Origin of the sequence: Bremerella sp. P1 (assembly GCF_028748185.1) — a bacterium.
Classification (GTDB): Bacteria; Planctomycetota; Planctomycetia; order Pirellulales; family Pirellulaceae; genus Bremerella.
In genome coordinates this window covers 1,440,396-1,555,738 of sequence record NZ_CP118164.1, presented here as the reverse complement: position 1 = coordinate 1,555,738, position 115,343 = coordinate 1,440,396, and the positions used below count along the sequence as shown (strand labels likewise).

Below are 115,343 nucleotides of genomic sequence, written 5' to 3'. Positions count from 1 at the left end.
CGCGGCCGTTTCCAGTAGCTTGGCTCCATAGATCAGCGAGAGGAAATCGACAACGCCTTCGTGACCGGTCAGCTTGGTTTGCAGAAACGACGCGGCCTTCTCGGCGACTTCTCCATGCAGCTCGCCCAGGATAGCCAAGCTTCTCAGGCCGAAGCTGGTGTAGTACAGATCGCTGGCCCCTTCGCGGCCGGCGAAGCCACCATCCTCTTGCTGTTTGGCCAGCAGAAACTGGGTGTGCCGCGCGCGGGTCGCTTCGTCCAGCTCGCCAATACCGGCTGCCAGGCGGAGGGTGAGTTGTTCGTGGTAGGAAAGCATGCGGAGCGGGGTGTTAAGTAGTAGCCGTCGGGTCGACGAAGGGGAGCAGTTTCTCTTTGAACCACTCGGGGATTTCCATACTCTTGGGAGCGTGGCCGGGGTTAACCTGGCAGCAGACCGCCGTCATGGTGCCTTCGGCGAGGGTCAGTTTGTCACGCTCGAAGTGGAAGCGGTAGGTCACGCTGCGCGAGCCAATGCGGGCAATGATCAGGGAGACATCCAGCATATCCTCGAACTTGGCCGGGCCGCGGTAATCGCAATCGATCGATACGCGGGGCCAACTCATCGATGTGTCTTCCAGTTGGTGGTGCACGCTGAGCCCCAGCGAACGCAGGAATTCGTGCTCGACCTGTTCCATGTAGATCAGGAAGGCCGAGAAGTGAACGATGCCCGCGGCATCCGTATCTCGGAATTCAACGCGGCGGGTCGTTTGAAAGGTTTGCGACATGGTGTTCTCCTGGTCCCATTGTTGGCACTTATGGCCGGTAATCAATATGAGGCAACCAGAGGGAGTACGAGTTGGGCGATTCTGAGCCTGGTCCAGGTGGCCCAGAATGAGGGCGCATGAAAAAAGCCCGCTTTCTTCTCGAAAGCAGGCTTTTCGGTATATCTGAGGGCGGACGTTCCGGGAGAACTAGTCCTTGACGTAAGCCAACAGGGCCATGAAGCGGGCACGTTTGATGGCCTGCGTAACGGCGTGCTGGCTGACGGCGGTACAACCGCTCTTGCGACGACCAACAATGCGACCGTGACGGTTGGTCAGCTTCTTGAGCAGTTCCACGTCCTTATAGTCCACGAACATAGGACGCGGACGCTTGCCATCGACGAAGATCGGATCCTTTTTGGATACTCGAGCTTTGGTCTTGGCACGCTTACGGGCTTTGGTCTTGTTGGCTGGTCTCATAATTCTCTTTCGGGCGTGTCTTATTGGCCGCACTGCGTCTATGAGACACTGTGACGCGGCAACGTTCGATATGACTTAGGTTTAGGAAATCGTTGTTCCCTAACCTCGGATTTCCTTCGAGTGGAAACTCAAGATTTTATAGCTGCTGGGGCGAAGTCGCAACCCCCAATGAAAGAATCACGTTGTCTCGGGTGGTACGACGACGCCAATTGCAGATGCAGTCCCTTTCTGCAGATCTGCTTCCATCCCCATGGCGACGTCGCCGTGACACCCAAAACATGTGACAGCAACAACTTGCGTTGCGACAATGCCTTTCTTACTCGGCGGCCTCTGCGGTGACGGCCATCACGACCGGGGCCGTGTCGTCGTTACCCTTGACCAGATCGATTGTCTTGACCGGCTTTGCCTCGCTAGGCATGACGGCCAGGTAACGGATCTGACGGCCATCCAGATCGAAGGCAAACTTCGACTCTGGCACGTCCACGCGGCGGATGTAGTCCGCAATATGGACACCGTTCTTCAGTTCATGGTCTTCGGTCGTGCCGTCCTCGTAGTGGAAGCGAACGATCATCGAGGTCGTCTGCTTGTCGCTATAAGGGAAAGCCCAACCGGCGACGCCACCCAGGATGTGCACTGCCTTGAGCGGCATGTTGCACGGTAGCGAGACCGACTTCGGCATCTTCGGAGGCAAGTAGCCACCTGGGCCGTACAGCATGACGGCGTTTGCCTTGGTGGTTCCTTGCGGATCGATCAGCTGGAACGGAACCCCTTCAAAGGTCTTCGGGCTCCAATCTTCAAAGACCAGCGTTTCGACCGGGGCGTCCTTCGAGATAAACATGCCTTCGGTGCTGACCGCCGTGGCGACCTTTTCCAGCGGCAGCGGAACAAACTTGCCACGCTGGGTCAGGAAGGCCAACAGGTCTTCAAACTCCTTCGGCTTGATCTGCTTCTCGAAACCAACCGGCATCAGCGACTGAGGCGTACCCAGCAGTTCGTCGATGTCTTCGCGAAGAATCGATTGCTGCTTGCCTTCGGCGTCGACCAGCTCAATAGCCGTCCGGCTTTCCGAAGCGAGCAAACCGCTCATCACGCGTCCGTCCATGGTGGCAACCATGTAGGTACGGTAGTTCGATTCAACGCTACGGTTTGGGTCAAGGATCTCGGTCAACAGCTGCGACTTCGGATGAACGGCCATCCCGGTCAGGTCCGGACCGATCTTCGAGCCTTCGCCGCTGTGGACGTGGCACTTCGAGCATTCTCGCTTGAAGACCAGCTTACCGGCAGCCGCGTCCCCCTTGGCTTCGGTGGTTGCCCACAGTTCCTTGATGACCTTCTGACGGTCGGCGTTGGGCAGAGCACCACCACGAGCGAACATCTCTTCGGCCTTCTTACGCAGGTCCTTGTCAGGATGCTGCGAGAGGGCCTGACGCTGGTCGAGTGCCAGTTCGTTCAGTTGGATCACACCCTTGTCCATCGAGGCCAGCAGTTCTGCGGTCCACGTTGGACGACCCAACATCAAGCTAATGGCATCCTTACGAGCGGTTGGCGTCAAGCTAGGCAGCGTTTCCAGAACGTACTTGCCCAGTTCGTCGTTTTCGCTCGACTTCAAGCTATTGAGTAGTGCCGTGGTCACGTCGGCCGACGTTTGCGGGCCGATGGTGGCCAGCAGTTCTTCTTCAACCGGTGGGTCCATCTTCACGTTCAGCTGAACGATCTCGCGAGCCAGCTTCTGTACTTCTTTGGCACTGAGGTCGCCTGATTCGATTTGATCCAGAGCGTTCTCAACCAGTTCTTCCAGCTGCGCGGTCAGCTTGGTGCTGCCCCAGTTCACGGCCATGCTGATCAGCTGACCACGGCTAGAAGCAGGAAGCTTTTCGATCAAGCTGGCCAGCGATTCATCGACGGCGTCGGTGATCTGCGGCTTCTTGTCGGCTGGCCAACCTTTGGCCAGACCGGTCACGATGGCCTGGGCCACCTCCGGCTGAGCGTTTTCAACAGCTGGCAACAGCTCGGCGATCGAATCGACCGGACCACCACGCGAGTAGTGCTCGGTCACGATGGCCACCAGGTTCAGAACCTTGTTGTCGACCTTGTCGCTCTTGGCGACCGCTTTCAGGAAGCTGTCCCCTTGGTTGGCAGCGGCCGAGGTCGCGGCATCCGGGATCCAGCGATCGTTGGCGTTTTCAGGCTGCGTGATCATTGCCAGGATATCGATTGCCGCCGCATCGCTGGCTGGCAGGTCGGCCAGAGCCAACAGCGTCATCAAGCGAACTTGCGGATCGACATCATTCAGTACGCCACTGCTCAGGATCGCAGCGGTGCTTTCCGGAATGTTAGGCAAGACCTGAACGGCATTGCGACGAACCCCAGGAGCAGGATGCTTCAGGGCGGCATAAGCGGCTTGGGTTGCGGTGCCATTGGCATCGGTCAGGAGACCCAGGCCATGCAAAGTCCACAGAGCGTGGATCGCTCCAACGTTCAAGCCAATGCTATCCACCGAGTCGTCTTGCAGCAGGTTGATCAAGCCGGGAACGACGTCGGTTTGACCGCGTTCGACCAGGATCTGCTGAGCATGACGACGCCACAACAGGTTGTCGCTCTTGAGGGTCGCGACGATCTCTGCAGGAGAGGCCTTCTCCAGGTTCACGTGCCAGTCCTTGTCGGCCTTGGCACCTTCGCCGGTGTAGACGATGCGGTAGATACGACCGTGTCGCTTGTCACGCAGGTCGGTTTCGTATGCAGCACCCTTACCGGTCTTGAAACCGTGTGGCGTTGGGTTGTGTTGGATGATGTAGTTGTACCAGTCGAGAACCCAGACGTTGCCGTCAGGACCAACCTCAGCCTGGATCGGAGCCGACCATTCGTCGTCGGAAGCCACCAGGTTGAACGGGCTGGTCGAGTGGAAGTCGCTGCCGTTACGCGAGATCACAAAGGCACCGGTGAGGTGACCCGTTGGACCGTTGACAAAGGCAACGCGATTCCAGAACGCTTCCGGGTAGTTACGAGCCGTGTAGAGCGAGTGCCCGGCACCGGCCGTGTAGCCACCGTGATGGTCGACCTGGCGAACCTTGTCGGTGATCGGGTCGAACATGTGCGAGTCGGACATTGGATCGAGCACCAGGCGAGCCGTCCAGCCACGAACTTGTTCGTAGTAGCGGTTAGGAATCGGCATGTAAACGCTTGGGCAGTGGTTGGCGGTCGAGCCGAAGATGATCCCTTCTTCGCTCATGCCCAGGCCCCACGTGTTGTTGTTGGTCGAGCGGATGAATTCCAGCTTGCTGCCGTCAGGCTTGAAGCGGAAGAAACCGTTGCGGAAGCCAGGCTGCTCGACACCGTCGACGACGACGTGCGAATCGTTGTAGCCCTGCATACCCCAGATCCAGTTGTCGTGACCGTACTGGAAGTTGCTCACACCACCGTGGGTGTCACGCATGTCCCAGCCGGTGAAGATGACCTTCTTTTCGTCGGCCACGTCGTCGCCGTCGGTATCTTTCAGCCAGATGGTCTCGGCACCGTTCTGGACGATCACACCACCGTTGTGGAAGGCGATCGAAGTCGGAATGCTCAGGCCTTCGGCGAAGGTGGTCACCTTGTCCGCTTTCAGGTCGCCGTCGGTGTCTTCGCAGATCACCACGCGGTCGCGGCCTGGTCCCTTGGTGTGCAGTTCGTTGGGGTAGTCCAGCGTCATGCACATCCACAGACGTCCTTGAGCATCCCAGGTCATCGCGATGGGCTTGCCACCGTCGAAGATTTCTTCCGAGGCGAACAGCTTGGCTTCAAAGCCTTCGGGCAGAACCCAGTGCTTCTGCGATTCTTCAGCCGGAACTGGCTTCTGCATCAGGTTCAGGTTTTCGGCCTGCGTACCCCAGTTCTTGCTGGCGGTGTAGTTGGGAATCTTGGCACCGACGTCGATGTAATCGAATGGCTTGACGTCTTTGTTGGGCTTCTGAGCCTTCGGCACATCCATCGGACGATCGAATGCGGTGATCAGGCCTTCCGTCTCAGGTGGGAAGTTAGGCACGACGCTTGGGTCGTGTCCGACGGCCCAGCGAACGCCACGTTCGACCAGGTTGGCAAAGCCAGGATTGGTCCACGTGCGAGCGTCATGGCCCCATGCGGTGTAGAAGACGCGTCCCTTACCTTGTTCACGAACCCAAGTCCATGGTTCCCGTTCGCTATCGTTCACACGGTAGGTCAGCACCGTGCGGTTCTCTTCGTTGTGTTTGGTGTGCACGTAGGTTTCGTCCCAGCTTTCAAAGCCTTGGAAACCCTTCATGATCGGGTGCGAAGTTTCGGTGATTTGGGTGCGGAAGAAGCCACCGCCATGGCTATTGAACTGAGCACCGACCAAAGCGATGTACTTTGGCGAGTTCAAGAAGCAGTACGAAGCACAGTGCAGCGGAATGAGCCCGTGTCCCGATTCGACGTAATCGATGATCGCCTTTTCGCTGGCCGGGTCGATCTGCTCGATGTTGGCGTAGATCATCAACCCGTCGAATTTTGCAAGCGTCTCAGGATTGATATTTGCCAGCGAATCGGTGTACTTCAGATCGATCCCACGAGCTTCCAGAACCGGTTGCAACTCGACGAATCGCTTGGCCGGTTGGTGGTGCCCTTCGTCACCTAAGAACAGCACCGAGATGCGCTGCGGTTGGGTTTGCGGTTCGGCCGCGGCAAGGTGGCTCAGGCCCATAAATAGCGTGAGCAGGCTTGCGGCCAGTGATGCGAAACGATAGCTGCGGATGTCGCGTAGCATGGCACTTGGGTGGGCTGAAGGAATACGGTTTTTGGACAAGGTCTGGGTCGCATTCATTGCCTAGGAATTAGGGGATGAGCCTAGGCAAAAATTAAGTTTTTCGACTTATTCCAATATAGTGGCTTTTCGCCAAAGGTCTTCCTAAATAAGTCCCGTGAATTGTAGGTATTTTGCAAGGAATTCACGCAATGGAGTGAATGGCTCCCTATTCAAGCTCTGCGCGATCGTTCATACTTGCCGATTCGGTTCGAGATTTAATTTGCTGCGGGGGGACACCTTCGCTTTCCTACAACCTGAACAACGAGAATCATGACTGAACGAACCGCTGATCGACCTGAGATGTCGATCCAGTCAACTGCTTTGCCTTGCGCTGTTTTTTCCACTAGCGAAGCCCTCTCTCGCCACGTCGCTGAAATCGTCGCTGCGATCATTCGCGAACGACAAGCTCAAAAAGCGACCGCTGTGCTTGGACTTCCAACCGGTTCCACGCCCATGGGCGTCTATCGAGAACTGGTTCGCATGCACCAGGACGAAGGATTGGATCTTTCCAATGTCATTACCTTCAACCTGGACGAGTACTACGGCCTGAAGCCTGACCAACTGCAAAGTTACCACCGAACGATGCACGAGGTTTTCTTTCAGCATGTGAATATTCCTTCGGAGAATATTCACATCCCAGACGGCACAATTCCGCTGGATGAAGTTGATGCTTATTGCGATGACTACGAAAGTAAGATCCGCGAAGCAGGCGGTATCGACCTGATGCTGCTGGGCATTGGCTCCAACGGTCACATCGGCTTTAACGAGCCTTTTAGCATCCGCAACAGCCGCACTCGGCTGTGCACGCTCGACCCGATTACGCGTCGGAGTGCCGCTTCCGATTTCTTCCATGAAGAGAACGTTCCGCACCAGGCCATTACGATGGGCATCGGGACGATTCTGGAAGCTCGCAAGATCTTGCTCCTGGCTTTGGGGCAAGGTAAATCGTCGATCATTCGCGACACGCTTGAAGGTCCCATTACCAACCGCGTACCGGCGACCATCTTGCAGGAACATCGCGACACGTCGGTCTATATCGACGAGGCAGCGGCCAGCAAGCTGACCGCGGTTGCCGAGCCATGGACCGAAGGCGAGGTCCAGTGGGATCAGACGATGATCAAGCGAGCCGTGCTGTGGCTTTGCGAAAAGACCGGCAAGGCCCTGCTGAAGTTGGATGATGACGATTTCCGTCAGCACAACTTGCACCAGTTGCTGCGTCATCACGGCCCCGCACCGAGCCTGGCTCACCGCGTGTTTCGCTGGATGATGGATACCATCGAGTATCATCCAGCCGGCAAGGAAAAGAAGAAGGCCATCTGCTTCAGTCCGCACCCGGACGACGACGTGATCAGCATGGGCGGCACGCTCATTCGCCTGGTCGACGATGGTCACGAAGCCCACGTCGCCTACATGACCAGCGGTAATATCGCGGTATTTGACCACGATGCCCAGCGTTTTGCCGACTTTGTCACGCAGTACAACCGTCTGTTTGGCATCGAAGAAAAGAAGTCGGCCGAGGTCGAAAAGCAGGTCGTCGAGTCGCTCGCGGCCAAGCCACCAGGCGAGCCGGACATCGACGCGGTGCTGACCATCAAAGGCTTGATCCGCCGCAGCGAAGCGATCGCCGGGGCCCTGAAAGCAGGCTGCCAAGAAGAGCATCTGCACTTTTTGGATCTGCCGTTCTATCGCACCGGTAAGGTTGCCAAGAACCCGCTGGGCGACGAAGACGTGAAGATCGTTAAGCAGCTGATCCTGGAGGTGAAGCCTGACCAGGTTTACATCGCCGGTGACCTTTCCGACCCGCACGGTACGCACCGCGTATGTGCGATGGCGATCTTCAACGCCTTGCTGGAAATCGAAGCCGAAACAGGCAGCCGTCCTGAAGCACTGCTTTACCGCGGTGCCTGGCAAGAGTATCCACTGCACGAGATCGAGATTTGCGTGCCGCTTTCACCGAACGACATGTTCAAGAAGCGACAAGCGATCTTCATGCACGAGAGCCAGAAGGATAGCGCGTTGTTCCCGGGTACCGATCCACGCGAGTTCTGGGAACGAGCCGAAGACCGCAACACAGGCACGGCCGATTCTTACAACAAGATCGGATTGCCAGAGTACTTCGCCATGGAAGCGTTCGTTCGCTGGAACGGGCAACCGCTTTAACATCCGACACGGCAAGATTGATCGAACTGCGAAGGCTGCTGGGGAAGAACCGACCTGGCAGCCTTCTCTTTTTTACACACCCAAATCTGGGAATGTGCGTTCGATTTCACTGGCTGAATAGTTGTAACTTGCGACCGTTTGCTGACCGAAGAAGAAGATCGCACTTAAGCAAGCCAGCAGGATCATGGCCATCATGACCGCGTACTCTACGGCCGTGGGACCATCTTCGCTTCGTAAAAAATTGAGAATCTTGGGGAGCATGGGACCGTTCCTTGAGAAAGGAGCGACGAAAAGTAGGAAACGTGAAAGTCCATGCCTACGAGAGGGGGAGTTCCGCTGGCCGGCGATTCACGGCAATGAGTCAACTGAACCCTACGTCAGAATCAGGGGATAGCAAGAAAATCGGTAGACCTTGCGCGTTATAGGAGTTGACATCTGTACAGCATGTAGATAGGCTCTAATTCCGACATCACCTTTCCACGCCGGAAGGGGGAGACCCGCGACGGATCAGGATTTCAGGACATGGCAAGTTCGCAGTCGGCCACCGATTCTCTTACCAAACGACAAAAGGACGTCTTCTACTTCATCCGCGAGAAGATCCAGTCTCGCGGCTACGGTCCCACCGTGCGAGAGATCGGGGAAGAATTCGAGATCAGCTCGCCCAACGGCGTCGTGTGCCATCTGAAAGCCTTGGAGCGCAAAGGACTTATCTCGCGCGAGAAGAACATGTCTCGGGCCATCCAACTGAAGGTCGAGACCGAAGAAGAGACCGGCCTGCCGTTTGTCGGGCGAATCGCCGCCGGCGTCCTGCATGAAGCCATCGGCCAGGACGAACGGGTCGATTTCGGCTCGATGTTCAGCCACCGAGACCATTTCGTGCTGGAAGTCACCGGCGACTCGATGATCGAAGCCCACATCGACGAAGGGGACTACGTCGTCGTCAAACAGCAGGAAACGGCTCGCCCGGGCGAGATCGTCGTGGCCGAGACCGACGAAGGGGAAGCGACCCTCAAGTATTGGTACCCCGAAAAGAACCGCATCCGTCTGCAACCCGCCAACAGCAGCATGCAGCCCATCTACGTCAAAAACGCAAAAGTCCGCGGCGTGGTGATTGGCGTGGTAAGAAAGTTCTAGAACGCTCGCTCAATCAGGCGAGCGTCTTCACCAAATCATGTCCCCTCTCCCCTGAGGGGAGAGGGTTAGGGTGAGGGTCTCTCTCTCTCATCAAGCCCTAAGCGATTGAGAACAAAACAAAGTCCAGCAGGCTAGGTTGTTCGAATCGGAACAATGGAAATTCAACTAGCAGACTTCCTGGAGTGCTCCGATCCGCGTTCGTTCGAGGTAGACGCCGAATTATTTCGCGGCGAGGTAATGCCCGACAAGTGGATCGGTCTTTACGCAGACCTGGGCCAGCAGCGACTCGGCCTATTCTTGGTTGGAGCGAATTTTTATCTGTGGTGGGAGGGACAAGCGATCCCCGTCTCGCCAGAGATCATCATTCACCATCACGTTTGGGAAGGCGCACTCAGGCATCTGGAGATCCGGCAGAAAGGACTGCTGATCGAAGCCTCCTACGAGGTCTCACCCCCGATCATTACGCAGTTCTACGCCGAAAGCGACGACGACACCGACTTCGGACTGTGGGTGAAATCCGTCCTGACCTGTGAGGAGACGAATGCTTTGGTCCGGAAGAGTTGGTCTCAACGATCCGGGAGCGATCCGTGAGGCTAGATGCCGCAGGTCGTACTTCCAGTCCCCTCGCCCCTGAGGGGAGAGGGTTAGGGGTTATATCCTCTTAGGCCGACTTCTCGCTGGCCGTCGCCTGGTTCAGCTTGTTGTACAGCGTCTTCAAGCTAATCCCCAGCTCTTCAGCCGCTTGCGGCTTGTTGCCATCGTGACGATCCAAAGCGTCGTGGATGGCCTGCATTTCGAGCTCACGCAGCGACATCGGACCACTCACCGCTCGTAGTTCCGGTGGACCCGCTGCATATGATTGTTCGCTGAAGCGACGCGGCAGATGCTGCGGTTGAATCGGTAACTCTTCGCACAGAATCGTGGCGTGCTCGACAACGTTAGCCAGTTCACGCACGTTGCCAGGCCACGAGTGCGACTTGAGGGCGTGAATGGTCTCCGTCGCGAAGACCGTGTGCGTCATCGGAATGGTCGGCCAGAAGCGGCGACTGATGTGCTCGGCCAACAGGGGAATGTCTTCGGTTCGTTCCCGTAGCGGCGGCAACTGAATCTCGAAGGTGTTGATGCGGAACATCAAGTCTTCGCGGAAGTCGCCATCCTTCACCATGTCTTCGATGTGACGGTGGGTCGCGCTGATGATGCGAACGTCGACCTTGATCGAGCTGTTCTCGCCCACGCGACGGATCTCGCCCGTTTCCAGCACTCGCAACAGTTTGGCTTGCAGCGCCTTGGGAAGCTCGCCGATTTCGTCGAGGAAAAGCGAACCACCATGAGCGACTTCAAACAGACCGATGCGGGTTTCTTCCGCCCCGGTGAACGCTCCTTTGCGGTGACCGAACAGTTCACTTTCGATCAGGTTTTCAGGTAATGCACCACAATTCACCGCGACAAACGGTTGTGCGTGACGCAGACTCTGATCGTGAATTGCTTTGGCGACCAGCTCTTTACCAGTACCCGTTTCACCGCGGATGAGCACGGCCGAATTCGACGGAGCGACCTTGGCGATCATCTTGTTGACGATCTCCATCGCGCCCGAGTCACCGATCAGCTTCGACTTGCCTTCGATGCGGTCCAGGCGGCTGGTCAGCGCTTTGATACGGCGGTCTTGCTCGCGCTTTTTGTAGACCCCTTCCAGCAGCGTCTTCAGTTCCATCAAGCGGCATGGCTTGGTCAGGTAGGCGAATACCTTGAACTCGACCGCGGCAATCGCGCTTTCGGTCGACGACTTGCCGGTCAGAATAATCGCTTCGGTGTCCGGCTTGGTCTCCTTTGCCTTCTTGATGACATCGATGCCCCCTTTGCCGGGCATGTCGAGGTCGACCAGCAGGCAGTCGAAGTCTTCCTTTTCGAGTGCGGCAATCGCGGTAACGCCGTCCGGGCAGACGGTAACCGTGTGGCCGAGACGCGGAAGTTCGAGCCCCATCAGCTTCTGGAGCGACTTCTCGTCATCGGCAAACAATATCTTCAGCGACTCAGGCTGCTTGGTGTCTTCGCTCATTTCGCTTACTTGCTTCCCTGCATGGCAGCGTAAAACTAAACTCACTTCCGAGGCCTGGCCCTTCGCTCCACGCATCGATCTGACCGCCATGGTCACTTACGATACGGTACGAAATCGATAGCCCCAGTCCTGTCCCTTGGCCATCCCGGCGTCGGGTAAAAAACGGCTCAAACAAGTGACGTCGAACTTCTTCGGTCATGCCACAGCCGTCGTCTTTGACGCTGACTTGGACCTGTCCGCGTTCTTCGCTCACCTTTACCAGCACGTGTCCACCTGGATCGATACTGTCCAGGGCATTGGTAATCAGGTTGAGCACGACTTGCTTGATTTCCGGTCCATTGACCGGTGCGAGGGCGACCTGGTCGTCCTCGAAGATCAGGTTCTTTTCACGATATTTGCCCAAGTGGCGGACCATGTCGATCACGCCTTGAACCAGATCTCGCACGTCGGTTTCGGTCTTCTCGACATCTCCTAGACGCGAGAAGTCGAGCAGGCGTTCGGTGATTTCTTTGCACCGGAACGCTTCCTCTTCGATCATTCCCAAGTAGGTCTGTAATACGGTTACGTCGCTATCGCGGAAATGGGTCGTTTCTCCGTCGGGATCGGTTTCGCCTTCGTTGATGCGCGAGCGAAGAGACTCGGCACAGAAGGCGATCGATGCCAGCGGATTGTTGATTTCATGAGCCACGCCGGCCGCCAAAAAGCCGACACTGGCCAGCTGTTCGCTGCGGACGACCTGCTTGGTGCGGTCCTGAACCTGTTCGTTCAGGTTGCTTTCGATGGCCTGGAAGCGATTGGTCATCGCGTTCATGGCATCGGCCAGAATGGCCAGTTCCGCGTGGCCTTCCAGTTGAATGCGGTGCTCGAAATCGCCGTTGGCGACGCGTCGCGAACCATCCATCAGGATCTTGAGCGGACTGAACAGCCATCGCCAGCAGGCATATGCGGCCGAAATGATTGCGCAGACGGTCAGCGAGATCACCATCACCGAAGCCGTAATCCATAGACGATACTGCCCGCGGACTTCGTCTTTGAGCTGCTGCATGTCCTCGATCAAAAACGAGGGGAGCTTCTTGGCCAACACATGCAGTTGATCGATCTCGGCGATCAGTTCATCGTTCTTGATATCGTTCAGGTACCAGTCGGCGTCCTGGTATTGGGCATCCAGCTTCTGGATCGAGCCGTGGATTTCGCCGATCGTATCGCGTTCGTCCGAGTCGTCTCCGATGTCGCTATCGCCGGCACCGCTGCGGTTGAGCTGATCTTCGTACCGCCTAAGCGCTTCCTGAACCGATAGGAACTTGGCTCGGAATTCTTCCCGCAAGAGGGGAGGATCGGTTGTCGAATCGTGAAAGCCAAAACGCTTGGAGTTACGTGCTTGATTCAGTGTGTGGCGAAGCTCGGTTACGGCCAGCGAGAAGTCGATTGCTAGGGGGAGTTCCACCGAACGCGCACTAATGTCGCGAGCGACTTGCCGATACGAGAGACCGCCGGTGATGGTCACGATAAAGAGCGCGAGCACCAACGCCAGCAGCAGACCGCTGCCAATGATCAATTTGTGTTTGAGTGGACGTCGGTTGAGCACCGCGACCTCCTTGTCGCAGAAGCATCAGAGACCGGCCAGAAATCGGGGCCGGTTGATCCATTACGCAGCCAAGTCGTATTTGGTGCGCGGGAGTGAGTCTAGCAAGTCGTTTGCAATTTTTACAAGACCGATGTGGGGGAATTCGAGCAGGAAGTTGGCCAGACGCGGAAAAGAGATCGCTAGCTGACGGCGTGCCAGGGAGAAGCGAACTGGCACGCGTGAGAAACCCTCACCCTGGCCCTCTCCCTTCGACAACATTATTCACCAGCTAGCAATAAAAGGAGTTCACGTACTAGGCTAGGTAGTTGTGTACGAATTCCCAAATTGGGAGCCAAGCCATGGAACGTGAACTCTGGATTGCATTATACAAATTGGCTCGCCAGTGCGACGCCAATCCCTGGTGGGCGATGACAAAGTTTTTTCGATTGGGAGATCGTGAGCGTCTACTTGTGGGCGGTTATTCACGATCGACCAACCTGCTGGGCATGCGAGCCGGGCAACTGGCCTGACGATCTCAGGCCTCGGAAATTACCGTCTCAACCGACGATGAGCCGACGCTTGCCAACCACGGAAGTTCAGGCACTGCTCGCTCAAATGGAACGGTGCATGATCGCGGTGGACGATTTCGGTTTTGTCATGCTCGTTGATGGCAAGCCGCAAATGGTGAGTCATTGCAGCAAGGATCCCGATGCCCGTTGGGGCCGCGCACGACGCGGCTACGGCAAGGGCTACAAGGTCCACGCGATCTACGGCTCGAGCAGCATGCCGCTGGCCTGGGATGTCGAACCGCTCAACGTGGCCGAAACGCCGGTTGCAGTTCGGCTTCTCCCGATCCTAGGGAGAGGCGGAGGCTATCTAGTGGCTGATCGTGGATACGACAGCAACCAGCTCCACGACGCGGCGATGGAAGCCGGTTATCAACTGGTGGCCGAAAAACTGCGACCAGGAAAAGGCTTGGGGCATTGCCGCCACAGCCCAGGACGAATTCGCTGTTTCGCCCTACTAGAGCAGGAGTTCGGTCGCGCCCTAATACGGTTCCGGAACCAGGTCGAACGAAGATTCGCCTGGCTTGGCAATCACGCCGGAGGCCTCGAACCACTACCCAACTGGGCTCGACGAATACACCGCGTCCGCGAGTGGGTTCAAGCCAAACTTCTGATCCATGCCATGTACATGCTCCTCAACCTTCATCCTCCACCGCTAGCTGGTGAATAATGTTGTTCGAGGGAGAGGGGACTGGAAAAGAGAACGCTTCGTTTCTAACGTAGCGTTAGATGACCGTCAGTTTGCCGGTCGAGTCGCCGAAGTCGGGATCTTGGATACCCATCTTGTCCATCATCGAGACGAACAGGTTGGCCATCGGGGTTCGCTCTTTGGCGTCGAGCTGCACGTGGCGGCCCGTTTCGAGCGTGCCACCACCCTTACCGGCCAGGATGACCGGCAGGTCGTCGTGACGGTGACGGTTACCGTCGGACAGGCCGCTACCATAAACGATCATCGAGTTATCCAGCACCGAAGCACCCGAGGGATCCTTCATCGCCTGGAGCTTCTCCAGGAAGTAAGCGAACTGGGTGACATAGAAGTGATCGATCTTGGCAAGCTTGTTCTTCATATCCTGGTTATCGCGATGGTGCGACAGGCTATGGTGCCCTTCGGAAACACCGATGTCGCGGAAGTTGCGATTGCTTCCGTCGTGAGCCAGCATGAATGACGCGACGCGGGTCGAGTCGGTCTGGAACGACAGGGCGAGCAGGTCGAACATCAAGCGAATGTGGTCAGCGTATTCCTTGGGGATACCGCTGGGGGCATCCATCTTGGTTTCCGGCAGATCGCGGAACTTTTCGGCGTTCTGAATTCGCTGTTCAATCTCGCGAACACCGGTCAGGTACTCGTCCAGCTTCTGGACGTCGTTACGGCCGAGTTGCTTCGACATCGACTTGGTTTCACCCATGACGAAGTCGAGTACCGAACGACGCTCGGTCATACGTCGATCGAAGTTGCGTTGTCGCTCTTCACTGTCGCCACGACCAAACAGACGCTCGAACACCAGGCGTGGGTTCGATTCGGCGGCCATCGGCGTATTGGCACTTCGCCACGACAGGTTGAATTGGTAGGCACACGAGTAGCCGGAGTCGCACGAGCCAGACTTACGGGCACCATCGCACGAAAGTTCCAGCGACGGCAAACGGGTTTCGTAGCCGAGGTACTTGGCCATTTCCTGATCGATGGAGATGCCTAGTTCGATATCGGAACCAGCAGTCTTCTTCGGACGGGCACCGGTGAGGAACGTTGCGTGTGCCCGGGCATGGTCGCCGGCACCGTCTTTGCCCGCAAATCCGTTTTCGTGAGCCAGGCCGCTGACAATTTGGAACTCGCTACGGAGTTTTTCCAGCGGCTTCATGGTCTCGTTCAGCTTGTAGTCCTTACCGGAACCTTCCGGGGACCACTTGTTCATAATGACCCCATTGGGCACGTACAGGAAGGCGGACCGCAGGGGATCGCCAGCGGCGGTCGTTGCCGTTTGGGTAGCGGCCTGGGCGGTGCCTGGCATCAGGCTTTCCATGGCGGGCAAAGCCACGGCCAGTCCGAGTCCCTTGAGGAAATGGCGGCGTGTGGGTTGCATTTTCATGGCATCAATTCCTTTGTTGCGCTAAAAGCTGGCAGGATCATTGGGCGGACGACAACAAGTCGCCGTCGCCACGACGCTTTTGGAAAGGGGCGCTATCTACAATGGTGTGAATCATGTCGCGAAGCTTCCCATCTTTGGCAAGCATGTCGTCGACGATGATGTCTACGGTCGGTGTGTCGTAATACTCCAAACCCCGCCCAAGGGCGTAGGTGAGCATCTTTTCAGTCAAACAACGATAAAAATCGACTTTTCGTTCGTTGGCCAGGACGCGGGAGAGTTCCTTCACACTCGAGAACTCTTCGCCGGTGATCAGCTTGCCGGAAGTTTCGATCGGCTGACCGTTGTCGTCTTCCTGGTATTGTCCGATGTAGGTGAACTTCTCCAGCGACAATCCGAGAGGATCCATCCGCGAGTGGCACGACTTGCACAGCGCTTCGCTGGCATGCAGTTCCATTTGCTCACGCATCGTCAAACGCTTGCCGCGCTGGCGGATTTCCTCCAGGGCCGGAACGTTGGGTGGTGCCGGTGGAGGAGGTGTGCCGAGGATGTTATCGAGGATGAACAGCCCACGTTTGACCGGGGAAGTTCGTGTTGGGTTGGAGGTAACCACCAGGAACGTGCCCTGGGTCAGGATGCCGCCGCGCTTGCTGTCCTTAGGGAGGTCGACCTTCTTCATCCGGCTCTTGTCGAGATCCTTGATCCCTTCCAGACCGTAGAACTTGGCCAGGGGCTCGTTCAGGAAGGTGTAATCGGCGGTCAGCAGTTCGCCTGCCGAGCGGTTTTCCTTCAGGACATACTCGAACAGCATTTCCGTCTCTTCCCGCATGGCGCGGCGGACGGTCCGGCTGAAGACGCGTAGCGAATCACCAAGGTCGCGAATACCCAGAGCACGACGAGCGTCGATGCTCAGCGACTCGACATCCTGGGCTTGCAGCCACTGGCCGACGAAACGCTCGACGAATCGCTCGGACTTGGGATCGTCGATCATCCGATCGACCTGGGCACGCAGGTTCTCGCGTAGCTTACCTTCGCTGGCCAGCTTGGTCAGTTCGTCGTCTGGCAGCGAACTCCACAGGAAGTAGGAGAGTCGCGAAGCCAACGCGTACTCGTCGACGTTAACGACTTTGCCAGGGTTGTTCGGTTCCGGCTGGATTTCGGCGCGGAACAGGAACTGCGGCGAAATCAGGATGGCGGCAAAGGCCTGGGCGATGCCATGCTCGAAGTTGCGATCGGGCAGCGAGCTGATGTGTTTTTGGATTTCGACCAGGCGGTTGAGCGTTTCCTCTTCCACCGGTCGGCGAAAGGCCTTCGAGCTGAAGTGCTTCAGAATCTTGCGGGCGTACTCTTCACGTTCCTTCTCACCTTCCGGTGGTGGACCGTCGAAGAAGACCCGTTTGTACCAGACGTCTTGCTTGCCGTCGGTTGGGACGACTTCTTTAACGATCTCTTGAGCGGCGTCGAAGTACTTCTCGGTCATCAGCGGCGACATCGACAGCACATCGCCGATCGTGTCGAAGCCGTAACCGGTGTCGTCCGGTGGGAAGTTTTCGTCGACCTTATAGCGGTAGCCGAAGAGGTCTTCGATGGTGTAGCGATACTCGTCACGGTTCAAGCGACGGATCGTCACGCGGCCCGGATCGGGGTTCTTCGGGTCGAGCTTGAAGACGTTGGATTGGATCCAATTTCCGACCAGGTCGCGTTCTTCCTGCGACGGTTGATCTTCGTCGGCAGGGGGCATGGTCTGAGCACGCAGGTTACGCCAGACGGCTAACCACGCTTCTTGCGAAGCCTGAGGATTCTCGTGCAGCGAATCGAGCACGACTCCACCTTCCTCGGCACCATAACCATGGCAGCCGTAACAGTAGTTCTCTAAGACGGGTTGAATCTTCGAGAAGTCTGCGGTGGGCTGTTTCGTCTCGGCGGCGATGCTATCGTTGATAGCAGCCGTCAGTACGAAGATCGCAATGAGGGAAAGTCGTTGCATCAGGTTTGTTTAGGCAGGAACGAAGCGATCACCGCTCAGAACTGGGAGTCAGTCAGAGCTGCTCGCGAAACATGTGCTGGAGGCGGGAAACTTCGCTGGTTTATTTCGAACACGGCCCTACAAATGGAGGGGGTTGTGACCGCGCACTAAGGAAGGCTTCAATTAGTTATCGTAGGGAGGGATGTCTTAGAAGTAAAGATTTATTCCCCGCCGGTAGCAATTACCCCAGAGGGTGGTCAGGTTAGACTGGATGGGGTTTTCGCGGTGTCCGATGGACAGTTGGCGTAAGTCAGTATTTTTACACGGTTTTCTGCCTGAAAATTACTATTGGATGTATCCGAACTAGGTGATCGTGTCCGCTATTGAATTTCGTCAACTCGAGAAGCGTTTTTCGCCCGAATCGCTAGTGCTTTCGGTCGACGAGCTTGATATCCCCGCAGGGCAGTTTGTATCCCTTGTCGGTCCCTCAGGTTGCGGTAAATCGACTCTGCTGCGATTGGTCGCGAATCTCGACCAGCCCACGAGTGGCCAGCTTAAGCTCGCCCAAAACGAAGCCAGCGAGCGGGCCTTTGTCTTTCAGGATGCGAACCTTATCCCCTGGAGGACGGCCTGGGAGAACATTCAGTTACCACTGGAGCTCCGTGGCCCACTTACGCGAGAGCATCAGACCGCCATCGAGGCCGCGATTCGGATGGTTGGTTTGCGGCCGGAAGATTCTCGAAAATTTCCGCGAATGCTTTCCGGCGGGATGCGAATGCGGGTTTCCCTGGCCCGGGCCCTGGTCACGCAGCCGAACATCCTGCTGATGGACGAACCCTTCGCCGCGCTCGATGACCTACTGCGGAATCAACTCAACGAGCAACTGCTCGATCTCTGGCAGCAGCAGAAGTGGACGACGCTGTTCGTGACGCATAACGTCGCCGAGGCGGTCTTTTTGAGTCAACGGATTCTGGTCATGCATGCTCAGCCGGGACGGATCGTGGCCGATATGACCGTTCCGTTCGAGTACCCACGTCGTGGCCCACTGCGGAGCGATCCCGATTTCGCCAGGTTCTGTGGGGAGGTCATGGGCCGCCTGGCAGGAGTGCCTGCGTGATGAAGGAAGACCGCTTCAGTTGGAAAACCATCGTGCTGCCGCTTCTAGTGCTGTTGCTGACCGTGGCTCTGTGGCAAGCGATCATCGTCGTCAGCGGATTGGAGCCGTACATCTTGCCGGGGCCGTGGGATGTCGGCAAAACGATGTGGCAGCGCGGCGGCTCGCTCTTTCTGTATTCCTTTCGCACCGGCATGGTCGCGATCAGTGGGTTTCTGATCTCGGTCGTGTTGGGCGTGAGCGTGTCGCTTCTATTTTCGCAGTCGTCGATCATTCGCCAAAGCGGCTACCCTTACGCGATCTTCTTTCAGACCGTGCCGATCGTCGCCGTCGCTCCGCTGGTAATCGCCATCTTTGGCTATGGCGTGCTGAGCGTGATCGTGGTGACGACGATGATCAGCCTGTTCCCGATCATCACCGCGACGACGACTGGACTGATCACGGTCGATCAGGGGCTGCTCGATCTGTTTCGTGTGAACAAAGCGACCCGTTGGCAGATTCTGTGGAAGCTGCAATTCCCGGGTGCGATTCGCTACCTTTTGACCGGCATGAAAACCAGTGCCGGACTGGCGGTGGTCGGAGCGATCGTGGGCGAGTTCTTCGCGGGGCACTCGAGCGGTCATCAAGGGCTGGGTTATTTTATTCTGGTTTCGCAAAATCAAATTAACACGACGAGCCTGTTCGCCGGGACGATATGCAGTACGCTGTTGGGTGTCGTCGTCTTTGCGACGATTTCACTACTGGGCCGTCTGCTGCTGTGGCGGTGGGCAGGGGAGGGATAACCGTGAAACGAATACTTCTGTTGAGTCTGCTTTTGGTCGCCGTTGCGATAGGGTATGGCTGCCAGGTGAAGGACGATACGTACCACACCGGCCCGATTGATAACGACCCCAACGCACGAACCGACGTGAAGCTGGCCCTCAACTGGTTTCCCGAAGCCGAGCATGGTGGTTTCTACGCGGCCCAGTTGAACGGGTATTTTGCCGAGGAAGGTCTCAATGTCGAGATCATCCCCGGCGGGCCTGGCTCTCCAGTGATTCAACAAGTCGCACGCGGCACCGTTGAGTTTGGGGTCGCCACGGCCGATCAAATCCCGCTTGGCCGTGCCCAGGGAGCCAACGTCGTGGCCACGCTGGCGGCGATCGATCAAAGCCCTCGTTGTTTCCTTGTGCACGAAGAGTCAGGCATCGAGTCGCTCGAAGAGCTCAAAGACGTGACCCTGGCGATGAACAGTGGCCGGGCATTTTCGGAGTATCTTAAAAAGCATGTTCCGCTTGAAAACGTTCGCATTGTTCCGTACGACGGAAGCATTGCCGCGTTCCTGCGTGATAAAAAGTTCGCTCAACAGGCGTACGAATTCAGCGAGCCGTTTTTGGCCAAGCAGGAAGGGGCCAATGTTCGCGTGCTGCCCATTCGAGCGATCGGCTACAACCCGTACGCCAGCTTGTTGTTCACCTCGGACAAGCTGAAGAGCGAGCATCCGGAGATCGTGGCCAAGATGACGCGAGCTTGTCGCAAAGGTTGGAAGGCGTATCTCAACGATCCCAAGGAAACCAACGAACATCTGCAATCGCTCAATCCCGAACTCACCCCTGGCGTCCTCGAGTTCGGCGTCAAAGCGATTGTTCCTCTGACGACGGTCGATCAAGTCAACTTTGGGAGCATGGAACTCGACCGCTGGACGACACTCGTCGAGCAGCTTGTCGAAGTCGGCCTGATCGAAAAGGACGCCGTGAAACCGGAAGACTGTTTTTCTGAGGCATCATGAGTGGCACCCTTTCTGACGAGCCGTGTTGGATGTATTTGGTCCGGCACGGAGCGACCGATTTCAATCTGAAAAAGCCGACCGTCCTGCAAGGCAACGGCATCAACGGCCCGCTGGCCGCGATTGGTCGCGAGCAAGCGTCGCTGACCGGCAAGTTCTTAAGCTCGTTCACGTTCGATACGGTCTATGCCAGCCCGATGCTGCGAGCGATCGAGACGGCCGAGCGGATTGTGCCTGGGCGCGAGATCGTTCCCGTGCCGGAGATCGTCGAAGCCGATGTCGGACGCTGGTTGGGCCGCGACTGGGACGATATCAAATCGGCTGAGCCTGAGGAGTACCAGCGGCACCTGGAAGACCCTTCGATTCATCCATATCCCGAAGGCGAATCGGCCAGCGATGTCGCCGAGAGGACGGTGCCGGCGCTAACCCAAATCATGCACGAGAACCTCGGCAAACGGGTTCTCGTGGTCGCCCATAACATTGTCATTCGCGTGATGGTGGCCCATCTCTACCAGATTCCGCTGAAGCAATTTCGGACGATCCGGCAAGACAATTGCTGCGTAAACTTGATTCGCTATCGGCCTGAAAAGGCAGAACTGGTGACGTGCAATTCCACGTTCCACCTGAGCGAGCTGAATCAGTAATCGGCGTAGGGATCTTCCGGGATTTGCTCGACCAGTTCCCGCAGGCGTTCTTCCAGTTCTGCCTGGCCGTCGATAATCTTCGCTTCGATGGTCAGGGCCCAGAGCGGCTTGTCCATGAAGCGATCGAGACCGATCTTTACGAGGTCCTTGTGCGTGCAGAGGACCGCCTCGACGTCGTCGTGCTCGGTGGTCCAGTGCTCCAGGCTGTGGATGTCTTCGCGCTGGTAATCGTGGTGGTCGTCGAACTCGCGTAGCTCGACCACTTCGATCTCGGCATCGGTCAGCGTATGACGGAAACCACTTGGATTACCGATCCCGCAAAATGCCAGGACCTTCTTTCCTTTAAGGTGTTCGATTGGCTCGGACTGCCCGCTGAAGTTGATCAGGCGGCTCGGCTGATGACGCATCTCGACCAGGACGGCATCGTCTTCCAGTTTGGCGACGCGTTCCCAAATGGCGGCTCGCTCCTGGTCGCTCACCATGTCACCGCGGGTCAGCACGATCACGTCTGCCCGGCCCAGGCTTTGGACGGGTTCTCGCAGAGTGCCGCGGGGGAACAGGTAGTCGTAGCCGAACGGCTCGGTGGCGTCGATCAGGACGATATCGAGATCCCGGGCGATCCGCCGATGTTGAAACGCATCGTCCAGCAAAAGAACCTGGGCGGCGAGTTCCTCGGTAGCGACCTGGGCGGCTGCCACGCGATCGGGGTTCTGCAGGTGCGGAACGTCGGGCAGCAGCTGTTCGAGTTCCTTCGCCTCGTCGTTCTGAGCCCCTTGCTCGGCGCCATAGCCGCGGCTGATGAGCGTAACGCGGATGTTCTGCTCACGAAACCAGCGTGCGAGCCAGGCGACCATTGGCGTCTTGCCGGTGCCGCCGAGGGTCAGGTTTCCGACGCTGATCACCGGCACGCCGACCTTTTCGCCTGGTCTGACTTTGGCGTCGTATTGTCGATTGCGAACGCCGACACCGATACCGTACACCAGCGAGGTCACCCACATCAGGCCACGCAGCATCGACGAGCCGATTCCCTTCTGGCGGCCGCTGACAATGGCTTTGAAATCTCGGGCAGTGAGCATCGATTCGTTCTGCTTGCGTAGCGTATTGAAAAGCGAAAGGGACGAAACCTGACGGCTTGTCCCTTTCGATCATTTCTCAATTGATGACGCTTGGCTTAGCCTTTCAGCTTGGCACAAATGGCGTCGGCCATTTCCTGCGTACCGACCGCGGTCGGGTCGTCGCGGTTTGGCTTGAGGTCGTAGGTGACGTCCTTGCCTTCGGCGATGACGTCGGCGACGGCTTGTTCCAGACGCTTGGCAGCATCCATTTCGCCCATGTGCTGAAGCATCAGCATGCCGGACAGAATCAGAGCGGTCGGGTTGACCTTATTCTGACCCTTGTACTTCGGAGCCGAACCGTGGGTCGCTTCGAAGACGGCGCCTTCAGGACCGATGTTCGCACCTGGGGCAACACCCAGGCCGCCGACGATACCGGCACCCAGGTCGCTGAGGATGTCACCGTACAGGTTCGGCAGAACGATCACGTCGTACAGTTCTGGCTTTTGAACCAGCTGCATGCACATGTTGTCGACGATGCGTTCTTCGAATTCGATATCGGGGTAGTCCTTGGCGACTTCCGTGGCCGTGGCCAGGTACAAGCCGTCCGAGTACTTCATGATGTTCGCCTTGTGAACGGCGGTGACCTTCTTGCGGCCGTTCTTCTGGGCGTAGTCAAACGCACAGCGAACGATGCGTTCGGTACCGCTGACACTGATTGGCTTGATCGAAACGCCTGTTTCTTCGGCGCCGGTCTTGATCTTACGATCGGATGGCAGGCCGTTGATGAACTCGATCAGCTGAGCCGTTTCGGGCTTGCCCTTCTCGAATTCGACACCGGCGTAAAGGTCTTCGGTGTTTTCACGCACGATGACGATATCGACGCCCAACTCGCTGAAGTAGCTGCGAACGCCTGGGTACCACTTGCAAGGACGGATACAGGCAAACAGACCCAATTCCTGACGCAGGTACACGTTGATGCTGCGGAAACCGGTACCCACAGGCGTGGTGATCGGTGCTTTCAGGGCACACTTGGTGCGGCGAACGCTTTCGATGGTCGAATCGGGGATCGGCGTGCCGACACGCTCCATCACGTCGACGCCGGCTTCCTGGACGTCCCAGTTGATTTCGACGCCGGTTGCGTCAACACACTTGCGGGCAGCTTCCGCCAATTCGGGACCAGTACCGTCGCCGGTAATCAGAGTGACTTCGTAGGCCATGAGGTTTTCCTGGCAGCTGAGGGATATCGTTGTTGCGATAAGCGATTTAAGGCGATTGGAACACCTTGCGTTAAAGAGCCCAAAATACCAGACCAACCGCCAGCGGTAAACCTAGTGCCGGGACATGGGCTCAGTTGTCGGGCCTAGTTCTGTAGGGTGTTGTGCAACGACGCGCATAGGGCGAACGCACGCCGAAACAAGCCTCGGCGTGCTACCCGGCGGATTATGACCACGCACCCGCGCTCCAGTCCCCTCGCCCCTGCGGGGAGAGGGTTAGGGTGAGGGGGCATTTCGCGCGGTGAAGGCACAGGCGCGAACGGGGTTCCAATGGGCGTGGAACTCGGTCCGCCGTTGTCGGGTGAAGTTTGCTCAGGAAACCCTCACCATAGCGATCTCTCTGCGAGGGAGAGGGGACAAAATTATGCTGGTGGCCCGCGTTCGTTAGCGGGGTTGGTCTCGGGGGCCACGCCCAAGTTGGCTGGGGCGCGCTCTTCATCGATGAGACTTACTTGGTCCAGCCAGAAGAGGAGGTCGAACTCGACCACCTCGACACGTGGCCGTACCTTCGGCACGTTCGCCTCTGGCAAGTGCTGTTCGTACAAAGGCGTTTCCAGCACACCACCCAGCTCGCGTCGCAGGCGGTCGATCTTGGCCTGCTTCACGTGTATCTTCTCCTGAAGTTCCAGGTCCTGAAGCTTCAGTCGGTAGTAGGACCATGCCAGGTAGCGTTTCTCTTGGTAGGTGTACGGCTCTTTCAGGTGCAGATCGTATCGAGGGGCTTTTTGCTTGCGACTTGTTTCCGAGTCTCGTGCACGCGGCGGCCTGGTCCTCTTCGGACTGGGTAGCTGCGGTGGATCTTCCTCGGGGAATTCATAGCCTGCGACTTCGGGATCGATCGGCTCCGTCAGATAGTCCGCGCAGAACTCGGGGTCGTCTGACTCCAGAAACTGAGCATGCAGGGCCTCTCGCTGGGCCTTCTCGGCCTGGCAGTAGGCCTCCCACGCGGCTTCTTTCTGCGCGTCTTGCCGCCGAGCGATGGCCTCCCAAGGGGAAGGTCTCATGCGGGGCGTTTTGAATGGCGGAGGCTTTGGCGATGACGCGGGTTCCTCACTCGACTCGTCATCCGCAAGGATCATCAACACTTCCCCACAGCAGGGGCACCGAAGTCGGTTGCCATCGCGCACGGCAACCTGGGGAGCGTGCTCGGTTGAGCCAGCTCCCTGTGTTTCCGGTTGTAGTGCGTGGTGATGGGACATGACAGATCGTTGCGTTGATGGTGTGCCACTGGCCTCTGGCCAGTGTGAATTGGGAACACAATATCCAACCCAATCCCGATGCAATAGCACTGGCCAGAGGCCAGTGGCACACAGAGATTGGGATTGGTGACGATTGAATCGTTAGCCCGTTATTGGGTCGGTAGCTATTGGCACGCCCAAGAAGACTTGGCGTGGTACCTGGGGAGTTGTTGCCCGGGTCCTGGAATCGAGAGTGATTCGCAGGGTGTTTCTTCAATTTAGAGATCAAGTGTTCTCTTCTGAAGAGCTAATCTGAGAATTTTTTGTCGGGCCTGAGTGTCGCGCGGTGCCCTGCGTTGGAATGCCTGGCGTTGGAATCCGGGTACCAGCTTTCCACTGCCGGGGGCGGCAGTGGCACACAAGCGTACCGCGGCTGCTTCATGTCCTCAGTAGGACAGTGTGGCGTTAGCGAAGGATTCCATCACTCTGTTTTGCTTTCGAGTCGCCGTAGGACGCATTTTGGCTCATCCGTGAAGAAGATCTCTCCCCCTTTGGCCTCCAACAGCTTCCGCAGCGAGTCCGTATCGTTGGTGATTGCCGAGTTCTTTCGCTTCAGGATGCCGGACTCCAGAAGCTTTTCGATTTTGTCGTCGTCGGTATCGGTCCAGATCGTGAGGTGATCGTCTTTCAGCTCGTAAAACCAAAAGTAATAGCCAGCAATCTTTCCCTCCTCAAACATGGGTACGCTGGCAAATCGCTGCTTGCCAATCTTGGTAGGAAAGGCCAGCCAACTGGACGATTTGACATGGCCATCCGATTGGTGACTGACCGACACGATCCGCGTGAAGTTCTTGTAGGGATAGGGAGCCTTGCGATCTTGCCAGTTACCGGTGCGAAAATTGGCATCGTTGTCATCCGGTTCCAGGCTGGCTGCCTTGCCGATATGGACGAAGGCGCGATGAACATTCCCTTCCTCGTCTTCCGATTCCATTACCCACGTTCCGTGAACTTCGTCGTCAAAAGAAGCCTCATCCAAGGGAGAAAGGGGATGCTCGAAACCAGCGCAGCCCAAGATGGGACAGACAAGCAAGATCGCAAGAATCGATAGGGCACGCATCGCGAGTTTCCTTTCGGAGAAATCTGCGAAATCGATCCCAGGTCGGATGAGCGTAGGTGCCTGAGGAAGCTCGATTTCCATGGATTCAGTCTACCGCAAGGATGGGTACGCCCACCAATAGATTCCGGAGAATGTTACGACCGAAAGAATGCCATGTCCGCGCAGGCCGACCAGGCGGATGTGTTCGAGGTGGCCGAGATGAGGCTTTGAAAACGGCTCTAGTCAGAAACGCCCAGATGCAGCCAATACGCCGATTCGGCGGAGTGGATCAAGAAGTCGTTCCAGTCGCATTCGTAGAAGTCGACCGGATGCATCGTGAACTCATACACATCGCACGTGCCAACAAGAGCATTCAGCCACTCCAGAGGTGGTTGAAGCAACTGCTTCCGGTCGACCTCGACCAGGTGTTCGTGATTCCAAAGGCTACGATCACAATTCTCGGGTTCTTGAAATTGCAGAAGCCAGCGGGATAGGCAACTTTTCACGGCTGGTCGCCAGGGATCGAGATGTTCCAGCTTTAAATCGGTGAATTCGATCGACTGATCATTCAACGCGTTGGTAATGCAGACCGCTGGATCGGGATTTGGCGAAATGGGATCGATACTAAAGGTGTAGCCATGATTCGTTTTGACGTTGATCTGCTCCATCGCGATTAGGAAGCCCTGGATCTTGGCTATGAGGCTGGCATGCTTGTCCATGATTGCGGCTCCTAAAAAAAGATGGCTACCGGGCGAAGGTCCCGATAGCCATCCGATCAAGTTAGCGGCGGATAATATCGGGGAGTTTACTTCCCAATGCAGTACAACGCCTTGTTCGTGCGAAGGTAGATCTTGTTGTCGACAATCGCAGGGCTGGCGTTGGCGATCGAGTCGTCTTCTTCGAACTTGTTGATCGTGACCAGCTTGTACTCGGGAGTGGCTTCGATCACGTAAGTACCGTTTTCGCGGGTGACGTAGTACAACTTGCCACCTGCCACCACAGGCGAGGCGTAGATCAGTTTCGGGCGTGGTTCCATGCGTTCCTGGTAGACCACTTCACCGGTCTTGGCGTCGGCACAGTAGGCGATCCCTTTACTTTCGCTCACCCAGTACAGGTGGCCGTCGTGGAAGGTGGGGGACGAAACGTTCGAGCCTTTGTCGAGTTCCCATACCAGGTGGCTGTCGGTCACGTCGCCGCTGCCGCCGGTGCGGATAGCAATAGTCGTGTTCTTGCGGGCACCCATGGCAACTACCATGTCGTCGCCGACGGGGATCACGCTGGGGCAGATGTAGTCGTCGATTCCCTTTGAGTGCCACAGCTCGTCGCCGGTGTTGGGATCGAGGCAACGGACGGCGCCTTCTTCGCTGTAGATCAGTTCATCGCGACCGCCGGCGGTGACCAGGATAGGCGTGTTCCACGAACGGTTAACCCCTTCGTGCTTCCAGACTTCTTCGCCGGTCTTTTTGTTGAGGCCGACAATCGCATTGCCTTCGACACCAGCGTTGAGGATGACCAGGTCTTTGTAAAGGACCGGCGAGTTGGCGGTGCCGAAGCCATGGGTCTTGTCACCCAGGCTGAGGGTCCAGCGATGGGTGCCGTCGAGATCGTAGGCGGCGGCCCCGGTGGTGCCGTAGTAAACGTAGACGCCGGTCTCGTCGACTACCGGCGTGCTGGAAGCAAAACCGTGCAGGGCCACGAACCCGCTGAAGTCTTTGGTGTGCTCGGGATCGGCGGGGATCTCTTTGCTCCAGACGATCTTGCCGCTCTCGCGATCGACGCAGACCAAGTTCCGCTTCAGGTTGGCCTTGTCGCCAGGCTCTTCTTCATTCAGGCCGTACCCGGTGTAGCAGGTAACGTAGATGCGATTGTTGAAGACGACCGGGCTCGAGGCACCTGGGCCTGGCAGGTCGGTCTTCCAGATGACGTTTTCGGTGTCGTTCCACTCGGTAGGAACCGAGTCGACGCTGGCGATCCCGGCCTGCGAAGGTCCACGGAAGCGAGGCCAGTTGTCAGCTTGCAGCGGCAGGGTCATGACGATGACCGCCAGCACGGAAAGAAGCAGGGCGAAGTTACGAGGCATCTACCGATTCCTTTTGAGGGTAGGGAGGCTAGTGAAACCGCACACCGTGAGGTACCGCCGATTATAGCGCTTCACGGGGCGAGTCAAAACCTGCACAACGAGGTGTTTGTCGAGCTTGGCGATAAAATGATTGTGGCCGCCAAGCGATCGGGCTATGCTGACTCGGCACAAACAGGTTGGTAGTCTTCGGAGAACTCGCCATGGGTTTTTCCTTTCGTAAGTCGTATACATTCGGTCCTTTACGGATCAATCTCAGCAAGTCTGGGGTCGGGTTCTCGTTTGGTGTGAAAGGCCTGCGTGCCGGGTACAGTGCCAACGGGCGGAAGTATGTTTCGGCAAGCGTGCCAGGCACCGGAGCACGGTACTACAAGTCGACCAAGTCCCTGTCGGGCCTCTGGAACGAGTGGTTCGGCAGCGATGAAGACGACTCGGAAGAGACCCCGAAAAAGAAGCCTGCGAAGAAACTGAAGAAGAAAGAGTCATTCTGGTAAAGGCCCCCACGATGAAAGCCAAGTTCATCCGCATCTTTCGTACGTCGAGTTCCGAACGCTTCCTGCTGCACGATGATGGCAGCGAAGAAATGGGCATGATCGACCTCCATTTCCTGGCCGACGGCACCGCTGCCGGTAACCTGTTTCTCGTCGCATCGAAGGTGACCGATGAAGCCGGCATCCGAGCCCTGCTGGAACAAATTGACGAACAACTGGTCCCGGCCGCCAGCATGGAAGACGCCAACCTCTCGTTCACGGTCACCCAGGGGGAACTGGTGGGGACGTTCTCCAACGCGGAAGAGTGAGTGGGGTTAGCCTCTGTGCCCTCTGTGGCTAAATATCCTTGCATCCCGCTTGCCAAACCGTTCAACTAGACCTTGCGCGGATGTTCGGATTAATCCGTTTCCCCCACTGTCTGCCCAAAGAGGAGATGCTCATGCGACGCTTGTCGTTGGTTGCTGCCGCTAGTTGTTGTTGGATGCTGTGTGCCAGCTTGGTTCTGGCCGTCGATCTGCCGGGTTTTTCAACCGGCGAAGTGAATTTGAAATCGGCCGGGCCGCTTTCGTTCGCTCCCGATAATGTGCTGATCATCGGCGATCCCAAGGCCGCCACGGTCTATGCCGTTCAGTTGGATAAGTCGGCGACCAAGTCGCCTGAGAGATTGGAACTGCCGATTCCCGATGGGATTGAAGTGGCCGATCTGGCCGTGAGCCCTGACACCGGCGTAATCTATCTTTCCGTCACCGAAAACGGCAAGGCCGCGATCGTGCAGGTCAACGGTGACAAGCTGGAACAAGTTGCCCTGGACAAGGTCAAACGAGCCGTGGCCGAGCTGGCGAACGCTCCAGAAGACAAGGTCGTGGGCGAAGGTCGCCGTCGTGGCAATCGTCGTGAAGAATCGATCACGGACATCGCTTACGTCGACAACCAGGTGATTGTCACTGGTCGCGTAACGGGCGATGCAGCCGCCGCCGTGCATTCGATTGCCTATCCGTTCCAGGAGCAGGGCAGTGCGATGCCAATCGAAATCTATCACGCCGCCCATGGTCGTTATGAAGACGACGCCGTCGCACGGGTATTCGTTCCTTTCACCATCGATGGCAAGCCGCATCTGCTGGCCGGCTTTACCTGCACGCCGCTGGTGAAGTTCCCGCTGGGCGAAATCGCTAAGGCGAAGCAGGCCTACCGCGGAACGACCGTTGCCGAACTGGGTAACCGCAACAAGCCGCTGGACATGGTTGTGTACGAAAAGGACGGTCAGCAGTACCTGCTGATGGCCAACAGTGCCCGCGGTGTGATGAAGGTCAGTACCAAGGACATCGAACGCGAAGAAGGCCTGACGGAGCCTGTCAAAGGTGGCGGCACCGCCGGTCAAACCTTTGAGGCGATCGACTGGGAAGGCGTTGTGCAGTTGGACAAGCTGAACGACACCACGGCGGTCATCGTCACCAAGGCCGAAGGCCAACCGGCTGTCTTGAAGACGGTCGACCTGCCGTAGGCCGCTTGCCTGCCGCATGGAAATGAACCCAACGAGGACCCGCATCGAGCAAATGTGGGTCCTTTTTTCGTGGGGGAAACAGAACTTCGACGATTCATCTTTGAGCTACCCGGCCAGACCGGTATCTTTGCGGGTGTCGTTGCCACGTATGTTCCAGCGGCGATTGGTGGAAATTTCTCGCGTAGAAAGAGCAGGCCGCAATGCGATTCGGCAAAACGTTCTGGAAGATAGCCTCGGTAGGCCTGGTCGCTTGTGTGCTTCTGCCTGGCGGTCTTCCGCCGCGGACGTCCGTTGCCCAAGAGAACGCACAGAAGAATCAATCCTTCGATGCCGCGGCAACGTTACAGCTAGCCCGACAGCGTCTAGCCGCACCCGTGGCCGCCGTTGATCAGGCATCCACTACCGAAGTATCGAACTTAATGCCGTGCGTGGTGTACCTGAGCTTGTCGCGGCCGACCCAGACGGCGGTGGTTAGCTTTGGGTTAGGGGCAAGTGTCGAAGCGGCTACTCGTGCGGCAGCTGATAAGTTGCGCGCGAAGGTGACATCGATCGACCTGAAAGAAGGACGCCTGAGAGTCGATGTCGCCGTCAGGCTCAATGACGAAGCAGCTTCGGAAGGCCGCGGTCCCATCCGGCTGATCAACGGACCGTACGGCTTGTGGTTCGCACGCGATCATCTGTTATACCTGCCGGAAGATGGTCGGCCGCAATCGCTTTCCGGTGGCAATGGCACCCGGCCTTTCTCGCACGAGAGTTGGGTGGAATCGAGTTCCGGTGATCCGGTCGAACTTTACTTCGGAAATCGTCTGACGTACGAGGTCTCGCCCGAATCACTGCTTGCCGCCGCGACTTCCGGTGGGGATTACCTGGTGCGGCACATTCGGCTCGATGGCAAGTTCGACTACAACTACGATCCACAGACCAACCAGGCCAATGCAGATTACAACTTCCTGCGGCATGCGGGTACCTGCTACGCCCTTTTGGAACTGCAAGAGGCCGTCAATCAGCATGCCGAGCAGTCAGGCAAGCCGAAGCCTGAGCAGATTTATCTTCAGTGCGCGAAGCGAGGAATCGACTTTCTGCTGACGCATCACTGCCACGAATTAAATCTACCGGGACACGATCATCAGCTGCGGGTGGTTGTCTCGCCGGATCGCGAAGCCAAGCTGGGAGGGGCCGCGCTGATCATGCTGGCGATGCTCAAGTATCGGGAAGTCAGCGGCGACGACGTCTGGCTACCGGAACTACGGCAATTCGGCCGATTTACCGAGTTCTTGCAGCAGCCTGACGGCCACTTCTTTTCGTCGTATCACCTGGATGATCCCGACTTTCTGCAGTACGAATCGCCCTACTATCCAGGCGAAGCGATGCTGGCCCTATCTCGACTGGCAATGGCCGATCCTGAGGGGCCGTGGTTTGAAATCGTTGAGCGTGGTGCCGACTATCTGATTAACGTGCGCGACAAGGATGTCCCCCTGGCAGAGCTTCCGCACGACCATTGGTTCTGCATCGCGATGAACGAGTTCACCAAGCTGACCGACGAACTCCGCTTTGCGAATCACGCCAAGAAGATCTCCGACGCGATGGGCAACTTGCTGCGAGTCGAGTCGCCGCAACCGGAATGGATCGGTTCGTACTATATGCCGCCTCGCTCGACATCGACAGCAACACGGGCCGAGGCTGTCGTGGCGTTCACTTGCCTGGCAAAGCGAAACCACTGGGACCACATGCCGTACATGCAACAGTTGAAATTGATGGTCGGCTTTCAGCTTCGCTGCCAGATCATTCCCGAAAACGTGATGTATCTTCCCCGGCCTGATCAGGCACTCGGTGGTTTTCGGGCGAGTTTGGAAGAGTGGGAAGTGCAGATCGATTACGTCCAGCACAATATCTCGTCGCTGCTCGGGCTTCGCCGATTGCTGCTCGAGGAAAACGGCTCCTCAACCGAATGACAACAGCAAGCCATATGATGTGATCTGCTGCGTTTCACGCACCTACATTTCGGTGAACATTTTTAAGAGCCCCGCGTCTATTCGACGTGGGGTTTTTTCGTGGAACCGTAGAACGTGACCAGTGTTATTCAGAGTTTTAGCATCAGCGATACGAACGAGCATCTCGATTCCCAGTGGTGTCTGGTTGGCAATATTGTCGAGCAGCGTTCGTATGGAGAGGGCGGCTTGGAAACTCGCCGCGGTACGGAGCACTTCTCGCCAGGAACGAAGGTCTACTGCTTGCCGGCGCAGTGGGGAGATGGCTACGAACGCGTGAAGGTGATCGGCCGACATCGTGGGTCTCGCGAATTTGTCACGATGATCATCCCGGCCAAGCACATCACCAACTGGCGGGCCAAGGTGGTTTACAGCCCGGAGGTGATTCGCCGCTTGCGCATGGCCACCGACGAAGACTGGCTGCCCATCTGGGATTCGCAAGCACAGGTCGAAAGGTATGTGGCGATGCTGACCAACACTGAAAATCGAAACGACACCGGCGGTTGAACTACTTCGGTGCGTCTTCGACCCGCGTGAGGTAGATCTCGTAGCGTTCCAGGTCGTCGCGCTGAAATTCTTCACGCTCGAATAGAAACACTTCCGAGTACTTCCCACGGTTCACCAGGACGACGTCCACATCGTAGCGGCCCGGTTTAATCTCTAGCGTGCAGGGTTCATCAAACGACCAGATACTCACGGGTGATTTGTTAATCGTCAGTGTGTTGGAATAGACCTTTTCGGCATCCAGGTCGTGGGTTGGCTTGCGATCGAGCCAGATATCGATGCGTACCCCAGACGGGTCGTCTTTCGAGTAGAACTCGAGGAGTTCGTTGCCGATCAATCGTCCGCCGTTGGCATAGTCTTCCTCGGTGAACGCGAGGTCGCGAAAGGAGGAGGATGCATCGAGCCGAGCCAGGTATTCTTCATAGCTTCCCAGGCAGATCGGAGCCGGGTCCATGTACAGGCTGAACTTCCCATCCGGCGAATCGGCCGTCCTGGTTAGCTGGTACTCTTTCCAGGCCGGCAGGACTTCATGATCTGCTTCCGGCTGATCCAACAGCTTCAGAGAGTAGAAGAACTTGTCGATTGCCCGCTGATCGAAGTCTGACAACGCGCTTTGGGGAAACGCAGTGGCGGAAAGCCAGTAACCATCGATGTTGATCAGGTAATCTCCCTGAGCAGCGAGATTCTCATTCTTCACACCACGAAGATACCGATACACCTTCACGTTCTCCGAGTCGCTTGCGGTTGAGTTGGACTGAAACGTCTCCCCGCCTTGCCGGATGATGCGTCTGAGGACTAACTCGGTGTTGAGAAGTGTCTCACCGGTGATCGGAGCAAGGGTGATCATTCGCAGGTCGTTGTATACGCAGAGGTGGTCCTTGACGTGGACGTCGACTTGAACCTCGCTGCGATCGAAGTCCAGACGCAGCAGGTCCAACTTCGGCTTCGCCTCGTGCAACTGCATTTCTGGATCGACCGGCATGTCGCAGCCGACGAAGAGAGCTGTCAGGCAAAGCATTGCTAGCGCCGTCCATGATGCAACGGGTAACGCGGATGAGTTTTTGATCAAAATAGTCACGACGGGGAAGCTTCCTGGAGAACGTCAACTGGTTTCGCTGTCGGTGTGGGGAACGCTACTGCGCCATAATTTGTACCAGCGAAACAGGAGCGGCACATAGAGACAGGCCGCCAAAATGTGCGACGGAATACCCACGGCATAGGAGATCACAAAGAAGTTGGCCCCCAGGAAGTAAAAGCCGATGACCCAGATGATCCACAGCATCATGCCTGGGATGGCGAGCAGTGCGGCGGGTTTTAAGCTGGCGTAGAGCGCCTCGTCCCACTGCTTGGGATCGGTATTACGTGCGACGATCGAATGGATCATTCGACTTAGGAATTCGAGAACGGGTAAGAACGCAAACCAACAGACGACCGCAATGAGTCCGATCCCCACGCAGCCTGCGGCGAACTCTGTGAGGTCGACCATTGAGGGGGTCGGAGTGCCGATATACAACGTCCTGCCGTGGACGCAAAAGCAATAGAAGTTAAACACCCCAGCGAGCGTCAATAAGATGGTTGCCACGCGCACCGACTTCAATACTTCGCGCCGTAGTGGCGGTTGCGTTTCGAGAGACGCACTTTCCGCTTGGGGTGATTGATAAGGATTCGTGGACATGAAGGTCGAAGCTTTTGACGGTTGATGAGGAGGTGTGATCCCTGCTTTCTATCAAGATCTTGATGGAGATACAAAAAAAGAGCCCCGCATCGATTGGATGCGGGGCTCTTTGAATTTCTAACTAGGAACCGGCGAGTCAGGCTTAGCCTTCGTCGCTCGAATCGCCACCTTCGCCGCCGCTGCCGGCACCGACTGCTTCTTCGGCTTCGGGTTCTTGGATCGAACCCTTGAAGTCCAAGCGAGTCAGTTTGCCTTCGTCGTTGGCGATGGCATCGACCGTGATCGTGTCCTGACCTTGGAACTCGCCCTTGAGCAGTTCTTCGGAGAGCGGATCTTCGATCGAGTTTTCGATTGCACGGCGGAGTGGTCGGGCACCAAAGTCTTGGCCCTTGTCCGACTGGTTGCTCCGCTTGATGATCAGTTCCTTGGCGGCGTCGGTCAGGACGAGGTTGTAACCACGTTCCTGCAGACGTTCGCGAACCTTGGCCAGTTCGAGGTCGATGACCTGCTTCAGGTCTTCCTTCGTCAGGTGATGGAAGATGATGACCTGGTCCAAGCGGTTGATAAATTCAGGGCGGAAGACCTTACCGATTTCTTCTTCCACGCGAACCTTCATGCTTTCGTATTCGGCACCTTCATCAGGAGCTTGGAAACCGAAAGCCGATTCGTTCTTGATCGCGCCGGCACCAGCATTGGTGGTCATGATCAAGATCACGTTCCGGAAGTCGACGTTACGACCGAAGCTGTCGGTCAGGCGGCCTTCTTCCATCACTTGCAGGAGCATGTTGAAGACATCCGGGTGTGCCTTTTCGATTTCGTCGAGCAGCACGACCGCGTAAGGACGACGGCGAATCTTCTCGGTCAGCTGACCGCCTTCTTCGTAACCAACGTATCCTGGAGGGGCACCGATCAGACGACTGACGTTGTGCTTCTCCATGTACTCGGACATGTCGATTTGAATCAAGGCATCGGCGTCACCGAACATGAATTCAGCAAGGGCCTTGGCCAAGAGGGTCTTACCGACACCGGTCGGACCAGCGAATACGAAGGTACCAGTTGGACGCTTCGGATCCTTCAGGCCGCTACGGCTACGGCGAACAGCCTTGGAGATCGCCTTGATGGCGTCGTCTTGGCTGATGACCTTCTTGTGCAGAACGTCTTCCATCTGCATCAGACGCATGCTGTCTTCGGTCGACATACGAGTCAGCGGAATACCGGTCATCTTGCTGACGACTTCGGCGATCACTTCTTCGTCGACCACACCGTCTTTCTGGCGGCTCTTGGCTTGCCATTCTTTGACGATGTCTTCCTTCTTCTTCTTCAGCTTGTCGGCCTGATCACGCAGGGAAGCTGCCTTCTCGAAGTCTTGATCGGCGACGGCCTGTTCCTTCTTGCGGTTCAAGGTTTCGACTTCTTCGTCGATTTCCTTGAGATCCGGCGGACGGGTCATCACGCGAAGCCGCACGCGAGCACCCGCTTCGTCGATCACGTCGATCGCCTTGTCAGGCAGGCAGCGTCCGGTGATATATCGATCCGAGAATTCAGCCGCCGCGACGATGGCGTCGTCGGTGATCTGAACGTTATGGTGTTCTTCGTAGCGATCACGTAGACCCTTGAGGATCTCGACCGTTTCGTCCTTCGAGGCCGGATCGACCTGAATCTCTTGGAAACGTCGAGCCAGGGCGCTGTCCTTTTCGATGTACTTGCGGTACTCGTCGAGGGTGGTCGCACCAATACATTGGATTTCGCCACGAGCCAGTGCCGGCTTCAACACGTTGGCGGCATCGATGGCACCTTCGGCACCACCTGCACCCACCAGGGTGTGAAGTTCGTCGATGAAGAGGATCGTGTTCTTGGCACGACGAACTTCGTTCATCACGGCCTTGATCCGCTCTTCAAACTGACCGCGATACTTGGTACCAGCGACCATCATCGCCAAGTCGAGCACGACGATTCGTTTTTCGGCCAACAGTTCCGGCACGTCGCCGTCGATCACGCGTTGGGCGAAACCTTCGACGATGGCCGTCTTACCGACACCTGCTTCACCCAACAGAACCGGATTGTTCTTGGTACGTCGGCAGAGAACCTGAATGGCTCGTTCGATTTCGCGTTGGCGACCGATGACCGGGTCGAGCTTGCCTTGCTTGGCCAGTTCGGTCAGGTCACGACCGAAGCTATCCAAAGCAGGCGTCTTGCTCTTGCTGCCTTTGCCGGGGTTGCCACCGGTTTCGGAAGCACCGCCAGGCTCGCCACGACCTTCGCGGCTGCTGTCGCCTTCCATTCCGTGGCCCAGCAGGTTGAGGACTTCTTCGCGAACGTCTTCCAGCTTCAGACCCAAGTTCATCAGAACCTGAGCGGCGACGCCTTCTTGTTCTCGCAGAAGACCCAGCAGGATGTGCTCGGTGCCTACGTAGTTATGGTTCAAGTTGCGAGCCTCTTCCATCGAATACTCGATGACTTTCTTGGCTCGGGGCGTTTGCGGCAGCTTGCCCATGGTCACCATATCGGGACCAGACTGGACTAGCTTTTCGACTTCAAGTCGAATCTTCCGCAGGTCGACTTCCAACGTCTTTAAGACGTTAGCCGCCACGCCGCTACCTTCTTTGATCAAGCCCAGAAGGATGTGCTCGGTGCCGATATATTCGTGGTTGAACCGCTGGGCCTCTTGGTTGGCCAGCTGCATCACCTTGCGAGCACGATCTGTAAATCGTTCGTACATGGTCATCCGTCCTCATTTCGAGTTGGCGACTGCATCAACTACTGTCGTTCCAACTCTATGTTGTCTCACAATTACGCGGCTTCCGGTAGGCTGGGTTCGCCACTCTCCGCGTTTTGTTCACCCAAGTTTTCTGTCGAAGGTTTGGATGCTTCGACGTGGGCTTCCGATTCCCCCTCTTCTCGATCGGCTAGAAGCTGCTTTTCGCGATGGATTTCAAACCACCAACGTCGGCTTGCATCAAGCCGCTCTAATTTTTCGAGCGTCTGATGCGCTTCATCAAATTGCTTCGTATGTCGCTTGAGCGTTGCTAATAGTAGGAGCGCTTCCGCGTCATCCGGCTCGCGCCGTAGAAGCCTTAGTAATACTGCCTCGGCCTGGTACCATTGACCTTTTAAATAGGCAGTTTGGGCGCTTTGGTAGAGTTGGTCGATGGTGGCATCTATGGCATCCCAACTGCCAGAGGCAATTCGGAAGCCCATCCACCCTGCGTTTATCAGCCAGAAGCCAAGGACGAAATACCAGAGTCCGCTACGAACCCAGACATTACCTAGCTCTGGCCAAACTCCTTTGGAAACCAACGCCACATTGAGTAGTAGCGTGAATCCTAGAGCCCAAACCAGTCCAGTCCAGCGCCCGCGTACCCAAAGCTCGCTGAGCCCCGGCCACAGGCAGGTAATCCATGGCGTTGATAGCATCCTTACTATTCCGTAATGTGCGGTAGGTCGCTGGCAATTCAGCACCGGATCCGCTAGGAAACGCCGGGGAATTGTAACTTCAGAAACCAGGGGGAGCAAGGTAAGTCGGCAGAGTGCTTGCAGTTAGCTAAACTAGGAGCATCCCGCAATCGTTACTAGCCCATCATTCGGTGAAGAATTATCTTTTCACGAGCCACAAAACCGGCCGAAAACGCACCAATTGCCTGGGCCAATCGTTCCGCATAATCAGTAAGTTCATGACCGACCCCGACAATCTGGCCAGTGGCGGCTTACCGCCATCGATGGACATTTCGCTTTGGCGCACCCTCGACGCCGCCGCCAACCGGGCCAGTGAAGGGCTACGCGTCATCGAAGACTTCGTCCGCTACGGTCAAAACGATTCGTTTCTCACGACCGAGCTGAAATCGCTTCGGCATCAATTGGACAGTACCCTCCAGCGATTCGATCGGTCGCAGGCGATTGCGTCGCGAGACACCTTCGGCGATGTCGGAACGACTGTGCAGGGGAAGCTGGAACATGCCCGGGCTGACTGGGCGGATCTTTTGACAGCCAACTTCAAACGTCTGCAGCAAGCCCTGCGAAGTTTGGAAGAACATGCCAAGCTGGTCGACGGAGAAGTGGCCGCCTCGTTCGAGCGAGCACGCTACCTGACCTATTCGCTGGAAAAGATGGTGATGACCACGGTCACCGCCAGTCAGGCCTTTTCCGAGGTATCGATCTACGTGCTGACCGATGGCCGCGCCGATGGACAGTTGTTCGACACTTTTGTGGCGAAGCTGGTCGAAGCGGAAGTCGACGTCATTCAATTGCGCGATAAGAACCTGGACGACCGCACGCTTTTAGCGCGAGCGGATGTCTTGCGTAAGCGGACCGCCGGCACGAGAACCAAGATGATCCTCAACGATCGAGCCGACCTGGCCAAGGTCAGCGGTGCCGATGGCGTGCACGTCGGTCAGGAAGAGCTCACCGTCAGCCAGGCCCGTAGTGTACTGGGCGTGGGCAAGCTGGTGGGCGTTTCGACTCATAGCATTGAACAAGCCCGGCAAGCGGTCCGTGACGGAGCCGACTACATCGGCATTGGCCCGACCTTTCCCAGCGGAACGAAAACGTTCGATTCGTTTCCCGGCGTCGAGCTATTACGTGAAGTCGCGAGCGAGATCACGCTACCAGGCTTCGCGATTGGTGGGATCGATCTTGGCAATGTAGCGAAAGTCGCCGCGGCAGGCATTCGACGCGTGGCCGTTTCGGGATGCGTGGCGAAGGCGGAGGATCCGGTTGCCGTCGTTCATGAACTTCGAGAGGCACTTTCGGTAGGTTCGCAGAGCCGATGAGGAACTTGTCATGAGCCAAGAAACGATCCTCCAAGTCCCTGTCTTTAGCGACCTTGCTAACCTTGCGTTTAACGTGCGACGGGAAGTCTTCGTCACCGAGCAAGGAGTTCCGGCTGAAGAAGAGCTGGACGAGTACGACCTGACGGCCGATCACTATGTGCTCGTGAAAGATGGCAGCGTGGTCGCGACGACGCGGGTGATTCATAAAGAGGAAGGGGCCAAGCTTTCCAGGTTTGCTGTGCTGAAGGCCGCGCGAGGTCATGGCATCGGCGGGCGGTTGTTAGCGTTTGTGCTCGCGGACCTCAAGGCCAAGGGAAAGCCGCACGTGTTCATGAGTGCCCAGGCCGACAAGATTGGCTTCTACGAGAAGTACGGCTTTCATGCCTACGGTGAAGAGTATCACGAGTGCGATATCTTGCACCGGATGATGAAAAACTGGGACGAAGACTGAAGAATTGGCCAGAAAAGATCGCGTCGCGCGACAATAATTCTTACCAGCTCTACGCGTAATCTCATTGATTCCCGCGCGCTTATGAGTCAATTTCGAAGCTGCCTTGCCGCGGTTGACGCCGCCGCCCCCGTCTCATGCTTCCCTCGAGGTCTCCTCATGCTGCGACTGCTCGTCCTTAGTTTGGTTTTACTGGCTCCTGCGTCTCTGCTGGCCAATGATCGCCCGAATATCGTTCTGATCATGGTTGATGACATGGGCTTTTCCGATATCGGCCCTTATGGCAGCGAGATCCCGACGCCCAACCTCGATGCGTTGGCCAAAGATGGCGTTTGTTTCTCTCAGTTCTATAACACCGGTCGCTGCTGCCCTACGCGGGCATCGCTTTTGACCGGGCTCTATTCGCATCAGGCCGGCATTGGCTGGATGACGGCCGATCAGGGAGCCCCTGGGTACCGTGGTCAGTTGTCGGACGATTATGTAACGATCGCTGAAGTGCTGCGGCACGCCGGCTACTTCACGGCCATGACCGGCAAGTGGCACGTTGGTTTCGAGCACGGTACAACTCCCTGGAAGCGAGGCTTCGATCGTAGCTTGAACCTGCCGGCCGGTGGTTTGCACTTCTCGAACCAGACCGGGTCGAAGGGTGGCACCAAGATGTACCTGAATGGCGAAGAGGTCTCGCGCGATGACCCGCAGTTCGATCCGCCTTGGTACGGCACTGATTTATGGACGCGGCAAGGGGTGCGTTTCATTGATGAAGCGATCGAACAGGACAAGCCGTTCTTTCTTTACCTTGCTCATGTGGCTCCCCACTTTCCGTGCATGGCTCCGGAAGAAACGATCGCTAAGTTTCGTGGCAAGTACATGCAAGGCTGGGACAAACTGCGGGAAGAACGATATGCCCGACAGCTTGAGGCTGGCTTGATCGACAAAAAATGGCAGTTGGAATCTCGCCCCGATCCGGTGCCGGCTTGGGACAGCCTGTCGCAAGAACAAAAGACTCGCTACGACGACATGATGGCCATCTATGCGGCGATGATCGTCGAGATCGATAAGAGCATCGGCGACTTGACGGCTGCATTGAAAGAGCGAGGTGAACTCGATAACACGTTGATCCTGTTCCTTTCCGACAACGGTGGGAATGCCGAAGCTGGTGTTAACGGTCGTTATGATGGCGACTCGCCTGGCGATCCTCACTCGAATGTTTTCATCGGTCGCTGCTGGGCGCATTTGAACAACACGCCGTTCAGGCTTTACAAGCATTACAACCACGAAGGGGGCATCGCGACTCCGCTGATCGCGCATTGGCCGAAGGGGATTCCTGCCACGGTAGCCCAGTCGTCGGAGTGGATCGATACGCCAACGCATGTGATCGACATCATGACTACCTGTGTCGATCTGGCCGGGGGCAAGTATCCAGAGAGCATCGGCGATCGCGAAATCACGCCGATGCCAGGGCAAAGCTTAAAGCCGTTGTTAACTGGCGAAGGAAGCTTTCCGGAGCGGGCCATCTTCTGGGAGCATGAAGGAAACGCGGCCATCCGAGTGGGCAACGACAAGCTGGTCCGCCAGGGGCTGGGAGGTGGCTGGGAACTGTACGATCTGAGCAAAGATCGCACCGAGCAAGTCAACCTGGCCGAAAGCAATCCGCAGAAAGCCGAGCAAATGCGGAAGCAGTGGCGGGATTGGGCCACTTCGTCAGACGTCTTGCCCAAACCCGAAAAGAAGAAGAAAAAAGGGAAGAAGTAAACTGCCGCAGCGGTCTCTTGGATCGTGAATGGCCCATGATCCAAGAGTAGCGTTGACGATTTCCTATGCCCCCACCGATCAAGGTCGAATTGGTTCCCCACGATCCTGCGTGGGCAGAGCTCGCGGCCCAGCAGTCGCGCCGACTGGCCGATATGCTAGGGCCGCTTCTGATTACCGTGCATCATATTGGCTCCACAGCCATTGCCGGGATCTGCGCGAAGCCAGTGATCGATTTGATTCCCGTCGTCGGAAATCTTGGGCAACTTGACCAAAGTCGAACCGAGTTGGAATCACTCGGCTTTCAGTGGTGGGGTGAGCTAGGCCTGGCCGGGCGGCGATACTGCACCTTGGATGATCCGGAAACGTCCGTGCGTCTCGTTCAGCTGCACTGCTACGAAGAAGGGTCGCCCGAAATCGTCCGGCATCTCGCCTTCCGGGACTATCTGCGCAAACATCTGGACCTGGCCTTGCAGTACCAGCAGATGAAGCAAGTGTGCCAACGGCAGCATCCAAGCGACTCCCACCGCTATTCGGACTGTAAGTCCGCTTGGATCAAGAAGATCGAAGCCGACGCGATCGCCTCGTATTCGCCAGATGCGCATGAAGACTAACGATGGAGCCGCCCCCGGGCTTCATCGGATCTTTACAAACTCTGAACACGGTATCCATCGCCGAGCGATAGCTTAAGGAGCTTAATAGGAGATTACGGCTAGAGCCGTGTTCAATCGTCGTGAAGAAGTCGTGTGAAGGCTGCCCGTGGAGACGACTCAAATTTCGGAAAATGCTCATCCTCGGAGTGGTGGAATCTTTGTCTCCGGGTACGAAGAAATCACCATCCTTGTCGTAGACGACACGGCCGTTGATCGTGCGCTGGTGGGTGGTGTTCTCCAGAAGAACAACGCCGGCAATCTGACCATTCATTTCGCTGAGAGTGGTGAAGAAGCGCTCGAGATGATTGCTGCCGAAGACCCTGACATTGTCCTGACCGACCTGCGGATGCCAGGCATGGACGGGTTAGAGCTGGTCAAAGCGATGCGTTACGACTACCCGTTCATTCCGGCCATCTTGATGACCGCGCATGGAAGTGAAGAGATCGCCGCCGAGGCATTGCGGCAGGGGGCCGCGAGCTACGTTCCCAAGAAGGATCTCATCCAGAAACTTGCTTCGACACTGATCAACGTCTTGGCTTCGGCCCACCACGAGCGGGTGGCCAAACGCTTCGATGATTGTTGGCACGAAACGACCTCGCACTTTACCTTGGCCAACGATGCGAGCCTGATTGGAGCCGTGACCGGGCACGTTCAGAACTATCTACAGAAGTTTCGCAGCGTACCGGAAAACGAACTAGTGCGGCTGGGCGTGGCCTTGGACGAAGCCCTGCGGAATGCCATGTTCCACGGTAATTTGCAGATGGATTCGGATTTGTGGGCGGCAGATCCTGAGAAGTTCTATGCCGAGGCCGAGCGTCGCCTGCAGATCGATCCCTACCGCGATCGAACCGTACATTTCACGCTGACTTGTCGTCGCGAAGAAGTCTGCTTTATCGTTCGTGATCATGGAGTTGGGTTCAACGTGAACCACCAGGAGTTCGATCCGGCGGACCCGATGCAACTGACTCGGCCCAGCGGGCGAGGGCTCTTTCTGATTCGTACCTTCATGGACGAAGTCCGATTCAATGAAGTCGGCAACGAGATCACGATGATCTTCCGTCCCAAGATGGGGGACGAAGTGGCATTTGACGAAGTATCGATCTAGGCCGATCGGTTTAACTTTTACGCTCTTCGAAATTCTTTCGTTAATTCGTACGCGCTCCTCACGGTAAGAGACCGAGAACACGAGATCTCGTCCATGTGTTCCCGGTAGTTAAGTGCGTTGACTGATGCATTGATGCGAAGTCGCCTTGCTTCGGGATTTGCCGAAATTGAATTCCCATTTGTATCCAAAAGGTTAATTGCAATGGCTTTCCCCAAGATTGCTCTCGCCACTCTTTGCTCCCTCGCGTTGATTGCTTCGACGACGTTCGCCAGCGAATGTGCTGCAGACGAAGCGAAAAAGGTACCGACCTCCAAAGACATTGTCGACACCGCAGTCGATGCGGGATCGTTTAAAACGCTTGTTACTGCCGTTACCGAAGCCGATTTGGTTGAGGTACTGAAGAGTAAAGGTCCATTTACTGTCTTCGCTCCAACGGATGAAGCTTTCGCAGCTCTGCCAGAAGGAACCGTTCAAACTCTGCTGAAGCCAGAGAATAAAGAAAAGCTCGTCAAGATCCTGACCTACCATGTCGTGCCCGGCAAGGTGATGGCGAAGGATGCGATGAAGCTGTCGGAAGCAAAGACAGTTGAAGGTTCGACGATCGACATCCAGGTAAAGGATGGTGCGGTCATGATCGATGAAGCAAAGGTCGTCAAGGCAGACATCGTCACGTCGAATGGAGTGATTCACGTGATCGATAAGGTCATCATGCCGTAACGCGGTTAGTGATGAATGGGAGGGCCGAAGCCAATTTATTGGCTTCGGTCTTTTTTTATGCGCGGTGAGTGCCCGCTGATTTGCTGCTGGCGACTTCACGATTCTGTAGCAGTTGATCCGAGCCCCAGCCGCCGAGGATAGCCGCCGGCAGGTAAAGCGCCAGATCGATGGCGACGAACCAGAAAGGGAATGCCATGGAAATGGCATTGACGATTCCCATCGCCGTGAAGAGACCTCCGATGGCGAGCGATTCTCGCCAGACTTTTCCCCCTTCAATCAAGCGGCCAAATGCCGCTCCACTGAGCGAACCGCCTGCGTGGGCCAGCCAAACCAAAGCGAATGCGGTGAAGGGCAGGGAAGCGATATGTCGGCCGAATGCTTCGGCATCGTTTGGATCGTTGACGTCAATTCCCGACGGGAGCGGGTACATGAGAAAACAGGGGGTCAACAGCAAGACCATCATGGCCATGCCGACAACGACACCTAAGGGAATCGAAACAATGGCCCGTAAGGTTGCCATCATGGTTGATTGCCGCTCCTGGTGGATCTGCGGCCTCGTGTTGTAGGGGAGAAGGGGACGCCGCGAACTGATATCCCTCGCGACGTGAATTGAGGTGGGATTCGTCGGAAAATAATCGACGGACCGTCTGCGCTTGATAATAGCATTCCCGCGGATTGCGGTAAATTGTTCAGCCTTAGACGCACGCTTGTTTCTTGCTAGCGGGCATGGCTAATAAGTGTGCGAATAGTTTCTCTAATCGTTACAACTTACTGAAGCCGCAGGGTGGGTTTCGTCGATGATGAGAGAGACGAAGCGGCATAGCGCTATCGTGAGAAGAATGCTAGCACGGAAAGAAAAGCACTTTGGCCACAGGGACGGCTGAAAACTCGAACGGCGATCAGCAGCACGAGCCTGACTCGATGCTGGCCGCAATCCAATTGGCCCTCTTTAATTGGCTGGCCGACTGGGGTGCCGTGGCTATCGATTGTGTTGTGGCCATTGGCGAACTGACTCTCTTTGCCTGGCGAACCATTGTCTGGACGTTTGGTCGACTGCCCAAACGAGAAACGCTGCTGCCCAGCTTTTATCAGGTAGGGGTGATGAGCCTTCCGGTGGTTGCTTTGACCGGTACGTTCATCGGGATGGTACTAGCCGTTCAGAGCTACTATCAGTTTCGCGAGCTGGGTCTGGAAACCCGGCTTGGGGCTGTCATTAATATGTCGTTGGTACGCGAACTGGGACCCGTGTTGGCCGCCACCATGTTGGCAGGCCGAGTCGGTAGTGCCATGGCTGCCGAACTGGGAACGATGCGAGTCACCGAGCAGATCGACGCGTTGACCTCGATGGGGGCCAACCCGATTCACTACCTGGTGGTGCCCCGCGTGTTGGCGATGCTTTTGCTCATTCCCGCCCTCACGGTGATGGCCGACTTTATGGGGTTCGTGGGTGGCTATTTCTATAGCGTCATTATCATTGGCATCGACAAGCACTTTTACCTGTATAATTCACAGGTCTTTGTGGGCTCGTGGGATATTTTCTGCGGGCTGTTCAAGAGTGTCTTTTTCGGCGGCGTGATTGCCCTGGTCAGTTGCCATCAAGGCTTCTACTGCACCGCAGGTGCCGAAGGGGTTGGTAAAGCGGCGACGAATGCGTTCGTGTACTCGTTTGTCATGATCCTGATCATCGACCTGGTCCTGAATATTGGGCTGGAACGCGTCTACATGGCGCTTTGGCCGGATGCTATCGTTTCGATCGGAGGTGGTTAGATGATGCATGCCCGGCTTGAAGCTGACGATGCCCAACCGTTGATCGAAGTCGACAACTTGCTTGTCCAGTTCGACGGTCAGACCATTCTGCGCGACATCGGCCTGAGTATCCCTCGCGGGGAAACGTTGGCCTTGATTGGCGAAAGTGGTTGCGGCAAGACGGTCCTCTTGAAGTCGCTGATCGGCCTGGTCAATCCAACCCATGGCGAGGTTATCTTCGACGGCCAAAACATTCACCGCTTAAACGACAAACAGCTCACCAAGCAGCGGATTCGTTTTGGGTTTGTCTTTCAGAATGCGGCCTTGTTCGACAGTATGACCATCGGGCAAAACGTCGCGTTTCCTCTGAAGCAGCATACGAACAAGCCACTGTCGGAGATCCGTGACATCGTCTTTCAGCATCTGAAGGAAGTCGGTTTGCCGGAGTCGGTGGTGTGGAAGAAGCCGGCCGAGCTCTCAGGTGGGATGCGGAAGCGAGTCGGCCTGGCCCGGGCCCTGGTGTTGAAGCCTGATGTCGTGCTGTACGACGAGCCTACCACTGGTCTCGATCCGATCATGAGTGACGTGATCAATGAACTTATTCTGCGGACGCGCAGTAAGTACCCCGTGACCAGTATCGTGGTCACGCATGACATGCGAACGGCCCAGAAGGTGGCCGATCGGATGATCATGATGTACCCGGCCCCTCGACTGAACGAAGCGGAGCCGCAGATCTTATATGACGGGCGACCGGAAGAGGTCGAAGATTGCCCCGACCCGCGTGTGACGCAGTTTGTCCGCGGCGAGGCAGGTCAGCGCATCGAAGAACTAGGAGCCTTCATCGGCGATTAGCCCGAAGGAGCAAGGTCATGGACGACCGTGTACTACAATTCCGTGTTGGTTTTGTCATGTTAGTGGCCGTGCTGCTAACGGGCATCCTGTTTTTCTTGCTGGGCGAACAGCCGCAGTTTCTCTCGAGAAAAGAGACGGTCTACGTTGTCTTCGAGACTGCCCCTGGCGTCACGATTGATACGCCTGTGCGAACCAGCGGTATCTTGATTGGCCGCGTCAGCAATGTGAAGTTGCAGGACGACCGAACGGTTCTCGTGACGCTCAAGGTTGAAAAGGAAAACATGCCGCACCAGAACGAAGTGGTGCGGATCGTATCCGAATCGCTGCTGGGTGATGCTGCGCTGGAATTCGTCCCGACCGATATGCCAGGGCTCCCCAATCAACCGCTGCCTGACGGAGCAAAGATCAAGGGCTTGGTCCAATCCAATCCACTGGACGTGCTGGTCAAGCTGGAAGGCTCAATGGTCTCGGCTCTGACGACGATCGAACGAGCCGGCAATAACGTCGGTCAGTTTGCCGAGAACGCGAACAAACTGCTCGAAGAGAATGGAGATGGTGTGAGTCGCATCATGTCGAAAACGGAAACGGCGCTCGATCGATTCGACACGGCATTGGCTTCCGTCCAGAACCTGGTCGGCGATGAGCAGCTTAACGAGCAATTGAAGCAGGCCCTCAACGGCTTGCCTGAGACGATTACCGAATCACGGAAGTTGATTGACGAACTACGTACCGTCGCCGGTCGAGCGGACCGCAACCTGGAAAACCTAGAAGGCTTCACCGAACCACTGGGTGAACGGGGCGAGCAGCTGGTTGCCAACCTGGAAAACAGCACCGAGAACCTGAACATCCTGGTCGCCCAGTTGGCTCAGTTCGGCCGTAAGATCAACGAATCGGACGGAACGCTGGGACAACTGATCAATGATCCGCATCTGTATCAGAATCTGAATGATGCCGCCTCGAACATTCGCGAGCTGACCTTGCGACTACGTCCGATTGTGGAAGATGCCCGGGTGTTTGCCGACAAGATCGCCCGCGACCCAGGCCGTATTGGTGTAAAGGGTCTGCGGGACCGGACTCAGTCTGGGATCAAGTAAGTGGCCCGATGATGTGCGATTAATTCGCAACGACCGCGCTTCGCGCTCTTGTCCCCTCTCCACCGTCTGCGGGGGAGAGGGTTAGGGTGAGGGGGAATCCCGCTGGCAATGAAGCGAGGGCGCGATCGAGGTTCCGATCGGAATAGAACTCTGTCTGAGGATGTGGAATAAAGGTCGCTCAGGAAGCCCTCAGCCTAGCCCTCTCTCTGCGCGGGAGATGGGACATGAGAAATGCCGAAGCGGGTTAACCGCTCGAAGGCAGTGGCGGTAATTCATAGCCACCCGAGGGCAGGCTATTCATGCCTGGGGCAGGCATCGGAACTTGTTCGGCCGGCGGAGGAAGCGTGGCCGGGTCCCAGTAAGGAACGCGCTGCTGGGCCGACGGAGGAACAACCGTTGAAGGGACGATCTGCTGCTGGGGGGGCACGATCGGTGTCGTGAAGCCGGCATGGGCATTCGCCCGCAGCTGTTCGGCTCTAGCTCGCAGTTCTTCCGGCGGAACGATCCGTAGCGGAACCATCTCGAAATCGAGTTCTCGCTGATCGCGGATTTCCCACGGAATGACGTTCTCGCTCACGAAGTCGAGGCCTGGGTACTGGTACCAAGGTGTCCGAAATGTATGCAGTTTGACGACCGGTTCGTATCCGTCTTTTTCCAGGCGGATTTCACGTGTGCCATAGTAGGTGTAACCGGTGGCGACCGGCGTGACGCCGATTTCCTGGTTATCGACATACAGCACGGCACCCGGCGGATTGGTCCGCACGGTGAAGCGTCTGCGCACGCAACCCAGACTCATCAAAAGGGTGACCAGCAGTGCCAGCACACTAATGTGATGAAAAACGGTCGATTTTTGTGTGAAAAAAAGCCCCATGAGCTATCCTGAAATCTGGGGAGACGTGGGGCGGGAGTATAGCGATCTGGCCAAGTCATGGCTAGATAGTTTTCCCAGCCGTGCTGGCACCCTCGAAAAACTGGAGGTATTCGCGATAGAAAGGCGTTTTTTCGAGTTTTTATGGTCCACTAGCGAGGTTGGTTTTCGGTGTTTTGTGAAGAGAACATTTCGTAACCAGTCCGTTTCGGGCGAGTTGCCCTAGCTAGCGACGCCGTTTATTATCGAAGGCTTCCAATAAACTTTGTTGATATAACTTTGGGGCTCTGTAGGGGCCCATGATTGAATAAGGGATGCAGGGCACGACGCAGGTCGATATCTCGATCTAGCGGCGATTGGATTGACCTTGCAAGAAGAGGATCGCGTAGGTTTCTGCTGGTATGCCCCAGAATGAAAAGCATGATTGGGCCGGATGTCTCCAAGTCGCCGCAATGAGCGACATTGGGATGCGACGTTCCAACAATCAGGACCACTTTGGTGTGGCCATCGCTCAGACATGGGAAGACTGGCAGGCTCGTGGGCACTTGTTCATCGTTGCCGACGGCATGGGAGCTCACGCCGCTGGGGAATTGGCCAGCGAGATCGCCGTCGAGCAGGTCCGGCACCTCTATAAGAAATACATCGGCAAACGCCCTGCGATGGCACTAACCTCGGCGATCGAGGAAGCCAACACCATCATCAATCGCCGGGGTGAATCGAATGCCGCGTTCCACAAAATGGGAACAACGTGCAGCTGTCTGTTGCTGCTGCCGCAAGGCGCGGTGATGGGACACGTCGGAGATAGCCGCATCTATCGGCTTCGCGGCGACAAGCTCGAACAGATGACGTTCGATCACAGCATGGCCTGGGAAATCAAGGCCGCCACCGCCGGGAAAGACTATTCTTCCGACGTCTACGCCGCGATTCCTAAGAACGTGATTACCCGCTCGCTAGGTCCCTCGGCCGAGGTCGAAGTCGACCTGGAAGGCGCGTTTCCGCTGGAAGTTGGCGACACGTTCATGATGTGCAGCGACGGGGCGTCTGGTCCGGTGACCGACGAAGAGATTGCCCTGATCCTGCATTCGCTCGATCCAGCGAAAGCGGCCCAGTTGATGATCGACCTGGCCAACCTGCGTGGTGGCCCGGACAACATCACCGTGATCGTGGCTCGCGTCACCGACGAGAAGATGACCAAGGATCCGTGCAAGTCAGACCCACTGATCGAAGAAGAGGACCTGCCGCCTCCGACGGTTGAACGACAGGTCCGTCGGATTCCTCTGACGCTTTGGTTGGGGATCGGATTGCTGCTGGTCGCTGCCGGGATGGCTTATTACCTTGAGCAAATTCCTTATGCACTAGCTGGCGTATTGGTGGCCTTCGTGGCGACCATCATGGCGTTTGTCTATAAGTTCACCGGCGAACTGGTTCCGGTGCAGGTGAAAAAGAAGTTTCGCTTCGGCAAAGGGCCTTACTCAGATGTCCCCTGTCATGCCGATTCCAACACGGCTTTGAACCTTAAGATTCTGTACGACGAACTCTCGGATGCGGCCGAGTCGAATAACTGGACTATCGAATGGGACAGCGTCCGGCAGATGGGGGAACGAGCCGAAAGCGAGATGAAGAAGGGGCAGTATTACGGGGCTGCCAAGCACTTTCTTTTGGCCATCGGCTCGCTCATGTCGCAGATCCGTGGTCAGAAAGGGGCGAAAAACCCCTTGGAAGATGATTCCCGCGTCGATCTCGCCTGATTGTCGTTTTCCCAGATTCTCATAGTTGCTACAGTACGTGCCGATTCTTTTCTTGGCACGGTGCTGGGACCGGATCGAAATGGATTTCGATCGCGATGCGCATATTACAACGATATATCGTCGAAGAGCTGGTGAAGGTCTTCCTTCTCGCGCTCATCTCGCTGACGGGGCTCCTGCTGTTTATTGGGCTCGGACAGCAAGTGATCAAAGAAGGTCTCGGATTCCTCCCCCTGTTGAAGGCGATTCCGTACCTGCTTCCCAATGCCCTTCGCTTTGCCATTCCCGGCACTATCCTGTTCGCCGTCTGCAATGTGTACGGACGCGTCAGTGCTAGCAACGAACTGACCGCGATCAAAGCGGCCGGCGTCTCGCCCATGTCGCTGATTGCCCCAGGCCTGATCCTGGCACTGATCCTTTCCCTGGTCTGCGTGTGGCTGAATGACGTGGCCGTTTCGTGGGGGCATATGGGACTGCGGCACGTCGTGATGCAGTCGATCGATGACATTGCCTATAGCGTGCTGCGAACAAAGAAGTCGTTCTACAGCGATAAGTTTTCGATCCTGGTGAAGGACGTCGATGGAGATCTGTTGATTCGTCCTGAGATCACCATGACCCAGTCAGGCAATCAAGGAATCGTCACGATTTCGGCGGCCACCGCGCAGCTGAAATCCGACCCGGAGCATAAGCGTGTGATCGTGACGCTGACCGATAGCCGGATTCATTCGACCGGGCCTGAAGGTCAGCTGTTCGAGCATCCCGGTAGTTTCGTCACTTCGATTCCACTGGAAGATCCTACTGCGGTCGAGGGGATTCGCGATGCTTCGCACCAACCGATGCGGCGTATTCCGGCGTGGCAAGCCAAGATGAGAAATTACCACCACCAGGTTTCGCAGGTCCTGGCCGCCAAAGGTGCGGCGTGCCTGGTGACGGGACAATCCCCTTCGTTCGATGATCCTTCGTGGTTGTATTGGACCAACGAGCAGCAGTGGTCGAAGATTCAAATCAGCCGCCTGAAGACCGAACCGCATCGCCGCTGGGCCAATGGTTTCAGTTGCTTGTGCTTTGCGCTGTTGGGCATTCCGCTGGCGATTCGCCAACGCAGTAACGATTTCATCACCAGCTTCTTCGCCGCCTTTTTGCCGGTGCTACTGCTCTACTACCCGTTGATGGCCCTGGGGGTCGATCGAGCCAAAGATGGCCAGTGGCCGGCCGCGATGGTCTGGCTGGGAAACGTGGTGGTCATCACCATCGGCGGTTGGCTCTTGCATCGAACGATGAAGAACTAAGCGTTATTCGGCGGACTCCACGGTACGCCCACAGAACGGGCAAGATGCCGCAGCGGCAGGATCGAATTCTTCGTCCTCGTCATCGCTCCGGAAGGCTTCGGTTTGGCGGAAGCCGCAATCAGGGCACTTGTGTTCCCAAGAGAAGATTTCGAGCTCATCGTTCTGAAAGTGATTCTGTTGGCACGTCAAAAGTTCCGAGCCGCACTTAGGACAACCGCCGATCGTAATTCGCTCGCGAGACATAAGCTTTCACATCCCAAGACAAAAAAAGCAGGCTCCCAAAGAACCTGCTAAATAATTTTCTATCACACTTCGCGAGTCATCGCGCATTAAAAACCGCGAGCCGCGATGATGTCGTCGAAGTCGCGGAGGTGATAGCCAACGCCGGCGAAATCGAGGACGCGGCAGAAGCCACGCAGGGCAACGCCGAAGCCATCGGGACCACTGAAGCCACCGAACTGACCGCCACCTTTGACGTGGGGTTCCAGGTCGCAGAAGACGCCTGGGATGCCGCGCTTTTTCAGCTTCTTTTCCAGCTTCGGAATCGACAAGGCAAAGTCACGCATGATGCGTTCGTAAGCACTATCGCCCAGGTCGGATGGAACGAAGTTCTTCAAAGCGTCTTCGTCGATGTGACCCTTTTCGCCGACAGGTTTGGTGATCTTGTAGTCTTTGACGTGCATCCAGCCCATGCCTGGCTTCATGGCCACGTACTGGTCGTAAACTTCATCCGGCGTGTAACCTTGGCAGACGAGGTTACCGGCGTCGAAGATCAGCATCATGGCCGGGTGATTCACCTTCTTGTGAATCTCGGCGAGGATGTCGCCATTCTGACCGATCAGGTTGGCTTCGACTTCCAGGCCGAAGGTAAGATCGCTACGGTGACAAGCTTCGGCGATTTGTCCGAGTTGGTCGACTGCCTGGGAGATGTGATCTTTCGGATCGGTTCCCTTGGGGTGATAGAAGGAGAAGCCGCGGATCAGCTTGGTCTCGAATGCGTGAGCCAATTCGCACGCCTTGTTGACCTCTTTGTCGAGGTACTTCTTGAAGGGCACGAAGCGGTTTTTGGTACCGTCTTCTTCGTTGAGCAACTTGACCTTACCAATGGGCGAGCCCAGGGACGAAACGTTCAGGCCGTACTCACCTTCCAAGGTTCGCAGCTTGGCAATTTCTGCCTTGGTCAGCTCCATGACATTCTTAATGCCGTTGCCGACGTCGATGAAGCGAATGCTGTAGTATTCCAGCCCCAACGCAGCGAAGGCGCTAAACTGCTGTTCAGCCGTCTTCTGATTGGCAGATTCGTCAGCAAAACCGGTCAAAATCACTTGGGACGTGGTCATGTCGTCATTCCAGCTCGTGTCACGTAACAATTCTCTAGTGCATTAAGGTTCATGCACGGGAAGTGGTATTGTGAATGCCAGGGCACGGCATAGCAAGTGCCCCGCGGAAAGAGGGGTTTGCCACAGAGATCACAGAGGCCACGGAGAGAAGAAGAGACAAACCACGGATTACACGGATGAACACAGATATAAATCGTCGACGAAGTCGACTCAGTAACTCCCATCCGTGCCAATTCGTGTAATCCGTGGTTACTCCCTCGCATCTCTTCTCTCCGTGGCCTCTGTGATCTCTGTGGCTAAATATTCTTCCGATTCGCCGGTCCGTTCTGTTACAACTGAAGTGCCCCCAAGCACCCATTTCTGAGAAGACAGCCCCATGACGCCGGAATCTTTGATGCAATTGGCGATTGAGAAATGCCAGGAAGGCATTGCTCTGGGCCAGACGCCGTTTGGTTGTGCCATTGAGTTGGACGGTCAGGTCATTGCCGCCGAGCACAACACGGTTTGGCAAACGATCGATATCACCGCCCACGCCGAGATCAACGCCCTGCGAGAGGCCTGTCATCAGACAGGTAGTCCTTTGCTGGAAGGGGCGATCGTGGCGACAACCTGCGAGCCTTGTCCTATGTGCGCAGCGGCGCTGCATTGGGCTCGTGTCGAGAAGGTTTACTTCGGGGCGACAATCGCCGACGCCGAAGCAGCTGGTTTCCGCGAGTTGGATCTTTCGGCAGAAAAGGTGATCGCCGCTGGGGGTGGAACGACGATCCTGGTGCCGAATCTACTTCGCGATCCATGTCGGAAATTGTTCTACGATTGGAAGGCAGCCGGCCTGGGGAAAACGTATTGAGAACGTACCCGCCAAGTTGAACCGGCAGGTTCCGTGAATTAGGTTGAGGGATCGATCCCGTGAGCGGCAACGAAAGTATGACGCTCTCATCATGCCAAATCTCTTTCTTGTTCTGGTCAGTGGAGAACGAAGTGGGAAGCCTGCGAATAGTTGCGATGGTTGCGTGGATGGTTTGGGGCAGTGCAGCGGTTGCCAACGCTGGACCGTGGCAGGCCAATGGATTCAAGGTCGGCGAAGTCTCAGCCACGACTGCGGTGGTCTGGACGCGCTTGACCAAGAACGAAGATCGCATCGATCGACCTGGCATTGAGCCACTCATCTATTACCGCAATTCCAAGACCGGCAAGTTGCTGCTTAAGCCGGACGATGGACGCGAAGACTGGATCGTCGAGAACGTCGACAATAGCGTCGCCAACAAAGACACCGTTTACACGCCAGTCCCCAAGTATCCGGAAGGAGAGTCACCGGAAACAGTCGACGGTGCCGTGCCAGGTGCCCCCGGCCAAGTTCGCGTGCGATACCTGGCTAAGGGTAGCGACCAGTGGCAAGAGACCGAGTGGGTGACCGTGGAAAAGGAACAGGACTATACCCATTCGTTTCGTTTGAAGGATCTGACGCCAGGTACGCGTTACCAGGTACTTGTCGAATCGCGTCTGGAAGATGGCCATAACGGAGCAACGTTGTCCGGAGACTTCGGAACGGCACCAGCGGCCACCGATGCCGAGCCGATCTCCTTTGTCGTTTCCACGTGTCAGGCCTACATCCACCAGGACAGTCGCGAAGGTGGCTTCAAGATCTATCGCGAGATGGAGAAACTGCATCCCGACTTCTTCGTGCAATGCGGCGACTTCGTCTACTTCGACCGGATGGGAAAGAGCCTGGACCTGGCCCGCTGGCATTTCCATCGCATGTTCAGCCTGCCGTTTATCCGCCATTTTCACCAAGTGGTGCCATGCTACTACATGAAAGACGACCACGATACGTGGATGGACGATTGCTATCCGCAGATGGAATCGGTTTTCATGGGGACGTTCACCTTCGAGCACGGGAAGCAGCTGTTCCGAGAACAACTGCCGATGAGCGAGCTTCCCTATCGCACGCGTCGTTGGGGGAAGGATTTGCAGATCTGGTTAGTCGAAGGTCGTGAGTTCCGCTCGAACAATAAGGATCCGGATGGCCCCAACAAGACGATTTGGGGACCTGAGCAGATGGCCTGGTTTAAGAAGTCGGTCTCTGAGTCGGACGCGACATTCAAGATTCTGATGTCGCCGACACCCATTGTCGGGCCTGACCGTGATAACAAGTTTGACAACCACTCTAACATCAACTGGAAGCACGAAGGGGACATCGTCCGCAACTTCATCGCTCAGCAGGACAACATGTTCATCGTGTGCGGTGATCGTCACTGGCAATTCGCTTCCGAAGATCTGGAGACCGGCATCCGCGAGTTTTCGTGTGGACCTGCTTCCGACGAGCACGCCGGCGGGTGGACGAATGATGAGGTTCGTGCTGAGCATCACTACCTGAACGTCACCGGCGGATTCCTGGGTGGCTTCGTCGAACACCAGGATGGCAAGCCCACGCTGACGTTTCGCTACTACGATGTGGCTGGCAAACCGCTGTACCAGGAGACGTTCACGGCGAAGTGATCACGGAATGGCCAGCAGTGATGGCAAACTTTTCTCGTGACCCGCTCTCCTTCTTTCCGATGAAAAGAGAAGGCGAGAAAGTACCGACGAGAAAAGGAGCTACCGGTGTATTGCTCGAACTGTGGCGTCAAAGCAGGCGGCAACTTCTGTTTTCAGTGTGGATGTCGACTGCAACAAGCCGACGAGGTCGCTTCGGAAGGTCTGGTTCCCACGATCCAATCTTGGGACGAAGATGCCAACTACGAACGCATTGCCCAGCATCCTGAGGTGCGTACTGCCATTGCCAGCCATGCAGCGCAAGCACGTCCTTGTCTCTCAGCGGAAGCAATCCTGGAGATTGCCGACAAGGTAGTGCCCATCGGCATCTCGTACTCGGCGGTTGCATCGATCGCCCAACCGATGTGGGCTTCGCTTGGCGTGCGAACCGGCAAGCAGCGATCGGCCGTTCTGGACTTGCCCATCGGCCGAGCGATGGCACGCGTACTGTGCAGCCTGGCCAAGAATCAGCAGCCGGTGCAGCGGGTCGAGCAAGAGGCAGATGGATGCACGATCCAGGCAGAGTTGCCGTCGAGCATCTGGGCGATGAAAGGGGTTCTGACCGTCAAGCTGACGCGACAAGACGACGGCTGCGTGGTCACGGTCGCGACCGATATCCCCGGTCAAGCGTTCGATTGGGGAATGAGCCAACGCTGCTTGGATACGATGCTGCAAGAGATCCAGCAGGATTTGGAGTTACCGCCGGCTCAGCCGCGAAGTCAGGCCGCTTGAGGCCACCATCGCGGCCTGACCCATTCGATGGCGAACCTTAGATCACCGTCAGTTCATCTGGTGGGGTTTCGCTGTAGTGCTCGACGGTGATCGTCGAACTGATGCCGCCGCGGGGCGTGAACTCGGCTCGGACCTGCATCCAGCGCGGCTTCAGGCATTCGACCAAATCATTCAGGATGACGTTGGTCACGTTTTCGTAGAAGATGCCCTGATTGCGGTAGGCCTGCATGTACATCTTCAGGCTCTTCAGTTCCACGCACAGCGTTTCGGGAATGTACGTGATATGAATCGTGCCGAAGTCAGGCTGGCCGGTTTTCGGACAGACCGAAGTGAACTCAGGCACACTGATTTCGATCTCGTAATCTCGGTTGGGGTGCTGATTCTCGAAGGTTTCGAGAAGTCCGCGATTCTCTTCTGACACGGTCCGATTCTCCTCATTGACTGGTAAACTGCTATTTTGGAGGCAAAGCAGCTGCCTGACTAGACCCGGCTTTTGGCGGATATTTGGGCAATTTCCCCTGCGGTCTGCCGAACTTGCCCCACACGAGGTCCGTCTTGGCGGGTATTCTGAAGGATTCCCCCGACTGCGTTGGTATTCAGCGTAGAGAACGGGGCACCCGAATGTCACTTCCTGAGAACGGTTTCTCGCGTTTAAAGCGACAAACCTTTCCACGACCGGTATTGCCAGCGTGCGAATAGCTGAAATTTATCCATCGATTCAGGGCGAAGGCCTTCTGACCGGCGAGCCCAGTACGTTCGTCCGAGCCAGTGGTTGCAACTTGCGCTGCTGGTTTTGCGATACGCCGCATGCGTCCTGGAACCCGGAAGGGGAAGATCTGTCGGTCGCCGAGATCTTGGGCCGGATCGAACTGCTGGAAGTCGACAAGGTCGTGCTCACTGGCGGCGAGCCGATGTTGTTCGCTGAAATGATTCCGCTGTGCGAGGGAATCCGGCGCTCAGGCCGACACATCACGATTGAAACGGCCGGGACGCTTCATCTTCCCTTGCCATGCGACCTGATGTCGATCAGTCCCAAGCTTTCCAACTCGACCCCTAGTGCCGAGGACTACCCGCGTTGGCACAAGCGGCATGATCAGACAAGGGACCAGCCTGAGGTCATTCAGCGACTGATTGACGAGTTTCCGTATCAGTTCAAGTTCGTGATCGATAAGCGGGAAGACTGCGACGAGGTGCTTACCTACCTGGGAAGATTTCCCAGCATTTTGCGAGATCGCGTCTACGTGATGCCGCAAGGGATCGAACAGGCACAGCTGGAGGCAATTACCGAGTGGCTTAAGCCGTGGTCTCAGGAGCACGGCTTGCAGCTTTGTCACCGCAAGCAAATCGAATGGTTTGGATTTGCTCGTGGGACTTAGTCTTCTTCGACGTGGTCGGTTGCATGGGAAAGCCCGTGCGGATTGATGATTTCATCGTTGAATCGCTTTTCCATGCGTTCGCGGCGATGATTCTTCACATGCTGGTAAATCACCGCTGACTGGAGCCACCAGAAAACGGTCACCACGTACGCCAGGCAAGCCCCTGCGAAGGAAATGCTGAGGTAGCTTGGCGAGTAGTAGTGCATGAAAAGGCCAGCGGCCAAGGCCAGCATCGAGACAAACAGCTTCGACCGGCATAGCCGTTCCCAGCGATTGATCGTTGCCGAGTCGATCGCTGCCTTGGCCGTTTCGTTCGCCAGTTCTCGCAGCTTGCGAATGTCGGATGTTTGTTCCGGAGCATAACGCGACGGAACGAATTCTTCCCGCGTGATCGGTCGGACAGGTTCCGGCTCTTGGGCGGGTTCTGGCTCGACGACTACTTTTTCTTGTACGGGCTTCTTCTGGGGTGCTGGTTCCGGTTCGCCGGACTTCGCTCGCATGCGTGCCAACAGGCTTTGCATGTAGTCGTCGATGGCAGTGTCATCATCGTGATCGGATGTGGACACTGGTTGTTCGGCCGTAGGTTCGGCAACCGGCTCGTGCGATTGCGAAGCCGCTTCTGGTTCCGTTGGGGTGTCTTCTTCAGGGAATTCGAAATCGGGAAAGCTGGTCAAGCCGGTAGCCGGGTTCACGGCACGAGGTTCTTCTTCCTTGTGCGATTCCTCTGGGAGTTGGTCCTCTAATTCGTCGTAGGAAGCCTCCTCCGGCATCGTCGGTGGTGGTGTTTCACGAAGAATACCCATCGACCGAAGGTGATCCAGTGCAGATTCGTCTTCCTCGATTGGCTCTTCCTCGTCAGGACTTCGCTGCAGGTCGGTCAGGCGTCGTTCGTCCTCCAGCTGGCGACGGATGTCCAGGCATTGCTGCCGAGCATCATCCAATTGGTTCTTCCAGTGTTCCTCGTTCCTCTGCTGATCGTTGATCGCTTGCTGCAGCTCATAGTTTTGCTGACGAAGTTCGTCCAGTTGCAGTTTCAGGTCATCGCCATGTAAAGTTGCGTCGTCGAGCTGATCCTGCAGTTGCTTCAGCTGCGACTGGTGCTGGGCAACTTCCTCGTCGGTCATGCCACTTGGCTGAGCATTCTGGGCATCGACTAGTTCCTGTTCCAACGCGGCGATCTTGCGACCCAACTCCTCGGAGTGCTGCTCGCGCTGCTCGAGTTCCTGTTGGGTCCAGGCCAACTCGCTTTCGGCCTCTTTGAGCGAGTCACGGTTCTCGTTGAGTTCACGCGATGCGTCATCGTAGGCCAGCCGCAACTTAGTGAGTCGCGAAGCGCCTTGTTCTTCTTCCTCGCTCGGCTGGTCGTCCAACTGTGAAAGCTGATTACGAACCCCACGTAGATGCGAAAGAATCGATTTCACGCGGCTCTTACCGAGCTTGCGTGTCGAGATCCAACGCTCACGCAGACGCTCTTCGCGCGATTGAAGTTCGCTGGACTGTTCTTTGAGGTGAGCAATCAGCGCTTCGGATTCTTGCAGGTCGGCCTCGAGACGACGCTGCCGTGCCCGTTCTTCTTCGGTGGCATCCGCGTTGTTGGTCAACTCGCGTCGAATTTCGTTGACTTGGTTCTGCTTAATTTCCAACTGTTCGCGGAGTTCGGCCTGAATCGTGTTATTGCTACTGATCAGATCGCGAACATGGTTAAGCAGCAGCCGGGCACGCTGGTTGTGTCGCTTGCGACGTTCGATACGCACTTCCGACGATTCGACATCGACGGCTGGGTCGGACTCGCGGGCCAGCAGGGAATCGACCAGTTGCTGTGTCTCGTCGAGCTTGATTTGTAGATCGCTGAACGAGTCCTTTTGCTTACGGACCACATTCAACAGATTACGAATCCGGCGATGGGATTGCTTGCGCAGCTTTCGGGGCGACGGAGACTTTTTCGGTAGCGGTTGGGCGACGTTGGCCGATTCGGCTTGTTGGTCAGCGAGCACTTCGAAGCTCAAGCTGCCCAGGCTCAAACGATCACCGACGCGCAGCCAAGCCTCGCTGATGGTGTCGCCATTAACGCGTGTGTCGCGGGTCCACGACTTCACGATCATCCCACTTGCGCCGCGATAGATCACGCAGTGCTTTGGCTGAACATCGGCGGCGATCAGACGCAGTTGGCAATCTGCGGATGATCCGACCAGGCATTTGGGCGCATGGACACGAATGATCTGACCATCACGCTCAGTGCCTTCAATCTTCAATACCAGCGCCGAGGTCGACTTTCCGAGAAGTCGAGAATCGCGTTTCGATCGGGGGGCGACGTTGTTTTGGACCATGATACTGCTTGAAAAAGGTTGGGATCCGCTGCGGACTTTGGGTCACGGCTGACGGCTACCGTGCAGTGGCTGCCAGTTGGTATGTGCCTATTTCGCTAAGTCATATAGGTCACGCAGGCGGTAAGGTCAAAACAGTACCCCTATAGATTGGAGCGATCAAAAAGGGCTCACTCGGGGAATTTTGATAGGTTTCCGAAAGCAAAATGACGATGATCGGATTGCGTCGATCGATCGCTCTCAGAGGTTTTCGGCCCGGTTTTCGCAAGAGGAAAGTGTCTCAAACGTGAAATCGGATTGAGTTATTTGGGGCTCCTCGGTTGCGAACTAAATGCCTGTTTGTCGCGTAAAGTATTTAGTGGAAGGCAATTACAGCAAATCGCAGTAAATTGCTGGATAACGCGAAACAAGCGAAAAATTTCCCGGTTACTATCCCACAGGCGTACTATAGTTGCGTGACTACAAGTCAGTGCAAGATTTGCCCGCCGATTAGGGGGATCGAAGACCGCGAATAGAATCGCGGAAAAGTGGTCCATTCAAATACTAGGCAGGGGCGAAACGAATCGCTAAAAATACGACTTTCCTGCTCCTAAGGTGACACCATGGCACGCTCAAGAGACGAATTTATCGGCAAGATGAAGGAGATCCTCCTTCGCCGTCGCGATGCCCTGCGTAAGGCGCTCGCCGGGGACTTGAGTCTCCTGAAAGAACTCGAGCAGACTTCGGGTGATGTCGTCGACTTCGCACTCGATTCGGTCCAGGACGAACTGAGTTCGCAGCTGGCCGAAGTCGAAAGCCGCGAATTGGCGAGCATCGACACCGCACTGGAACAAATCAAAGCCGGTAAGTACGGCGAATGTGAAGGCTGTAGCGCCACCATTCCGATCGCTCGCCTGCAGGCTCTTCCTTACGCCACTTTGTGCATCAAGTGCCAACGCGAACTGGAAGAACTCGGCCCCGACGGAGTCAGTTGGGCTCAAACCGACGACACCCAAGCCGTCAAGTAACGCACGGCCGCTACAATCCGAAAACTTTCTACGGGATGAGTCCAAAACTCATCCCGTTTTTCTTTTCCTGATCCCGGTGCTAGCACGATCTAACTTGTGTGGTGTGATTCATGATGGGTTGTGCCTCTACGACTCCCCCCGGTTTGGTAGCGATGCTATGCGATCTTTCCTTGCTCTTTCGCTTGTTCTTCTGGTAACTGGCCTCACCCTTGGCCAGGACATCGATTTCGTGTCTGCCGATCGCGCAACGATGCGGGAAGAGATACTAGCCGAAGCCGACTTTCTGGAGCGTCAGCTCAACCATCTGAAGCGGGTCGTCAAATATGTGCGTCCTTCGATTGTGCACATCGAAACGACCATGGCCGGAAATGGGTTCTCGAAGTCGAGTGAAGTCGACGAGGCAGGTGCCGGAATCATCTTCAAGCATGAAAAGAGCTTCTTCGTTCTGACCAACCGCCACGTGATCAATCAGGCACCGCTGGAGCGGATTCGTATCTACCTGGAAGATGGTCGCCAGATTCGTGCCAAACGCGTACTCACCGATCGAGATACCGACGTGGCCGTTGTGGAAGTCGATGCCGATCGTTTGATCCCTGCCGAGGTAGGTGACAGTTCCCAAGTAGAGGTCGGTGAGAAAGTATTCGCCGTCGGCAGTCCGTTTGGTCTCAGCCAGACGGTCACCTACGGAATCATCAGCGCCGTGGGACGACGCAACCTGCAACTGGGACGTCAAGGCTTGAAGCTACAAAACTTCTTTCAGACCGACGCCGCCATCAATCCTGGCAACAGCGGTGGGCCGCTGATTAATCTTCGCGGGGAAGTGGTGGGGCTGAACACGGCCATCGCCAGTAACTCAGGCGGGAATGATGGAATTGGTTTCGCGATTCCGATTCACGCGGCCTTGGGTGTGGCAGAGCAGTTGATCGAAAAAGGTCAGGTTGCCCGTGCTTTCTTTGGTGTTCGCATGGACGCCGATTTCGACGCGGCTGGCGCTAAAGAGATTGGCTTGTTCCGGGCACGTGGCGCCAAGGTTAGCGGTGTTACGCCAGGCTCGCCAGCGGAAGCCGCGATGATCCAGGTCGGCGACGTCATTACCAAGTTCTACGGTCAGGAAGTGGAAGACGATCTGCAATTGATCAACATCGTCAGCCTGTGCCCGCTGGACGAAGACATCCGATTCGAGATCTACCGCGACGGCAAGTTCGTCGAAAAGACCGTTCGCCTGGCGGCTCGCAATCGGTTTGAGAACTAACGCTGGCGAGGTGACTATTCGGCCGTTTCTTTGACGGCCTGGATAATCCCACGAATGATGCAGTCTTTCGCTCCGACGGTATCGACGCTGGTCATCACTTCCATGTTCGGCGTCCAGGTACGTACCGTTCGCTGATCGAAGATAGTCGCACCCAACGTCAGGTCTCCTTGGGTTTCGACATCGCCTGCCATCGGAACCGATTCAAAGAGTTCCGGCTGTAATAGGGCAACCAGTGCCACGGCGTCGTTCAAGCAAATGCCTTCTTGAGCCAGGTGACGCCGATGCGAACGGAACGAGAACGGCAAGATCTGGTTCAGTAGATTCGTGACGCGCGATTCTTTCTTGGGAATGTGATCCAGCAGGTCGATCCCAAAGGTAACCTGGCTGGCGATATCGAGCGGAACGACCGTCTTGGTCGTCTTCGAGTGCAACACGCGACGTGCACTTTCAGCATCGAAATGGCAATTGAATTCCGCACAGGGAGTCACGTTGCCGATGCCGTTGAGCGAACCTCCCATGATGATGACCTGTCCGACCTGCGACGCAAACGTTGGGTCACGCTGTAGGCAGTTCGCTACATTGGTCATCGGGCCGAGGCAAAGGATGGTGACTTCATCCGGAAAAGCTCGAACTTCGTCGCTGATCAGCTTATCGGCCGAATGTGTTTGATGCAGCTTGGCGACGTTCAGGTGGATTTCTGCCAGGCCGTCACTTCCATGCAAAAACGTTGAATCGACCGGGGGGGCCAGCCGCGGACCAGGCCCCATCGCAATGCGGGGACGTCGCGGTGGGTCGAGGCACTCGATCAGAGCCTGCAAGTTGGTGTAGGCTTGATCGGCGTTAACGTTTCCGGCGGTGGAGGTAATCGCAATGACGTCCAGACGCGGATCAAAGAGGGCAATCATGAGCGCGATGGCGTCATCGATGCCGGGATCACAGTCGATAATGACCTTCCTGGACATAGTGGACGGAACCTCCTGCCTTCCTGGTGCGTGTTCGTGAGGATGCTGACTGTGGCGTGTCCTCCCCAGTGATTAGGGCATGAAGCGTCTAATTCCGGTTCAACACATGCCGAATTGGGGAAGCCGTTTAGCGTGCCACCTGTGTCGACAACGTCATGTTATAACAGTTTTCGCCCCCCGCTGGCAGAGACATCGTGGCTAGGACAGGGGCTCTGTGGGGACTAAAATGACGGATTTCTCGTACGCACCAGGCCTAAACCCGGGGAGTTGATCGGTTGTCGCACTCAGAAGTAATCGCCAAGGTACAGTCCGGGACAGACCTTTCGCTCGAAGAAATGGCCGCCGCCATCGGTCAAATGATGGAAGGAGCCTGGAGCGACGATGAAATCGGCTCGCTGCTGTTGGCCCTGAACGATAAGGGGCCCAGCGTCGATGAAATCGCCGGCGCCGCGACCGCCATGCGTAGTCACATGATCACCATCGAGTCCCCCAACGAGGACTTCATCGATACCTGTGGCACTGGGGGGGATCGTAGCGGGACGTTCAATATTAGTACGGCCACGGCCATCGTTATTGCGGCAGCCGGGGTAACGGTTGCCAAGCATGGTAATCGCAGCGTGACCAGCAAGTCCGGTAGCGCCGACGTTCTTTCCCGCCTGGGAGTGAACATCGAGGCCGACGTGCCGACCATCGAAAAGTGCTTGAATGAGGTCGGTATTTGCTTCTGCTTCGCGCCGCTGATGCATGGCTCGATGAAGCATGTGGCTCCGGTGCGAAAGAAGTTGGGCGTGCCGACGATCTTCAATCTGCTCGGTCCCCTTTGTAATCCGGCCAACGCACCCTATCAGCTATTGGGTGTCGGTCGGCCTGAATATCGAGAACTGCTGGCCAGTGCTCTGCAGAAACTGGGGACGACCAAAGCGGTATTTGTGACCGGACGCGATGGGATGGACGAAGTCACTATCAGCGACGTTACGGATGTCACGATTGCGACGCCAGCTGGATTGGTGCCGATCGTCTGGCAGCCGGAAGAATTCGGCATCCAGCGACAAGGCAAAGAGGACATGCTGGTCGACGGGCCGGAAGAAAGCGCGGCCATGATTCGCCGTGTTCTTGCTGGCGAGAAGGGGGGAGCTCGCGATATTGTCGTGATCAACGCGGCTGCCGCCCTGTGGACCATCGGCAAGAATGACTCACTGAGCGAATGTGCGCGACTCGCGGAGATCGCGATCGATAGCGGTGCGGCGGAAAAGACGCTGGCCAAGCTGGCGGAGGTTAGCCGCGGGTGAAGTCAGTTGGAAAGCCCTTAGTCATCTTGATTCTGGCGGTCTGCGCGGCCCACGCCATGGTGCATGTGCTGGAAGGATCGCTGCCCTGCGTCGAGCAGTCGATCGCCGCCCAATACGATGTCGGCTCGGCAACCACAGGCTGGCTGCAGACCGTATGGCGATTTCCCTGGGGTGTCGGGGCGCTGGTGGCCGGCTGGTTGGTCGACCGCTACGGAGCGAAGCGAATGCTCGCCCTCTACTTGATAGGCGGAGGCGTGACCTGCTTCACCTCGATCGTGCTGCCGGGGCTTCCGCTACTGTTCGCCTCGATGTTTCTGATGGGGGTGATGGCCAGCATTTATCATCCGGCCGGTCTGGCGCTGCTTTCGCATGAAACAACTCCGGATACGCTTCCCAAAACGCTCGGTTGGCATGGCGTGTTTGGTTCACTGGGAATTGGCGGAGTTCCCTTGATCGCAGCCGTCGTGCTTTCGATGACCCACTCGTGGCACGCTTTTTATGCGGTACTGGGTGTTATGTCGATTTCGATCGGCATGGTGTTCGTCTATCTCACGCTGCAGTCGCCTGAACGGGTATTCTCGAAAGTCGATCAGGCTGCCGCCGATGATCGTGGCAACTGGGCCAGCTTTGGCGTGCTGCTGGTCATGTCGAGCTTGATCGGATTGTCGTACCACGGCGTGATGAGCTTCTTGCCACGTTTTTTATCTGATGCGAAGGTCCTCGGATTTCAAACGCAGGGGGAGATTGGCGGGAACATCCTGGCAGCCAGTTCGCTCATCTTGGGATGCATTGGCCAGTACATGGCCGGCCAAATGGCTCGTCCGAAGCGGCTGGAATTTCAATTAATGCTGATTTGTGCCGGGACGATTCCATTTCTAATCGGCATGAGCTTTGCCCCGCCACAGTGGAAGTGGTACTGCGTCGCAGCGTGGGGGATGATCTTCTTCATGCACCAACCGGTGTTCAATAGTTTGATCGCGAAATACACTCCCCGATCGCGGCGAAGTCTCTGTTATGGGGTCTCGTTTGCTGTCGGTAATGGGATCGGCGCGATCGCCGCAGGCCTGGTGGGTGAGAACACGCATTTGCAGTCGGCGTACCTGGGGCTGGCGGGATGTGCGTCTTTAGCAACGATAGCAGGGCTGATACTATGGATTCGAGCAGCCAGGAACCCTCCGATCGGGCCAGAAAACTCGTGAGAACAAAGATTAGGCTTTGCTTTCGACGGTCAGGTAAGGATAATCGGGGGAACTGGAGAGGGCTGGCTCCATTGACCTCCCTAGTGGTCCTTATCTAACCTTCTAGGGGTTCCAACTTTTTCATTCGTTCATCTGGCGATTTCTAGAAAGCCGACTCCATGGCGATCAAATACCATTACTTAAAAGTTCGCGACGTACAAGAAGTCGTTGTTGCTGAGTTCATCCAGTCTTCGATTTTGGACGAAACCGCGATCGATCGCGTTGGGAAGGAATTCGAGCAATTGATTTTGGAAGCCGCCACGGCCAAGAAACTGCTCCTGAACTTCCGTGCGATCGAATACATGTCGTCGGCAATGATCGGAAAGCTCATTCTGCTGAATAAGAATTGCAAGAACGCGAAGATCAAATTCAAAGTTTGCAATGTGACCGGCAATATTCTGGAAGTATTCCAGATTATGAAGATTGGCAAAGTGATCGATATTCAAAAGGACGAAAAGTCCGCCATTGCCGCATTCAATGGCCCATCGATCGGCAAGTGGTTTGGGCTTAGCTAACCACCACAATCTTCATGTGGATCTAGTCTGTTTGCCTTGCCTTGGTTTGCATCTGGCAAGGCTTTGAGAGGGGGAGGAAACAATTTCCACCCTTCGAAAGTCCGAGGCGTGTGCTAGCATTGCTGGACTGCCAGTTCGCTCTTAGCGCCGCGTAAGCGTTTGCGTAAGATTCTGCGAACTTGGATTCCATCCGTTTGGCAACATTCAGTTGACTGTGCGCCGAGTGTATCAGCCAACGATCAAGGCACATGCCTAAGCATACTGAAACGTCGGAAGAGAAATCGCTTCTCGCGAGACCCCTGGCCTGGGGCACACGCTTGGTGGTGCGCTTTCCGATTGTCGTGCTGTTGGTGGCCTTCATGGTCGCGGGGCTCTGTGTCTTCTACGCGACCAATCACCTGGGGTTCAAAACAAGTCGCCTGGATCTGATCAACCAGCAAAGTGGTTTCAATCAGCTGTGGCTTGAGTACCTCGATCAGTTCGGTGCCGATGACGATGTCGTCGTGATCATTGAAGGGCCTGGCCGGGAAGAAATCGTTCCCGCGCTGGAAGATCTCTACACCCAACTGATGGCCCAGGAACAGTCCTTCTACGCGGTGCTCCATGAGCGCGGTCTCAGCAAGGTACGCGAGAAAGGGCTGCACTTTCTGCCCGAGTCAGACCTGACGAAGATCGATCAACAACTTCAGCGTCTGCGTCCCGTGATGCAGGGGCAATGGGATTCGATGGGCGTGGGCCAGTTGGCTTACAACTTGAATCAACAACTGCTCTTCGCTCAGCGACAACCGAATTCTCCGCAGGCTCAGATGATGGCCGAGCAGAGTCATCAGCAACTGGATCGGCTGGCGAGCAATCTTCTGGCTGCGATGGGGCAGGGGGAATCGCAAGGTTCGGTTCTCGTTCCGCCCAACGATTCGTTGAATGCATTGAGCCAGATCGACTCCGACTACTTCCTGGCCAACGAAGGTCAGCTTGGTCTGATCTTGTTACGTTTGGTGAAGGACAAATCGGAGCTGGCCCAAGGGAAAGAAGCAATCGCACAGCTGCGAACAATTCTGGACCGATTCCAAGTGAAGTATCCCGGATTGAAGTTCGGCCTTACCGGACTTCCGGTGATGGAAAACGACGAAATGGAACGCAGCCAGGTCGACATGACCAAGGCCAGTGTCATCAGCCTGGTTGGCGTCGCGTTTCTGTTCATGGCGTCGTTTGGTGGCCTGCGGCATCCATTGCTGGCGGTCGTGGCACTGTTGATCGGTATCGCCATGTCGGTCGGCTTTGCGACGGCCTTTGTGGGTCACCTGAACATCTTGAGCGTGTCGTTCGGCGTCATCTTGATCGGGCTGGGCATCGACTTTGGCGTGCACTACGTCGCGCGGTATCTCAAGGAAGCCGAAGAAAAGAAGACAGGTGATGCCTTGGTGCAGACGTCCCGCGATATTGGGCCGGGGATTGTCACTGGTGGTTTGACGACGGCGGTCGCATTCTTCACGGCATCGCTCACCGATTTCACAGGCGTGGCCGAACTGGGCATTATCGCCGGTGGTGGCTTGTTGGTTTGTTTGATCGCTTCGATGACCGTCTTGCCGGCCTCCATTCACCTGGCCGATCGGCATCGCAATCGCTACCAATTGCCGAAGCCACTGCATCTTGATTGGTGGGTGTTGCCGCTACTCAAGACTCCCAAGATCACCCTCCTGGCTTCACTGGTTGTTGTCGCACTGTTGGCGATCGGCGTGCCGAAGCTGCGCTACGATCACAATCTGCTGAACCTGCAGCCGAAAGGGCTGGAAAGCGTTCAGTGGGAAGAAAAGCTCATCAGCGATACCGACCGCAGTGTCTGGTTCGCTCTCTCGATTGCCGAAGACCGCGAGACGCTGCTCAAGCGAAAAGAGAAGTTTGAAGCGTTGTCGACGGTGAATCGTGTCGAAGAAATCGCCTCGCTGATGCCTGATAGCTCGCCGGAGAAGCTGGTCATGATCGAGGATCTTGATCGACGCTTAAAGAAGCTGCCGGAGAACGTGCCGACCATCTCCGTGCCCCAGGCAGGGCATCTGGGCCAGGTACTCGCGGACTCGCAACGGCTTCTTTCGCCTGACGATCCTGCGGCACAACACACCTACCGGCGTTTGGCACAAATCCGCGAACTTCTGCGGGGGATGCCAGAACCGAGATACAACGCGATCATCTCGCAGTTTCAGCAGCGAAACGCAGGCGAACTACTGCAATGGCTACACTCGCTGGCGGTGATCTCGAACCCCGAACCACCCACCATCGATGACCTGCCTGAAGCGCTCGTCTCACGATTTGTGGGTAAGAACAACCAACTGCTGCTGCGTATCTATCCCAACGCCAGCATCTGGGATATGGATGCGTTGGAAGGTTTCGTCAAGCAAGTGACTTCGGTCGATTCCAAAGTGACCGGGCAGCCGCTGCAAACCTTCTACGCTTCCCGGCAAATGCAACGAAGCTATATCCATGCGGCGATTTACTCGTTGATCGCCGTGATGATCATCCTGCTGATCGACTTCCGCAGCATGACCAACACGCTCCTGGCTCTCACCCCGGTGGGACTTGGGGGGCTGATGCTGTTTGGCATTCAAGGATTTGCCGATATTCCCCTGAACCCGGCCAATATGATCGTGCTACCGTTGATCCTGGGTATTGGCATCGACGACGGCGTTCACGTGGTGCACGACTACCGACGTCAAAGCCGTGGGTACTCGCTGGGGGCTTCGACGGCGACCGGCGTGATTATTACCTCGCTGACCACCATGATTGGCTTCGGAGCGTTGATGCTGGCCGACCACCGTGGTCTGGCCAGTCTCGGTCGCGTCCTGACCATTGGTGTGGCGTGCTGTCTCTTTACCTCGTTGGTCGTCCTGCCGTGTCTGTTGACCATTCTTTCTGGCTTTCGCCGAGAATTGCCTGAGGTCGATTCGACCGCCTCGCCGGCGCGGGATCGGCCTCGCGGACGCAAGCTGGCAAGTATTCCTGACGAGCCGAATTCGCACCCGCACAAAGAACCGTCTGGCGAGGATGCTGATTCCCGCGAGGCATTCGATGAATCGTCGCCAAAACGGTAAGTGCTGTGCTTACAGTGTCTTGCGACGATGACAGGCCGTTTTTGGGAACTCTTGGCGGACCCCCATTAGGGCTTTCGGTCCGCCCTCAAATCGCTATACTAAATAGATTCTGAACCAGAATCTGGCGCAGACTCTTTAGTTTGCCCTCCATATCACGTATTTTCACCACAAGGTAAGAACCATGGCCAAGCCACATCGTAAGTTGAAGAAAGCCAATCACGGTGCCCGTCCTGCGAGTGCGAAAGCTCGTAAGGCCAAGCGTAAGAACATCAAGACCTAAGATCGGTCGTGTTGTTTGGACGCTGGCCCGGAAGATCCGGTTGGCGTTGTTGAAGTAACCCTATTTTGTTCCTCATCGGTAGCTGAAGGATTCACGGTGGCGCGAGAAGACCTGATTCTCGACCCTGCGTCGATCGATTTTGATAACGTAATCGCCGATCTCGAGGCGGTTCGAAAGACCAATCCTCAGCGATACGAGATGGAACAGCTCACCGGCATCGTATACGACGATGTTGAAGCAGGCATCTGTGCTGGATACATGGATATCGCGCAGGATGCCTTTTGGGTGCGCGGACACATGCCTGGCATGCCTCTGATGCCGGGCGTTTTGATGTGCGAAATGGCGGCTCAGGTTAGTACCTGGTATGTCGTGGTACACGACTTGATGCCAGGCAAGCGAATGGGCTTTGGCGGCTTGGATGAAGTCAAGTTCCGCGGTATCGTTCGCCCTGGTGACCGCCTGCTGTGCGTGCTCAAGCAGACTCGCTATCGCCCCAATCGAATGCTCGTGTGTGCATTCCAGAGTTTCGTCGGAAACACGATGGTTGCCGAAGGAGTGATCCGCGGCATTCCACTTCCCGACGAGATCTAAGACGCTGGGGTACGGCCGCGACTCACGTGCCTGTTCTCTGCTGGTAACTCCCCATGCTTTTCCCGCTGATCGACGAAAACCCAACGCGCCGTTGGCCAATAGTGACGGTGGGACTGATTGCGATCAATACCTTGCTTTTGCTGGGGATGCTTGGTTTAGATCCGCTAGAGCATAATCGTTTGTTTCTTGAATACGGTTTTGTTCCTCAACGCTTTACCGAAGCACTAGGTTCTGGCGAAGCCGTTCGGATCGATCTGGAAGGTCTCGTGCAGGGTTCGCCTGAGGCTCGTGAGGTACTCGAAAATGGCGAAAGCGACACGGTCATTACCTTGCCTGCAACGATGACGGCGGCCTTGGGAACGATCTTCTCGTCGATGTTCCTGCATGCGGGGATCGCTCACCTGGTGGGCAACATGTGGTTCCTGTGGATCTTCGGCAATAACGTGGAGGATCGCCTGGGGCATGTTCCTTACCTGCTGTTCTATTTGCTGGGGGGCATCTTTGCGGCACTTGCCCATTGGGCGACCGCCACGTCGACCGGAGCGTTGATTCCGACCGTTGGTGCTAGTGGTGCCGTCGCCGTCATCCTGGGTGCTTATGCGGTGACGTATCCCAAGGCTCAGGTGCGCTGCATGTTGTTTCTGTTTGTCATCTTCTTCATGATCGATCTGCCGGCGCTTGCGGTGCTGGGAATTTGGATCACGTTTCAATTGGTGCAAGGCCTGGGAGCTTTGCATGTGGGGCTGGATGGAGGGGTTGCCTGGTGGGCGCACATCGGGGGTTTTATCTTCGGAATGGCCATCATGCCGCTGCTGGCAATGATCATCCCGGACACTACTTACTCGGCGGTTTTGAAGAAGGAACGATCGTTCCAATTTGACCCCAGCCGTCACGACGAATTCCGTTTCTAGTTTTATCGATTACGAATCAATCATGGGCCGTAAAGCACTTCCTAAGCTGAAACCTGAAGTCGACTATTCGCAGCACTTCTTCGAGTCGGATGTACTCGAAACGCGACCGGACCTGCAGTCCTACTTTCCCATGCAGCAACCGCTTGAAGTCGAGGTTGGTACCGGCAAAGGGTTGTTCATGAAGACCGCTTCGGGCCAATTCCCTGAGCATAACTTTCTGGGGATCGAGATCGCGTTCAAGTATGCTCGGTTTGCCGGTTACAAGCTGGCTAAAGAAGGACGAAGCAACGCGGTCATGTTTCATGGTGATGGCCAGAAGATCTTTCGAGAGACGATCCCTAGCGATTCGCTAGAAGCGGTACACGTCTACTTTCCCGATCCCTGGTGGAAGACCAAGCATCATCGCCGCCGCCTGATGAACGAGGAGTTCTGCCAGCAGATCCAGCGAGTCCTCCGCCCTGGCGGCAAACTGCACTTCTGGACCGACGTGCTGGACTACTTTGAAATGGCCGTCGATACCCTGCACAGCGCGACAACGCTCCAGGGCCCGATCGATGTCGAGGAATCGCCGGCCGAGCACGATCTCGATTACCGCACGCACTTCGAGCGACGCATGCGGAAGAATGAAATGGACGTGTTCCGTAGCCAGTTCTTAAAGCCAGAAGCTTAGTTCAAGACGGCCTTCAGGGATCCCTCTCCCTGCGTGGGAGAGGGGATCAAGCTTAGGTTTAAGCCCCCGTGGACTGGGCTGCCTGCTCTTCGGCTCGGCGTTCGTAGGTCCGGCCGTTGTTGGCTTCCTGGTCTTTCGTTTCCAGGGCAATCTGATAGAGCCGCTCGCCACCTGGGGTCGGGTACTGGCCGGTGATACAGGCCTGGCACAGTTCATCGCTGGAGAAGTTTACAGCCCGGGCGATGGAGTCGACTGGCAGGTATCGCAATGAATCGGCGCCCAACTGCTGGGCCATTGCTTCCTGCATCTCTTCGGTTAGCAGGTAGCTGTCTCCCATGAACTTGGGAGCGAACAGCTCGCTGATCGTCGACATGTCGATGCCGTAGAAGCAAGGGGCGATGATCGGCGGGCAAGCCACGCGAACGTGAATCTCTTTCGCCCCGCCACGCTCACGAAGTCGATTGATCAGAACCTTCATCGTGGTGCTACGGACGATCGAGTCCTCGACCAGGAAAACTCGCTTCCCTTCCAGCACTTCCCGCAGTGGAGTGTATTTGATTTCGGCGGCGCGGCGACGCTTGCTGCCACTTTCGATAAACGTTCGACCCGAATATCGGTTGCGGATCAGACCTTCGCGGGAAGGAATGCCGAGCCGGAATGCCATCGCGTCGGCGGCGGCTTTGCTGGTATCTGGCACCGGGACGACGATCGTCTCGCCGTCATCCAGGGGAATGTCGTTTCGTTCGCGTTCGATCGCCGCGAGTTCTTCACCTAGGTTGGTACGGCTGACGTAGACACTTTGATTGTCCAGCGTACTGGCGACGTTGGCGAAATAGATCCACTCGAAGAAGCAGTGGGCTTTCCGCTTCGATTCGATGAATTGTTTGACCTCGATCTTACCGTCGGTGATGGTAACGGCTTGGCCCGGCTCGACGTTGTGGATTTCGTCTTCCTCGAAGCCAATATTGATCAGGGCGACACTTTCGCTCGCTGCGGCAAACAGAGGGCCAGAAACGGCATAGCAAAGCGGTTTGATGCCGTAAGGGTCGCGGGCCACAAGCATTTCGCCGTAGGCATTGAGCATGACCAGGCTGTAGGCTCCGTCAAAACGCGGTGCGGCGTTCTTCAAGGCATCGAACATGGTCATCCGCTTCTCACCGGTCATCTCACGGCTCAGCTCGTGCATGATGATTTCGGTGTCGGTCTCGCGGCTGAGGTGATGGTCGTCGTCGGCCAGCAGGCGATCGCGGAGTTCGCTGTAATTGGAAAGTTGCCCGTTGAAGGCAAAGCTGAACCACTTGTGCTTCACCAAGTGGTGTCGCTCGAACGGTTGGGCGTAGCTGCGATCGTCTTGGCCACACGTTGCGTAGCGAACGTGGCCAATGGCGGCGCGGCCGGCGTATTCCTTCATCAGGGATTCGCTCTTGCCGCGATGCGACAGGCGAAAGACTTCCTGAACGGTACCGATGTCGCGGTGCGTATCGATCAGCTGGTTGCGATTGGGGTGGTAAGTCGTGAACCCGGCGGCAAGTTGACCGCGATTCTGAATGTCGAGCAGCATTCGCGGCATGATCCGCGAGACTTCATCCGGGCCTTGGTCAGGACAAAGAGGGCTTTCTTCGTCGCAGGGGAGATGATAGATCGCCGCGATACCACATTCGTGGAAGAGTTCACTCATAGAATTTCAGTTCAATCCTGCCGAGTTTACAGAGCCCCCCCAAACGAGATCGAATCAGCGGGATCGCCATGAATGGGGGCGTGGGCCGGAAGTAGCAAGCACGCAATTATTTTAGGGGCGAAGGTGCGAATCCTCAACCGTCGCCGACTCGAACTCTCGGATTCCCCCAAACCTTTCCTGCGACTGGGTGGGAAGCATTTCCGGCAGGGTGGACTATCCTTGCATAAAGCCGATTCAATGGGGGACTAGCCTGCGGATTCAATTCACGGTTTGGACATCCACTTAAACCGCGAACCCCCATGGCAAGTGGCTCGTCAGGCTCTAAGATATCGTTACCAACCCACTTAGTGCCTTCGAGAAACCTCGCCACCATGACCGACTTGCTGCGGCAGGAAATCGCTACCTCGGCCCACACGATCGTTGTGAAGGTAGGAACACGCGTTCTTACCACCGATCAAGGCGTGCTCAGCGAGCAGCAGATCACCCAACTGGGGAGGCAACTCTCGCAGTTGGCCGCGGCAGGGCGACGCGTGGTGCTGGTCTCCAGTGGTGCCGTTGGCGCCGGAATGAGTCAGCTCGGTTTGACCCAGCGTCCGACCGACTTGGCCAAGCTGCAAGCGGTAGCGGCGGTGGGGCAGGCCAAGCTGATTGAACTGTACGACCGTGTCCTGCGTGATAACGGCTGCCATGCCGCCCAGGTGCTTCTCACGGCGGAAGATCTCGACGACCGCACGCGATACCTGAACATCCGCAACACGCTGCTGAGCGTCCTCGATTTCGGTGCGATACCCATTATCAACGAAAACGATACGGTCGCGGTCGAAGAACTGATGCTCACGTTCGGCGATAACGATCGACTGGCGGCTCGGGTCACCAATCTTCTGCGAGCCCCGCTACTGATTCTGCTGTCTGATGTCCAAGGCCTTTACAATGGCTCACCGGAACTGCCGGAGTCGAAGCTGTTGTCGGTCGTGCCGAAGTTGGACGAAGAGATCATGGGCTTTGCCCGCGATAAGAAGACGGGGCATTCCAAAGGGGGCATGGCCAGCAAACTGGAAGCTGCCCGGATGGTGACCTCGGCCGGCGAGAACATGATCATCGCCTCAGGCCGCCAGCCGGACGTGCTGCGGCGACTGCTGGATGGCGAAGACCTGGGGACTCTCTTTCTCGCCCAAGGGAAGGCCGTCACTCCGCGGAAGCGCTGGATCGGCTACTCGGTCCAACCTCGCGGAGAATTGGTCGTCGATGATGGAGCCGTCAAGGCACTGGGCGATAAGGGGAAAAGCCTTCTCCCGATTGGCGTAACGCAGGTACGCGGGACGTTTCAAAAAGGGGATGTCGTGCGCGTCTGTAATGGCCAAGACCAGGAAATTGCTCGCGGTCTGACGAATTACACTTCGGAAGAAATCGGCCAGATCCTGGGCAAGCGAACCGACCAAATCGAAGGCATCTTAGGGCATCACCCGTACGATGAGATCATTCATCGCGACAATCTGACGGTGAGCCGGGTTTAGGCTGCAGACAGATCGCATGAGTTGTTGCTCCAGCGAAGTCTTTTGGCGCAGTGCCTGTCAAAAAATCATCTCTCTTCTAGGTGTTTTAAACCCCTGATATTGCTCAATTCTCAGCTTTTACAGCGATCTCACGAGATTCTTGGCAACGTTAGCCCCTCTTGAGTGACAACTAAGTTGTTAAGGCGAGATTCGAAACCCAGCGACCGCCATTTTCAATGCATTGGCCGTTCTGATCGGATCGATGTGCCAGTCATCCTCTGGATGACCTTATCCCATTTGCTTCTCGAAAAGACACAACTCTATTCACGTGTTCCAAATACGGGGGAGAACTTACCGTGATTGGTTACGAAATAACGGCCAGATGCGAAAAGCTGAAGTATGCTCGGACTTACAGCGGCTGGTTCGAAGGAGATCCAAAGTTAGAGAGCAAAGCGAAGGAAGCAGCTGCGAAAGCCGTGGTCAAGCAAATCACCAAACAAGGAGTCAAGCTTCTGATTGGTGCCAGCGCAGGTAGCGTGGTGACGGTGGCGGATATTGTCTCGAAGCCGCTGCAAGGGCTCGGCTCGGCGGCGGGGCAATTGATCGCGGATAACATCTTGAAGATCAATCGTGCCTTGGCAGGACAGGGGCTCATCTTCAATGACATCGCCGTGAGTCTGTCAGGCGACTTCGAGGGCGGTTACCGAATCGACAGCGATGCTGACCTCTCGAAGCTTCCCCACTTGTTGGCACTGATCCCCGAGAAAGGAACCACCGATTCATTCATGGGCGAATCGGTTCTCGAGATGGCCGTAATGGCCCATGTCAATTTTGCGAGGTACCTATATCAGTTCCACCTGAAGAAGCCTGGTACAAATCAGACGTTGTATCACCTGGACGTCAAGATCGACTTGTAATCGCCATGTTCAAGTGACTTCGCCTAAAAAGAATCGGGAGGCCCGAAGACCTCCCGATTGCGTTGGGTTTTCTATCTGCGTATCGATCAAACGACGGCTTGCTAAGCTGCCGGACGTCTACAGTCCCTTCTTGGGGAAGAAACGCTCCAAGTGCTCTTCGCTGGGCGGCTGAGTCATTAGCGAAACGACAATCATCGCGATCGCTGCCGCCGGCACCATCGTTGCCACAGGCATCATACCGAAGACGGTGAAGTGCGGATTCAAGGCCATGTCGCTCATGTAGAAGAACAGGCACCACAGGCTGATCGCGGTAATCACACAAGCATAGGCCCCTGCCTTGGTGAGACGCTTCCAGTAGAGTGCAGCGAAGACCAGCGGGAACAAGCTTGAGAACCCACTGAACGTCCACACACCCAGCGTAAACACACGGCGTGGTTCGTACAGGCTGAGGATGTACGTGATCGCCACGATCGCGATTATGAAGCAGCGAGCGATAATCACCACCTGTTTGTCGCTGAATCGCTTCTTGCCACCGTAATGCACGACGATATCTTCTGTGAACATCGTGCCGATACAGAGGAACTGGCTGTCGAGCGATGACATGATCGCCGCCAGAACGCCGGCGGTGAGCAGACCGCTCAAAAATGGCCCACTCATGTTGGCCACCATAAACGGCAACACTGCGTTGGGGTTAAAGTGCGGCGGAATCAGTGCCCGTTCGGTACCAGGTACCACTGCGGAAGTCGCCCAGACACCAACCAGAACGCATGGGATCCAGACAATGGCAATGAACAGCGGGTGGGCAACCACCGGAAGCTTAAAGCTTTGGGCGCTCTTGGCTGTCAGCCAGTGCTGGAACAAGTGCGGGAACATGCCAACCGAAAGCGGAATGAACATGTAGGTAATGAATACCAGCATGGACATGCCGCGTGGTTCCTCGGGAGACCACTTCGTGGCACGATAAACACCAGCGGTCCGTTTGCGGGTCCACTTGGTTCCCAGTTCTGGCTTATCGGGATTGATCAGCTCGTTGGGGTGACCCATGTTCTTGTTGTAGATCGGATCGCTGTAGGCCTGAAGAACGGCTGCTTCGTTGCGGTGGAACTCGTTCAGCTCGTGGCCGGTCATGACTTCCTTATCCCACCACTCAGGCTTCTCCTCGGGCATGGCACGGTCGTCTTGTTCTATGTACGAATCGTTCTTTTCGGCGACCGTCAGATCGATCAGGTTGTTGGCCACAGCCAAGTTGGCTTCGGCTCGGGCTTTCCAGTTACCGATAGGCGGACCCTTGTAGTCCGCGACGGCTTTTTCCTTTTGCTCAGCCGTCAGCAGATTGCCATCGGCCTTCTTGTTGGCGTAGTTGTACTCGGCCAGCGATCGCCACGTGGCGAACGCTTTCTCGTACTTTTGTTCGTCCGACTCGGCAACCGATCGCATCAGTTTGGAAGGGTTGCGTTTCTCAACGGCTTCGGACGCTGATTGAACACCGCCCAAGGTGCTAGAAATGACCCAGAAGGTGATGATCCCCAAGATCATGAATACGATCGTCTGGAAAGCATTGGCCCACGCCGTTCCACGCATGCCACCAAAGAAAACGTAGATCAGCACGACGATCGAAATGACCAGGCTGCCCAGCCAGTTCGGTACACCGTAGTCGTACTGAGCAAACATGTTCGAGAAGGCGCCTTCGCTCACCGCGCTGATCACCGTTCCCGAAGCCATCACACCGATCAGCAGGTAGGGGATCACCAGACCGACGAGAATCGGAAACAGCAAAATGCCGATCTTATCGCTTTGCAGGCGGTCTCGAAAGAATTGAATTTGGGTCGTGTATCCATACTTCTTGCCCAGGGACCAAAGCTTGATACCCAGCACGAAGAAGCAGAGCGAGTGAATAATACCGCTGGAGGAAGCAAGCAAGCCGTACACACCGACACCTTCGGCATAGGCTTCACCGGTCGAACCAACCAGCGCGAATGCCGTCATGGTGGTGCCGAATAAGCTCATCAACAGCAGGAACGGACCAATCGAGTGACTGGCCAGCATATAGTCTTGGCTGGAACCCCGGAACAAGGTGCTCGCGAAGATACCCAGGCCCAACAGCAACAAGAGATAAACGCAGATGACAATCAACGGTACCATTATTCGCCCCCTTCCACTTCCTGTTGGGTCTCTTCAATCAAGTCGGTTGGCCAGGCAAAGATGGTGGCCAGAAACCACACGAGGCCTGCTCCGATTGAAATGCCGGCTTGCCACAGGAGCGTGATCGGCATGAAGCCCCAAACCAAGGTGCGATCGTCCCAGTACCAAAGATCTTGATGGAGGATGATGAGGGCTACGACCAGTAGCCATACCACGTATCTCATGGGTATGCGGCCTTCATGGTGGAGTGGGGCGGGCAAAACACGTTGAGAAGACAGTTGGTTGAACAACTATCGGCCCATTCTAAACGCCGCGATAGCGCGATACCAGACCGAGTTGGGCACTTTTCCTCGGAGTTTAGGCGGTTTGGGAAGTTGGTTTTGCGTTGGAGATTCCCTACCGGGATTGTTAGACTAGAACGCGTCATTCAGCCTGTCTCCCCCCTTTGGATGACGCTTCCTGCCACCTCTTCACGAGAGAGTTCTTCATGACCAGTGCCCTTTCCCGTCGTCAGATTCTAGCCGCTTCCGTATCAGGCGTTCTCTTGCCGGCCGCATTACATGGGGCCGATGCCGGCGGTGATTCGCCGAATCAGCTTACCGAGCCGCAGCGAACAATTCCCGTGGCGGATACGACCGACGTGTTGGTTTGCGGTGGTGGACCGGCGGGCATCGCGACAGCGATCAGCGCCGCGCGAACCGGGGCCTCGGTGCGAGTGCTTGAAGCGCATGGTTGTCTGGGGGGCGTATGGACCAGCGGGATGCTTTCATACGTGATGGATGCCGAAAAGCCGGGCCTTAATGCCGAGCTTCCTCGTCGACTCGAACAGATGGATGCCGTTCGGCACAGCGGCAAGAAGAATTACATCTACGATGTCGAGAGCATGAAGGTGCTGCTCGAAGAGTTGTGTGACGAGAACAAGATCAAAGTGCAGTATCACACGCGAATTGTGGCCGTCGAGAAGGATTCGGCTAATCGAGTACGTGGTGTGATTACCGAGTCGAAGTCGGGGCGTCAGGCCTGGCGAGCCAATACAGTGGTCGATACGACCGGCGATGGTGATGTCGGGGCATTGGCGGGCTGTAAGTGGGAGTTCGGTCGCGAAGAGGATTGCCCCTGTCAGCCGATGTCGTTGATGGGAATCATCACGGCCAGCCCTGAAGCACTGCAGCAATTCGACCGGCTCAAGGGTGGTCAGACGAAGGACGAGTTCCGAGCATTCATCCAGAAGGCCGGTATTGACCCTTCGTACGCCAAACCAACACTCTGGTACATGGGAGGCAGTGTCGCCGCAGTGATGATGAATCACGAGTACGGCGTGCGTCCGTTCGACGCCGGGGCCGTCACCGAGGCAACCATTCGTGCTCGCCGCGAGTTGTACGATATTTGCCGAGGGCTCAAGGGGCTGGGTGGTGCCTGGGGCGACTGCCGCCTGGTAACTACGGCCGAGCAGATCGGCGTGCGTGATGGGCGACGCATCAAGGGTCGCTACTTTGTGACGGTCGATGATGTCCGCGAAGGTGCCCGACATGAAGACGCCATCTGCCGCAGCGAGTTCAGTGTTGATATTCACGCGGCGACCCGAGAGGAAAACAAGAAGGCTGCTTACAGCGGCCAAGGCGTCAAAGCCAAGCCATTTGATATTCCGCTGCGGGCACTCATTGCATCGGACGTCGACGGACTGATGATGGCGGGCCGCTGTATCAGTGGCGACTTCTTCGCGCATGCCAGCTACCGCGTGACCGGGAATGCGGTGGCTATGGGAGAAGCCGCCGGGGTAACCGCGGCCCTGGCCGCCAAAGAAAGTTGCTTGCCACAGGATGTTGCTTGGAAGCCTATTTCCAAGCAATTGGCAGAGCTGCGTAAGCCGGTCGCGTAAGAAGGATTTTAGTCGCGGGTTACGATTTCCAGCAGTTCAACGGCTGGCTCGCCGTTGCAGTAGATCAGAGCCGTTCGTCCGTAGACGGTTTCGTTCGGCTCGAGACCCATCAATTGGCGAAGTTCTGCGGCCGGTTGAATGTGCCACAGGCAGGTCAGTTGAACTTCTCGCAGAACGTCGTGCTCGATCAGGACGCGGCCCAGCGGAATGCGTTCACTCTTGATTTCGTTGGCAGGCTCTTCGTCCAGGAAGTCGCAATTCAAGCGGACGATTCCATACTGCACGACCTTGCCGTCACTCTGCCGTGTGAGCAGAATCTTTCGCGAGTAGTACTGCCCTTCGGTTCGCTTCTCGAGAACCTTCACGTCGACGTTGCAACCGTGGAACTTCTCGACGGTGACCGTCATGTGTTCGTTGTGGGCGAGCAACTGATGAAACGGAGCAGGCGTCTGCTGGGCAGAGACTTCTTCGAATTGCCCTAGTTCCTCAGGCTTATCATAAAAGAGGGCGATCAGCTGGCTAAGCTCAGGCATCGTATGGCGAGACGGTTTCACGTCGGTTCCTTTTGCTGCAAAGGGAAACGAAACTTGAGTTGGCCAACGGGATCGATCAGGTGGGGCTAGGAGGTGGGCGCGGCCAAGGGGAATTCGAGTTGGGTGGTTGGAATGACGATCGTTGGTTTGTGCTCCTCGGTCGTTTCCAAAATCGAATCGACTAGATAATACAACAATCGTCGGAAGGGTTCAGGGTCGATTTCATCGGCGATTTCTTCCGCTTTTGCTCGATATTTTTCGACCAGCTGTTGTGCGGCCTCGAAAACGCCTCCTTCGAGGTAAAGGCTTCGCACCCGCTGAATCTTCGCGGCGGCGGTTAAATCGGGATCGTTCGCAATCTGAATAAGTTCGTTTTTGCGATCTTCCTTCAGGTTCTGCAGAGCCAAAGCCCACAGCACCGTCGGGCGGCCGCCGATGATGTCGTTACCGGCAGATAGTTTGTTGTCGGAATCGCCAAGCCAGTCTTTCAGGTCGTTCAAGATCTGGAAAGCGACACCCACATGACGGGCAAACTTCCGCATCTCGTCACGGTAATCCTCCCGCGTCTTGGCCAACGCGATACCGCAGTGCAGGGCGGCCTCGAACGCCGGGGAAGTTTTCAACGCATATATTTTCAACGCGTCGATCGGCGTCAACTCTTTGCTGGCTGAGTCACGCCACATCAGTTCGGCCCCTTGGCCTTCCGAGAGACGCATGTGTGCTTCGGCCAGTTGGTCGACGATTTTGGCGACGACTTCTGCACCAAGTGTTTTGACTTCGCGGCTAACCAGGCGATAGCCGAGCCCGATCATGTAGTCGCCCAGGTTGATCCCGGTCGATATGCCGAACTGGCGATGGACGGTCGGTTCGCCGTAGCGGAACTCGTCGTCGTCTTCGATGTCGTCATGGACGAGCGAAGCTTTATGGAACGTTTCAATTGCGAGTGCACTGCGCTTGACCGCATCGCTATAGCCAGCGACGTGGGCGGCTCCATCGGGCGACGTGCCCTGTCCGCCGGTTAGAGAGTCGTAGACGGCAAGCGTTGTAAACGGCCGCGAGTACTTACCACCACGGCCAATGAAATCGATGGCTAGTCGTTCGGTCGCAGCAATCGGATCGATGTTCGGTAGATCGACCAACTCGGCATTGGTGGTCGCATCCGTTTGCCGCTGAGGGGCGATCAAACGGGTTAGCTCTTGGCGATCGAACATTTCCTGAGCGGCGCGCATCAGGTGGACGTAAGTCGCCGTCTTTTGCTGTGGTTCGCGGTGCGGCAGGTGGATCATATCGAAGACCCACTGTTCGTCGACCGACGTGTTGCGGCAGTCGCTGGAATGCAGCGGCACGGCCATGCAGGGAATGCCAGCGAGTAGGATCTTATCGAAAGCCTTCTCGAGTACGTTCAGGCACGCCACGCCGACAACGGCATCGACGTAGCCGCTCACCAGGATCTTCATCACGATTGGCGAGCCTTCGGCGACGAGAACCCGGTAGCCCAGTTCTTCGGCTTGGGTACGGTAGTCGGCGATGCTACATGCTCCGCAGGTCTTGCAGTCGAGACCGAACTGATCGTAGTCGGCCGGGCAACCCTCGGCATGCTTTAAGCAATGTGGCAGCAGAAAGAGTCTTCTTTCTGGTGGAATGGCCGAGACCTGATCGCGCCAGAAGGCGGATGTCATCATCACCAGCGTCCAGCCGACGTACGACTCGGGCAGGTTCATGTCCTCGAGCAGTGCGCGGGTGAGCTTCTCCATTTCGTCTTTGGAGAGAGGGCGCGATTTGTCGAGCTTCTCGCAGATCTGATAACAACGATCCCGGATCTCTTCGCGCAGCGCCAAGCGATCAGGGACTTGCTTCAGGTGGGCAGTCTTGCGGCGGCGGGAAACCCGCTTCTTGGCACCACCGTTTGATTCAGGCTGGGAGGGGGAAGGCATAGGCAAGGTTGCTTAACTCGATTCTCTCGTTCCACTTCCGCTAAGGGCATTGCCGCGCACATTGGCATCATACGCTCGGCATACATGGGCCAGCGCACTGACCGTCATGATCCGCGGGTAGAGCTTTTCATAATACCACAGCTTAGAGAAGTAAAAACCGATTGGCGAACATTCGATATGAGAATTTTCCTCGACCCGACGACACAGCCAATCCACGGCTTTCTCGAGGCCTGGGTAGTTTTCTATGCCCTTATTGTCGCAGAGTAGCCCCTCAATGGCCAGCGAAGTCTCCTCGACGCTGCTTTCATATCGTCCATTGGTGGCATCTTTGACGGCCTGACCACCCCCAAAACCACCGTCTTCATTTTGTTGATTCGCAAGCCAGTTGAGAGCGTTATCACGAATTTCCGCTACCTTATCCGGCAGGGGAATCTCGGGATTAAACGTATCACGGAAGAAACAAAGCACCTTCGAAGTGCCGTAGATCGGATTGTCTTCTTCCTCGCGATCCTGGTTGCCAAACCAAAGTGGAAGCCAATGATCTTCGTGACGATACTTGGTGAGATAACTCATGCCGGTCCCCAGTGGATTGACCCGCAGGTGCGCCCAAGTCCAGGCCCACACATACAGTCCACGCATCACATGGGCGGTGATATCGCTCCCACTGCGATCAAACGGTTGTGTTCCCCACCCGCTACAAAAAGTGGGCCAGCCGCGGTCACGATTTTGCAGGTCAATCAGCCATTGGCTGCCGGCCGTTGCGGCCTCCTCAATTCGCTTGTGCGTATCGGAATCGAAGTCACCATGGTCGTAGAACTTTCGTAGTGCCAGTAGCGCCCCAGGGGTATCGTCTGCATCGGGGACGCTGCCACTTAAATCGGTCCAGCCCCAAGCACCTGGAGCCGCCCCGGTAAACGGATGAATTTCCTTGGTTTGACAGTCTAAAAGCCACTCAAGACATTCCGGCGTGAGATGCGAGTTGTCATCTTCCAGCACCGAGAGAGCGTTGATCGAAAGCGTGGTGACCCAGGTCGCCAGGTTCGTATCAATAGGCCAGCTTCCGTCGGGTCGAACGCTCTCGCGGATGAAACGAAGACCATTCTGGGCAACCTGGCTGTTGGCTCGTTCGGTAGCGGCCAGGCTCATCACGACAAAGCTGGTAAGTGGGATCGCTTCCAGGTAGCCGCCACTTTCGGGCTGCATCTTGGTCAGGACTTTCGCCGCCGAGTTGAACATGGCACCACGGATCATGCGCATGACCGGGTTCCAGGGCTTGTCGTGATAGAACTTAGCTTGGCCGATTGCGACCAGTGCCGGGATCGCATAGCTGACGACCGGCAACTGAATGAACTTGTAGAACGACTGCGGCAGCACGGCGGCCTCGAAGGGAAGGGGAGCGACCTCTTTCCAATCGACCAGTCCGGCCAACGCGTAGTTCGTTAGAATCGGAACCGCAAACGTCTTGTCTTTCCCATAGCGAGCACGCAGTCCGAGAATGCCACCTTTCTTTTCGATGTAGGTGTTGGCAGCCGACAGGACACTTGGGTTTTTCTCGGCATCGCCGGTAAGGGTCAGGGCAGCAACGGCCAGCATGGTGGTGGCAATGTTGGAGAAACTCAGCTCGGTATCGCCCCACCCACCGTCGGTGTTTTGATGGTCGAGCAGATACTGGACACCCCCACGTATGAGTGACACATCGGCATTGCTGGATTGTGAGCCATTTCGCACTGCGAGCTGCAAGGCGCTTACTGCGGTTGCTGTCGATAAGGCCGACGTGGAAAGCTCGCCAATCCAATGTCCGGATGGATCGCGCTCTTTGAGGAGATCTTGTTTGGCGGTTTCGTAGCAGGCGCGAACTCGAGCAGGGTCAATCATGCAGGCACAAATAGACAGAAAGGCAAGCGGACAAAGGTCCTTGCATGGTAAATGGCGTGGCAAAACGTGTCCATCGTCGGCGTGGTTTCCACTGACTTTTGCGACCTATTGGGTTAGAATAAGTTGCTGCACGTCTCCCCTCGATCCCTCCAAGGTATCTGCATGTATTTCCGTCTGGCGAAACGCGCTCTGCTGGAAACCGACAAACGTCTCGTTGCCAAGTTCCTGTGGCTGATGGGCTACAAGGGCCTGCGCAGCGTTCAGAAGCACAAAGCTCGTCTCAAGCGGGGCGAGTTCTTTCCGCCGTTTTTGTACATCTCGGTCATCAACAGCTGTAACCTGCGCTGCCAGGGATGTTGGGTCGATGTTTCCGCCAAGCAGTCGAAGATCGATCTCGATGCGATGGACCGGATGTTGGGCGAAGCCAAAGCGATGGGGAATGCGTTCTTCGGAATCCTCGGTGGCGAACCGTTCATGCATGCTGACATTCTGGAGATCTTCCGCCGACATCAGGACGCCTACTTTCAGGTGTTCACCAATGGGCACTTCATTACCGATGAAGTTGCCAAGGAACTTCGCAAGCTGGGCAATGTCACTCCGCTGATCAGTATCGAAGGGACCGAGATCATCAGCGACGTTCGTCGCGGTCGCGGCGGTGTGTACAGCAAGTCGATGGAAGGGATTCACAACTGCATCAATAACAAGCTGCTGACCGGCGTGTGCACCAGTTTGTGTCAGTCGAACTTTGATGACCTGCTGCGAGAAGAGTGGATCGATCGGTTGATCGAAATGGGGGTCTTCTACTGTTGGTACCATGGGTACCGCGTGGTGGGACCGGTACCTAATCCGGATCTTGCGCTCACGCCGGAACAACAGTTGGCCGTGCGGAAGTTTGTCGTCGAGATGCGAACGAAAAAGCCAATCGCTATCATCGATGCCTATCACGATGCCGACGGCAACGCGTTGTGCCCAGCGGCAACCGGCTTCACGCATCACATCAGTCCCTATGGTGATATCGAGCCGTGCCCAGTGATTCAATTCGCGAAGGAATCGATTCACGACGAGCGACCGCTACGGCAGGTTTTCAACGAGTCGGAGTACCTACGCGACTTCCGCGAACTGGCAGCAAAGAATACCCGTGGCTGCATCATCCTCGAGCGACCCGATCTTTTGGGTAACTTTGCCCGCGAGCATGATGCGAAAGATACGACCGTGCGAGGCGAGGCGTATCAAGAACTCGACGTGCTGAAGTCGAATCCATCGCAATACAATCCAGGAAACGAAATCCCTGAGAAGAGTTGGGTCTACTGGCTGTTGAAGAAGTATGCTTTTCATGACTATGGGGCGTACCAGAAGAACTTCAATATCGAGAACTGGCAGCCGACGATTCACCAAGGCGGGACATACTCGCCTGCGGCTCCGGATAACCTCGTTCAGTTGGAAGTCGATTCGTCTACCAAGGCGTGAATTCGTTGAACGTTGTGTAGATTCCCTCTAAACTAAGATTGTTTTGCGGCCTGCAGGCTAAGCCAGAAGTTTTCAGCGATTGCCTCGTCCTCTACCCCCAGACTTTGAAAATCTCCATGCGTATCGCTGTCTGCCTGCTGGTTCTTTTGCTTGGATCAACCGTGCTCGGTCAAGATCCTTCGAAGCTTCCTCATGGCGAGCATCTGCCTGGCGTCGACAACGTGTTGAAGGTAACTCGTAACGTTGTCAGTGGCAGCCAGCCACACGGAGAGGAGGGCTTTAAGACCCTGAAAGAGTTGGGCATCGATGTGATCGTCTCGGTCGATGGGGCGACGCCAGATGTCGAGAACGCGCGAAAGTACGGCATGCGGTACGTTCATGTCCCCATCGGTTACGACGGCATCTCCGACGAGGCACAGGCTGCACTCAAGCGGGTGATGCAAGACTTCCAGCAAGACAAGATCTTCTTTCATTGTCATCACGGCAAGCATCGCGGTCCGGCTGCCGCGGCGGTCGCTTGCTATGAGTCAGGCGGACTGACCGAGAATCAGGCCCTCGACTTCATGCGGAGCGCCGGTACCAGTTCCGACTATGGTGGGCTGTGGAAAGAGATTACCGACTTTAAGCCCATTGCGATCACGACCGAGCTTCCGATGCTGGTCGAAGTGGCCGAGGTGGAATCGGTCGCCGCGGCGATGGCTAAGATTGATCGAATCTATGATCAGCTCGTTCTTTGCGAGAAGGCCAACTGGAAAGCCCCGCCAGAACATGCCGATCTCGATCCAGCCCAGCAGGCACTGCTGATGCAAGAAGGCCTGCATGAAACAGGACGCTTACTGATGGAACATCAGTACGACGCGAAGTTCCGCAAGATGCTGGCCGAAAGCGAATCGCTCAGCAAGAAGCTGAAGCAGCAGATCGAAGCTCATCAGACGTCAGAAGCCACGAAAACGCTCAAAGCGGTCAAGGCTTCTTGCTCGGCTTGCCATAGTGACTATCGAAACTAGTCACTGGTCGAACGAGTCTTAGATATCCAACTCGTCGACGGCATCGATCAGATCGTCGAGATCGTCTTTCGCGCGTTCATCCTTTTCAGCCTGGCGTTTCGGCACGCCCACGGCTTCACCGACAGCCTCGCGGCCTGCCAGCAGTAACTGTTCGTCCCGTTCGCGGACGGCCGTATCGAGTGACTTTTCGTCTTCCTTCGGCTTACCGAACAGTTGCGAGAGATCGATCTTCAAGCCACCGCCGGCGACTTCATCACTTCCGGCAATCGTGGGCGTTTTGTGCTGCGGGAAGATGATCGCATTTTCCGGGCACACGCGGCTGCAAGCAGGGCAACCTTTGCGGCAGTTGTCGGGCATCTCGACCAGGATAGTCTCGGCCCCGTCGACGCCGTACACACCGAACAAGCAGAAGTCGATGCACTCCATGCAGTTGGTGCAGCGGCTGTAGTCGATCACCGGGTACCAACGCCGCTTGGCGTCTTCTTCGATACGGAAGGGTTCGATCACTTCCGGCTTTTCGAGTTCTCCGCCTTCTTTCAAGGCGGTGTCGTTGGTCGGATTGGCGACGCGCTCGAGCTGCTCAGGCGTGGGGGAAGGTGCTGCGCCGAGTCCGCCCAGTTGAACCACCTGGGTCGAGATCTCTTTCTGAATGCGTTTTACCTCTTCCACATAGTCTGCGACTTCGTTTGAAACTCGCAGGTCGATGCAGTAAATCAGACGGTTGGGAATGGGGCGATTCTCGATAACCCGCAACTTGTCTTCGTCGGCCGGTTCGTCATCCAGCAAATCGTCTTCGTCTTCATCCGATTCATGGATCAGCAGGGTTGTGCCTTCCTTGCCGCGGATGTTGTTTCGGTCGAGCGTCCAGCGAGTGGCTCGTTCGTACAGCCACGAGATGACCACGAAGTCGGTGGTGATCGCTTGCAGGCCCATGATACCTGGGCCGTCGGTCTTCAAGTCGTACAGGTGAGGAACGATCGTTACCTCGATACCAGGCTCAAACAGCAGCGACGCAACGATATCCTCTTCCAGCTTGCGCTTGACTGGATTGTTGCTCTGGCCTTGGCTGACGACGACCGTCAAACGTTTGGGCATGGGGTTACTCGTTCAGTTGTCCCTTGATGGTCCGCTGGGTGACTTCCCAGACCGACGCAAGGTGCTCGATATATTGATGCGGGTCGAGCAGCTTTTCGCCGCTCCCTTCAATCTCGTAGAGCCATCCTTCGCCGTACATATCGACGTTAATCCGGGAAGGGTCGCTCATCAACTCGGGGTTCAACCGCGCCAGAACACCGGGAATGGGGGGATAGAGCTCACTTTCGGCTTTGCTGCTTTCAATGAAGCCGATCTCTTGACCTTCGGTAATTTTAGCACCTTCGTCAACCTGCCACTCCAGGAAATAGACATCCTGCAGCAAACGCACCGCATATGCAGAAAACCCGAAACGGTAGGAATCTCCGCTTCGGGTCGCCCAGCAGTGGTTTTTGGCGTATAGCCGATCGGTGGGGAACCGGGCCTCGAATTTCCCCATCATGAAAACCAACTCGTCACTCATTAGGTGTACCGCACTCCCTGGAACTGCGGTTCAAAGAACGGCGGCAGCAGGCCATCGGCTCGCAGTAATCCGTCTCGTGTCAGTTCGATACGGTCTCCATTGATCGTGACGAAGCCTTCTTCCTGATACTGCTTCCAGATGTCGGACCACTTCTCGAGGATCTCAACCCCAAACTTCTGGCGGAAGTAGTCGGCATCCAGATAGCCTCGCTTGAGCAGCAAGATCGTTTCCCGGATGAGCAGCTGCTCTGGCGTCGGGCGGTAAGCTCGTTTGAGGGGGAGCTCTCCCTTGTCGAGCAAGGTGCCGGTGTAGTCGGCCCACTCGGTCTTGTTTTGGTAGTGAATGCCGCTGATGTGGCCAAAGCTCGCCACGCCGGTGGCCAGAAGGTCGCTGCCGCCGAACAGGTTATCGCGGTAGCTGAAGTTGACCTTGCTGGGGTCTTTGACCATGGTGTACGCGCTACTGACGCTGTAGCCTGCTTTGGCTAGTTCATCGAACGCATAGCTCACCCAGGCACGCTTCATCGGCCAGTCGGCAACCGGCGTCTCGATCTTGTTGCCCAGGATGTCTTGCGAGTAGACCGTGTTGAACGGGAGTTCCATCTGGTAGATCGTCACGCTCTCTGGCGAGAACTCGAGGACCTTCTTGATGTTTTCCTTCCACGTATCCCACGTTTCGCCGACCATGCCGGCGATCAAGTCGATATTTACGTTCGGGAATTTGGCGGCCTCGATCCATTCCCAAGCGGTGTAGACTTCCTTGGAAAGGTGGGCACGCCCGTTTTCTTCCAGGATATGATCAAAGAAGTTCTCGACGCCCAGGCTCAATCGGGTAACGCCCATATCGCGAAGGGCCTTCACCTTTGATTCGCGAAGGGTACCTGGTTCGCACTCGAAGGTCACTTCTTCTGCCTGGTCCCAACTGATGCTCGTGCGCAGGCGATCTTCCAATCGCTTCAATTGTTTTGGGCTCAGGAATGACGGAGTTCCACCACCAAAGTAAACAAAACGGAACGGTCGGCCGCCCATCGCTTCGGTCTGGCTGACCAGTTCGATTTCCTTCACCAATGCGGAAACATACGTTTCGACTTCCTGGGCGTTCTTATCGGTATAGACGCGGAAGTAACAGAACTTACAACGCTTACGGCAGAACGGGACGTGCAGATACAAGCCCAGCGGTACGCCTTCACGCGGCGGTGAGTGCATCGCCGTGTTGAGATCGTCAGCGTACTCTTCGCTCCACTGCGAGAATGGAGGATAGTTGGAAATAAAGTAACTACCGACTTCGGTCTTGGTGGAATCGGTGGCCATGAATCAATCTTGCTTTCTGCTAAGGTTAACTTGCCAACAACGGGCATTAGCGAAAGGGTGTTTTCGTCAGTTATTTCTTTTCGGCAAAGCAGTACAACACGCCTCGCTCGGTAGCAATCAGCAGGCAGTCGTTTGAGACCGCCGGGCCTGCGGGGAAACCGCTCTTAGCCTCGTATTGCCAAACTTCTTTACCGGTCTTCAGGTCGACGGCACGAACGCGGCTGTCGGCCGAACCGAAGTAGACACGGTTCCCGGCGACTACCGGTGAACTGTTAATCTTGCCTCGGGCTTTAAACGTCCATTGTTCTTCCCCCGTCTCACGGTCAAGCGAAACGAGGTTTTTGCTGAACGAACCGTAAATTACGCGATCGGGAAGTACGGCGGCACTGGCGCGGATCTGTTGGCGGTTCCGATCATCTTGGAACTGCCAAATGACCTTCAGGTCTTTCCAGTTGATAGCAAAAAACGAACCGGCTTCCGTACCGAAGTACGCAACATTGTCACGTACCGCAGGCGCCGAACCTGTCGGACCGTCAATCGGTACCGTGCCGATCGGTTCACCTTTATCCAGGTCGATCACGTGAAGTTTGCTGTCGCAGCCGGCAACGAATCCGCGATTGGAAACGACCGTTGGCATGCAGCGGATTTGATCGTCGATCTGAACTTTCCAGGCCAGCTTGCCATCTTCTTTGTTCAAGCAATAGAGATGGGCATCTTGCGAGCCAATCAGGATCTTGTCCTGGTAAAAGTTCACGCTGCCGTTGATCTCCAGGCCGGCTTCAAACTTCCAAATGAGCTTGCCATCTTCAGCATTCAGGCAGTGCAGTACCCCGTCGATGTCACCGACATAGATTCGACCCTCGCGATAAGCAGGCGACCCCATGAAACCGGAGAGCTGATCGACGTTGCCTTCGTAGGTCCAGACCTTCGAGCCGTCCTCAAGCTTGACGGCGTAGACCCGTCCGTCCAGATCGCCGATGTAGACGATCCCATCGACGACGATCGGAGTCGCCTCGAAGGCACCATTGTCGATTTCGAGCTTCCAGCGGACATCCAGATTGTCGGGCAAGGTTTCGTCGGAAACACCTTGTGCGAGGGCATTACCGCGATAAAGGGGCCAGTCCGCGCGCAGCTGAGCGATGGCTGCGAATGCGAACAGGATCGCGGTCAGCGGTATCGTCAGTTTGAATTTCATGGCGGAATCCTTGAATAGGTGGCCAGTGGAAGGAAGTTCCTTCATTTTACTCAAAGGACTTTGCCAAGGCACATCGCAGCGAATTACTGCATGGCCGATTGGTAAAGCTTCGAGAATTCGCCTGCGTCGACGTCGCGGGGATTAAAGTGCCCGGTCCACTGCTTGGCGGCATCGGCGGAAAGGGTGTCGAGCTTTTCGCCGTTGATCGACAGTTGATTCAAATTGGTTGCCAGGCCTGCGGCATCTACCCAGCTTTGGATCAGGTCTGCCAGGCCTTCGGCACCTTGCTCTGGCTTGGGATAGTTGGGCAAATCGACCGGAATCGTCAGCAGGTCCTGGTAAAGCTCGTTGAATGCTTCGCCGTTGTAGCGAATCACCGAAGGAAGCATCACGCCCACCGCCTGACCATGTATCACACCGTAGTGGGAGGTTAACGGATTGGCGAGCGCGTGCGCGGCGCCAAGCATCGAGTTCTCGATGGCCAGGCCGGCAAAGCAGGCCCCCAATTGCATCGCACCACGAGCTTTGACATCTTCCGGATTGCTAAGCACCTTGGTGAAGTTGCCGGCGAGCAATCGCCAAGCTTCACGGCTGAAGCTAAGGCTGACTTCATTTCGCTTCTTCGTAACGAACGTTTCCAACGCATGACTGATCGCATCGATCCCTGTAAGGGCCGTGACCATTTGCGGCTGGGTTACTGTTAATTTGGGATCGAGTAGGGCAATTCGACAGGCGGCTTTCTTATCGCCACAGGCCATTTTGACGTGCGTCTCGGCGTCGGTGATCAGGGCAAACGATTGGGCCTCGCTGCCGGTACCGGCGGTGGTCGGAACGGCAATCATAGGAAGCATGTCCTGGGTTGCCTTACCGACTCCCCAGTAGTCCTTCATCTCGCCGCCGTTGGTCAGCAGGAAATTGATTCCCTTGGCACAGTCCATCGCGCTGCCACCACCCAAGCCGACAATCAACTCAGGCTCGTGCTGCTTCGCAAAAGCAACGCCCTTGGCGACGTTTACCGTCGAAGGATTCTCTTGCACGCCGTCAAACAGAAACGCCGCGACGCCGGCCGATTCCAGGCAATCGATACCATGCTGGGTATGCCCCGCCTTGATGACTCCAGGATCGCTGACCACCAGCGCACGCTTCGCGCCGAGCTCTTGGGCCAGTTCGCCGAGCCGCTGAAGGCTATCCGGACCAAACACAATCCGTGTGCGTGGCTGGAAGTCGAATGGAATCATGCCTCGGGATCCTGTTTCATTCCGATGCCCTTTCCAACGTCCGCGCTGAAAGAGGGTGAGGGCAATCTATCTACCCAAATTGCCTCTCACCCTAATCCTCTTCCCAAACGGGACGAGGCGACCGGAGCGAGAGGCAATCGATGTTTGAAAACTACGAAGCCGCGACCTGAACCGGAGCCGATTGATAGGCTCGGCTGCGGAAGAGGAACTCAATGATGTTCCCTTCATGCGGTTGCAGCCAATCGACCTTATGGGTCGGGATCGGACCGATGTTCAAGCGGTCGATGTGCGTCGCGTTGACCAGTTGACGAGCGAAGTCTTCGTTGCCCGTGATGGCCGTGCAGATGAGCGAGTAACCCATCTTCTTGATCATCTCTTCCTGTGGGCATTCGACCACGGAGACGAACGGGAACATGTACTCTTTGCTGGCGACCTGCTTCTCTGGGTTTTCCGCATGAACGACCATCGGCTTGAGGTAGTCGCAGCGTTCCATTTGAACCAGGCGGTCACCGTACGATGCCGTGTAATCGGTCACGCCATCTTCCGCGAGGTCAGACTCGATCATGCCCCACACGGCCGGAGCCATGCCAGGCATCGTGAATGCAGCCAACGCGGCTTCATCGTCAGTTGGGTCTTTGATCTCGGTCGGGCCAATCTTTTCGGCAATTGCCTGAGCAATCTCCTTGGTGTGTCGCGAGGCCCAGATGCCAGAAGCATTGATGCAGCTACGACCGCTATTGGCGAAAACGCTCTGGACCATCAGGTCCAGGTACTGCGGCCAATCGTCGACCACATCGTCGGCCAGCAAGATCTTGCTGAAGCCAGGACCGTGCGGCTGAACTTTCGGGTTGCCAGCGTACTGATCAATCGTTTGCTGACCGCCAAAGACCATTGCTCGGTCGACCGACGAGAGCAGCGATGCACCTACGTCACCACCGGCACCGGGATACAGGCAGAATGCCTCGGCGGGCAAGCCTGCTTCGACCATGGCAGAGAAAATCCGGTACGGCGTCCATGGCTCCTTTCCACCTGGCTTGAGAACCAGACCAAGTTGAAGCGCGACGGCCGGAAGCCACAAGGTATGCACCCCGGGTGAATTGGAAGGCAACACGGCGCCGAGTACCGGACTTTGAACTTGATAGCTGAGCATGACATCGCGGCCAGGTTCTTTACCGTAGCCACGAGCCAGAATATTGAGATCGAGCCCGCGGGTCAGCGAGTCGAGAATCTTGGGCATGTTCTGCAGCACGAATGCATTCTTCTGCATGTTCGAGCGGCACATGTGTTCGGGAAGACCGGTCGAGGCGCTCTGGGCATGCACAAATGCTTCTGGCGTCTGCGAACCGTCACCAATCGGCAGGTCGGCTTCCACGAAAAGCTTGCCGGCAACGGCCAGTTTCTCGAGGATCTCTTCGGGGCTGAATTGCAGCAAGGCATCGCGAGCAGACTGGGCCTTCCGCATGTCTCGCTTGAGGATCCCCCCGCCGACCTGGCTCAGTTGAGCAATCGGTTCACCGGTGCGGAAGTGGACGACGTCTTCTTTTTCGAGCGAGTCGTAGGGCTTGCCCCAACGGATAGCAGGAATATTCAGCATGATTGGCGTCCGTAAATGAATTATGTGATTCGGATAACTTGTGGTGTGCCACTGCTGACTTGTTCAGCAGTGGCTTAAGTTTCTGGTTCGATTAGTACACACCAACGGTGGTGCTGCTGGCGAAGCCGTGGAACGGTCGCACGCCGCTGACGCCTTCCCAGGGGTAGGTGAGGTAAGGCATTTCACGTTCACCTTCGTCTCGTTCCAGGAAGCCAGGGACGAAGAACTCCTTGGTCAGGGTCGTTAGTTTAACGCGGCCCGTCTCGCCGTAAGGAACCGACTCGTTCGGATCGTCGAAGGAAACGACTTCCGTCACGGCTCGCGGCTGAGGAGCATAGTAGGAGATCTTGTAACCATCTTCTGGAGTGACGGGTTTGCTACATGCCAGGCCCATCAGCGTGTTGCCGTAGGTCGGCGTCATGTAGATACCGCTTTCTTCGGGACCACCACCGAAGAGCTCTTCGATACAGTAGCGGGTCCACTGCGGCGTGAATTCGGTGCCACCACTGAAGATGCCGGTGATGCCGACTTCGGCCAGCGTGGTGCCTTTGTCTTCGAGGCCAAGGCACAGCGATTCAATCAGTTTCGGCGTACCAAACATGCACTTCACGTCGTGACCAGCGGTAAGGACCGTAATGGCCTGGTCGATGCAGTGCTTCTTGTAGGCTTCTAGCTCGTCCATCTTGCCGCGTTTGATGAGCTTGACGACCCAACGTGGATCGAGATCGATGCAGAAGCTGATCCCGCCGCGAACCTGGGCGAGGTGTTCTACGGCCAGACGCAGGCGGCGCGGCCCAGAAGGACCAAGCATCAGCCAGTTCGAGCCTTTGGGGAAGTACTCATCCGGCAGGGTTTCGCTGAAGAGCGAATAGTCGGTACGGAAGTCGTCGATGGCGATCCGGCTCTTGGGGATACCGGTGGTGCCGCCGGTCTCGAAGACATAAATCGGCTTGTCAGCGAAGGCCTTGGGAACCCAGCGACGGACGGGACCACCACGAAGCCATTCGTCCTCGAACAGAGGGAACTTCTTGAGGTCGTCGTAACACTTCACTTCGGTCAGAGGATCGAAGTTGAACTCTTTCTTCTTTTCGAGCCAGAACGGGCAGCCGGTCGACTCGTGAAAATGCCACTGGACGATCTCATAGGTGTGAGCGTCGAGCTTGTCCTTAGCGGACTTTACCGCCGCTTCAACTTCTGGGGTTAGCGTGTCGCTTGCCATGGTTCCAATTCAAGCCAACAAGGGAAGGATAGAAGGGACTCGCCGCGGACGACGCTTCGACCGGCGGATCGAGCAGAGGGATGTGACTCTACGGATGGTACCGAGAAAAACTTGTTCTGACAACCTTTGGTTGCCCGAGTAATTTTTCGGCGCAATAAAAAAACCTGTGAAAGGACAGGTTTTTTCGTCTGGATCAGGAACTTGGCAAGCGGTTTTCGTGCCAAGTTCTACTGGGTGTTGGTCTTGGTCGCTTGAACCGGAGCACCCAATTGAGCGAGCATCTGGAGTACGCCGTTCAGATGAGCGATACGAGGACCAAAGCGATCGACGAACTCATTCAGCATGAATTCGCTATCGATCATGTCGTCGGCCGAGTCATCGACTTCGTTGGCCAGTGTGCCGAGGAAGTCTGCGTGGACCTTGCTCAACGCTTCGGCTGCCATGCGGCATTTCTCTGCCAGCTCTGGGTGCGCCTTGCGCCACGCATTCAGTTCTGCCGAACGCTGTTTCTGCGTATGGACCTGCTGCTGAAGCATTTCTTCCATCAACAGCGTCTGACGCTCCTGAAGCTCAATCATCCGCTTGAGCAGGGCATTCGTTTCTTCCGTGTGAATGGTTTGCTGCATAGGAGATGGATTGGAGGAGACGTCGACGTGGGTGAACAGAGTGGAAAGGTCTTTGGGGTCGGGCGACATTGGTTTGTTGTTCTCCTGGAAGGTCAAGTTACCCAGTATACTCACCCGCCCCATCGACTGTCGAGCATTTCGTTTCAGTGCTATAGGTGCTAGCGGCGGGATAACCGCCGTTACGATTGTTAAAGTCCACCTTTCCGAAACACCGATTCTCAAGATTGGGCCGCGTGCCCAAGCTGCCCCAACGAGATACGCTGTCATGAAATGCAAATGGGCAAGATGGAGTGCCTATGTCGAATCGGAACGATAAATCAGTGCCCACCCTAGGTTTCCTTACCGTGGTGGAGCATACCCCAGGTGGCTTATTTGGTGGACTCTTAGTCTTGAATTTGGCAGGACGTCCATTGGAATTCCACTGTACGGCCCCGGTGAAAGCCAACCGTGCCCAGGAGATTCTCTATGGTCCCACGCTGAAACCGTATCTGTACGGCGAGCAGATCGGCGGGGCTTTGATAGCGAAGCTCAAATCTCCGGCCCTGGCTGTCTGCACTGACAGCGAGTACGTGCTGTCACTTCGCGATCATACCGACATCCCGGTGGCCCTGCTTCCGCCTAGCTGTGTGGAAGACGCTGGCGCCACGGAGTCTTCCCCCAGCTATCGCATGGATACTGCTCAACTGGCCGTGGCTCCCCCCCATATCCGCTCATTTCAGCTTGGTAGCTACGAAGTCGCCGTCAGCGCCCAGCACGAGGCCGACCGCGCAGTGCTCGAGAGTATGTGGCAAGAGAAGTCAATCGATTTGGATCTGAACGAGCCATTCACGCGGATCCGCGAAGCCATCGAAGAAGCGCACGGCGTAGGGAAGTAATACGCCCAAACGCTGCTCCCAATCGCATATTGCATCGAATTTAGGCGAAGAAGTTTGACCGACTCCCTCGAAACCATCTCGCACGATCTCAACATCAAGACCGAGGTCATCCCGCTCGGCTGGACGGCTGCCCTTGCTCGCCCGCCGCAGGTCACCATCACGTCCGAGAACTTCAAGTCGGAACGCCCCAAGGCGGTCTCGCTGACTTGCAGTGGCCCCAAGATCGGCGTGAAGAGCTTCGTGTTTCCCGAGGCCCCGGCCTGGCTGCAGGCGCTGGAGAAGAAGGCACCTCCGAAAAAGGAAGCCGCCGCCGAGTCGGCTGCCGAAGGGGAAGCACCTCGCAAGCCGAAAGCCAAGCGGGTAACGCACATTCGTCCGCCGGGCGATGTCATCAAGCTGGAAGATCGGCTGTACTACCTGCTTCAACCATCGCTTGAGTCGCTGGTGTCCAGCGGTGCGATGGAGTTTCCGTTCGAACCGTTTCCCTATCAATTTGAAGGGATCGCATTTCTCTATCCAAGGCATGCGGCAGTCATGGCCGACGAGATGGGGCTCGGCAAGACGATGCAATCGATCAGCACCATGCGGATGCTGCTCCGGGCAGGGGAAATTCGCAGCGTGCTGTTGGTCTGCCCCAAGCCGTTGGTTTCCAACTGGAAACGTGAGTTCAACTTGTGGGCTCCCGAGATCCCGATCAGTGTCATCGAAGGAGACTCGGCCAAACGAAGTTGGCTCTGGCGAGACAATCAGACGCCGGTGAAGATCGCCAATTATGAATTACTGATGCGCGACCAGGAACTGGTCAGCGAAGAAGGCGGACTTCATTTCGATCTGGTCGTATTGGACGAAGCTCAACGCATCAAGAACTCCAACAGTACCACGGCCGAGATCGCCAAGGGGATTCCCCGCACACGAAGCTGGGCGCTTACCGGCACGCCGATCGAGAACAGCACGGACGACCTGGTGGGGGTATTCGAGTTTCTCGCTCCAGGTCTGCTGACGAAGGGGATGAACATCAAGGCCATGAGTTCCACGGCCGGCGAGTACATAATTCGCCGGACGAAGGATCTTGTAATGACCGACATGCCGCCGCGGCTCTATCGCGATGCGGAACTGCATCTTTCGCCTGCCCAGCAGGAAGCGTATGAAATCGCTGAGAAGGAAGGCATCGTTCGGCTTGAAGATATGGGACAGGAGCTGACCGTCCAGCACGTGTTCGAACTTGTATTGCGACTGAAGCAGATCTGTAACTTCGATCCCCTGACAGGCGAAAGTGCCAAGATGGATCAGCTGAAAGCCGACTTGGAAGAAGTCGCCGCCAGCGGTAAGAAGGCGATCCTGTTCAGCCAATGGACACGAACGATTCAAGAGATTCGCAAGCATGTCGAGCCCTTCGGACCGCTAGAGTATCACGGCAAAGTCCCTCACAAGCAGCGAGAAGGGGTGATCGAACAGTTCAAGAACGATCCCTCAAAGCACGTCATTCTAATGAGCTACGGGGCTGGGAGCGTCGGTTTGAATCTCCAGTTCTGCGAATACGTGTTTTTATTCGATCGTTGGTGGAACCCGGCCATCGAAGATCAGGCCATTAATCGGGCTCACCGTATCGGGGCCGCCGGCGCCGTGACGATCAGCCGTTACCTGGCCGTGGGAACGATCGAGGATCGCATCAACAAGGTGCTGGAAGAGAAGCGAGAGTTGTTCAACAGCTTGTTCAGCGAGACCGGCGAACCGAAGAAGGTTGGCTTCTCGAAGGATGAGATCTTCGGCCTGTTCGATCTGCGAAGTCCGAAGGGACCGATACGCTTTGCGGCGTAGTGAACAACGTTAGGATGCGACGTTCTTTGACTTGGCTCATTCGAGATCGGAAAGCTTGGATGTTCTAGTGAGTTCCTTGAGCTTCGTCTGATCTTCATCCGTAGGGAGATCTGATCCTTCTAGCCTCAGTTCCAGAGGCCGTGGTGTGGGCTTGAACTCCTGAATGTCTTGTAATTTGCACCCGACTAAGTTGAGTCTTTTCAGCTGCGGACACTGCACTAGCTGTGCCCAGTCCTCAGGCGTGATCGTTTGGTCCCACACTTCCAATACTTCGAGTTCTTTGATTTTGGGAAGAACCTGAAGTGCTTCTGATGGCAGCTCGTTTATGAAAGTCAATGATAGACGCTCGATATAAAGCTTTGCCAAGTGAGACCATTGCTGAGCGTCGAAGGATGAACTCACCTTCGAGGGCTCGGAGATGTCGAGGTTGTGAATCCTGGACATCGGTCTGAGGTCGACAAGTTGGGCAGGTTCAAGCGGTAGGTAGACCTCGCCCACACCACCTAGCCGAGCCAGATGTTCGAAGAGGAGTTCAGGTTTCTCGATTGCCGGCAACCGTTCAAAGGATTCCGCGGAAACAAAGTATTGGGGCGGCGCATCGGCTCCTTCCGCAAGAGCGTTTGAGTCGATGGTGATGGCAATGTCATCTCGGACAAGTTGCAAGAGCGTCAGACGGATTACTTCCGAAGGAACAAGAGACCATCTAAGTGAAAATTGTTGCGCCAGTTTCTTCGCGCCCTCTTCAGAAATATGCGTTTCCAAGAGGACCAGTTCTTCAAGTGACGTGATGGCCAATAAGTCGGGAATGCAGGCATCAGTAATTGGGCATCCGGAAAGATCCAAGTACGTCAGGCTGCTCAGATCCCGAAGTTCGGAGACGCCAGTGTCGGTGATTTGCGTAAAGTCGCACTGAATGAATTCCAAGTCTGGCGAGTTGGCTAAATATCGAACTTCGGCATCGGAAAAGTTCGAGCCAGTTAGTGAAATGGATTGGAGTTTGGCTAAGGGAAAGACTTGCTGCCAGGAAAGCTGTGACAGATCGCATCGCTGGAGGCTGACGCTGAGCATTCCATCTTCAAATTCAGTAACGCTACCTCCGATGGAATCTACTTCTTCCCGAACCACTGAGAGCTTGGCGGCCGACTTGTCCTCGCAACCAGGAAGGAAGATGAGACATGCCAGTAGCCCGGCCAGGTTACAAACGGTTTGGCAAAGAGAAGAAGCTTGTTGGGCCATAGATGTATCCCGAAGGAAGTCAGGTGGTCGGTGACGAGTCTCACGCAAAGCGGGTATTCCGCCAGCGTGGTCCGCATCGTAACATCCCTAGGGGGGCAGGCAACCATGTCCGCTAGAAACGCCGAGAATTGCGTGAGCGGCTTGATCGGGCTACCGAGTTTTCACCCGAAAGTGACTGATGTAGATATCGCTCAATTGACCATCCTCGATCAGGCGATTCATTTCTTTCAGTAGACGTCGGCGGAACATGACCAGGTCGGGGTCTTCGAGTTCTTCGATGGTCGATTCGCGGGAAACGATCATCACCCGATCGCGAATGCGGATCTTTTTCTTTTCCAGCTCGATTTGAAGTCCTTCCAGGTCGTCAGGCTTGACCAGGCCTGCCAACGAGAAGTCGAATCGCGTTTGCGTGTTCGCGGCCGGGTCGTAAGCACGAAAAGCGTAATCGCCGATCGCGATCTCTTGCGGCGGAAGAGCTGGCTTCTCCTGATTTTGTGCAGTTGGATCGACATCGGTTGCGCCGCACCCAGCGAACAGGAGCAGAATTACGAAACTGGCTGCACGAAGACGTACCATTAGAAACGCTCCAAGGTTACGTCCGAGAACACAAACCGTTTGATGAGGCCGCGGCCCATCGTTTCTTCGGTGTAGTCACGCAGTTGCGAACGGATCAGCTGAAGCTCAGGGTCGGCCAAGTCAATCAAGTTCGCATGACGGCAAGTACGGATGATCTCGTCCGAGAGCTCTCCTTTGCTGTCCTCCAGGTAAGTCCTCACACGCTGCTCTTGCTCCTTGGCCACCAAACAGTGCAGCTGATAGTGCAGCGCTACGCTCTCCTGATACGTATTGAAGTCAGGGTGCCGATTCGGATCGTCAGCGATTAGCACTGTGATCGTGAAACGGCCTAGATCGATCTCGACCCAGTCTCGCTTTTCCAGCGACAGCAAAAGCTCTTCATCGGCCGATGCCGACTTCTCGCAACCAAAGATGGCGATGCAGCCCAACAGGATCAGCAGCAGGGCCCATCCCTTTTGATCGATCGAATTGGTCCAATAGAAAGTGGCTTGCATCGAAGCGTAACTCGTTACCAGAAAAAAGGTTTCGTGCACGTTCGAAAAGATAGGCCACGCTGCCGAATCGTCGAATGGATTCCCCTGAAATCGCACATTTCCGCAAACCCTGCCCCGTGGTTCGTATCGATTGTGACGCAAGTCTAGTTAACGAAAAGGGTTATGGTGCAATCTGTGGTACCTGAATCACGACCTAGACTTGTAATGTTGGACGATTTCTTGGAAATGAGCCAAAACGTCATGTCTCAAATGAGCAACTCACTCGGAAAACGGATACCCCCGTGGCTGAAAGCCAACTGGGTGCGAATTGCTGCGCTGAGTGCACTCGTCTACCTGGTGGGGTGTGGGAAGCCTTATCCTCAGCCCGAGAGGGCGGCCAAGGACATGCCGGATGCATTGGTGCCGGTGGAGGTCGACCTGGGGAAGTTTGAATGCACCATTCCCAACGACAAGACGAACAGCACCATCCAGATCGACTTTCACGCATTCGCCAAGATGCCGCGGTATAAGTCGCAGGAACTCCAGCCGCTCTTAGAATCGCACCAGAGTCGCTTTCGTCACGACGTTCTGTTGCGGGTACGCAAGTTCGATCGACCCACCCTCAACGATCCCGACTTGGCTCAACTGCGAGAGGCAATCTTGCAAGCGACAAGCGAGATTCTCAAGGAAAACAAGATTGAAATGGTGGGCTTCTACCATTTTCAATTCCTGGAAGAGTAAAACCGCCAGCGCGCATGAAAAAGGGACTCGCGGCGCGAATCCCTTTCTGATCGATTATCAGGCGACTTAGGTTACCGTGGCGACAAGGATTTATTCCTCTTCGTCGTCGCCCCAGTCTTCTTCTTCGTCATCGTCGTCGTCGAAGTCGTCTTCTTCTTCGTCATCCCAGTCGTCGTCTTCGACTTCTTCCCAGTCGCTTTCATCATCATCGTCTTCTTCGAGGTCGTCTTCTTCTTCGAAGTCATCCTCGTCTTCGTAGTCTTCGTCCCAATCCTCATCGTAATCGTCGTCGTCGTCGGCATCCTCGTCTTCATCTTCGTCGGGGATTTCGTCGTCGTAGCCGTCGTCGTCTTCGTAGAGTTCGTCTTCTTCGTCTTCGATCGGAGGCGCTTGGGCCGACGGCTGATCTGGGGTCCAGAGTGCCGGGGCAGCTCCCTGGGCGACCAGGTCGTCGTTATCGATGGCAGGGCTTTGTGGGGCAAGTGTGATCGTCACCGATGTCTCCTTTTGATCGTCAACCTGACTGGCCGCAGACGCGTCGGTCTCGGCTTCGAATCGTCGAAACTCATCTTTACGGGGCAAATCTTCCAGGGAGCGGAATCCAAACGTTCGCAGGAAGGAGGGCGAGGTCGCGTAGAGGAAGGGTCTTCCTAGTTCCTCACTTCTTCCTTTGATCTGGACTAAGTCCCGATCCATTAACTGACGAATAATTTCGCCGCAGTTCACTCCGCGAATCGCCTCGACATCGGCCCTGAGGACCGGTTGCCGGTAAGCGATGATCGCTAGCGTCTCCATCGCCGGCGTCGATAACCGCGTCGGGTCGTCGCCGCCAACCACTCGCCGAACCCAGTCGGCGAATTTTCCCCGAGTTAGCAGCTGATAGCCGCCGGCCAGCTCTTCCACGCGGAACGCTCGATTCGCTGCGTCGTAAAGCTTATTCAGGGAACGCACTAGTGTACGGGCTTCGGTTCCATCCGCCAAGTTGGCAAGCTGGGCCAATTTACGGGAAGTTAGTGGTTGTTTAGCTAGGAATAAAATAGCTTCCAACCGCTGCATCCGACGGTTTCGGACAACCGGACCTTTGGCCTTTTTCGGCTGTTGTCGCCGTTTTCTTCGGTAAACCCGGGCAAGAATCTTACGAGCATTTCCTGAACTGTTTGCGCAAGCAGTAGTGGAACCCCAAGGACGGGCCGTTTGCCGGTTCACAAAATGGGAATTCAGACGCCGCAACTAGAGATGCCCCACGAAGAAATTTACCTTCAAGTCCTACTTTCTAGCGGAACGTAGGCAAAGTTCAAATGGTGATAGCAGATTGGGGGAAAGTTGATCCGGAAAACGAGGGAGCAGCCACGGATGAAGATTCCCGCAAGCTGGGACTAGGCTTGTCGTATTGGGTTAAGCCAAGGCAATGGTCGTAGGCGGCTCGTTCACGCTGTTCCCAGTATCGTATCGATTCTTACTGCAGCACCGGCAATTCATTCGGCTTTCGCTCTGGACGCTGCGGCGATTCCGCTTCATCGAATCGCTTATCAGAATCCAAGTCGACGATTGGTCGGTTCTTCTTCGGAGCACCAAACAGGGTCAGTCTGGCCGTTTCCATCAATCCGCAAAGCGATGAGAACGTTGCATCGACCGCACTCGGTTCATAGCCGCTGTGGACCATGCAGTTAGCACACTTGGGGTTGCCGCTCTGCGTGCCGTAGTTATCCCACTCGACCGCTTCCAGGAGCTGCGCGAAGGTTTGCGTGTGTCCTTCGTCGACCAGGTAGCACGGCTTCTGCCAGCCGAAGATGTTGTAGGTAGGGTTGCCCCACGGGGTGCATTCGAGGTCGTAGTTCCCTTTGAGGAACTCCACGAACAGAGGACTCTGGTTGAACTGCCATGCCTTCTTTGGGGCCGAAAGGATCTCGCGGAACAATCGATACGTTTGGTTACGCTTCAGGAAGTGATCCTGGTCCGGGGCCTTCTCGTAGCTGTAGCCTGGCGAAAGCATCATGCCTTCGACACCCAACTCCATCATCTCGTCGAAGAAACCACGAATCCGTTCCGGTTCGGCTCCGTCGAACAGCGTGGTATTGGTCGTGACGCGGAAGCCTTGCTTGAGGGCCGCTTTGATCGCGCTGACGGCGATGTCGTACGTTCCTTCCCGGCAGACGGCGTGATCGTGCTCTTCACGCGGGCCGTCCATGTGCACCGAAAACGTCAGGTACTTGCTCGGCGTGAATTGCGAGAGCGACTTCTCGAGCTTCAACGCGTTCGTGCAAAGGTAGATGTACTTTTTGCGTTTAACTAAGCCCTCGACGATCTCCGGCATCTGTGGGTGCAGCAGTGGTTCGCCACCGGGGATGCTGACGATCGGGGCTCCGCATTCGTCCACGGCGTTGAAGCACTGCTCTGGGGTGAGCTGCTTGCGGAGGATCTCGACCGGGAATTGGATCTTCCCGCACCCGGCACAGGCCAGGTTGCAGCGGAACAGAGGCTCCAGCATCAGGACCAGCGGGTAACGCTTCCGGCCGAGGAGTTTTTGCTTGAGGACGTACGACGCGACGGTCCACATTTGCGAGATTGGGACACTCATCGCGATCCTTCTTTCGTTTCGCTCAATTTCTTTGCCCACGTGGCCAGGGCCAATAGCGGGAAGTAGATGCGGTAATAGTGGTAGCGGAGATAGAAGACCTGGGGGAAACCGGTTCCGGTGTACGGCTCTTCGTCCCAGGTGCCGTCTTCCTTCTGCGTCGACAGCAAGTAATTGATCCCTTTGCGAACGGCATCGCTATCTTCATGGCCAGCGGCGATCAGCCCCAAAAGTGCCCAGGCTGTCTGGGATGGAGTCGGCGTGCCGATCCCTTTGAGGTTGGGGTTTTCGTAGCTGTCACACGTTTCGCCCCAAGCACCGGACTGCTGTTGGGTATCGAGTAGCCACTGGGCCCCACGCTGGACCGCTTCGTCATCCGTAGGAATCCCAACGGCGGTCAGCCCGACCAGGCATTGCCAGGTTCCGTAGACATAGTTCACGCCCCAGCGGCCAAACCAGGATCCATCTTCGTGCTGATTATCGCGGATGTAAGTGATCGCTTTGCGGACCACGTCTCCCAGTTTGCCATGGCTGCTTTGGGTCACCCCAAGTAGGCCGTACGCTTCGATCACGCGGGCGGACAAGTCAGGCCAGCTAGGATCGATCATCGCGTTATGATCGGCGAAGGGGACCTTACACAGGAATTCGGCGTCGTTGTTTTTGTCGAATGCTCCCCAGCCGCCGTCGTGATTCTGCATCTCGGCGCTCCAGGCCAACGCTCGCTTGGTGGCACCAGAGACCTTATCCAGCAGCATTGCTTGACTAACGGCATTGTCGGCAGAGACCTTGTTCGAGGTCGTGACGATCGTGGTATTTTCCCACGACTGGCCGGGGTGCACTTCCAGCGAAACGCCACACTCGGCCAGTTGTTCCTGCAGGGCCATCAACGCCATCGCCGTATCATCGAGATCCGGATAGAACTCGTTGTTGAATTCAAAGTACCAGCCGCCAGGCTCACAGCGGACATTGTTGGTCCAGTCGCCTTGGCTGCGGACTTCTTTGGAAAGCATCCAATCGATCGCTTTCCGCATCCGTGGTTCGTCGGCCCCATGGCGAGCAGTCGCCAAGGCTCGCAGAGTGATGGTTGTATCCCAGACGGGGCTTTTGCACGGTTGAATGCGAGTCGTCTCGGCTTCGTCATCGTGGAGCATCAGCTTATCAATCTCGGCCCAGCAATACTGGACGGCCTGATGATCGTCGTCATAGCCAAGGGCTTTGAACGCCACGATGCTCCAGAGGATCGGTGGGAAAATGGCCCCGAGCCCGTCGCTTTTGGGCATGCGATCGAGGATCCACTTTTCGCACAGCTTGAGCGCACGAGATCGTAGTGGACGAAGGCGGAGCTTCTCGATTTGCTTCAGGCAACTGTCGGCTGTGCGGAAGAAACGATCCCACGTGAATAGCCCCTTCGCTTTTTCCTGTCCTGGGCAGCGAAGCTCAGGCCACTGGTGGGGCGGTTTGATAAACAGTTCTTTGATCGAGCACTCTTCCGAGCGATCGACGACCGGACGGAGCGCCCAGCAGATGGCCAGCGGAATAAAAATCGTTCGCGACCAGCTGCTCATGCGGTAGATGTTCAGCGGAAGCCAGCTGGGCAGGAGGATCATTTCCGGTGGAATGGCCGGACAGATCTCCATGGGGATCTGACCTAACAGGGCCAGGTACAGCCGGGTGAAGCTGTTCACGGCGTCGGCCCCGCCAGCTTCGAGGATGGCATCCCGAGCTTTCACCATGTAGTCGGCCGAGGCTTGGTGGCCGGTGAGTTTCAGGGCGAAGTATGCTTTGACACTCGAACTGATGTCGATCTTGGCTTCCGGATACTGAGCCCAGGTACCATCTTCTCGCTGCTGCTGGAGCAGCTTTTTGGATACGCGCCGGGCGATATCAGAATCTTCGCGACCAGCCCACGCCAACAGCAGGAGGAACTCGCTTTGAAGAATGGAATCCCCTTCCAGCTCCGCGCACCAATACCCTTCGGACGCTTGCTGAGAGAGTAGCCAGTTCGAGGTGCGCTCCATGGCGGTCGAAAGAGTTGGAGCGTTGCCGGCAAGCTGCGCGGCATCACCGTCGGGTCGCCTATCTCGGGCGAGTGAGGAGGATCCATCCATCATGGCTAATTCGTCACGGACTAAGGGGGAAGAATCAGTTCGTCCAAGCCTTCAGCCTATGCCAGAATGACAATCGGAGCAAGCCAGACCTACGGGCCGCTTGCCGGCAGAACGCGATAAATAATTACCGCAGGGTTCTCTGGATTGCCCTGTTGGTACTCGGTTCGCTCCAGAACCCCCTGACTCTCCATTTGCGCAAACAAATCGCGGGTAACATCGCCCGGAAATCCATAGTTGCCCGGGCTGCGGAATCGCTCGATTTCACCCCAGTGGACATAGATCCAAGCGATCTTGGCTTCTGCCAGATGGGCCAGACGCTGCTCTTTGGTCATGTCGACCAATTGTTTCATGGTCGAGTCGTTAAAGCACGTGTGATAGAAGATCGGAGGCTGTAAGTAAAAAAGTGCCGCATCTCCTGTCGCCAGGACGGCATCGCCTGGGGCGACATGTTCGTTCAAGTACGCGACCGCCCCGGAAGTGTGGGAATTGGCCAGGGCATCGAGAGAAACAAAGACTCGTGGATCGAGTTTGATCGACTGGGTTTGATTCACCAGCAGGAACCCAACCAGTAAACCGAGCCCCAGCCAGACGCGAAGCGCAACTCGTCCGGCAACAAACGGAGCCAGCTTCTGGGCTCCGAGACCGGCCAGCAGACAAGCCAGCGGAATTGCCGGGATGAGAAAACGTTCCAGGCGATGTGAAAATCCCCACCACACCATCCAGCACGCAGCCAGCAAAATCACTAGTGGGATGACCAGCTTTCGGTTGGGGTAAAAGAGTCCGCAGATGGCCAGGGGAACGACGACCAGGCCAGCCCAAGGGCTGCGCCCAAACGGTGTCATGATTCCGCTGAATAGTTGGCTGATCGAAAAGCGACTCCCATCCGAATTGAGCGGAACCTGATGGGCACGATTCCATTGTTGGATTTGGTCTTCCACGCGGACGTCGGTAGGAAAAACATTGCCGGCCAACGGAAAGACCGGGTTGCCGGTATCGATCGCGTTGCGGATGAGCCATGGCGAAATGACCACCGTGACGGCAACGACATGCATCAGCAGTAGTCGCCAATCACTTCGTACGGCGAAAATCCACAGCGCAAAGACCGGCAGTACTACGACCAGTAGGGCAGGGTACTTCACGCTGAATGCCATGCCGGCCATCAGTCCCGAAAGGATGGCCAGTCCGTCGCGGTGCTCGCTTTCTGATGAACCACTAAGAACGATCAACACTGGGTACGCAGCCGCCAGGGTGAAGAACGCCCAGACGCCGTCGACCAGCCCGGTTCCACTTTGGTAGGTTAGCCAAGGTACGGCAATCGCTGCCAGGGCCGCGGTGCGACCACCCCAAACGCCGGCCAAACGTTTTCCGGCTCCATACAATAGGCCAGCCGTCAGAAGCGTAAACAGGCCAATGATCAACTTGCCGACGAGTGCCCCGGTCAGCCACGCCTGTTGACCGGTCAGAAAGACCATCGGCAGCAAGGCCCACATTTCTGCCCCCATCGGCATGCCACTGTAGACGTTGTTGGGCAGCACACGAATCTGGCCGATCACGTGCCATTCTTTGGGCACCAGTAGGTGATACTCCAGTACGTCGTACTCGTACGGCGGCAGTATCGAAACGCCAATGATGAACAGGCATAGCGGAGCCGCAGCCAAGAGCCACCACCATGATTCGCCCTCAGACTGTTTCGTTTCAGTTTCTTCTGATTCCGCTTCCGCATCGCGGGGAGCGAACAGTTGTTTCTTCCAAGCCGCACCGAGCGCGACGAACACGATGGCCAACGATAGGACAATCGCAAGGGGCCGATGAAGTAGGCCACACATGCCCAGCACGGCAGTCGACCACGAGACAATCGTCAATCCGATCGCCAGTCGGAGCACGATACCATCGACGCGACCAAAGAAATCAAGCAGTTTCAGGCGGACCAATAAAAACTCGCCCAGGGCGTAGCTGAACAGTAGCATCACCCCCGCGATGAGCATTACCCCAAGGCGATCGAAGAGGCCCAGCGGCACTTCGCCCCCACCAAACCACATGCTGACACTTTCCGGCAGCAGCAACAGGCCGGTCTGCACGAGCGTGCCTCGCGTCGGTTCGTAGGCCGTTTCCCCAGGCTGGGGTGCTGGCCAGGGCATGGGGACGGAAAAGTACCACAATGCATAGACCAACGCTCCCACGATGAATATCCACACGCATAGCGGGGCTTCCCAGGAGGAGGATGCGTCCTGTGACGATCGTTCAGAGCGTTTCTTGCGTGACACCGGGCGATTAGCTTTGATGGGCTGACGTGGCCGCTTGGGCCGACTATGCTAAGCTTCTTGAATCAGTATTTACCTGCACCAAGCATGGCCCGTAAATTCTAACGGGTTTCCTACCACCTCGCCTAACCCCCGTGCTGCTCGGATAGATTTCATGGCCGCTTCCTCGACGCGACTTTCCGGAATTTTTACTCCCAATATCGTTCCCCTGGATGCCAATGGCGACATTCACGAGGCCGAACTGCGGCGATATGTCGACTGGCTGATCGAAAAGGGGGTCCACGGGCTCTATCCCAACGGCTCGACCGGCGAGTTCCTCAGGTTCACCGTCGAAGAACGTCGCCGGATTATCGCCATTATCGCCGATCAAACTCGGGGCCGCGTGCCGATTCTGGCTGGTGCCGCGGAAGCGAACGTTAAGGAAACGCTTAAAGCGTGCGAAGCCTACCACGAGATGGGCTGCCGAGCGGTCGCGATCGTTTCGCCGTTTTACTACAAGCTGAGCCCTGCGGCCGTCTACGCCTACTTCAAAGAAATCGGCGACAACACGCCCATTGATGTGACGCTGTACAACATTCCGATGTTCGCTTCGCCCATCGATGTCCCTACCGTTCGTCGCCTGGCCGAAGAGTGCCCGCGAATTGTGGCGATCAAGGACTCGTCGGGTGATCTGCCGCACATGATGCGGATGATCTCCGAAGTTCGCCCAGTGCGACCCGACTTCAGCTTTATGACCGGCTGGGATGCGGCCCTGATGCCGATGCTGTTGATCGGCTGCGATGGCGGAACGAACGCGACCAGCGGTGTGGTTCCAGAGATCACACGTCGTCTGTACGACCTGACGCTGCTGGGGCGAATCGATGAAGCACGCGACCTGCAATACCGGTTGTTGACGCTGTTCGATGCGATGATCCAGAACTGCGAGTTTCCCGAAGGCTTCCGAGCGGCACTCGCCCTGCGAGGCTTCAAGCCAGGCAGCGGCCGCCAGCCGCAGTCGCCGAGCCAGAAGATGGAAGTGGAGAAGCTGCGCAACGAACTGCAGTGCTTGCTCTCGGCCGAGGGTTTCGTGAACGAGCCAGTCGGCGGCTGCCCAGCCGGTCAAACGACGGCGAATCCGGATGATGTGGCACGCATCGTGGCGGGTGTCGTGGAAGAGCTGCGACGTCTGGGTATGGCAACCTGATCTCTACCACCGCGTAATCTAAACACTACCAATAAAAAAAGGGCGTCTCGAAATCGAGACGCCCTTCGCCCTCCTGGGAATTGGGTCGTTACGGGAGCACGTATCGTAGGCTGTTACGGATTGGTTGGCCTTCGGTATAAACCTTTGGCTGGCCAAGTAGTCCGCGGCCGACATACGAGTTGTTGTTCATCGGAATGATCGGCAGCACGGGGCGGAACGTCGTGCGGTCGACCGGATAAACGGTGGCATTGGGAACGGGGACCGTGCCAGTTACGACTGGGGCCTGAACAACAGGTGCCTGAACAACCGGCGGGTTGTTGTAGGCGATCGTCGTGACGGGACGATTGACGACGACCGGATTGCCAACAGTCGTCACAGGAGCCGAATAGGTTGCCGGAGCCGTGTACTGAACGCGTTGCACACCATTGTTAATCGTGTGCCATGGGTTCGGGTTTACCGGCTCGACATAGTAGGAAGTTTGCGTCTCGTAGGCGGGATACTCAACGCGGCGAACTTCCTGCTGCTGGATCGGCTGCGGGTTGTCATAAACGATGGTGCGTGGCTGGCCAGAGTACTGCACGATGGTCTCTTGCGACTCGGTTTCAACGACGGTTCGCGATGGCGTTTGCACCGGTTGGCCGACGTAAGTACGCAGGACCGTTTCCGACTCGTTGATGGGCGTGATCGCGGATGCACGCTGCACATTGGTCGATTGGTCGGCGGTGCCGTTGGCGGACGAAAGCTCGATCGCTCCGGGTTCTTTCAAGTCACCTGGTGCCGCCATCCGCGTCATTGGGCGGTCTTCGTTGTAGGTGGCGTCGACCCATTTAATGGTTGGTTCTTCCTGTGCATAAAGCAGGGCAGGAGCCGCAAACATAACGCAGGCGGCAAGCGTGGTCGTCCTGAACATGGGAACCTCTTTTCTTCTCTCAGGGTCATTTGGGGAACGCTCTTTCATATTGCAACCGCTATGCCGAGAAGGCAAATAATTCGCGAAAGTGGCCTGACAGCATCCCTAGCCGTCAATGCCAGCAAGATCGCGTAAGTCGAACACGCAGAAATGGTTGCTAACAGTTCGCGGTGGACGAAAACCGACGCAAAGAAGGAAGTGACAGCGTTTGGCCACTCACAGCCGTTAGGCCAATGTTGTAACAGTTACAACACTTTTCGCAGCTTGTACCAAGCCGTTGATGGTTCCCGGCTCAACTCGTGGTTGGGCACCGGCCAAACATGGCTAGGCTTCAGATTCGATTTCCGCAGCGAGCGTTTCCGGATTTTTGCCCAACAGGAAAAGCGTTCCGGCCATCGCTCCGACGCCTAACACGTGAGACACGTAGACCGGCATGCCATAGGCAACCGGAACGGTTCCCAGGATCACCGATAGCACGGCGCCCAGAATCGCATACGGCATCTGCGTGCGAACATGGGCCATGTGATGGCAGCCACAGCTTTGCGACGACAGAATGGTGGTATCAGAAATGGGGGAGCAGTGGTCGCCGAAGATCGCCCCGGCCAGGACGCTACCCACGACCGACAATAGCAGGGGATCGGCCACGTCGAGTGGTTCTCCTCCGCTGGTCAGCATTCCGGCCGATAGCGAAACGGAAAGTGGCACCAGGATGCCCATCGTGCCCCAGCTTGTGCCGGTCGAGAAGGCCACGGCTGCTGCCAAAATGAAGACGGTCGTCGGAAGCAATTCGATCGGCAGATTGGCTGCCAGTAACTGTTTCAAATACCCAGCCGTATCCAGGCCGTTGAGGGTCATCTCTCCCGTTTCTTCGTTGAACGTCGGAGGCTCGGTCTGGGCCGCCAACGATGCTGCCAGCCAAAGGATCATCAAGGCCGGAAGCATCGCGCGAAAACCTTTCAGGATCGCTCGAGCGCATTGACCAGTCGAGAGTAATCGCTGCGGTAGGATCAGCACGATCGCGACAACCAGGCTTATCGCCGAGCCGTAAAGCAGGGCTTTGTAGGAGTCGCCTTGCCCAATGATTTGCAGCAGCGTGGGTTCCATTTCTTCGCTGGTGACCGCTTGGTAACCGGTCCAATACAGGATCGCGACCACGGCTGCCAGCATGGTGCCGACCGGGATCGCCGCGTTCAACCAACTGGAACTATCCGGCAAGACGCCTTCATCGTCGGATTTGGAATCCTGGCCAGGCCCCTGACTGAGCATGGTGACTTCCGCTTTGAGCATCGGGCCGAAGTCGCGGCGAATTATCGCGACCAGGGGAACCAGCAGCAGAGCCCACCACGAGTAGAAGCGGTACGGAATGCTCTCGACAAACAGTAGGAACGCATCTGGTTTTTCGCTACCGGAGATCTGGTTGATACCTTCTTCGATGAAGCTGATCTCCGTCGCGACCCACGTTGAAATCAAGGCCAGGCCAGCGACAGGAGCGGCAGTCGAGTCGACGATATAGGCGAGCTTCTCGCGGGAGATTTTCAGGTGGTCGGTCACTTCTTTCAGCGTACCGCCCAAGAGCAACATATTGGCGTAGTCGTCAAAGAAGATCGCCAAGCCCATGAGCCAACCGGTGACCTGGCCTTTGACTCGCGTGTTGGCAAAGCAAACGATCAAGTTCACCAGGCCTCGCATTCCGCCGGATGCGGACACGACGCCAATCATTCCTCCGGTCAGCAGCGTAAAGAGATAAACCTGGACTTTGTCCCAAGCGGTAGCTTTCACCCACAGATAATCGGCACACGCTGACCAGAGCCCCGTGAACGGATTGCCGCTATGCAGGATGATGGCACCCACTACGATGCCGACGAGCAAAGAAAGGAGCGTACGCCGCGTAAGAATTGCCAGGGCAATCGCAACCAACGGAGGAACCAGGCTCAACCATCCGAAAGGGTGCGGATCCATCCGTTACTCGCTCTCGCAATTGATTTTCGGCGACAAGGGGATTTCCAAGACGATCCGAGCCCCCGGGCCGTATGCCGTATCGACGTACGTGTCACCTCCATGGGCCTGGGCGATCGTCCAGCATTTGGTGAGGCCAAAGCCCAGGCCTCGGCCGGCTTCGCGTCCACTATGAAAGGGATCGAAAACAATTTCAGCCTGTTCGTCCGAAATACCAGGTCCATCGTCCTGAACGGCTATCGTGGCGACTTCGTCTTCGGTCGCCAATGTCACTTCGATCTTTCCACCGCATTTAAGTGCTTCCAAAGCATTGCGAATCAATGCACAGACAGCCAGCGTGATTAGGTTGGCATCGGCCGTCAGGCGAATCTCGCGATCGGACGGAACAAGCTTGAGTTCCGTCTCCTGCAACTTCCCCAGCGGCAGCGTCTGCTGCATCGCATCGGTAGCAATTGCATCGAGTGTGCACTCATTCGGCCGAGGCTGCGGAGGTCGCGCGAACAGCATCAGGTCGGCGATCATCTCGTGCCCTCGCATCGCTTGGGCGTAGATCGTGGCCAGTTCATGACGTCGATCGGGATCAGTTTCGCCAACGAGCAAAGCCTGGGCTCGGCTGGCGATATTGGCCAGTGGATTGTTGATCTCGTGACTGGCGCCATAGGCGAGTCGCTTCAGACTAAGCAGTTTCTCATCGCGTAGCTGACGCGAGGAATGAACCGACTGGCTCGGCGAGTTTTCCAGATGGCGTTGAGACATAGGTCGTGGCTGGTTCGGTTCCGATTCGACTTAAAGTCACGATTAGCAACCCATCTTAGTCAATCGTGCGGAAATTCATACGGCGGATTGCTTGTCGTCGATGAGGCTACAGCTTGCTACCAAAAAACCACATAACGCCGGACGCGACGACCAGCAGGATCCCGGCCAAAAAGCAAGGAATTGATGCGAAGAAGCCAGGAAAAGGTTTGTCGATTTCCAAGGTGATGGCTTCGTCCAGGGATGTGCCGCGAAACATCTTGGCAAATTCTTCCGGTTGGCTCCCATCATCACCCACGATTCCATACGAGAGGATTCCGGTCAATTCCGGGCGATCCAACACTTCATCCACACGGTTGTATTGCGATGGGTGGACTTTGGCGTCGGGGGGAGCGACGGCGTCCTCGCTGGCATTGTCCACATACAGAATAACAGGGCGTTCGGTGCTTTCTGGGCGGGATTTCCCGGCATCAATTTGAATAGGAATCCACGCCTCTTCATAAGTCCGTGATACGAGGTAGCTGAACGGATAGTCAAAGTCTGTAATGGTGACATGGTTGTTGGAAATGGAGCCTGACTTGCCTAGTTCTTCAATTGAGATACGCGCGGGCGTCGAGGATCCGCCAACGTAGATCGAGGAGTTGATGAATCCAAAATAGGCGGCGGCCAATCCGAGGGCCAAAACGGCAAAGCCGCCCAGGTTGAGGATAGGGCGGAGGAGGGCAGTTAGCATGGCAGATTTCCAAGGGCAGTGAAAAAACGCAATCGGATCAAGATGTCAAACATCGGAGAGCAACGAACTGACAATCTCGTTCGTCAGTCGCAGCAAAGAATTCTGGCAACAAGTCAGTGCCTGAGATTCGCGACCTCATTGTGTAAGGGACGCGGAAGGCGACTTCAATAGACGGAAGAGCAAAAGTAGGAAAACAAGTTCCCACGATCGTGTATGAGCAGTTCCAAGAGGCTCGTGCCGGCAGCATACAAACACAAACAGCATAACCCAACGTCATGCTGTTTGTGTGGAAAGCAAGATGCGGAAATCAGTGGCTTAGGAGTTCACCGATTCCATGTCCAACATGTTGCAGGCCTTGTCGACCAGTGCTTCGACCGAGAACGGCTTCTGCATGAATTCGTTGGCACCACAAGCCATCAGGTCAGCGACCTTGTCCTGTTCGATCATGCCAGAGATGCAGAGGATTTTGACGTCTTCCATCGTCTTGTCCATGCGGACGCGTTGGCAGACTTCCTTACCGTTGATGTCCGGTAGCATGATGTCGAGAACGACGATGTCCGGGTGGAATTCCTTGACCAGCATGCCGGCGTCAAAACCGTTGTTAGCGGTTCGCAGTTCGAAGCGGCCGTCGCGTTCAAACGCATCGACCAGCAATTCGACCAGATCGACGTCGTCGTCAACGATCAAGGCCTTACGCTTGCCACTTTCCAGAGCATCGGTCGGGATGCCGTTCTCACGCATGAAGTTGTAAAGCTGATCACGCGGGATGCGACGAAACCGGCTGCCTGGGACGCGAAATCCTTTCAGTTGCCCCGAGTCGAAGCAACGAATAATGGTCTGTTGGCTGACCTTGCAGATTTTCGCTGCTTCACCGGTGGTAAAGACTGTTTTCATGTGCTGTCATCCTATCCCTAGCGTGTTTGGCTACCAATGCGATAAGTGAGTTTGGAGGCCGCCACGTTTTCCTGAGCATCCTCGCGCTCCGCGCATCCGTGTCAAACGAGTACATCCCGTTTAAAACTCTAATTTTCTGGAAGGTGTGTAATCGTTGCACCCCACGATAAATGAGTATTTCCGCTCTTCATCCGGATATACCCTGTTTACCGAATTTGCCAGATGCCGGAATTATACTGTCCTAGATTGCCACGTCAAGATTGATGTTGATGGCGTAAGTTAAGATGCGACAACAGTTTGTGACACAAAGTGAAACGCTGGCCAATATTTTGCCTAATCACAATCCAAAAGCTTTCAAGGGCAAGTACCCCGGAATTTGGGTACTTTTTGACTGCTTGCTAGTGATAGCAACCCTATCAATATCCCCAAGTTAGGAGGATTTTGCACCCATCCGACCATCGAGATAAACCAGTAGCAGAGCGATGTCAGAGGGGGTAATTCCACTGATCCGTTCGGCCTGAGCAACCGAGGTTGGGCGGATCTGACAAAGCTTCTCGCGGGCCTCAGTTCGCATCTGGGTAAGTCGCGTAAAATCGAAAGACTCAGGAATTCGTTTGTGCGAGAGCCGCTTTTGCCTCTCGACTTCGACCTGCTGACGAGCGATGTACCCCTCGTAGCGAATGTCGTAGGTGACCTGCAAAGCCGCTTCGTCGGTGATCTCTCGAAGCGACGGTGCTAGCTCGCAGACTTGTTCCCAAGATGAGTCATTACGCTTCAGGATGCTCGACAAGAGATTGCCTTGGTGCCGAGTGCTGCCCAGGACCTGCATTGCGACATCGATCTGCTGCTGCTTGTTCGTGAACGCTTCCCACCGCTGAGGCGGAATCAGGCCGCGTTCGTTTGCCAGTGGCGTCAGCCGGCGGTCGGCATTGTCTTGCCGAAGCATCAAGCGGTGCTCGGCCCGGCTGGTAAACATTCGGTACGGTTCGTCGACACCGCAGGTAACCAGGTCGTCAATCAGTACACCGATGTAAGCTTGCTCGCGGCCCAGTACCAACGGATCTTCAGCGCGACCTTCCAGGGCCGCGTTAATACCGGCCATCAATCCTTGAGCCGCCGCTTCTTCGTAGCCGGTGGTTCCGTTGATCTGGCCAGCGAAATAGAGCCCGGTTACATCCTTGGTTTGCAAAGAAGGCCACAGCTGATCGGGCGGGCAGAAGTCGTACTCGACTGCGTATCCATATCGCATGATCTGAGCGTTCTCGAGTCCGGGAATCAGCTTGAACATCTCGTCCTGAACGTCGCGCGGCAAGCTGGTCGAGATCCCGTTGACGTAGACTTCGCGCGTGTTGAACCCTTCCGGTTCCAAGAACAGCTGGTGCCGATCTTTGTCAGCGAAACGAACGACTTTGTCCTCGATACTCGGACAATAGCGAGGTCCCCGCGAATCGATCTGCCCGCTATACATCGGGGCGCGATGCAGGTTGGCTCGGATAAGGTCATGCACCTTTTCGTTGGTGTAGGTGATATGACACGGCATCTGCTCGAG

The 115,343-nt window shown here is 56.2% G+C and carries 101 protein-coding genes (2 of these 101 cut by a window edge); 48 read left to right on the top strand and 53 right to left on the bottom strand.

Annotation, left to right across the window (positions count from 1 at the left end):
- From PSR63_RS06555 to PSR63_RS06540, 4 genes are all read right to left on the bottom strand, one after another.
- On the bottom strand, positions 1-315 hold the start of the coding sequence (locus tag PSR63_RS06555; protein WP_274331774.1) for a prenyltransferase/squalene oxidase repeat-containing protein. 630 nt of this gene lie to the left of the window's left edge; 315 of the gene's 945 nt are visible here — the first part of the coding sequence; the start codon lies at positions 313-315; the stop codon falls past the left edge of the window.
- A gap of 13 nt (positions 316-328) precedes the next feature.
- Positions 329-763 (bottom strand): acyl-CoA thioesterase, encoded by a 435-nt coding sequence (locus tag PSR63_RS06550; RefSeq protein ID WP_274331772.1) that lies wholly within the window; start codon positions 761-763, stop codon positions 329-331.
- A 186-nt stretch (positions 764-949) separates the two neighbouring features.
- Positions 950-1,219: a 30S ribosomal protein S18 gene (gene rpsR / locus PSR63_RS06545; protein WP_105350180.1), complete on the bottom strand. Its 270-nt coding sequence runs from the start codon at positions 1,217-1,219 to the stop codon at positions 950-952.
- Between the two features lie 316 nt (positions 1,220-1,535).
- On the bottom strand, positions 1,536-5,975 hold the full coding sequence (locus tag PSR63_RS06540) for a PVC-type heme-binding CxxCH protein (protein ID WP_443111113.1): 4,440 nt from the start codon (positions 5,973-5,975) through the stop codon (positions 1,536-1,538).
- Between the two features lie 309 nt (positions 5,976-6,284).
- On the opposite strand from PSR63_RS06540, the gene nagB reads away from it, so the two are divergent.
- The gene (gene nagB, locus PSR63_RS06535; RefSeq protein ID WP_274331767.1) at positions 6,285-8,174 is read left to right on the top strand and encodes a glucosamine-6-phosphate deaminase; all 1,890 of its coding nucleotides are present in this window, start codon (positions 6,285-6,287) and stop codon (positions 8,172-8,174) included.
- Between the two features lie 72 nt (positions 8,175-8,246).
- On the opposite strand, the gene PSR63_RS06530 is transcribed toward nagB, so the two are convergent.
- Positions 8,247-8,435, bottom strand: a complete 189-nt coding sequence (locus PSR63_RS06530; RefSeq protein WP_105350182.1) for a Flp family type IVb pilin — start codon at positions 8,433-8,435, stop codon at positions 8,247-8,249.
- 261 nt (positions 8,436-8,696) lie between these two features.
- Between PSR63_RS06530 and lexA the strand changes: the two genes are divergently transcribed.
- Positions 8,697-9,308, top strand: a complete 612-nt coding sequence (lexA, locus tag PSR63_RS06525; RefSeq protein ID WP_274331762.1) for a transcriptional repressor LexA — start codon at positions 8,697-8,699, stop codon at positions 9,306-9,308.
- Positions 9,309-9,461: 153 nt separating this feature from the next.
- Positions 9,462-9,899, top strand: a complete 438-nt coding sequence (locus tag PSR63_RS06520) for a hypothetical protein (protein ID WP_274331760.1) — start codon at positions 9,462-9,464, stop codon at positions 9,897-9,899.
- 70 nt (positions 9,900-9,969) lie between these two features.
- On the opposite strand, the gene PSR63_RS06515 is transcribed toward PSR63_RS06520, so the two are convergent.
- Both PSR63_RS06515 and PSR63_RS06510 read right to left on the bottom strand, forming a co-directional pair.
- A complete protein-coding gene (locus PSR63_RS06515) occupies positions 9,970-11,334 on the bottom strand; it encodes a sigma-54-dependent transcriptional regulator (RefSeq protein ID WP_274334302.1) in 1,365 nt (454 codons plus the stop codon).
- Positions 11,335-11,338: 4 nt separating this feature from the next.
- The gene (locus PSR63_RS06510) at positions 11,339-12,949 is read right to left on the bottom strand and encodes a sensor histidine kinase (RefSeq protein ID WP_274331758.1); all 1,611 of its coding nucleotides are present in this window, start codon (positions 12,947-12,949) and stop codon (positions 11,339-11,341) included.
- A 338-nt stretch (positions 12,950-13,287) separates the two neighbouring features.
- On the opposite strand from PSR63_RS06510, the gene PSR63_RS06505 reads away from it, so the two are divergent.
- Positions 13,288-13,458, top strand: a complete 171-nt coding sequence (locus tag PSR63_RS06505) for a hypothetical protein (RefSeq protein ID WP_274326707.1) — start codon at positions 13,288-13,290, stop codon at positions 13,456-13,458.
- A 37-nt stretch (positions 13,459-13,495) separates the two neighbouring features.
- On the top strand, positions 13,496-14,164 hold the full coding sequence (locus PSR63_RS06500; protein WP_274326708.1) for a transposase: 669 nt from the start codon (positions 13,496-13,498) through the stop codon (positions 14,162-14,164).
- 55 nt (positions 14,165-14,219) lie between these two features.
- Here PSR63_RS06500 and PSR63_RS06495 read toward each other — a convergent pair whose 3' ends face one another.
- A complete protein-coding gene (locus tag PSR63_RS06495) occupies positions 14,220-15,578 on the bottom strand; it encodes a DUF1552 domain-containing protein (RefSeq protein ID WP_274331756.1) in 1,359 nt (452 codons plus the stop codon).
- A 37-nt stretch (positions 15,579-15,615) separates the two neighbouring features.
- Complete coding sequence (locus PSR63_RS06490; protein WP_274331754.1) at positions 15,616-17,562, bottom strand: DUF1592 domain-containing protein; 1,947 nt, start codon at positions 17,560-17,562, stop codon at positions 15,616-15,618.
- Between the two features lie 352 nt (positions 17,563-17,914).
- Here PSR63_RS06490 and PSR63_RS06485 point away from each other — a divergent pair, with 352 nt between their 5' ends.
- Genes PSR63_RS06485 through PSR63_RS06470 form a run of 4 tightly spaced genes read left to right on the top strand, consistent with a single transcriptional unit; the run spans position 17,915 to position 21,064 of the window.
- Positions 17,915-18,658 carry an ABC transporter ATP-binding protein gene (locus tag PSR63_RS06485; protein ID WP_274331752.1) on the top strand — a complete coding sequence of 248 codons (744 nt, stop codon included), beginning with the start codon at positions 17,915-17,917 and terminating at the stop codon, positions 18,656-18,658.
- Positions 18,658-19,437, top strand: a complete 780-nt coding sequence (locus PSR63_RS06480; RefSeq protein WP_274334300.1) for an ABC transporter permease — start codon at positions 18,658-18,660, stop codon at positions 19,435-19,437. Before PSR63_RS06485 ends, PSR63_RS06480 begins: the two co-directional genes overlap by 1 nt.
- Positions 19,438-19,439: 2 nt before the next feature.
- Entirely contained in the window at positions 19,440-20,423 is a 984-nt protein-coding gene (locus PSR63_RS06475) for an ABC transporter substrate-binding protein (protein ID WP_274331751.1), read from the top strand.
- Positions 20,420-21,064, top strand: coding sequence for a histidine phosphatase family protein (locus PSR63_RS06470; protein WP_274331750.1), 645 nt, complete (start codon positions 20,420-20,422; stop codon positions 21,062-21,064). Before PSR63_RS06475 ends, PSR63_RS06470 begins: the two co-directional genes overlap by 4 nt.
- On the opposite strand, the gene lpxK is transcribed toward PSR63_RS06470, so the two are convergent.
- The 6 genes from lpxK to PSR63_RS06440 all read right to left on the bottom strand — a co-directional run bounded on the left by lpxK (position 21,058) and on the right by PSR63_RS06440 (position 27,747).
- Complete coding sequence (gene lpxK / locus PSR63_RS06465; protein WP_274331748.1) at positions 21,058-22,140, bottom strand: tetraacyldisaccharide 4'-kinase; 1,083 nt, start codon at positions 22,138-22,140, stop codon at positions 21,058-21,060. The two genes, PSR63_RS06470 and lpxK, sit on opposite strands and share 7 nt — an antisense overlap.
- A gap of 95 nt (positions 22,141-22,235) precedes the next feature.
- The gene (locus PSR63_RS06460) at positions 22,236-23,336 is read right to left on the bottom strand and encodes an isocitrate/isopropylmalate dehydrogenase family protein (RefSeq protein ID WP_274331746.1); all 1,101 of its coding nucleotides are present in this window, start codon (positions 23,334-23,336) and stop codon (positions 22,236-22,238) included.
- Positions 23,337-23,755: 419 nt separating this feature from the next.
- The gene (locus PSR63_RS06455; protein WP_274331744.1) at positions 23,756-24,592 is read right to left on the bottom strand and encodes a hypothetical protein; all 837 of its coding nucleotides are present in this window, start codon (positions 24,590-24,592) and stop codon (positions 23,756-23,758) included.
- A gap of 460 nt (positions 24,593-25,052) precedes the next feature.
- A complete protein-coding gene (locus tag PSR63_RS06450) occupies positions 25,053-25,688 on the bottom strand; it encodes a hypothetical protein (protein ID WP_274331742.1) in 636 nt (211 codons plus the stop codon).
- A gap of 218 nt (positions 25,689-25,906) precedes the next feature.
- A complete protein-coding gene (locus PSR63_RS06445; protein ID WP_274331740.1) occupies positions 25,907-26,386 on the bottom strand; it encodes a hypothetical protein in 480 nt (159 codons plus the stop codon).
- Positions 26,387-26,472: 86 nt separating this feature from the next.
- A complete protein-coding gene (locus tag PSR63_RS06440; protein WP_274331738.1) occupies positions 26,473-27,747 on the bottom strand; it encodes an outer membrane protein assembly factor BamB family protein in 1,275 nt (424 codons plus the stop codon).
- A 200-nt stretch (positions 27,748-27,947) separates the two neighbouring features.
- Here PSR63_RS06440 and PSR63_RS06435 point away from each other — a divergent pair, with 200 nt between their 5' ends.
- From PSR63_RS06435 to PSR63_RS06415, 5 genes are all read left to right on the top strand, one after another.
- Positions 27,948-28,238, top strand: a complete 291-nt coding sequence (locus tag PSR63_RS06435) for a DUF4236 domain-containing protein (RefSeq protein ID WP_274331736.1) — start codon at positions 27,948-27,950, stop codon at positions 28,236-28,238.
- An 11-nt stretch (positions 28,239-28,249) separates the two neighbouring features.
- A complete protein-coding gene (locus PSR63_RS06430; RefSeq protein ID WP_274331734.1) occupies positions 28,250-28,543 on the top strand; it encodes a hypothetical protein in 294 nt (97 codons plus the stop codon).
- Between the two features lie 131 nt (positions 28,544-28,674).
- Positions 28,675-29,736 carry a hypothetical protein gene (locus PSR63_RS06425; protein ID WP_274331732.1) on the top strand — a complete coding sequence of 354 codons (1,062 nt, stop codon included), beginning with the start codon at positions 28,675-28,677 and terminating at the stop codon, positions 29,734-29,736.
- A gap of 200 nt (positions 29,737-29,936) precedes the next feature.
- On the top strand, positions 29,937-31,688 hold the full coding sequence (locus tag PSR63_RS06420; protein WP_274331731.1) for a hypothetical protein: 1,752 nt from the start codon (positions 29,937-29,939) through the stop codon (positions 31,686-31,688).
- A 114-nt stretch (positions 31,689-31,802) separates the two neighbouring features.
- A complete protein-coding gene (locus tag PSR63_RS06415; protein ID WP_274331730.1) occupies positions 31,803-32,231 on the top strand; it encodes a hypothetical protein in 429 nt (142 codons plus the stop codon).
- A gap of 1 nt (position 32,232) precedes the next feature.
- On the opposite strand, the gene PSR63_RS06410 is transcribed toward PSR63_RS06415, so the two are convergent.
- From PSR63_RS06410 to PSR63_RS06395, 4 genes are all read right to left on the bottom strand, one after another.
- Positions 32,233-33,246 carry a hypothetical protein gene (locus tag PSR63_RS06410; RefSeq protein WP_274331729.1) on the bottom strand — a complete coding sequence of 338 codons (1,014 nt, stop codon included), beginning with the start codon at positions 33,244-33,246 and terminating at the stop codon, positions 32,233-32,235.
- 84 nt (positions 33,247-33,330) lie between these two features.
- On the bottom strand, positions 33,331-33,903 hold the full coding sequence (locus tag PSR63_RS06405) for a hypothetical protein (protein ID WP_274331727.1): 573 nt from the start codon (positions 33,901-33,903) through the stop codon (positions 33,331-33,333).
- Between the two features lie 142 nt (positions 33,904-34,045).
- Positions 34,046-36,622 (bottom strand): ATP-dependent Clp protease ATP-binding subunit, encoded by a 2,577-nt coding sequence (locus PSR63_RS06400; RefSeq protein ID WP_274331725.1) that lies wholly within the window; start codon positions 36,620-36,622, stop codon positions 34,046-34,048.
- Positions 36,623-36,693: 71 nt separating this feature from the next.
- Complete coding sequence (locus PSR63_RS06395) at positions 36,694-37,317, bottom strand: tetratricopeptide repeat protein (protein ID WP_274331723.1); 624 nt, start codon at positions 37,315-37,317, stop codon at positions 36,694-36,696.
- A gap of 257 nt (positions 37,318-37,574) precedes the next feature.
- On the opposite strand from PSR63_RS06395, the gene PSR63_RS06390 reads away from it, so the two are divergent.
- The 6 genes from PSR63_RS06390 (at position 37,575) to PSR63_RS06365 (ending at position 43,341) form a co-directional block, all read left to right on the top strand.
- Positions 37,575-38,669, top strand: a complete 1,095-nt coding sequence (locus PSR63_RS06390; RefSeq protein WP_274331722.1) for a thiamine phosphate synthase — start codon at positions 37,575-37,577, stop codon at positions 38,667-38,669.
- 10 nt (positions 38,670-38,679) lie between these two features.
- Positions 38,680-39,120: a GNAT family N-acetyltransferase gene (locus tag PSR63_RS06385; RefSeq protein ID WP_274331720.1), complete on the top strand. Its 441-nt coding sequence runs from the start codon at positions 38,680-38,682 to the stop codon at positions 39,118-39,120.
- Between the two features lie 156 nt (positions 39,121-39,276).
- Positions 39,277-40,869, top strand: a complete 1,593-nt coding sequence (locus tag PSR63_RS06380; protein WP_274331719.1) for an arylsulfatase — start codon at positions 39,277-39,279, stop codon at positions 40,867-40,869.
- 65 nt (positions 40,870-40,934) lie between these two features.
- A complete protein-coding gene (locus PSR63_RS06375) occupies positions 40,935-41,480 on the top strand; it encodes a GrpB family protein (RefSeq protein WP_274331718.1) in 546 nt (181 codons plus the stop codon).
- A 145-nt stretch (positions 41,481-41,625) separates the two neighbouring features.
- A complete protein-coding gene (locus PSR63_RS06370; protein WP_274331716.1) occupies positions 41,626-42,624 on the top strand; it encodes a response regulator in 999 nt (332 codons plus the stop codon).
- A gap of 201 nt (positions 42,625-42,825) precedes the next feature.
- Entirely contained in the window at positions 42,826-43,341 is a 516-nt protein-coding gene (locus PSR63_RS06365) for a fasciclin domain-containing protein (protein ID WP_274331714.1), read from the top strand.
- A gap of 55 nt (positions 43,342-43,396) precedes the next feature.
- Here the strand turns inward: PSR63_RS06365 and PSR63_RS06360 are convergent, their stop codons facing one another.
- Complete coding sequence (locus PSR63_RS06360; RefSeq protein WP_274331712.1) at positions 43,397-43,864, bottom strand: hypothetical protein; 468 nt, start codon at positions 43,862-43,864, stop codon at positions 43,397-43,399.
- A 398-nt stretch (positions 43,865-44,262) separates the two neighbouring features.
- On the opposite strand from PSR63_RS06360, the gene PSR63_RS06355 reads away from it, so the two are divergent.
- Genes PSR63_RS06355 through PSR63_RS06345 form a run of 3 tightly spaced genes read left to right on the top strand, consistent with a single transcriptional unit; the run spans position 44,263 to position 47,033 of the window.
- Entirely contained in the window at positions 44,263-45,108 is an 846-nt protein-coding gene (locus tag PSR63_RS06355) for an MlaE family ABC transporter permease (RefSeq protein ID WP_274334298.1), read from the top strand.
- A 3-nt stretch (positions 45,109-45,111) separates the two neighbouring features.
- Complete coding sequence (locus PSR63_RS06350) at positions 45,112-45,939, top strand: ABC transporter ATP-binding protein (RefSeq protein WP_274334296.1); 828 nt, start codon at positions 45,112-45,114, stop codon at positions 45,937-45,939.
- Between the two features lie 17 nt (positions 45,940-45,956).
- Positions 45,957-47,033: an MlaD family protein gene (locus tag PSR63_RS06345; RefSeq protein WP_274331710.1), complete on the top strand. Its 1,077-nt coding sequence runs from the start codon at positions 45,957-45,959 to the stop codon at positions 47,031-47,033.
- Positions 47,034-47,277: 244 nt separating this feature from the next.
- Here PSR63_RS06345 and PSR63_RS06340 read toward each other — a convergent pair whose 3' ends face one another.
- On the bottom strand, positions 47,278-47,904 hold the full coding sequence (locus tag PSR63_RS06340) for a PEGA domain-containing protein (protein ID WP_274331708.1): 627 nt from the start codon (positions 47,902-47,904) through the stop codon (positions 47,278-47,280).
- Positions 47,905-48,302: 398 nt separating this feature from the next.
- Between PSR63_RS06340 and PSR63_RS06335 the strand changes: the two genes are divergently transcribed.
- Entirely contained in the window at positions 48,303-49,649 is a 1,347-nt protein-coding gene (locus PSR63_RS06335; RefSeq protein ID WP_274331706.1) for a PP2C family protein-serine/threonine phosphatase, read from the top strand.
- A gap of 95 nt (positions 49,650-49,744) precedes the next feature.
- Positions 49,745-50,935, top strand: a complete 1,191-nt coding sequence (locus tag PSR63_RS06330) for an LptF/LptG family permease (RefSeq protein ID WP_274331704.1) — start codon at positions 49,745-49,747, stop codon at positions 50,933-50,935.
- Positions 50,936-50,938: 3 nt separating this feature from the next.
- Here PSR63_RS06330 and PSR63_RS06325 read toward each other — a convergent pair whose 3' ends face one another.
- On the bottom strand, positions 50,939-51,178 hold the full coding sequence (locus PSR63_RS06325) for a hypothetical protein (RefSeq protein ID WP_274331702.1): 240 nt from the start codon (positions 51,176-51,178) through the stop codon (positions 50,939-50,941).
- 86 nt (positions 51,179-51,264) lie between these two features.
- Complete coding sequence (locus tag PSR63_RS06320) at positions 51,265-52,275, bottom strand: sugar phosphate isomerase/epimerase family protein (RefSeq protein WP_274331700.1); 1,011 nt, start codon at positions 52,273-52,275, stop codon at positions 51,265-51,267.
- Between the two features lie 376 nt (positions 52,276-52,651).
- Between PSR63_RS06320 and PSR63_RS06315 the strand changes: the two genes are divergently transcribed.
- From PSR63_RS06315 to PSR63_RS06305, 3 genes are all read left to right on the top strand, one after another.
- The gene (locus PSR63_RS06315) at positions 52,652-53,122 is read left to right on the top strand and encodes a nucleoside deaminase (RefSeq protein WP_274331698.1); all 471 of its coding nucleotides are present in this window, start codon (positions 52,652-52,654) and stop codon (positions 53,120-53,122) included.
- Between the two features lie 155 nt (positions 53,123-53,277).
- The gene (locus PSR63_RS06310) at positions 53,278-54,771 is read left to right on the top strand and encodes an alkaline phosphatase D family protein (protein WP_274331696.1); all 1,494 of its coding nucleotides are present in this window, start codon (positions 53,278-53,280) and stop codon (positions 54,769-54,771) included.
- Between the two features lie 105 nt (positions 54,772-54,876).
- A complete protein-coding gene (locus PSR63_RS06305) occupies positions 54,877-55,539 on the top strand; it encodes a hypothetical protein (protein ID WP_274331695.1) in 663 nt (220 codons plus the stop codon).
- Positions 55,540-55,576: 37 nt separating this feature from the next.
- Here the strand turns inward: PSR63_RS06305 and queF are convergent, their stop codons facing one another.
- Positions 55,577-55,960, bottom strand: coding sequence for a preQ(1) synthase (gene queF / locus PSR63_RS06300; protein WP_274331694.1), 384 nt, complete (start codon positions 55,958-55,960; stop codon positions 55,577-55,579).
- A 268-nt stretch (positions 55,961-56,228) separates the two neighbouring features.
- Here queF and PSR63_RS06295 point away from each other — a divergent pair, with 268 nt between their 5' ends.
- Positions 56,229-56,915, top strand: coding sequence for a 7-carboxy-7-deazaguanine synthase QueE (locus tag PSR63_RS06295; RefSeq protein ID WP_274331692.1), 687 nt, complete (start codon positions 56,229-56,231; stop codon positions 56,913-56,915).
- Here the strand turns inward: PSR63_RS06295 and PSR63_RS06290 are convergent.
- On the bottom strand, positions 56,912-59,242 hold the full coding sequence (locus PSR63_RS06290) for an FHA domain-containing protein (RefSeq protein ID WP_274331690.1): 2,331 nt from the start codon (positions 59,240-59,242) through the stop codon (positions 56,912-56,914). The two genes, PSR63_RS06295 and PSR63_RS06290, sit on opposite strands and share 4 nt — an antisense overlap.
- A 599-nt stretch (positions 59,243-59,841) precedes the next feature.
- On the opposite strand from PSR63_RS06290, the gene PSR63_RS06285 reads away from it, so the two are divergent.
- Together PSR63_RS06285 and PSR63_RS06280 are read left to right on the top strand one after the other, a co-directional pair.
- A complete protein-coding gene (locus PSR63_RS06285) occupies positions 59,842-60,246 on the top strand; it encodes a TraR/DksA family transcriptional regulator (RefSeq protein ID WP_274331688.1) in 405 nt (134 codons plus the stop codon).
- 229 nt (positions 60,247-60,475) lie between these two features.
- Positions 60,476-61,498, top strand: coding sequence for a S1C family serine protease (locus tag PSR63_RS06280; protein ID WP_274331686.1), 1,023 nt, complete (start codon positions 60,476-60,478; stop codon positions 61,496-61,498).
- 14 nt (positions 61,499-61,512) lie between these two features.
- On the opposite strand, the gene PSR63_RS06275 is transcribed toward PSR63_RS06280, so the two are convergent.
- Positions 61,513-62,460 (bottom strand): nucleoside hydrolase, encoded by a 948-nt coding sequence (locus tag PSR63_RS06275; RefSeq protein ID WP_274331684.1) that lies wholly within the window; start codon positions 62,458-62,460, stop codon positions 61,513-61,515.
- Between the two features lie 275 nt (positions 62,461-62,735).
- Between PSR63_RS06275 and trpD the strand changes: the two genes are divergently transcribed.
- The 8 genes from trpD (at position 62,736) to trmB (ending at position 71,040) form a co-directional block, all read left to right on the top strand.
- Positions 62,736-63,749 carry an anthranilate phosphoribosyltransferase gene (trpD, locus tag PSR63_RS06270; RefSeq protein WP_274331683.1) on the top strand — a complete coding sequence of 338 codons (1,014 nt, stop codon included), beginning with the start codon at positions 62,736-62,738 and terminating at the stop codon, positions 63,747-63,749.
- A complete protein-coding gene (locus tag PSR63_RS06265; RefSeq protein ID WP_274331681.1) occupies positions 63,746-64,948 on the top strand; it encodes an MFS transporter in 1,203 nt (400 codons plus the stop codon). Before trpD ends, PSR63_RS06265 begins: the two co-directional genes overlap by 4 nt.
- Before the next feature lie 158 nt (positions 64,949-65,106).
- Positions 65,107-65,502, top strand: coding sequence for an STAS domain-containing protein (locus PSR63_RS06260; RefSeq protein ID WP_274331680.1), 396 nt, complete (start codon positions 65,107-65,109; stop codon positions 65,500-65,502).
- A 248-nt stretch (positions 65,503-65,750) separates the two neighbouring features.
- On the top strand, positions 65,751-68,588 hold the full coding sequence (locus PSR63_RS06255; RefSeq protein ID WP_274331677.1) for an MMPL family transporter: 2,838 nt from the start codon (positions 65,751-65,753) through the stop codon (positions 68,586-68,588).
- Between the two features lie 181 nt (positions 68,589-68,769).
- Complete coding sequence (locus PSR63_RS28185) at positions 68,770-68,868, top strand: 50S ribosomal protein bL37 (protein ID WP_409631512.1); 99 nt, start codon at positions 68,770-68,772, stop codon at positions 68,866-68,868.
- A 96-nt stretch (positions 68,869-68,964) separates the two neighbouring features.
- On the top strand, positions 68,965-69,459 hold the full coding sequence (locus PSR63_RS06250; RefSeq protein ID WP_274331676.1) for a 3-hydroxyacyl-ACP dehydratase FabZ family protein: 495 nt from the start codon (positions 68,965-68,967) through the stop codon (positions 69,457-69,459).
- Between the two features lie 53 nt (positions 69,460-69,512).
- The gene (locus tag PSR63_RS06245) at positions 69,513-70,370 is read left to right on the top strand and encodes a rhomboid family intramembrane serine protease (protein ID WP_274331675.1); all 858 of its coding nucleotides are present in this window, start codon (positions 69,513-69,515) and stop codon (positions 70,368-70,370) included.
- A gap of 22 nt (positions 70,371-70,392) precedes the next feature.
- Positions 70,393-71,040 (top strand): tRNA (guanosine(46)-N7)-methyltransferase TrmB, encoded by a 648-nt coding sequence (trmB, locus tag PSR63_RS06240; protein ID WP_274331674.1) that lies wholly within the window; start codon positions 70,393-70,395, stop codon positions 71,038-71,040.
- Between the two features lie 58 nt (positions 71,041-71,098).
- Here the strand turns inward: trmB and PSR63_RS06235 are convergent, their stop codons facing one another.
- On the bottom strand, positions 71,099-72,718 hold the full coding sequence (locus PSR63_RS06235) for an amidophosphoribosyltransferase (protein ID WP_274331673.1): 1,620 nt from the start codon (positions 72,716-72,718) through the stop codon (positions 71,099-71,101).
- A 371-nt stretch (positions 72,719-73,089) separates the two neighbouring features.
- Between PSR63_RS06235 and proB the strand changes: the two genes are divergently transcribed.
- Both proB and PSR63_RS06225 read left to right on the top strand, forming a co-directional pair.
- On the top strand, positions 73,090-74,232 hold the full coding sequence (gene proB / locus PSR63_RS06230; RefSeq protein ID WP_274331671.1) for a glutamate 5-kinase: 1,143 nt from the start codon (positions 73,090-73,092) through the stop codon (positions 74,230-74,232).
- Between the two features lie 335 nt (positions 74,233-74,567).
- The gene (locus PSR63_RS06225; protein WP_274331669.1) at positions 74,568-75,128 is read left to right on the top strand and encodes a hypothetical protein; all 561 of its coding nucleotides are present in this window, start codon (positions 74,568-74,570) and stop codon (positions 75,126-75,128) included.
- A gap of 117 nt (positions 75,129-75,245) precedes the next feature.
- On the opposite strand, the gene PSR63_RS06220 is transcribed toward PSR63_RS06225, so the two are convergent.
- Together PSR63_RS06220 and PSR63_RS06215 are read right to left on the bottom strand one after the other, a co-directional pair.
- Positions 75,246-77,270 (bottom strand): sodium:solute symporter family protein, encoded by a 2,025-nt coding sequence (locus PSR63_RS06220; RefSeq protein ID WP_274331667.1) that lies wholly within the window; start codon positions 77,268-77,270, stop codon positions 75,246-75,248.
- Complete coding sequence (locus PSR63_RS06215; RefSeq protein WP_274331665.1) at positions 77,270-77,494, bottom strand: DUF3311 domain-containing protein; 225 nt, start codon at positions 77,492-77,494, stop codon at positions 77,270-77,272. The genes PSR63_RS06220 and PSR63_RS06215 overlap by 1 nt, the downstream gene beginning before the upstream one ends.
- Before the next feature lie 263 nt (positions 77,495-77,757).
- On the opposite strand from PSR63_RS06215, the gene PSR63_RS06210 reads away from it, so the two are divergent.
- The gene (locus tag PSR63_RS06210; protein WP_274331663.1) at positions 77,758-79,149 is read left to right on the top strand and encodes an FAD-dependent oxidoreductase; all 1,392 of its coding nucleotides are present in this window, start codon (positions 77,758-77,760) and stop codon (positions 79,147-79,149) included.
- An 8-nt stretch (positions 79,150-79,157) separates the two neighbouring features.
- Here PSR63_RS06210 and PSR63_RS06205 read toward each other — a convergent pair whose 3' ends face one another.
- From PSR63_RS06205 to PSR63_RS06195, 3 genes are all read right to left on the bottom strand, one after another.
- A complete protein-coding gene (locus PSR63_RS06205) occupies positions 79,158-79,703 on the bottom strand; it encodes a hypothetical protein (protein ID WP_274331661.1) in 546 nt (181 codons plus the stop codon).
- A gap of 65 nt (positions 79,704-79,768) precedes the next feature.
- Positions 79,769-81,616: a polyprenyl synthetase family protein gene (locus PSR63_RS06200; protein ID WP_274331659.1), complete on the bottom strand. Its 1,848-nt coding sequence runs from the start codon at positions 81,614-81,616 to the stop codon at positions 79,769-79,771.
- 12 nt (positions 81,617-81,628) lie between these two features.
- A complete protein-coding gene (locus tag PSR63_RS06195; RefSeq protein ID WP_274331657.1) occupies positions 81,629-83,491 on the bottom strand; it encodes a prenyltransferase/squalene oxidase repeat-containing protein in 1,863 nt (620 codons plus the stop codon).
- Between the two features lie 162 nt (positions 83,492-83,653).
- On the opposite strand from PSR63_RS06195, the gene PSR63_RS06190 reads away from it, so the two are divergent.
- Entirely contained in the window at positions 83,654-84,958 is a 1,305-nt protein-coding gene (locus tag PSR63_RS06190; RefSeq protein WP_274331656.1) for a radical SAM protein, read from the top strand.
- A gap of 116 nt (positions 84,959-85,074) precedes the next feature.
- Entirely contained in the window at positions 85,075-85,965 is an 891-nt protein-coding gene (locus PSR63_RS06185; RefSeq protein ID WP_274331654.1) for a tyrosine-protein phosphatase, read from the top strand.
- An 18-nt stretch (positions 85,966-85,983) separates the two neighbouring features.
- Here PSR63_RS06185 and PSR63_RS06180 read toward each other — a convergent pair whose 3' ends face one another.
- The 8 genes from PSR63_RS06180 to PSR63_RS06145 form a co-directional block, all read right to left on the bottom strand.
- The gene (locus tag PSR63_RS06180; protein WP_274331652.1) at positions 85,984-87,060 is read right to left on the bottom strand and encodes an ATP-binding protein; all 1,077 of its coding nucleotides are present in this window, start codon (positions 87,058-87,060) and stop codon (positions 85,984-85,986) included.
- Between the two features lie 4 nt (positions 87,061-87,064).
- Positions 87,065-87,520: a glycine cleavage system protein H gene (locus PSR63_RS06175; RefSeq protein ID WP_274331650.1), complete on the bottom strand. Its 456-nt coding sequence runs from the start codon at positions 87,518-87,520 to the stop codon at positions 87,065-87,067.
- On the bottom strand, positions 87,520-88,830 hold the full coding sequence (locus PSR63_RS06170) for a coproporphyrinogen-III oxidase family protein (protein ID WP_274331648.1): 1,311 nt from the start codon (positions 88,828-88,830) through the stop codon (positions 87,520-87,522). The genes PSR63_RS06175 and PSR63_RS06170 overlap by 1 nt, the downstream gene beginning before the upstream one ends.
- Positions 88,831-88,900: 70 nt before the next feature.
- On the bottom strand, positions 88,901-90,025 hold the full coding sequence (locus PSR63_RS06165; protein ID WP_274331646.1) for an outer membrane protein assembly factor BamB family protein: 1,125 nt from the start codon (positions 90,023-90,025) through the stop codon (positions 88,901-88,903).
- 83 nt (positions 90,026-90,108) lie between these two features.
- The gene (locus tag PSR63_RS06160) at positions 90,109-91,263 is read right to left on the bottom strand and encodes an iron-containing alcohol dehydrogenase (protein ID WP_274331644.1); all 1,155 of its coding nucleotides are present in this window, start codon (positions 91,261-91,263) and stop codon (positions 90,109-90,111) included.
- A gap of 151 nt (positions 91,264-91,414) precedes the next feature.
- The gene (locus tag PSR63_RS06155) at positions 91,415-92,857 is read right to left on the bottom strand and encodes an aldehyde dehydrogenase family protein (RefSeq protein ID WP_274331643.1); all 1,443 of its coding nucleotides are present in this window, start codon (positions 92,855-92,857) and stop codon (positions 91,415-91,417) included.
- 91 nt (positions 92,858-92,948) lie between these two features.
- Positions 92,949-94,076 carry a hypothetical protein gene (locus PSR63_RS06150; protein WP_274331641.1) on the bottom strand — a complete coding sequence of 376 codons (1,128 nt, stop codon included), beginning with the start codon at positions 94,074-94,076 and terminating at the stop codon, positions 92,949-92,951.
- Between the two features lie 227 nt (positions 94,077-94,303).
- Entirely contained in the window at positions 94,304-94,771 is a 468-nt protein-coding gene (locus PSR63_RS06145) for a hypothetical protein (RefSeq protein ID WP_274331639.1), read from the bottom strand.
- 227 nt (positions 94,772-94,998) lie between these two features.
- Here PSR63_RS06145 and PSR63_RS06140 point away from each other — a divergent pair, with 227 nt between their 5' ends.
- Together PSR63_RS06140 and PSR63_RS06135 are read left to right on the top strand one after the other, a co-directional pair.
- Positions 94,999-95,577 carry a hypothetical protein gene (locus PSR63_RS06140; protein WP_274331637.1) on the top strand — a complete coding sequence of 193 codons (579 nt, stop codon included), beginning with the start codon at positions 94,999-95,001 and terminating at the stop codon, positions 95,575-95,577.
- A gap of 54 nt (positions 95,578-95,631) precedes the next feature.
- Positions 95,632-97,395, top strand: coding sequence for a DEAD/DEAH box helicase (locus PSR63_RS06135; protein WP_274331636.1), 1,764 nt, complete (start codon positions 95,632-95,634; stop codon positions 97,393-97,395).
- 36 nt (positions 97,396-97,431) lie between these two features.
- On the opposite strand, the gene PSR63_RS06130 is transcribed toward PSR63_RS06135, so the two are convergent.
- The 3 genes from PSR63_RS06130 to PSR63_RS06120 all read right to left on the bottom strand — a co-directional run bounded on the left by PSR63_RS06130 (position 97,432) and on the right by PSR63_RS06120 (position 99,701).
- Positions 97,432-98,319 (bottom strand): hypothetical protein, encoded by an 888-nt coding sequence (locus PSR63_RS06130; protein WP_274331634.1) that lies wholly within the window; start codon positions 98,317-98,319, stop codon positions 97,432-97,434.
- A gap of 462 nt (positions 98,320-98,781) precedes the next feature.
- A complete protein-coding gene (locus PSR63_RS06125; protein ID WP_274331632.1) occupies positions 98,782-99,207 on the bottom strand; it encodes a hypothetical protein in 426 nt (141 codons plus the stop codon).
- Positions 99,207-99,701 (bottom strand): hypothetical protein, encoded by a 495-nt coding sequence (locus tag PSR63_RS06120; RefSeq protein WP_274331631.1) that lies wholly within the window; start codon positions 99,699-99,701, stop codon positions 99,207-99,209. Before PSR63_RS06120 ends, PSR63_RS06125 begins: the two co-directional genes overlap by 1 nt.
- Before the next feature lie 225 nt (positions 99,702-99,926).
- Here PSR63_RS06120 and PSR63_RS06115 point away from each other — a divergent pair, with 225 nt between their 5' ends.
- Entirely contained in the window at positions 99,927-100,421 is a 495-nt protein-coding gene (locus PSR63_RS06115; protein ID WP_274331630.1) for a hypothetical protein, read from the top strand.
- Between the two features lie 90 nt (positions 100,422-100,511).
- Here PSR63_RS06115 and scpB read toward each other — a convergent pair whose 3' ends face one another.
- The 4 genes from scpB to PSR63_RS06095 all read right to left on the bottom strand — a co-directional run bounded on the left by scpB (position 100,512) and on the right by PSR63_RS06095 (position 107,299).
- A complete protein-coding gene (scpB, locus tag PSR63_RS06110; RefSeq protein ID WP_274331629.1) occupies positions 100,512-101,477 on the bottom strand; it encodes an SMC-Scp complex subunit ScpB in 966 nt (321 codons plus the stop codon).
- Positions 101,478-101,877: 400 nt separating this feature from the next.
- Positions 101,878-102,999: an adenosyl-hopene transferase HpnH gene (gene hpnH, locus PSR63_RS06105; RefSeq protein ID WP_274331628.1), complete on the bottom strand. Its 1,122-nt coding sequence runs from the start codon at positions 102,997-102,999 to the stop codon at positions 101,878-101,880.
- The gene (locus PSR63_RS06100; RefSeq protein WP_274331627.1) at positions 102,996-105,107 is read right to left on the bottom strand and encodes a terpene cyclase/mutase family protein; all 2,112 of its coding nucleotides are present in this window, start codon (positions 105,105-105,107) and stop codon (positions 102,996-102,998) included. Before PSR63_RS06100 ends, hpnH begins: the two co-directional genes overlap by 4 nt.
- Positions 105,108-105,193: 86 nt before the next feature.
- Positions 105,194-107,299, bottom strand: coding sequence for an ArnT family glycosyltransferase (locus PSR63_RS06095; RefSeq protein ID WP_274331625.1), 2,106 nt, complete (start codon positions 107,297-107,299; stop codon positions 105,194-105,196).
- A 220-nt stretch (positions 107,300-107,519) separates the two neighbouring features.
- Here PSR63_RS06095 and PSR63_RS06090 point away from each other — a divergent pair, with 220 nt between their 5' ends.
- On the top strand, positions 107,520-108,548 hold the full coding sequence (locus PSR63_RS06090) for a dihydrodipicolinate synthase family protein (RefSeq protein ID WP_274331623.1): 1,029 nt from the start codon (positions 107,520-107,522) through the stop codon (positions 108,546-108,548).
- An 88-nt stretch (positions 108,549-108,636) separates the two neighbouring features.
- Here PSR63_RS06090 and PSR63_RS06085 read toward each other — a convergent pair whose 3' ends face one another.
- The 6 genes from PSR63_RS06085 to mnmG form a co-directional block, all read right to left on the bottom strand.
- Positions 108,637-109,458 carry a hypothetical protein gene (locus PSR63_RS06085; RefSeq protein WP_274331621.1) on the bottom strand — a complete coding sequence of 274 codons (822 nt, stop codon included), beginning with the start codon at positions 109,456-109,458 and terminating at the stop codon, positions 108,637-108,639.
- Positions 109,459-109,782: 324 nt separating this feature from the next.
- A complete protein-coding gene (locus PSR63_RS06080; RefSeq protein ID WP_274331619.1) occupies positions 109,783-111,417 on the bottom strand; it encodes a Na+/H+ antiporter NhaC family protein in 1,635 nt (544 codons plus the stop codon).
- Positions 111,418-111,420: 3 nt separating this feature from the next.
- Positions 111,421-112,170 carry a sensor histidine kinase gene (locus tag PSR63_RS06075; RefSeq protein ID WP_274331617.1) on the bottom strand — a complete coding sequence of 250 codons (750 nt, stop codon included), beginning with the start codon at positions 112,168-112,170 and terminating at the stop codon, positions 111,421-111,423.
- Positions 112,171-112,276: 106 nt separating this feature from the next.
- The gene (locus PSR63_RS06070; RefSeq protein ID WP_274331616.1) at positions 112,277-112,900 is read right to left on the bottom strand and encodes a hypothetical protein; all 624 of its coding nucleotides are present in this window, start codon (positions 112,898-112,900) and stop codon (positions 112,277-112,279) included.
- A 315-nt stretch (positions 112,901-113,215) separates the two neighbouring features.
- On the bottom strand, positions 113,216-113,794 hold the full coding sequence (locus PSR63_RS06065) for a response regulator (RefSeq protein WP_105350268.1): 579 nt from the start codon (positions 113,792-113,794) through the stop codon (positions 113,216-113,218).
- Positions 113,795-114,224: 430 nt separating this feature from the next.
- Positions 114,225-115,343 carry the 3' portion of a tRNA uridine-5-carboxymethylaminomethyl(34) synthesis enzyme MnmG gene (gene mnmG / locus PSR63_RS06060; RefSeq protein ID WP_274331609.1) on the bottom strand. 720 nt of this gene lie beyond the right edge of the window, so only the last 1,119 of its 1,839 coding nucleotides appear in the window; its start codon lies beyond the right edge, outside the window — the gene reads right to left on this strand; it ends in the stop codon at positions 114,225-114,227.

What these genes read in the sequence shown, in the direction of transcription:
- PSR63_RS06145 (WP_274331639.1), bottom strand. Translation starts at nt 94,771, where the DNA reads ATGTCGCCCGACCCCAAAGACCTTTCCACTCTGTTCACCCACGTCGAC.
- PSR63_RS06325 (WP_274331702.1), bottom strand. Translation starts at nt 51,178, where the DNA reads ATGTCTCGCGAGCGAATTACGATCGGCGGTTGTCCTAAGTGCGGCTCG.
- PSR63_RS06505 (WP_274326707.1), top strand. Translation starts at nt 13,288, where the DNA reads ATGGAACGTGAACTCTGGATTGCATTATACAAATTGGCTCGCCAGTGC.
- PSR63_RS06355 (WP_274334298.1), top strand. Translation starts at nt 44,263, where the DNA reads ATGCTGGCCGCAATCCAATTGGCCCTCTTTAATTGGCTGGCCGACTGG.
- PSR63_RS06275 (WP_274331684.1), bottom strand. Translation starts at nt 62,460, where the DNA reads ATGTCCAGGAAGGTCATTATCGACTGTGATCCCGGCATCGATGACGCC.
- PSR63_RS06430 (WP_274331734.1), top strand. Translation starts at nt 28,250, where the DNA reads ATGAAAGCCAAGTTCATCCGCATCTTTCGTACGTCGAGTTCCGAACGC.
- trmB (WP_274331674.1), top strand. Translation starts at nt 70,393, where the DNA reads ATGGGCCGTAAAGCACTTCCTAAGCTGAAACCTGAAGTCGACTATTCG.
- PSR63_RS06345 (WP_274331710.1), top strand. Translation starts at nt 45,957, where the DNA reads ATGGACGACCGTGTACTACAATTCCGTGTTGGTTTTGTCATGTTAGTG.
- PSR63_RS06550 (WP_274331772.1), bottom strand. Translation starts at nt 763, where the DNA reads ATGTCGCAAACCTTTCAAACGACCCGCCGCGTTGAATTCCGAGATACG.
- PSR63_RS06405 (WP_274331727.1), bottom strand. Translation starts at nt 33,903, where the DNA reads ATGTCCACGAATCCTTATCAATCACCCCAAGCGGAAAGTGCGTCTCTC.
- PSR63_RS06395 (WP_274331723.1), bottom strand. Translation starts at nt 37,317, where the DNA reads ATGCTATCAACGCCATGGATTACCTGCCTGTGGCCGGGGCTCAGCGAG.
- PSR63_RS06500 (WP_274326708.1), top strand. Translation starts at nt 13,496, where the DNA reads ATGAGCCGACGCTTGCCAACCACGGAAGTTCAGGCACTGCTCGCTCAA.
- PSR63_RS06125 (WP_274331632.1), bottom strand. Translation starts at nt 99,207, where the DNA reads ATGGTACGTCTTCGTGCAGCCAGTTTCGTAATTCTGCTCCTGTTCGCT.
- PSR63_RS06160 (WP_274331644.1), bottom strand. Translation starts at nt 91,263, where the DNA reads ATGATTCCATTCGACTTCCAGCCACGCACACGGATTGTGTTTGGTCCG.
- PSR63_RS06455 (WP_274331744.1), bottom strand. Translation starts at nt 24,592, where the DNA reads ATGTCCCATCACCACGCACTACAACCGGAAACACAGGGAGCTGGCTCA.
- PSR63_RS06200 (WP_274331659.1), bottom strand. Translation starts at nt 81,616, where the DNA reads ATGCCTTCCCCCTCCCAGCCTGAATCAAACGGTGGTGCCAAGAAGCGG.
- PSR63_RS06330 (WP_274331704.1), top strand. Translation starts at nt 49,745, where the DNA reads ATGCGCATATTACAACGATATATCGTCGAAGAGCTGGTGAAGGTCTTC.
- PSR63_RS06085 (WP_274331621.1), bottom strand. Translation starts at nt 109,458, where the DNA reads ATGTTCAGGACGACCACGCTTGCCGCCTGCGTTATGTTTGCGGCTCCT.
- PSR63_RS06380 (WP_274331719.1), top strand. Translation starts at nt 39,277, where the DNA reads ATGCTGCGACTGCTCGTCCTTAGTTTGGTTTTACTGGCTCCTGCGTCT.
- PSR63_RS06490 (WP_274331754.1), bottom strand. Translation starts at nt 17,562, where the DNA reads ATGCAACGACTTTCCCTCATTGCGATCTTCGTACTGACGGCTGCTATC.
- PSR63_RS06320 (WP_274331700.1), bottom strand. Translation starts at nt 52,275, where the DNA reads ATGACCACGTCCCAAGTGATTTTGACCGGTTTTGCTGACGAATCTGCC.
- nagB (WP_274331767.1), top strand. Translation starts at nt 6,285, where the DNA reads ATGACTGAACGAACCGCTGATCGACCTGAGATGTCGATCCAGTCAACT.
- PSR63_RS06445 (WP_274331740.1), bottom strand. Translation starts at nt 26,386, where the DNA reads ATGGACAAGCATGCCAGCCTCATAGCCAAGATCCAGGGCTTCCTAATC.
- lexA (WP_274331762.1), top strand. Translation starts at nt 8,697, where the DNA reads ATGGCAAGTTCGCAGTCGGCCACCGATTCTCTTACCAAACGACAAAAG.
- PSR63_RS06165 (WP_274331646.1), bottom strand. Translation starts at nt 90,025, where the DNA reads ATGAAATTCAAACTGACGATACCGCTGACCGCGATCCTGTTCGCATTC.
- PSR63_RS06450 (WP_274331742.1), bottom strand. Translation starts at nt 25,688, where the DNA reads ATGCGTGCCCTATCGATTCTTGCGATCTTGCTTGTCTGTCCCATCTTG.
- PSR63_RS06185 (WP_274331654.1), top strand. Translation starts at nt 85,075, where the DNA reads ATGCGTATCGCTGTCTGCCTGCTGGTTCTTTTGCTTGGATCAACCGTG.
- PSR63_RS06220 (WP_274331667.1), bottom strand. Translation starts at nt 77,270, where the DNA reads ATGGTACCGTTGATTGTCATCTGCGTTTATCTCTTGTTGCTGTTGGGC.
- PSR63_RS06365 (WP_274331714.1), top strand. Translation starts at nt 42,826, where the DNA reads ATGGCTTTCCCCAAGATTGCTCTCGCCACTCTTTGCTCCCTCGCGTTG.
- PSR63_RS06375 (WP_274331718.1), top strand. Translation starts at nt 40,935, where the DNA reads ATGCCCCCACCGATCAAGGTCGAATTGGTTCCCCACGATCCTGCGTGG.
- PSR63_RS06080 (WP_274331619.1), bottom strand. Translation starts at nt 111,417, where the DNA reads ATGGATCCGCACCCTTTCGGATGGTTGAGCCTGGTTCCTCCGTTGGTT.
- PSR63_RS06360 (WP_274331712.1), bottom strand. Translation starts at nt 43,864, where the DNA reads ATGATGGCAACCTTACGGGCCATTGTTTCGATTCCCTTAGGTGTCGTT.
- PSR63_RS06385 (WP_274331720.1), top strand. Translation starts at nt 38,680, where the DNA reads ATGAGCCAAGAAACGATCCTCCAAGTCCCTGTCTTTAGCGACCTTGCT.
- PSR63_RS06180 (WP_274331652.1), bottom strand. Translation starts at nt 87,060, where the DNA reads ATGCCCAAACGTTTGACGGTCGTCGTCAGCCAAGGCCAGAGCAACAAT.
- rpsR (WP_105350180.1), bottom strand. Translation starts at nt 1,219, where the DNA reads ATGAGACCAGCCAACAAGACCAAAGCCCGTAAGCGTGCCAAGACCAAA.
- PSR63_RS06255 (WP_274331677.1), top strand. Translation starts at nt 65,751, where the DNA reads ATGCCTAAGCATACTGAAACGTCGGAAGAGAAATCGCTTCTCGCGAGA.
- hpnH (WP_274331628.1), bottom strand. Translation starts at nt 102,999, where the DNA reads ATGAGTGTCCCAATCTCGCAAATGTGGACCGTCGCGTCGTACGTCCTC.
- PSR63_RS06350 (WP_274334296.1), top strand. Translation starts at nt 45,112, where the DNA reads ATGCATGCCCGGCTTGAAGCTGACGATGCCCAACCGTTGATCGAAGTC.
- PSR63_RS06290 (WP_274331690.1), bottom strand. Translation starts at nt 59,242, where the DNA reads ATGGTCCAAAACAACGTCGCCCCCCGATCGAAACGCGATTCTCGACTT.
- PSR63_RS06310 (WP_274331696.1), top strand. Translation starts at nt 53,278, where the DNA reads ATGGTTGCGTGGATGGTTTGGGGCAGTGCAGCGGTTGCCAACGCTGGA.
- PSR63_RS06425 (WP_274331732.1), top strand. Translation starts at nt 28,675, where the DNA reads ATGCGACGCTTGTCGTTGGTTGCTGCCGCTAGTTGTTGTTGGATGCTG.
- PSR63_RS06285 (WP_274331688.1), top strand. Translation starts at nt 59,842, where the DNA reads ATGGCACGCTCAAGAGACGAATTTATCGGCAAGATGAAGGAGATCCTC.
- PSR63_RS06170 (WP_274331648.1), bottom strand. Translation starts at nt 88,830, where the DNA reads ATGGCCACCGATTCCACCAAGACCGAAGTCGGTAGTTACTTTATTTCC.
- PSR63_RS06075 (WP_274331617.1), bottom strand. Translation starts at nt 112,170, where the DNA reads ATGTCTCAACGCCATCTGGAAAACTCGCCGAGCCAGTCGGTTCATTCC.
- PSR63_RS28185 (WP_409631512.1), top strand. Translation starts at nt 68,770, where the DNA reads ATGGCCAAGCCACATCGTAAGTTGAAGAAAGCCAATCACGGTGCCCGT.
- PSR63_RS06140 (WP_274331637.1), top strand. Translation starts at nt 94,999, where the DNA reads ATGTCGAATCGGAACGATAAATCAGTGCCCACCCTAGGTTTCCTTACC.
- PSR63_RS06390 (WP_274331722.1), top strand. Translation starts at nt 37,575, where the DNA reads ATGACCGACCCCGACAATCTGGCCAGTGGCGGCTTACCGCCATCGATG.
- PSR63_RS06435 (WP_274331736.1), top strand. Translation starts at nt 27,948, where the DNA reads ATGGGTTTTTCCTTTCGTAAGTCGTATACATTCGGTCCTTTACGGATC.
- PSR63_RS06100 (WP_274331627.1), bottom strand. Translation starts at nt 105,107, where the DNA reads ATGATGGATGGATCCTCCTCACTCGCCCGAGATAGGCGACCCGACGGT.
- scpB (WP_274331629.1), bottom strand. Translation starts at nt 101,477, where the DNA reads ATGCAGCGGTTGGAAGCTATTTTATTCCTAGCTAAACAACCACTAACT.
- PSR63_RS06195 (WP_274331657.1), bottom strand. Translation starts at nt 83,491, where the DNA reads ATGATTGACCCTGCTCGAGTTCGCGCCTGCTACGAAACCGCCAAACAA.
- PSR63_RS06155 (WP_274331643.1), bottom strand. Translation starts at nt 92,857, where the DNA reads ATGCTGAATATTCCTGCTATCCGTTGGGGCAAGCCCTACGACTCGCTC.
- PSR63_RS06210 (WP_274331663.1), top strand. Translation starts at nt 77,758, where the DNA reads ATGACCAGTGCCCTTTCCCGTCGTCAGATTCTAGCCGCTTCCGTATCA.
- PSR63_RS06065 (WP_105350268.1), bottom strand. Translation starts at nt 113,794, where the DNA reads ATGAAAACAGTCTTTACCACCGGTGAAGCAGCGAAAATCTGCAAGGTC.
- PSR63_RS06175 (WP_274331650.1), bottom strand. Translation starts at nt 87,520, where the DNA reads ATGAGTGACGAGTTGGTTTTCATGATGGGGAAATTCGAGGCCCGGTTC.
- PSR63_RS06260 (WP_274331680.1), top strand. Translation starts at nt 65,107, where the DNA reads ATGGCGATCAAATACCATTACTTAAAAGTTCGCGACGTACAAGAAGTC.
- PSR63_RS06400 (WP_274331725.1), bottom strand. Translation starts at nt 36,622, where the DNA reads ATGTACGAACGATTTACAGATCGTGCTCGCAAGGTGATGCAGCTGGCC.
- PSR63_RS06470 (WP_274331750.1), top strand. Translation starts at nt 20,420, where the DNA reads ATGAGTGGCACCCTTTCTGACGAGCCGTGTTGGATGTATTTGGTCCGG.
- PSR63_RS06520 (WP_274331760.1), top strand. Translation starts at nt 9,462, where the DNA reads ATGGAAATTCAACTAGCAGACTTCCTGGAGTGCTCCGATCCGCGTTCG.
- PSR63_RS06070 (WP_274331616.1), bottom strand. Translation starts at nt 112,900, where the DNA reads ATGCTAACTGCCCTCCTCCGCCCTATCCTCAACCTGGGCGGCTTTGCC.
- PSR63_RS06190 (WP_274331656.1), top strand. Translation starts at nt 83,654, where the DNA reads ATGTATTTCCGTCTGGCGAAACGCGCTCTGCTGGAAACCGACAAACGT.
- lpxK (WP_274331748.1), bottom strand. Translation starts at nt 22,140, where the DNA reads ATGCTCACTGCCCGAGATTTCAAAGCCATTGTCAGCGGCCGCCAGAAG.
- PSR63_RS06420 (WP_274331731.1), top strand. Translation starts at nt 29,937, where the DNA reads ATGCGATTCGGCAAAACGTTCTGGAAGATAGCCTCGGTAGGCCTGGTC.
- PSR63_RS06440 (WP_274331738.1), bottom strand. Translation starts at nt 27,747, where the DNA reads ATGCCTCGTAACTTCGCCCTGCTTCTTTCCGTGCTGGCGGTCATCGTC.
- PSR63_RS06340 (WP_274331708.1), bottom strand. Translation starts at nt 47,904, where the DNA reads ATGGGGCTTTTTTTCACACAAAAATCGACCGTTTTTCATCACATTAGT.
- PSR63_RS06115 (WP_274331630.1), top strand. Translation starts at nt 99,927, where the DNA reads ATGAGCCAAAACGTCATGTCTCAAATGAGCAACTCACTCGGAAAACGG.
- PSR63_RS06495 (WP_274331756.1), bottom strand. Translation starts at nt 15,578, where the DNA reads ATGAAAATGCAACCCACACGCCGCCATTTCCTCAAGGGACTCGGACTG.
- PSR63_RS06235 (WP_274331673.1), bottom strand. Translation starts at nt 72,718, where the DNA reads ATGAGTGAACTCTTCCACGAATGTGGTATCGCGGCGATCTATCATCTC.
- PSR63_RS06150 (WP_274331641.1), bottom strand. Translation starts at nt 94,076, where the DNA reads ATGGCAAGCGACACGCTAACCCCAGAAGTTGAAGCGGCGGTAAAGTCC.
- PSR63_RS06480 (WP_274334300.1), top strand. Translation starts at nt 18,658, where the DNA reads ATGAAGGAAGACCGCTTCAGTTGGAAAACCATCGTGCTGCCGCTTCTA.
- PSR63_RS06120 (WP_274331631.1), bottom strand. Translation starts at nt 99,701, where the DNA reads ATGCAAGCCACTTTCTATTGGACCAATTCGATCGATCAAAAGGGATGG.
- PSR63_RS06090 (WP_274331623.1), top strand. Translation starts at nt 107,520, where the DNA reads ATGGCCGCTTCCTCGACGCGACTTTCCGGAATTTTTACTCCCAATATC.
- proB (WP_274331671.1), top strand. Translation starts at nt 73,090, where the DNA reads ATGACCGACTTGCTGCGGCAGGAAATCGCTACCTCGGCCCACACGATC.
- PSR63_RS06410 (WP_274331729.1), bottom strand. Translation starts at nt 33,246, where the DNA reads ATGCTTTGCCTGACAGCTCTCTTCGTCGGCTGCGACATGCCGGTCGAT.
- PSR63_RS06315 (WP_274331698.1), top strand. Translation starts at nt 52,652, where the DNA reads ATGACGCCGGAATCTTTGATGCAATTGGCGATTGAGAAATGCCAGGAA.
- PSR63_RS06460 (WP_274331746.1), bottom strand. Translation starts at nt 23,336, where the DNA reads ATGGCCTACGAAGTCACTCTGATTACCGGCGACGGTACTGGTCCCGAA.
- PSR63_RS06215 (WP_274331665.1), bottom strand. Translation starts at nt 77,494, where the DNA reads ATGAGATACGTGGTATGGCTACTGGTCGTAGCCCTCATCATCCTCCAT.
- PSR63_RS06245 (WP_274331675.1), top strand. Translation starts at nt 69,513, where the DNA reads ATGCTTTTCCCGCTGATCGACGAAAACCCAACGCGCCGTTGGCCAATA.
- PSR63_RS06530 (WP_105350182.1), bottom strand. Translation starts at nt 8,435, where the DNA reads ATGCTCCCCAAGATTCTCAATTTTTTACGAAGCGAAGATGGTCCCACG.
- PSR63_RS06540 (WP_443111113.1), bottom strand. Translation starts at nt 5,975, where the DNA reads ATGCTACGCGACATCCGCAGCTATCGTTTCGCATCACTGGCCGCAAGC.
- PSR63_RS06335 (WP_274331706.1), top strand. Translation starts at nt 48,303, where the DNA reads ATGCCCCAGAATGAAAAGCATGATTGGGCCGGATGTCTCCAAGTCGCC.